Raw genomic sequence first — 113,469 nt, forward strand, 5'->3', positions numbered from 1 at the left:
GCGCGTGACGTTGAGCCCGACGCAGCGCAACTTCGGGGTGCTGGGCGACCTCTTGATGGTGCTGTTGTTCGTGTTTGTCGGCGCGGCGCTGGCGTGGCCGCAGGTGCTGTCGGGTCTCCGGATCGCGCTGGCCCTCTTGGGCGTTCGCCTCGTCGTCAAGATCGCCGGCGCGCTTGCGTTTTCGCGCATCAGCGGTACATCCTGGCGCAAGGGGCTGCTGACCGGCGTGGCGCTGGCGCCGATGTCGGTATTTGCCGTGTCGCTGCTGGTGCAGACGCGGTATATGGGGATCGACTTGGTTGACCAGCTGGCGCCGTTGGCGGCGGCTACGTTGCTATCGGCCGTGATAGGCCCGTTGCTTACGCAGCTCGCATTGAGGCTGGCGCACGAATCGTCGGACTCCGCCGCAGGCGGACGGTGAAGGATGAACGAAAGGAGCGCACGATGGATTTCCTGACGATTGCCATGGACATGGCGTGGCCGGTTGCGGTCGCCATTGCCTGGATCGCGGGCGAGTTCGGACATCGCGTGAGCCGTCTGCCGCGCATCAGCATCTACGGGGTCACCGGCTTTCTCCTTGGCCAGACCGGGTTGTTCGGACAGGCGACGAATGGCGCGGTAATGCTGCTGGCAAACGTCGCGTTCGGCCTCATCCTGTTCGAGTTCGGCTACCGCATCAACCTGAAATGGCTGCGCGTGAATCCCTGGATGGCGGTAACCGGCGTGGTCGAGGCCGTGGGCTCCTTCGCTGCCGTATTCGCGCTTGCGTATTGGACGGGCATGTCGACGGTCGCTTCGCTGCTGCTGGCGTCGCTGGCGATGTCAACTTCGCCCGCGGCGATCCTGCGCATCATCAACGAATCGCGCAGCTCGGGACAAGTGACCGAACGCGTGCTGCACCTGTCGGCGCTGAATTGCGCGCTGGCGGTTTTCGCATTTAAGGTCATTGTCGGCCTGTGGACCTTTCAGAGCTCGGGCAGCCTGCTGCAGGCCGCCTGGAACGGCTTCATCGTGCTGCTCGCGTCGGTCGCGCTGGGCACGCTGTTCGGCGGTGCGCTGCCGGGGCTGCTGCGCCGCGTCAGCAGTCCTTGCAACGATGCCACCGTCGCATTCGCAATTGCCGTCATCCTGCTGGTGGCGCTGACGCACACCCTCAAGCTTTCGCCAGTGCTGGCCGCGCTCACGTTTGGCATCACGGCGCGCCATCGGCGCACGGCGCCTAGCCAGACGCAGCGCAATTTCGGCGCACTGGGCGACCTGCTTACCGTGCTGCTGTTCGTGTTCATCGCCGCCACACTGGACTGGCGGCAGGTAGTGGCTGGCTTCAGCCTGGGCCTGGCGCTGGTGGCGGTGCGCCAGCTCGTCAAGGTGGCTGCGGTACTGATGTTCGCGCGTGTATCCGGCATTTCCTGGCGCAAGGGAGCGCTGACCGGCTTGGCGCTGATGCCGATGTCGGTGTTCGTGATCCTGCTGCTGGAACAGGCGCGCTACATCGGCATCGAGCTGCCGGACCGCCTTGCGCCGCTGGCATCCGCCACGCTGCTGCTGGAGCTGGCCGGGCCGATTCTGACGCAACGTGCGCTGCAGGCCGCCGGCGAAGCGCGCGAAATCACGGAGCAATGACATGCCGCTGGAACCTTTCAAGACATCCGAACCGCTGACGCTGGGCGTCGAGCTTGAACTGCAACTGGTCAGCCTGTCCGATTTCGACCTGGTCGAGGCTAGCCCGGACATGCTGGAGCTGCTGAACCGGTCCCGCTTTCCGGGCACGGTGACGCCCGAGATCACGCAAAGCATGATCGAGATTTCGACCGACGTGCAGAAGCGCTATCCGGAACTGCTCGAACAATTGCGGCACATCCGCGACGCACTGGTGGCCGCCGGCGATCGCCTTAACGTTGGCGTGTGCGGCGGCGGCACCCATCCCTTTCAGGAATGGTCGAGCCGCAAGATTTTTTCCAAGCCGCGCTTCAAGGAAGTGTCGGCGCTGTACGGCTACCTCGCCAAGCAGTTCACGATCTTTGGGCAGCATGTGCATGTCGGCTGCGCTTCCGGCGACGATGCGTTGTTCCTGCTGCATTCGCTCAACCGCTACGTGCCGCACTTTATCGCGCTGTCGTCCTCGTCGCCGTTCGTGCAGGGCCGCGATACGCTGTTCAACTCGGCGCGGCTCAATTCGGTGTTCGCCTTCCCGCTGAGCGGACGCGCGCCATTCATGCTGAGCTGGGAGGAGTTCGCCACCAGCTATTTTTCCCGCATGGAGCATACCGGGGTCGTCAAGAGCATGAAGGACTTTTACTGGGACATCCGGCCCAAGCCGGAGTTCGGCACGATCGAACTGCGGGTATGCGACACGCCGCTGACCGTCGGCCGCGCCGCGGCGCTGGCCGCCTACCTGCAGGCGCTGTGCCGCCACCTGCTGGAACGGGGCGAAGAGGCGCCGGCGGAAGACGATTACCTCGTGTACAACTACAATCGTTTCCAGGCATGCCGCTTCGGGCTGGACGGCGTCATCGTGCATCCGAAAAACCATGAAAGCCTTTCGCTGCGCGAAGACATCCTGAACACGCTGCGCCGTGTCGAGCCGCACGCCGAAGCGCTCGGCGGCTTGCCGGCGCTGGAGCATCTTTACCAAGTCACGCATACCGGCAGCGACGCCTTCTTCCTGCGCCAGGAATATGCCGGCACCGGCAGCGCGGAAGGCATGGTCGACATGGCAATCCGGCAGTTCCGCGAAGGCTGAGCTAACGGCTCTCGCGGGGTTCACCCAGCGTATCGAAGCGCTTGCTGTAGAACACATCCAGCCCGCCGATGGTGCCGCCGCGCAGGACGACCGACCAATGGCGCGACAAATCGTAGGTCAGCTTCAGCACACCCTCGGCGCCCGCCAGGCTTTGTTCATAGCCGATGTACAGGCGGTTCGAGATTTCCTTGCCGAGGCTGACGACCTGCTGGGCACCGAGGCCGAATTCGCTGCTGCCGATGGCCAGCTGGTCAAGCCCGAATCCCTTTGCGATACGCGAGCCGCCGAACTTGTTGACTAGGCCGAGCGCCGCCGACCTGGCCGCCGCTTGCGCCTGCCCGGGGCCGGCGTCTCCGCTGGTGCCGCCGCCGCGCCCGAACACTAGCCAGTTCAGCTTTTCCTGCTCCGGCACGTCCGGCTCGGAGACGAGTTGCACGCGCGGCTGGCGCACCGAGCCCGTCGCGTGCACGCCGGCCGCCACGTCCTGTTGGCGCCGCATGGCGAGGATGTCGATGCTGGGATTGGTGAAGGAACCCTGGAAGTTGATGACGCCGCGTTCGATTTCCAGCTCCGCTCCGAAGGCTTCGTATGTGCCGCCGGTAATGCGGACCGTGCCATAGGCCCGTGGCGGCTCTCCCGGCGCGCTTGTCACCGTCAGGTTGCCGGCCAGCGTCAGATCGGCGCCCGATCCCTTAAAACGGAAATCGTCGCCCAGGTCCAGCTGCACGCGCACCCGTGGCGTGAGCGGGCCGGCCGGCTTGTCCGCCTGCAGCGCCACCCGTTGCGGCGCGCGTGCCGCCGCATCCTGGCGCGAGCCGCGCACGATTGTCACATCGTCGCCCAACGCCGGCGCGCTTTGCTCCGGCAGGCTGAAGCGCGCCTGGTCGGCCTTGAATTGTCCCGTGATTTGCATCTGCCCGCCGGCCTGGCCAGCCTCGGCCCGGCCGGACACGGTCATCTGGCGCGACGGATTGGCCAGCAGCTGCAGCTTGTCCGCAATGACGGTTGCCGTCAGGTCGTGGCTGTGCTCCAGCGGGATGCGCCCCGTCGCGCGCAGGGTGCCTTCGCCGCCGTGGAATTCCAGCTGGCGGATGTCGGCGATGTTGTCTTCGATATGGATGTACGCGCTGCCGTCATCGAGACGAATGCCCTGGTCGTAGACCGACAGCGAGAGATTGGTCCCGGTGGCGTCGCCCGAAGCGACCGGCGCGGCCAGCGTGCCGGACAGCTTCATTTCGGCGGCGATGCTGCCGTCGAGCGCGATGCGGGGCCCGGCCAGCGCAGCCAGGCTCAGGAGGCGCGGAATCGACGCCGTGATGCGCCCGGCAAGCGCCGAGTCCGGCACGGGCGCGAGCCGCCCGTCGACCGGGACGAGCGCCACCTGTGCCGTGCCGCTGGCGCTCCCAACGCGGCGCGCCGCAGCCTGTGCGGAAAACGTCAGCAGGCTGCCTTTCAGGTCGCCACGCAGGCGCAAAGCCGTCATGCCCATCGCAGTGTCGCGCAGCTCGCCCGGGATGCGTATGTCGCCGCTGCGCCGCTCGACTTGCGCAAAGCCGCTGGCGCTGTCGGCCAGTGAAAAATCCCAGCTGCCGTCGAGTACCAGGTCGGTCTTGAACGGCGGCGCGGCGCCGCTCAGCTCGCGCCGCAGCTCCAGCAGGTGGCTGACGTCGAGCGCGCTGAATGCACCCGCAGATCGGATGGCTTGCTGATCCACCTGCACCGACTGCAGGTCGATGCGCGCCCGCTCCAGTGTCAGGCGTGTGGCGCCCAGCGTCAGCTGGCCGGATGCCACGCGCAACGCCAGCGGGCGTTCCAGTGCCAGGCGCGGGAAACCGCGATTTTCGAGTGCATCCAGGGTGCCTTGCCAGGCATAGCTCTCGTTTTGCTGCTGCAGCCGGCCGTGCGCCGCCACCGTCAGCGCCAGGGGCCTGCCGCGCAGGTGCCCGTTGCCCTTGAGGGACAGAGCGTGGCTGTCGGCGCTGCCGTCCAGCGATACCTGCAGTGCCGACAGGCTGATATCCGGGGCTTGGGCACCGCGCGCTTCGAGTTCCAGCGTGACGCGCGCATCCGGCGTTCGCCCCGACATGCCGCTGGCGTGCAGCTGTCCAGTCGCCTCGGCCAGCCGATACTGCTGGAATGCCAAGCGGCTTGCCTGGTAGTCGGCATCGATTTCCGGGCGTTCGACGGTGCCGCCAATCCGGCCTGCGGCGCGCAGCTGCCCGGACAGCCCGAAGCCGAGGCGCGCCAGCGCCGGCGCATCGAGGTCGAACGTTAGGCGCTCGCCGGGCGTGCCGAAACTGCCCGACAGGCGCAACTGGTTGCCCGCCACCGACAGCCGAGTATCCTGCGCCGCAACTCGCTTGCCGTGTACGTTCAAGCGCCCGCCGCCGGTCATCGGCAGGCCGGAATAGGTGCTGTCGTGGATGGCAAAGGCAAGGCGCGCCTGCAGCTCCGGCTTGAGCATGCCCTGCGCGTCGAATTGCATGTTGATGCGGGCAGCCGGAACCTTGGGCGATGCGAGAAAGCGCTTCGGGTCGAAGTCGGACAGCGTGCCGCGCGCGCTGAATGCGCCTTGCGCGCCGCGCTCGAGCTTGCCGGAGAGCCGTAGTTGCGCCTTGCCCGCCCGCAGCACCGCACTGTTGAGCGTGATCTGTTGCGGCCCGATTTGCGCGGCGCCGGCAATGGCCAGCGGGGAACCGGCCAAGTCGAGCGCAACGTGCTGGGTGTCGCCGGCGAAATCGACCGTGAGCGGGCCGCTCAGCCGCGTGTGCTGCAGCTTACCGTGAAGGGCATGCAGGTCGAGCGCGTCTGTCTGCAGCGTGAAGCGACCGGTGCCAGCGCGCAGTTCGCCGCCGCCTTCCAGGGTGCCGCCGCCGGCCAGTTCCGCCTGTAATTGCCGCAATTGCTGCAACTTGGTACCGAGGCGCACTTGCGCGCTTGCCGAAACGATCGGCAGCAAGTCCCGGTCGAGCGGTCCCGATTGCGCATTGCGCAGCGATACCGGACCCGCAAGCACCAGCGGCGCGTTCGGGGCGGCGTGGGCGCTGCCGGCCTCTGGCACGAGGTTGGCGTCGATATCCAGGTCGGCATGCGGCGCGCCGGCCCTGAACATGCGCGGATCGAGATGGCGCAGTGCGACCTGTGCCCGCAGCAACGGGTTGTCGGAGAAAAGGTCCGCTTCGATTCGCGCCTTGCCGCCGATGTGGGCAGGCTCATTGCGGGCTGCGCCTTGGCCGGTCGCATCCAGCTGCGCATGCAGCGCCTGCAGCGAGCCGGAGAGCTTCGCTGCAAGGCTGTAACTCTCGTCGCGCCATGTCCCATCCAGGGACGCACTGCCGTCTACCGCGAATGGCCGGATGCCATTCAGCTTCAGCCGGGCCCGGGCAGTGCCGTAGGGCGTGGCGGCGCGTTCCAGCGTCAGTGCGTGCTGCACCCCGTCAGTGTGGGCGCGCAATGCGATATCGGTGAGCGCGGTGGCGCCGCTGTCGCGCCGGATCACCAGTTTTTGCAGCGTCGCGTCGCGCAGCTCGATCGCCAGCGGCAAGGTCAGCCGGTTCGGCACGGTCGGCGGCTGCTTCGGCGCGGGATATTGCGTCACGTCGAGTTCGCCGATCTGCAGGCGGTCGATCGTCCATGTCAGCGGCGAACGCGACCAGCGCCAGCTTGCCGCCAGCCGGTCGATCTTCAGCTGCCGCTTGTCGTCGCGGTAGACCACGTCGCGCAGCCGCACTCCATCGGCCAGGGTGCCGCCGACGACTTCGCCCGACAGCTGTCCCGGAACCGCGCGCGCCGCGGCCTTCCACAGGGCGCGGGCGCCCGGTTCGGTCTTGACGGCGGCCAGCAGCAGCATGGCGGCCAGCGCGAGCAGCGCCAGCAGGAACAGGGCGCTGCGAACCAACCAGCGCCGCGCCCCGCCCGAAGTCTTGGGGACGCTGCGGTCGGGGGGGGAGGGCGTTTGGCTCATCAGAACACGATGCCGAGCGACAGATGCGGGCGTATGTTGCCGCCCTGGAAACCGTACGCCAGGTCGGCGTTGATCGGGCCGATCGGGCTGCGATAGCGCGCGCCGACGCCGACCGCATGAAAGAAGCTCTTGCCGCTCCAGCTGTCGGACGCCGCGCCGACATCATAGAACACGGCCGCGCCCCATTTTTCCGAAAACCAGCGCTGGTATTCGGCGCCGCCGGTGACCAGGTAGCGCGTCGGATAGACGATGCCGTTGCGCTCGTTGCCAATGCTCTGGTAACGGTAGCCGCGCACCGATTCCGTGCCGCCGGCGCGAAACAGCAGCGATGCAGGAATCGAGGCAGTGCCGCCCTTGGTGACGACCGCGCCCAGTTCGCCGCGCAGGATCACAATGTCGCGGCGGCCGACCGGGTTGTACTGGCGCAGCTGGCTGTAGGCGCGGAAAAAGGTCTGGTCGGTCAGCAGTCCCTGGAAGGCGGCGCCAAGTTCCAGCGAGGCGATGTAGCCGCGCCGGGGAAAGCGCGGATTGTCGACCTGCCTGCGCGTCAATGCGGCGCCAGCCACCAGCGCGCGCTGGGTGCCGGGTTGGACCACGGTATCGGGCGGCAGGGTGGCGCCGTTCAGTTGCTGCAACTGGTCGCTGTAATACTCCAGGGTGTAGGCGAAATCGCGCTTTTCGGTATTGCGCGCGCGGCGCAGGCCGACGCGGCGGCTGCGCAGGTCGATGCCTTCCAGCGTCGTGCGGTCGATCGAGGCGTGCGCGCTGTCGATCCAGCCCCCGGCACCGGGCGGCATGGCCAGCTCGACGGCGCCCAGCTGGCGGCGCTGTTCCAGCCGGAGCTGGGTATCGAGCACCCAGGCGCGGTTAAACAGGTTGAAGTGGGAGTAGCGGCCTTCCACATGGGCACCGGTGTCGGTCGAATAGCCCACGCCCGCGCGCAGGCGCTGCGTCGGGAATTCCGTCACCTGCACATGGACGGGGGCTTGCTGCGCATGCGCCGGGTCCTTGTCGATGTCGATGACGACATTGCTGAAGTACGGCGTGCGCTGGATCTCGCGCTGCAGTTCGAGCAACCGGTCGGCGCTGTATTCCTCGCCCGGGTGCAATGGATTGACGTTGTAGATGATGCTTTCCGGATAACGCGCCGTGCCGCTAACCTGCAATGGCCCGAGGGTGAACAAGGGGCCGCTGTCGTAGCTGACGGCGAGGTCGGCTTGCTCGATGTCGGGATAGATGCGGGCGTCGGATTCGGCGATGCGCGCGGCCGGATAGCGGCGCCGCTGCAGGATTTGCAGCCCGGCTTGCTTGGCGGCGTCCCAGTCTTGCTGGCGGAAGGGCTCGCCCGGCTTGAGCTGCCAGTTGCGTCGCACCCGCGCCGCCTGCGACGGGCTGTGTTCGGGCGCCGCGCCGCTCACCCGCACATCGACGTTGGCGACCGTGGTGCGTGCGCCGGACTCGACCGTTAGCTGAACCACGGGCTGCGCGCCGCTGCGGTCGACCTTCACCGTGGTGCGCGGGAGGAAATAGCCTTCGGTCGAGGTCAGCTTCGCGACTTGCGCTTCGACCGTTTCCAGCATGAAGTTCAGCTGGTCGTCGTTCAGGTCGTCGCGGTCCTGATAACGCACCAGGTCAAGATGGCGCTCCAGAAGTTCCTTCAGCGAAGAGGGCGCATCCAGTTGCACCTGATAAGCTGCACAGGCGGCATTGCTGGCGCACAACAACAGGAATGCCAACAGCGGCCACGTCAGGGTGGAGCGAAAGAGCCGCTTCGGCAGGCGCCACGAAGTCTTCCCCACTCGGAAACAGGCGCCCGGCCTTGCAAGCGATGGGGCCGCTTCACGTGTTGACGAATATCCTATTGCGGTTTGTAAAGGCGATGGATCGCGCTGGGGCTGGCCGGCGTTCCCGTTTCGCATCGCCTCAGCCGGGCTTCTTGTCGGAACCGATCAGCAGCCGGGTATCGCTCAGGTAGGTGTATTCCGGCACTTCCAGGTTGCGCGGTGCGGGCACGTTCTTGAAAACCCGGCCGGCAAGATCGAACTTGGAGCCGTGGCAGGGGCAGTAGAAGCCGCCCGGCCAATCCGCTCCCAGGTCGGCCGCCCCCGCCTCAGGTCGGAAGACCGGTACGCAGCCGAGGTGGGTGCAAATGCCGATGGCCACGAAAAAGGGCGGACGGATCGCGCGCGCCGGATTGGCGGCATATGGCGGTTGCTGCGGCGCGGTCGAGGCCGGATCGGCCAGCAGGGCGTCGTGCTTGGCCAGGCCCGCGAGCATGGCATCGCTCCGGTGCAGGATCCACACCGGCTTGCCCCGCCATTCCACGGTGCTGATCTTGCCCGGTTCGATGGTGGCGACGTCGACCTCGACTGGCGCCCCGGCCGCCTTTGCCGCTTCGCTCGGCGCCATGCTTGATAGAAAAGGCACTGCAGCGGCAACCACGCCGGCCCCGCCGACAACGGTGGTGGTGGTGAGCAGGAATTTTCGTCGATTCAGGTTTTCGGCAGCATCGTCCATGGCAATCTCCAGAATGACAATGCGCATGTAGCAGAGTTCATGCCTGCAAGCCGTGATGTGCGTGACGCCTCGGCACGACATGCCCATGAGCATTCCCGGAGGCGCACTTCATGCAGGAGCGCGGCGGTATCGTGGTCAGCATCGTGTTCCATTTGCGGGAGATCGGATTGCCATGAAAGCGCTCGGAACCCTGTTCATTGCGGTGCTGCTGGCCGTCGTCGCAGCGCTGGTATTCATTTATTCCGGCGGATACAACGTGGCCGCCAACGTGCCCCATGCGGCCGCCACGCAAACGCTGTTGGGTATCGTGATGAAGAACTCTGTGCGCGCCCATGCCAGGGACATCGCGGTGCCCGAGCTGTCCCCGCAAATGGCCCGCGCCGGCGCCGGGCATTTCAGGGAACACTGTGCGCAATGCCATGGCGCGCCCGGCGTCAAGCGCAGCGATATCGGCCAAGGCATGACGCCGGAGCCGCCGGACTTGGCTAAAAAAGCGCAGGACTGGTCGTCCGGCGAACTCTTCTGGATCGTCCGGAATGGCATCAAGATGACCGGGATGCCGGCGTGGAGTCCATCGCATAGCGACGAAGAAATATGGCAGACGGTCGCATTCGTCGTGCGGCTGCCGCGCATGTCGGCGAGCGAGTACCAAGACATGGCCGCGCTCGGCCTCGCCCATGAAGACGAGCACGAGCGGCATGATCACGATCATTGACATACGCGGATCCACGGTGCCTGCGCTTTCTTGGCGTTTTTACATACTCAACTGAGCGCTTTTTTATCGATTGTGCCGCAGTGCGAATTTGAGATCGATTGATCCATGTCATTCGAACAATCCGCCACCCGTCTATAGGATGTGAACATATCCATTGCACCTGACGGCATGCGCATCTCGCGGATGTCGTCTAGCCAACCTAAGGAGATGATCATGACTAAACGCACCTGGCTCGTTGCTGCAGCATTTCTGGTTTCCGCGGCGTCCGCTTCCGCTCAGCAGTACGGAATGGGCCCCGGGATGATGGGCGGCGGCTATGGCATGGGTCCGGGCATGATGGGCGGGTACGGCATGGGGCCCGGCATGATGAACGGCTACGGCATGGGCCCGGGAATGATGGGAGGCTATGGCATGCCGCACGGGATGATGGGCGGATATGGCATGGGCGGCATGGAATATGCGCTGCCGAACCTGACGAACGACCAGCGCGCCAAGATCGCCGCCGCCCAAAAGGAATTCCGGCAGAAGCAGTGGCAGAACATGGAAAAAATGCAGGAACTTCATTTCCAACTGGACGAAATCTACCGTCAGGGCAAGTTTGACGAACAGGCTGCGCGCAAGAACTACGATGCAGTGGCGGCTGTCCACAAGCAAATGTTCGAAAACTCGCTGGAGGAAAGAAAACGCATCGATTCCATCCTGACACCCCAGCAGCGCGAGCAATTGCAGAAGCCGTGGGCCGGACGCTGACAGTATGTCGGCGTCACTGTGGTGACGCCGACAGCTTGTTCGAAAACGGCTAAGGACGGAAAGCTTTGCTACCTTGAGGTAACGGGAGAACTTTACAAAGATTTTGTAAATTAAATTTGGACCAATGTAACCAGCAGCAACGCTGGCTACATTACTACTGCCTTTCCCGCTTCCACGCTTCACACTGAAAACCGCGTTGGCCACGGCGTTTATGAATGTCGTATCGGCCCCTGCGGTCAATTCCCGTCACCGGGCATTTCTCTTGCACGCATCTGCCGGACCGCTTCCGGCGGAAGCGGCATGGCGTCCGTCCCGGCAACACCATCCTGAAAATCAACGGCGTGCCGCCGCGTAGCGTGCTGCAACGGGGCCGTCCATGCCGCGCCATTGACGCTGCCGGGAGGGGGTAAGCAGGAGAGCAACCATGATGCACAACGTGAAAGCCCTGCACGGAATGAAGGTGGTCGCGGTCGACGGCGACATCGGCACCGTGGAGGATGTCTATTTCGATGACGAAAGATGGGCGATCCGGTACTTCGCGGTGAATGCCGGCGGCTTGGCCGGCGAGCGCAAGGTGCTGCTGTCGCCGGCGTCGCTGCGCCACCTGTATTGGCAGGAACGGGCGCTGGACGTCGAACTGACGCGCAAACAGGTGGAAGACAGTCCGGACATCGACACGGCCAGGCCGGTGTCGCGCCAGCACGAAATCGAGTTTTACGACTACTACGGCTTTCCGTATTACTGGGCCGGCCCCTACCTGTGGGGCTACGCCAGCATGCCGGGGGCGGAGGGGCAGCCGTTCGAACAGCCGGATCCGGAAGTTCAGCAGGAACGCCTTGAGCAGGCGCGCCAGAAGGACGATCCGCATCTGCGCAGCAGTCACGAAGTGATCGGCTATCGCATCCAGGCCACCGATCACAAGCTCGGCCATGTCGAAGACATGCTGTTCGACGATGAGGATTGGTCGATCCGCATGGTGGTGGTGGATCCGCGCAACTGGTGGCCAGGCCCGTCCGTGCTGGTGTCGCCGCAGCGCATCGATCACATCGACTGGGTGGATCGGAGCGTGGCGGTGAACCTCACGCGCGACGAAATCGCGCACAGCCCAAAGTACGACGAGGCGGAGTGGCTGGAGGGAAACCGGATGCGCCCCCCGGGCGCGGATGCCGGCCCCGGCACGACGGACGGTCGCGGCGGCCATCGGTGAGCGCGCGGATGCGCTTGGCACCGGAAAGGCCCGCGCCGGAAACCCGAGAAAGCCGGATTCCGTCGGCGGGAGCAGCCCGGCCTGCATGGCCAATGCACGCTGACGAGTTTTTTGGAAGGAAGCCATGGCGCAAGCCTTCAGCCGAAGCAGCATTCTTGCGATCAAGCTCCTTTTTATCGGGGCGCTTCTGCTCGTCGTCGCGGCCATCGCCACCGCGCGCTGGTACAGCGGGCCCGATGTCACGGTGGGCCAGCCAGTGACGCAGCCGATTCCATTCAGCCACAAGCACCATGCCGGCGACGACGGCATCGACTGCCGCTACTGCCACACCTCGGTCGAGAAGTCGGCGTTCGCCGGCCTGCCCACGACGCAGATCTGCCTGACCTGCCATTCGCAGCTGTATCGCGATTCGCCGCTGCTGGCGCCGCTGCATGCCAGCGCGCGCGACAACACGCCGATCCGGTGGAAGCGCGTGCACGACCTGCCGGATTTCGTCTACTTCGACCACAGCATCCATGTGAGCAAGGGCGTCGCATGCATCGAATGCCATGGGCGAGTCGACCAGATGCCGCTGACCTGGCGCGAAGCCTCGCTCGACATGCAATGGTGCCTGCAATGCCACCGCAACGCGCCGCAGCATATCCGGCCGCTGTCGGAAGTGTTTTCGATGGCCGACCGGCAGCCGCTGTCGCGGCAGGAGATCGCGCAACTCAGCAGGCTTTACCGCCTGCAAGACACGCGCCGCCTGACCGACTGTTCCACCTGCCATCGATAGACGGCTCCGACCGCCCACGACAATGACGCACCGCCCGCCCATTCCCATCGTTCCCGCCGACGAGCCGCAGAGTGCCGAGCGGCGCGTCTTCCTGAAGCTGATGGCCGCATCCATGGCGCTGGCCGGCGCGGGCTGCAGCGGGCCGCCGCAGGAGGCGATCCTGCCCTATGTCGACATGCCGGAGAACCTGGTGCCCGGCAAGCCGTTGTATTACGCCACGGCCTTCATGCATCGCGGCTATGCGCAGGGAGTGCTGGTGGAAAGCAACATGGGACGGCCGACCAAGGTGGAGGGCAACCCGAACCATCCGGCCAGCCTCGGCGCCACCGGCGTGTTTGCCCAGGCGTCGGTGCTGCAGCTGTGGGACCCGGATCGGTCGCAGGCGGTGCGCCGGGCTGGCGCGCTGTCGACCTGGGATGCATTCCGGGCCGCCTTGTCGCAGCAGCGCGCCGCATGGGAAGCCGGTGGCGGCGCCGGCCTGCGCATCCTGGCCGGGACGGTGACTTCGCCGACGCTCGCCGGCCAGATGGCGGCGCTGCTGCAGCGCTATCCGAATGCGCGCTGGCACAACTACGATCCGCTGCATGACGACGCCGCCGCGGAAGCGGCGAAACTGGCCTTCGGGCGTGCCGCCGACATGCTGTACCGCTTCGACCGCGCCGCCGTCGTGCTGGGCGTCGACGCCGACGTGTTTGGCGACTGGCCCGGCCATCTGCGTTATGCGCGCGATTTCACGCAGGGACGGCGCTCCGGCGCGCCGCAGTTCGACAAGCGCCTGTACGCGCTGGAAGCCAGCCCCGGATTGCTCGGCGCAATGGCCGACAATCGCCTGGCCCTGCCGCCGCATGACATCGAACGCAGCTTGTGGCGCATCGCCGCGCGCCTGGGCTTGCCGGGGCTGCCGGTGGACGTGCCGCGCGCCGCGAGCGATCGCGCCGAAAAATGGGAAACGGTGCTGGCCAGCCGGCTGGCGGCGCAGCGCGGCCGCTCCCTGATCGTGGCCGGCGGCGCCATGTCGCCTCGCACCCGTGCGCTGGTGCATCTGATGAACGCCCATCTCGGCAACCTCGGCAAGACGGTGATTCCGATCGCGCCGGTGGAAGCGGGGCCGCTCGACCATGCGCAGTCGATAGCCGCGCTGACCGACGACATGCGCGCCGGCGCCGTCAGCGCGCTGGTCATCCTCGGCGGCAATCCGGTGTACGACGCGCCGGCCGACATCGGTTTTGAACAGGCCTTGCGCAAGGTGCCGTTCAGCGTGCATCACGGCCTGTACCGCGACGAAACCGCGCATGCATCGTCCTGGCACCTGCCCGCCGCGCACGGCTACGAAGCGTGGAGCGACGGGCGCGCATTCGATGGCAGCGCCTCGATCGTGCAGCCGGTGATCGCACCCCTGTACGGCGGGCGCTCGGCGCATGAAGTGCTGGCCATGCTGGCCGGCGACGCCGAGCGCTCCGGACATGCGCTGGTGCGCGACTACTGGCGGGCCAAGTCCGGGACAGGGGATTTCGAGCGGTTCTGGCAGGATGCGCTGCGCCAGGGCGTGATCGGCGTCAGCGCGGGCAGCCCCTTGACGCTGCGGCCGGTGCGTTCCGTGCCGCCGCCGGAGTTCGACGGGCCGGCGCTGCGGGCATTGTTCGTAGCCGACGCGTCGACCGGTGCCGGCGAATATGCCAACAACGCCTGGCTGCAGGAGTTGCCAAGGCCATTCAGCACGCTTACCTGGGACAACGCCGCCATGATCAGTGAACGCACCGCGCAGGCATTGGGGGTGCAAAGCGGCGACGTGTTGCGATTGTCGCTTGCCGATCATCCGCTGGTGACGGTCGACGCTCCCGCCTGGGTGTGGCGCGGGCATGCCGACGGCGTCGTCACGCTGCCCCTCGGCTATGGGCGGCGCGCCGCCGGCCACGTGGGCAACCGCGTCGGCTTCGACGCTTATCGGCTGCGGATGTTGCGCGGGCCGCATGCGCTGAAGGTGGAACGGACCGGGCGGCGCATCGCCTTCGCCACCACCCAGAATCACCAGCAGATGGAAGGGCGCGATATCGTGCGCATGGCGACGCTGGACGAATTCCGCCGCAACCCGCATTTCGCCACCGACGAAAGGCGCGAACGCACCCCGCAGGAATCGCTCTATCCGCCATGGGAGTACAAGGATTACAAGTGGGGCATGGCGATCGACCTGAACGCCTGCATCGGCTGCCGTGCGTGCACCATCGCCTGCCAGGCGGAGAACAACATCCCGGTGGTCGGCCGGGAGCAGGTCATGCGCGGGCGAGAGATGCACTGGATCCGGGTCGACCGCTACGACACCGGCACCAGCGCCCACCCGCGCAGCGTCTTCCAGCCGGTGCCATGCATGCATTGCGAGACGGCGCCGTGCGAGCTGGTGTGCCCGGTGGAAGCTGCGGTGCATGACAGCGAAGGGCTCAACGTGCAGGTGTACAACCGCTGCGTCGGAACGCGCTTTTGCTCCAACAACTGCCCGTACAAGGTGCGCCGCTTCAACTTTCTACAGTACACCGGCACCGCGCTCGACCGCGCGCCGCCGGCCTACAACCCGGAAGTGACTGTGCGGCGCAGCGGCGTGATGGAGAAATGCACCTACTGCGTGCAACGCATCACGCGCGCGCGCATCGAAGCAGAAAAGCTCGGTCGCCGGCTGCAGGACGGGGAAGTCGTCACGGCCTGCCAGGCGGCATGCCCGACCGAGGCGATCGTGTTTGGCGACCTGAACGATCCCGGTAGCAAGGTCAACCGGGCCAAGGCATCGGCGCTGGATTACAGCCTGCTGGCGGAATTGAACACACGCCCGCGCACCACGTATGCGGCGCTGGTGCTGAATCCGGACGATGAGCTGACATGACGTTTCCTTTCTCACGCAGACGAAGAGAACACCGGCCACGGACATGAACGAAGCAACCGAACAGCCTCCCGTCTCCAAGGACATCGGCGTACTGCGTGCCGGATGGAGATATGCGAGCGTGTCCGACAAGATCGCGAATCTGGTGCTGCAGCGCCCGGTGCGCTGGCCGTGGCTTGCCGCATTCCTGTTCACGTTCGCCGGCACGCTGGTGTTTTTCGGCGCCACCGCCTACCTGTTCTCGAAAGGCGTCGGCATCTGGGGCGTCGATATCCCGGTGGCGTGGGGTTTTGCCATTGGCAATTTCGTCTGGTGGATCGGCATCGGCCATGCCGGCACCTTCATTTCGGCGTTCCTGCTGCTGTTGCGGCAGAAATGGCGCACCTCGATCAACCGCTTCGCCGAGGCGATGACGCTGTTTGCGGCCGGCATCGCGGGCATTTTCCCGATCCTGCACCTGGGGCGCCCGTGGTTCTTCTACTGGCTGATTCCGTACCCGGACGTGATGAACGTGTGGCCGCAATGGCGCAGCCCGCTGGTGTGGGACATCTTTGCGATCAGCACCTACCTGATCGTGTCGCTGCTGTTCTGGTACGTCGGCCTGATTCCGGATCTCGGCACGTTGCGCGACCGCGCATGCGCCCGGGACCGGCGCTTCGCGACAATCGCCTACGGCTTGCTGGCGCTCGGCTGGCGCGGCGAGGCGCGGCACTGGGCACGGTATGAGAGTGCCTACCTGCTGCTGGCGGGGCTGGCCACGCCGCTGGTAATCTCGGTGCACTCGGTGGTGTCGCTCGATTTCGCCATCGGCAACACGCCCGGCTACCATTCGACGATCTTTCCGCCTTACTTCGTGGCCGGCGCGCTGTTCTCGGGCTTCGCGATGGTGCTGACGCTGGCGATCCCGCTGCGCCATTTCTTCGGGCTTCAGGATTTCATCACGCAGCGGCACCTGGCGAACGCAGCCAAGATCATGCTGGTGACCAGCCTGATCGTCGCCTACGGCTACACCGCCGAAATCTTCACATCCTTCTACAGCGCCGACGAGTTCGAGCAATACATGACGGTCAACCGCTGGGTCGGCCCCTATGCGCCGGTGTACTGGGCCATGATGTTCTGTAACGTGGCCGTGCCCCAGCTGCTATGGCTGAGGCGTGTGCGGCACAGCGTGCTCGTGCTGTTCGCCATCAGCATCGTGGTCAATGCCGGCATGTGGATGGAGCGCTTCCTGATCGTCGTGTCCAGCCTGCACCGCGACTTCATGCCGTCGGCGTGGGGCATGTTCTATCCGACCGTATGGGACTGGACCCATCTGCTGGGATCGATCGCTTTCTTCGTATTCCTGTTCCTGCTGTTCATCCGTTTCCTGCCCGCGATCTCGATTGCCGAGATGCGCGAACTGGTGCATGAAAGCGCGGAGAAGCCCTCATGAGCTACGGACTGATCGCCGAATTCTCCACCGGCGACGCCTTGCTGGAGGCGGCGCGGCGCGCACGCGCGGAAGGCTACCGCGAGCTGGAGGCGTATGCGCCGTATGCGGTCGAAGGAATCGCCGAGGCGGTCGGCTTCAGGCGCAATCGGGTGCCCTTGATGACGCTGCTCGGCGGCGTCGCCGGCGGCGCGGGCGGCTATTTCCTGCAATGGTATTCGGCCGTGATCGACTTTCCGATCAATGTCGGCGGCCGCCCGCTGCACAGCTGGCCGTCGTTCATCGTGCCGACCTTCGAACTGACCATCCTGGGCGCGGCGCTGGCGGCGGTGTTCGGCATGCTGGCGGCAAACGGCCTGCCGCGACTGCGCCATCCGGTGTTCAATGCACCTGATTTCGGACAGGCCACGCGCAACCGCTTCTTCCTGTGCCTGCCGGCGCACGACCCGCACTTTGACGCCGGGCGCAGCAAGGCATTCCTGCAGGGGCTCGAGCCGCTGTCGGTGTCGGAGGTGCCGCTATGAGATACGGCCTGGTCCTGGCGCGCGCCTGCTGGCTGGCGGCCGGCCTCGGCGCTTGCCTGGGCGGATGCGAGAAGGGCAAGCAGGATATGTACGACCAGCCGCGCTACAAGCCGTTCGCGCGCAGCGAGTTGTTCGCCGACGGCAGTTCGTCGCGCCCGCTGCCCCAGGGCAGCGCACCCTATTCGAACGGGCCGTTTGCCGGCACGTCGAGCGGGCGCATCGGCACTGGCGACGTCGCAGACAACGCGGCCGCAGCGAGCGCCACGACCAATCCGTATCCGGTCACCATGCAGCTGCTGCGGCGCGGCCAGGAGCGTTACGAAATCTATTGCATGCCATGCCACAGTCCCGCCGGCGACGGTGACGGGCTGGTGGCGCGGCGCGGCTTCCCGCATCCGCCGTCCTACCACACCGAGCGCCTGCGGCAGGTGCCGGACCGGCATATCTTCGACGTGATCAGCAATGGCTACGGCATCATGTATTCGTATGCGGACCGCGTTGCGCCGCCCGACCGATGGGCGATCGTCGCCTATATCCGCGCGCTGCAGCTGAGCCAGAATGCCAACGCCAAAAGCCTCCCGCCGGAGCTGCGGAAGCGGCTGGCGGAACACGCCGGCAGCACTTCGGGAGGAGCGCAATGAACCGGCGCGCCGTCAGGCTGGGCCTGCTCGCGCTGCTGGCGCTGGCCTGCGTCGTGGCGTGGCGGGTGGCCGGCACGGCTTTCCTCGCGGCCTATCTCGCCGCCTGGTGGTTCTGCTGCGGGCTGGTGATGGGCGGGCTGGCCAACGTCTGGGTGCACAACCTGTCGGGCGGCCAGTGGGGCGAGGCGATCCGGGCATCGTCGCTCGACCTGGCGCGCACGATGTGGCTGCTGGCACTGCTGTTCCTGCCGCTGTTGCTCGGCATGCGCGACCTGTTCCCGTGGGCGCCGCAGGCCGCGCTCGGCGCAGGGCGCTGGGCCGGCGAGCTCAAGACCGGCAGCGCCGGCTTCAAGAGCCTGTGGCTGACGCCGTGGTTTTTTGCTCTGCGCAGCCTGTGCTACCTCGGCATCTGGACGCTGCTGGCGGTCCTGAGCCGGCGACCGGCGCTGCAGCGCGCGGCGCGCTTTTCGGCCGTCGCGCTGATCGTGTACGCCCTCACGGTCGGGCTGGCCGCCGTCGACTGGATCATGTCGCTCATGCCGCTCTGGTATTCCAGTTCGTTCGGCCTGCTGGCCGGCACCGGGCAGATGTTGGCCGGGATGGCGCTGGCAGTGCTGCTGGCGGCACGGCGCGGCGACCAGCCGCCCATGGTCTTCCGCGATCTCGGCAACCTGTTGCTGATGTACGTGATGACCTGGGCCTACCTTGCCTTCACCCAGTTCCTGATCATTTGGTCGGAAAACCTGCCGCATGAAATCGCGTGGTATCTGGCGCGACGCGACGGCGGCTGGCAGGCGGTCGCTTGGCTGCTGGCGCTGTTCCATTTCTTTGCGCCGCTGCTGATCCTGTTGTCGCGCAACGCCAAGGAAGCGCCGCGCATGCTCGGCTGGCTGGCCGCCGGCCTGCTCGCGTTCCACCTGCTCGACGTCTGGTGGATGACGCTGCCGTCGCTGCCGGTCGCATGGGCGCAATGGCTGTGGACGGTGCCGCTGGCCTGCGCCGCGCTGGGCGCCGCAGCCTGGGCGGCGTTCGGCGGGACGCCGTTGGTGCGACGGGAGGAGGTCAGCCATGGCTGAGCCGACACAACACCAGCCGGCCGGCATCAGCGTTCGCGGCGTGGTCTGGGGCGGCGTGGCGATCGTCACGGCGATCCTGCTGGGGGCAGCCGCTTCGTACCTCCTGTGGCGGCAGTGGAGTGCGCCGGACAGCGGACCGAATGCCGGGCGGCTGCCGCAGGTCGCGGCGCCGGTTCTGCAAGCTGCGCCACAGGACGACAGGGTGCGGTATTTCGCTGAAAAGCGCCGGCTGCTCGATTCCTGGGAGTGGATAGACCGCGAAAACGGCGTCGCGCGCATCCCGGTGCAGGAAGCGATGCAGATCATGGCGGCGCGCGGCGGCAACACGGCGCCGGCCGGAAAGGAGCGGCGATGACGCGCCTGCTGCTGGTTCTCTGCCTGTTGTCGGCCGCCCCGCAGTGCGCCTGGTCGCAGCCGCTCGCCTATCCCGCGCCGCCGCAGGCGCAGTTTCGCCAGCAGCTCGACGCACGCCTGCCGTTGGCGGCCGCGTTCACCGACGACAGCGGACGGCGCGCGCGTCTCGGCGATTTCTTCGGCACGCAGCCGGTGGTGCTGATGCTCGGCTACTACCATTGCCCGAACCTGTGCAGCACGCTGATGGATGGCGTGCTCGAAACCCTGGCCGGCGTCGGGCTGCCGCCGCGCGCCTACCGGGTGCTGGGCGTGAGCATCGATCCGACGGAAAGCGCAGCCAGCGCCGCACGCAAGAAGGCGTCCTATGGAGCGCTGGTGGCACATGCCGGCGGCGAGCTGCACCTGCTGACCGGTGCCGCACCGCAGATACAAGCCCTGGCGCGCAGCGCCGGCTTCGAGTACAGCTACGATGCGGCATCGCGCCAGTATGCGCACCCGGCCGGTTTTCTGGTCGCCACACCCGATGGGCGCATATCGCATTACTTCATGGGCGTGCGTTTCGACCCGCGCGATGTGCGCCTGGCGCTGGTGGATGCGGCGGCGGGGCGCATCGGTTCGCCGGTCGACCGCCTCCTGCTGATGTGCTCGCACTACGATCCGGCAACCGGACGCTACAGCGCGGCGGCCATGACGCTGGTGCGCGCCGCGTGCCTGGCGCTGCTGGCTGCGCTCGTCCTGTGGATGTGGCGCGTACGCAAGAGTGGCAGGCGGAGGGCCGAGGCATGAACGGTGCCTTCCATCTGCTACCGCCGAGCGCGTCGGACGCCGCCGGGCGCTACGACACCCTGATGCTGGTGGAATTCCTCGTGACCGGCTTTGTCGCGCTCGGGGTCGCCTTCATGATCGTCTACTTTTCAGTGCGCTATCGCCGCGATTCGGATGCGGATCGCAGCGCCGCCCCGGCTGGTGGACGCAAGCTTGAAATCGCATGGATCGCGATCCCGCTGCTGCTGTTTCTCTGTGCCTTCGCGTGGGCGGCCTACGACTATGCGCGGCTGTACCGCGATCCGCCGGGGGCAATGCCGGTATTCGTGGTCGCCAAGCAGTGGATGTGGAAGCTCGAACATGCCAACGGCCGGCGCGAGATAGACGAGCTGCACCTGCCGCTGGGCCAGCCGGTGAAGCTGGTGATGACATCGCAGGACGTGATCCACAGCTTCTATGTGCCGGCTTTCCGCATCAAGCAGGACGTGGTGCCGGGGCGCTACACAACGATTTCCTTCACGCCGACCGAGGCCGGCGAGTTCCACCTGTTCTGCGCTGAATACTGCGGCACCGAGCATGCCGCCATGCGCGGGCGGGTCGTGGTGATGCGCCCGGACCAGTTCGCCGCCTGGCTGCAGCAGGGCGATGCGCGGGAGGGCATGGCCGCGCGCGGCTTCGCGCTGTACCGCCGCTACGGCTGCAGCGGCTGCCACGAGGCGCAGTCGTCGGTCCATGCGCCCGACCTGCACGGCCTGCTCGGCCGCACCGTGCACCTGCAGGACGGCCGTTCGCTGGTCGCGGACGAAGCCTATGTGCGCGACTCGGTGCTGCTGCCGAAGAAAGAGGTCGTCGCCGGCTACGCACCGATCATGCCGTCGTTCGCGGGCCAGATCGCCGAGGAAGACCTGCTGGCGATTATCGAATACCTACGTTCCACGGGAGGCGGCGATGCACGCGCGGGTCACTGAAAAGGCAGGCGAAGACTATCTGAGCGGCGGCTACTCGCTGACGTCGTGGCTGACCACGCACGACCACAAGCGCATCGCCTGGCTCTACCTGGTGTCGATCACGGCATTCTTCTTCATCGGCGGCGCCGCCGCCACCCTGATCCGCATGGAGCTGGCCACGCCGCAGGGCGACCTGGTGTCGTCCGATACCTACAACCGCCTGTTTACGGCACACGGCGTGATCATGGTCTGGATGTTCCTGATTCCGTCGATTCCTTCCACGCTCGGCAACTTCCTGATGCCGATGATGATCGGCGCGCGCGACCTGGCCTTCCCGCGCCTGAACCTGGCGAGCTGGTATTTCTACCTGTTCGGCGGCATTTTCACGCTGGCCGCGCTCGTTGCCGGCGGCGTCGATACCGGCTGGACCTTCTACACGCCGTTCTCGACCATGTTCTCCAACAGTAACGTGATCCTCGCAATCACCGGCGTGTTCATCGTCGGCTTTTCCTCGATCCTGACCGGGCTGAACTTCATCGTCACCGTGCACAAGATGCGCGCCCCCGGCATGACCTGGTTCCGCCTGCCGCTGTTCGTGTGGGCCAATTACGCCACTTCCGTGATCCTGGTGCTGGCCACGCCGGTGCTGGCGATGACGCTGGCACTGCTGGCGGCCGAGCGCCTGCTGCATGTCGGCATCTTCGATCCGGCGCTGGGCGGCGACCCGCTCCTGTTCCAGCACCTGTTCTGGTTCTATTCGCACCCGGCGGTGTACATCATGGTGCTGCCGGCCATGGGCGTGGCCAGCGAGATCATCCCGTGCTTTGCGCGCAACCACGTGTTCGGCTACCGCTTCATGGCCTACGCGATCCTCGGCATCGCGACGATCGGCTTTCTGGTCTGGGGCCACCACATGTTCGTATCCGGCCAGTCGGTCTATGCCAGCATGGTGTTTTCCATCCTGTCCTTCCTGGTCGCGATCCCGTCGGCCATCAAGGTGTTCAACTGGACCGCGACGCTGTACAAGGGGCGGATCACGTTTTCGGCGCCGATGCTGTACGCGCTCGGCTTCGTCGGCCTGTTCACCATCGGCGGGCTGACCGGGCTGGTGCTGGCGTCGCTGGCGCTCGACGTACACCTGACCGACACCTATTTCGTGATTGCCCATTTCCACTACATCATGGTCGGCGGCTCGGTGATGGCGTACTTTGGCGCGCTGCATTTCTGGTGGCCGAAGATGACCGGGCGCATGTATCCGGAAATGTGGGGCAGGGCGGCGGCGCTGCTGATCTTTTTCGGCTTTAACCTGACTTTCTTCCCGCAATACCTGCTCGGCTACGGCGGCATGCCGCGTCGCTACCACAGCTACCCGCCGGAATTCCAGTTGCTCAACATCCTGTCGTCGGCCGGTGCAACCATCCTGGCCGCCGGCTACCTGCTGCCGCTGGGCTACCTGCTGTGGTCGCTGTTCTACGGCAAGCGCGCCGGGCCGAATCCGTGGCATGCCACCGGGCTGGAGTGGCAGACCGCGTCGCCCCCGCCCAAGCACAATTTCGAGCGCACCCCGACGGTAGTGCGGGAAGCCTACATGTACGACCCTGTCACCGGAACGGAGTCGCCGCAATGAACAAGAGCACGCATGCCGAGCAGTTCGACGATGCCGCCCAGCAGGAACAGGCGGTCACCTTCGGCATGTGGATCTTCCTGGCGACCGAACTGATGTTCTTCGGCCCGCTGCTGTTCGGCTATTCCTATGCGCGCTCCCACTTCCCGGAAGGCGTCGCCGCCGCCAGCCGGCATACGGAAGTCGTGCTGGGCACGATCAATACCGCCGTCCTCCTCACCAGCAGCCTGCTGATGGCAACCGCCGTAGAGGCGCGCAAGACCGATGCGACACAACTGGCGCGCCACCTGCTGCTGCTGGTGGCCGCGCTCGGCATCGTGTTCCTTGTGATCAAGGGAAGCGAGTACCGGCATGAATGGCAGGAGCGCCTGGTCCCGGGCGCGGGTTTTGCATTTCCAGACCCGCGACATGCATCGGCGGCGGAGATTTTCTACTTTCTCTATTTCGGACTGACGGGATTGCATGCGCTGCACCTGACGATCGGGATCGTCATGGTGCTGGCGTTTGCCATTGGCCTGTCGCGCGGCAAGAACCGCTTCGCCAGCGCCGAACGCGTCGAAGTGGCCGGGCTGTACTGGCATTTCGTCGACGTGGTCTGGATCTTCCTGTATCCGATCCTGTACCTGGTGGGGAGGAGCGGATGATGGATTCCGGAGCGCGCAACACGTATCGGCGCAGCCTCCTGGTATGGGCCGCGCTGATCGTCCTGCTGCTGCTGAGCTTTGGCAGCGCCTATCTGAAGCTGGGGCCGTGGAACAGCGTGCTCAATCTCGCCATCGCGGTCGCCAAGGCGGCGCTGGTCGCCGTCTTCTTCATGCATCTGCGCGGCGCGCCGGCCCTGCTGCGCATCGCGGCCGCCACGGCGCTGCTCACCCTCGCGCTGCTGTTCGGACTGTCGCAGGCCGATTACGCGACACGGACGGTGCACCCGGCACCCTGGCAGACCCCGCCATCTCACCGTACAGGAGGATAGAACATGCATGGTCAAGTGGTGGTCATCACCGGCTCGTCGGCAGGCATCGGCCGCGCCACGGCGGTGGAGTTCGCCCGCCACGGCTGGCGCGTGGCCTTGCTGGCGCGCGGCGCCGACGGGCTGGAAGGCGCGCGCGAGGAGGTGGAGCTGGCCGGCGGCGAGGCCATGATCGTGCCGACCGACGTGGCCGACCAGGCCCAGGTGGAGGCGGCGGCCGACGAGGTGGAGCGCGCATGGGGCGCGATCGATGTCTGGATCAACAATGCGATGTCGACGATCTTTTGTCCGGTGACGAAAATCACGCCGGAGGACTTCCGGCGAGCCACCGAAGTCACCTACCTCGGCGCGGTGTGGGGCACGATGGCGGCCTTGAAGCGCATGAAGCCGCGCGACCGCGGCGCGATCGTGCAGGTCGGATCGGCGCTCGCGTACCGTTCGATTCCGCTGCAGGCGCCATACTGCGGCGCCAAGAGCGCGGTGCGCGGCTTCACCGATTCATTGCGCTCCGAGCTGATCCACGACAAGAGCAAGGTCCACATGACGATGGTGCACCTGTCTGCCTTCAATACCCCGCAATTCGACTGGGGCCGCACCTGCATGTCCGACCAGCCCAAGCCGCTCGGCAAGATCTTCCAGCCGGAGGTGGCGGCGCGCGGCATCTACTGGGCCGCCGTGCACCGGCGGCGCGAGCTGTGGGTCGGCTGGCCGGCCGCGCAGGCGATCCTCGGCACGCGCGTCATCCCCGGCATTCTCGACCATCTGCTTGCGCACAAGGCCTACGAGGGACAGGAAGGCACGAAGCCCGTCGCACCGGACCGGCGCGACAACCTGTACCAGCCGGTGCCCGGCGACCATGGCGCGCACGGCCGCTTCGACAGCAAGGCGCTCACCGCGAGCGCGCAGCTATGGCTGACTACGCACCGCTGGAGCGTGGCGGTGGCTGCGCTGTTGTTCATCGTGCTGCTGGGCCTGCTGCTGGCCGTTATCTAACACCGTCTATGGCCGCAGCTCGACCTTCAGCCAGCCTTGCTGGCGCGTGTCGAACGCCTTGTAAGCCTCGATCACCGAATCGAGCGGTTGATGCTGGGTGACGATGGAGCGCGGGTCGAAGGCGCCCGACCGGATCAGCTCCACCAGGCGCGGGATGTATTTGCGATGGTTGCAATTTCCCATCCTGATCGTCAGATTCTTGTTCATGGCCACGCCGATCGGGAATGACGTGTCGCTCGGCGGATAGACGCCGATGATCGCCAGAGTGCCCGCCTTGGCCAGCGACTGGACCGCCCATTGCTGGGCTTGCGTCGGCGCTTCCCCAGGATGCCAGTTGTCGCCGGACGGCTGCTGCTTGGGCGCGACCTGTTGCTGCACCTGCTTGAAATCCTGCTGCTGGCTTTGCGCCTGGGCCGCCGCCGGACCGCTGTGCGGATGTTCCGCATCGACGCCGACCGCATCGATGGCGCTGTCCACGCCGATGCCGCCGGTTAAGTCCTTGATGGTCTGTACCGGGTCGTCTTCATCGAAATTGATTACTTCAGCGCCTTGCTGCTTCGCCATGGCGAGCCGGTCCGGCAGATTGTCGATCGCGATCACGCGCCCGGCGTCCATTAGCTTGGCCGAGGCAATGGCGAACTGGCCGACCGGTCCGCAGCCGAATACGGCGACGGTATGGCCCGGCTTGATGTCGGCCAGGTCGGCGCCAAAGTAGCCGGTCGGGAAGATATCGGATAGCAGGATGGCTTGATCGTCCGACACTTCTTCCGGCAGCTTCACCAGGTTGACGTGGGCGAAGGGGATGCGCGCCTTTTCGGCCTGCAAGCCATTGAACGGGCCGCTTTGCGGCGGCCCGCCATAGAAAGCGGTGCCGGCCGCCGCCCCGTTGGGGTTGGCATTGTCGCACTGCGCATAGTAGCCCGCGCGACAATAGGAGCAGTAACCGCAGGCGATGGTGGACGGGATGACGACGCGGTCGCCGACGGCGATGTTGCGCACGTCGTGGCCGACTTCTTCCACGATGCCCACGCCTTCATGCCCGAGTATGGTTCCTTCCTTCATGCCGGCAAACGTACCGCGGATGAAATGCAGGTCGGTGCCGCAGATGGCGCTGGCGGTCAGGCGCACGATCGCGTCTGTCGGTTGCTCGATCCTGGGATCGGGGACGTCTTCCAGGCGGATGTCGCCGACGTCGTGAAATACTACTGCTTTCATGAAATCCTCCTTGCTGGTCGCGCTGAACGGAGGCGCAGACATGCAAGTACGGTGCCGAGTCTGGCGGGGAACCGCCGACGTGTCTGGAGATCACATCTGCGAGGCCGTTGCAGCGGCCGACGCCGGCACGGAATGGAGGCAAGTCATGAGCGAACAACGGCTGAAGGGCGAACTGGCACTGGGACAGGCGCGCCACACCCACGGAACGGCCATCGTGGTAGACGCCGCATCGATGCTGTTCCAGGGGCAAGGCGCCTAGCATCCTTACCGGAAACGAGGAACAACCCGCATGGCCGAATCCCGCGTCGTGGTCTATGGGGCGATTGCCGGCAACGTGGCGATCGCCACCACCAAGTTCATTGTCGCCGGCATCACCGGCAGTTCGGCGATGCTGTCGGAGGCGATTCATTCGACGGTGGATACCGGCAACGGAGTGCTGCTGCTGGTCGGCCTAAAGCGCAGCCAGCGCGCGCCCGACCCCGAGCATCCTTTCGGCTACGGCAAGGAATTGTACTTCTGGGGCCTGATTGTCGCGGTCCTGATATTCGGCGCCGGCGGCGGCATATCCGCCTATGAAGGCGTGCTGCACATGTTGAATCCGGAACCGCTGCAGGATCCGAAGTGGAACTACGTCGTCCTCGCCAGCGCTGCCGTATTTGAAGGCATCAGCTTTTCGATCGCCGTGCACAAGGTGTGGAAGGAGAAGGGGAGTCGGCCGTTCCTGAAAGCGCTGCATGTCAGCAAGGACCCGAGCACCTTCACCGTGGTTGCGGAAGACAGCGCCGCGCTCATCGGCCTGCTGCTGGCGGCGCTCGGCATCTGGAGCAGCCACCACTTCGACATGCCGGTGCTGGACGGCGCGGCATCGGTCGCGATCGGTATCCTGCTGGCGGGCGTGGCGGTGTTGCTGATCCATGAAAGCCGCAGCCTGCTGGTCGGCGAAGGCGTGGACCGTGACATGGCGAGCGAGATCCGCCGGTTGGCGCAGGCGGATGATGCCGTTGCCTCGGTCGCGCAACCGTTGACCATGTACTTTGGCCCCGACGAAGTATTGCTGAACCTCGACGTCAAATTCCATAGCGGCATTTCCGGCGGCGAAATCGCGGCGTCGGTCAATCGCATCGAGCGCGGTATCCGGGGCCGTTTTCATGCCGTCAAACGCATCTATATCGAGGCCAAGCCGATCGCCGCAGCGGCGCAAGGCACCTGACGGCCTTGGGGAGCATTCAGCGTCATGTCCGAAAATCATCAGCACGATCACGACCATAATCACGACCATGATCACGATCACATCCATGACCATGGACACAGCCATGCACACGGACACAGCCATGTGCACGCCCCCAAGGATTTCGGCAAGGCCTTCGCCGTCGGCATTTTCCTCAATACCGGATTCGTCATCGTCGAAGCCGTCTACGGCATCCTGTCCAATTCGCTGGCCTTGCTGACCGATGCCGGGCACAACCTTGGCGACGTGATGGGCCTGCTGCTGGCGTGGGGCGCCAGCGTGCTGTCGGCGCGCCAGCCGTCGGCGCGCTTCACCTACGGCTTGCGCAGCACCTCGATACTCGCGGCGCTGGTCAATGCCGCCGTGCTGCTGATCGTTACCGGCGGCATCGGCTGGGAAGCCCTGACGCGCTTCAGCAGGCCGTCGCCGGTGCAGGGAAGCACTGTCATCGCCGTGGCGGCTGTCGGCGTGGCGATCAATACCGCGACGGCGCTGATGTTCATGTCCGGCCGCAAGGGCGACCTCAATGTGCGCGCCGCTTTCCTGCACATGGCGGCCGACGCGGCCATTTCGCTCGGTGTGGTCCTGTCGGGGATCGCCATCGTGTATACCGGGTGGCAATGGCTTGATCCCGCCGTCAGCCTGATGATCGCACTGCTGGTGATCGTCAGTACCTGGGGCCTGCTGCACGATTCGGCCAGCCTGGCGCTGCATGCGGTTCCGGCCGGTATCGACACCGAAGCGGTGCAGGCTTATCTTGCGTCGATTAGCGGGGTAGCCGAAGTGCACGACCTGCACATCTGGGGCATGAGCACGACCGAGACCGCGCTCACCGCCCATCTGGTCTTCCCCGGCGGCTATCCGGGCGACGCGATGCACAGCGATATCGCGCGCGAGCTGAAAAGGCGGTTCCGCATCGCGCATCCGACGATCCAGATCGAGACGGGCGACTTGGCGCATCCATGCGCGCTGGCGCCGCCGCACGTGGTTTAGCGCGATGATCTATTCCATGCGCCGCAGCATCCACAGCGCCGACTTTTGCATCCCGATCAGAAGCGCCGTGATGCCGACCGCGAGGGCAAACAGCATCAAATTACTCTCGTCGCTGGCGCGCAATCCGAAGCTCAGGGCGGTCGATACCGCCGGCGGATGCATCGCGTCAAACGCAATCATGCCGACGATGGCGATCACCATTGCAATGCCGCCCGACAGGTAGCCGGGGCCCAGCAGCATGAACGCAAGCAGCCCGAGCGCGGCTGCCCCGACTTGGGACAGCACCAGCGTGCGTACCTTGTTGACCGCATTTTCCGGGTCGAGGTAGATGAGGAAGGCGCTCGATGCCAGCGAGGCGAACAGCAGACGCTGCCGGCTCAGCGCCTCGACCAGCACCAGCACCAGCAGCACGATGGCGGTCGGCATGAGCGCCAGCGCCAGCTCGCCCTTCAGGCCGATGCGGCGCCGGCGCGGCAGCTTGTTCATTGCGGCTTCTCCCCGCCGGCGGCCTGCGGATGTTGGCGCAGCACCCGTTCGTCGGCGGCTTGCTCATCCTTCATTTCCCGGCTCAGAAAATAGTTGAGGGCGGTCCGGATGACGGCAATCGCGGCCAGCTTGCCGATGCGTTCCCAGGTCGGCGCCACCGACGTCGACAGGATGTCGGCCGCCAGCTGCAGTTCCAGCGCCAGCGTCAGGTAGCGCGCGAACGACAGACGGATCGGCGTAAACGGCCCGCCGCGGGTGATGATCAGGTAGCGCAGGATGCCCGCGATCGCGACCGCCACGCCGGCGGCGATCACCAGCGCGCCCAGGGTTTCCACCAGCAGCCGCAACCACTCGACACCCGCCCGAACCTGTTCTTCGACCTGATGGAACAATCGCGGTCTCCTCGTCTCGTCAATTCGATCATCCGCCGCGCCGGCGCTGCGCTACCCGAGCTTGCTCAGCACGAAAGCCGCAAGAAAGCCGAGCACCGTGATCAGGCCACTGAAATTATGGGCGGATTCGAACGCTTCCGGGATCATGGTATCGGCCAGCATGGTGAGGATGGCGCCTGCCGCCGACGCATTGGTCGCGGCGATCACTTCATCCGAAAAGCGGCTGAACACCGCGTAGCCGGCCCATGCCGCGATGCCGCATATCACGGCGATGCCCAGCCACAGCCCGAAGATATAGCGGGCCGAGCGTCCTGCCTTCTTCATACCGGCCGCGCTCGACAGTCCCTCGGGTATATTCGACAGAAACACCGCCACCACCGCCACTATGCTGACTGTGCCACCGGCGATCATGGAAACGCCGATGACAATCGATTCCGGGATGCCGTCCAGCAGTGACCCGACGGCGATCGCCATGCCGCTGCCGCTTTTCTGCGATTCGGATTGCTGCTGGGTGCCGGAGCGTTTGCGATGCTTCGCGCCATGCCGGGCAAGCACCACGTTGGCAAGCGTGTAGACTGCCGCACCGGCAACGAAACCGATGGCGGTCGCGTCGAACCCGCCGCGCTGGAAGGCTTCCTCCATCAGGTCCAGCGACAGCGCGGAAATCAGCACACCGCTGCCGAAAGCCATGACCGCCGCCACGGCCCGTTGTGGCAAATGGGTGAAGTAGGCGATTCCCGCGCCGATCACCAGCGCGGAACCGGCCACCAGGCCCCACAGCAGGGACTGCAGGGAGAGCGACATGGCTCAGTGGTGTTTCTTCTGTTCCTTCGACAGCGCCTGGCTGACATCGACCGGCGCTTCGTACTGTTCATCGGGCAGTTGCTCCAGCGAACTGCACACGTTCTCGTCGGCGCCCATCTTCTTGGCGTTTTCGAAGAGGGTGTTCTTGGATGCGGGATAGTCGACGCCCTTGAGGAATTTCTGTAGCTGGATGGGATTTATCTGAGACATGGTTTGCTCCGAAAGAAATACAGCCGCACCACGCGGCCGCCAGCCCTGGCAGCAAGGCCCATACCAGTGACGCCATTCCGGGCCGTCCGGCTCTGATACGCCGGCATAGCTCGAACGTGCTGCAGGCGTGGCTTGTCTTGCTTCAAAAAATCAATTCCGACCAATACAAATTACACGGCATTTGTAAATCCTGACGCACCGCGAAGCGTTTTCATGCCGCTGATACTGATTCTGGTATTGGAGCAACGCGCGGCGCGATGCTGGTATGAATCATGCAAGAAATGAACTACGAGAGTCCGCATCCGGCCTTTCTCAAGTCAATCATTTCAACAAGAAAGGAACAATCATGAAAGGTTCTAGATATCTGCTTCCGTTCGGTTTCGCCGTACTGCTTGCCGCCTGCGCACCGACCCAGACTTCGCGTTCAAGCGGCCAGGCGCTGGATGACGCATCGATCACCGCACGCGTAAAAACCGAGATCGCGCAAAGCGAAAGCGTCGGCCAGGCGATGAAAGTCAACGTCGACACGTATCGCGGCGTCGTATCCCTGAGCGGATTCGTCGACAACCAGAAGCAGGCCAGCGACGCAGTGAAGGCGGCCAAGCAGGTGGCCGGCGTGGAAAAAGTGATCAATAACCTGGAAGTCAAACCGAGGGAATCGTCCGGCCGATGATCCCAAGCGCCGCGCGTCTTGCGCGCGGTGCAGCATTTTCAAACGAGAAAACGGTCCCATCCATCGTAGTGATGCCGAACCTGCCCGCGTGGGACCGCCAGCAAGAGCAGCAGGACCCCGACCACCGTGTCGGCGCCTGCGGCAACCCAGTGGCCGCCGCCGATGAACCAGGGAGCGGCGATCAGCCAGATACCGAACAGGAAGTTGATCATCCGGAGCGGTCGTGCCACCTCCGCGAACGATGCGATCGAAAAGGTAAATACCAGCGCGCCTGTCAGGTGGTCGCTGTTGGCAAGCGTCCCGCTGCTGTCGAGCGTGATGCGGGTAAACATTAACCACACGCCGAGCGCAGCTGACACGACCAGCGCCTTGGGCAGTGCCCGCGCCTGCTGCAGCAGGCGCGCAGCCTGCCATCCCCCGATTTCCAGTGGCGGTGACGGATCACGGCTGGCGCCGGTAACCGTGCCGCCGCGCCAGAACACATGCCACAGAGACTGGCTCTCGCTGCGTGCTCGGGACAGAAACTGCAGCATCGCCACGATTTCATCGAATGAGTACGGCAGCATGATCACCATTGCGGCGGCCGTGATCAGGCATAGCGTGCACCAGGTACCGATCACGATCGGCTGGATGATGATGAAGAAGATGCTCACGGCGCCCAGCGGGATCACCAGCACGCCGAACATGCCCACCATCCAGGGCATGGTGCGCCAGCGGGCGCGCCCGCCCATCATGCCCGACAGCGCCTCCAGAAGGTAGCTGATTGCACCCAGTCCGGCGTCGGCCACGGGCCAGGCCTTCGAGACGTTGGAGGTAATGATGCGCGCGGTGCCGCCGCCGAAGAACGGATCCCACACCTCGGAGATGTGGCCGAGCTGATAGGCCGTCAGTTGGCGCGCAAGCAGGAAGGAAAACAGCGCCAGCCCAATGATGGGCAGGCGCTGCGACCATGAAGACGGTGAATAGTCCCAGCCTGGCGGGATGTCTTCCTGCGACTGCATCGCTTCCATGCTCATGCCTGGCATCATCGGGACCAGGATGGAAAACGCAATCGCCAGTGCCCCGATCAGCCAGTCATTATTGGCCGAAGCCGCATCCGGCGCCCAGAACAGCAACGGCGCAAACAGCAGCCAGATACCGGTGAAGCAGGTGCCCCATTGAGCCCAGCGCATGCGCCAGGACAGCGATAGACTGCCAAAGACGATCATCAGGAAGCCAGCGGCCATATCGCTGTACACGATCATCTGCGCGCGCTCGATCGGCGGCGGCAGATGGCGCTCCGCTGTCACACGTGCCACCTGAGGGCCGAAGCTGCCCGGGTCCAGGTAGCCGAGCATGGCGGGAGACGCAACCAGCCATGCGCCGAGTGCGATCACGGCGAAATGCACCCACAGCTTCTGCAAGTGATGCATGTACATCATCTGCATGTGCGGGCTGGCCATTTTCTTCATCGTGCCGTCGCCCGGCATATCGCGTCCGGATGCGTCATCCATGCGCACCTGCCTTCTCGCTGCGGCCGAACGAAAGCATCAGCGCGCGCAGCTGATCTTCAGCGAATCGATCGACTGCGTGAACTTCAGTCCCTTGCGCAGCTGCGGCTCGCGGGTGCCGGGCCGCAGGGTCGCGGTCTGATGCCGGTATGACTCGTTTTCGTATACCGCGACAGTGGCCTTCGGTCCGACGATCACGCTCTCCGTCTTGTGTTTCCAATCCACGCCTCCGGCCGGCGCGTGCAGCGACGGCAGTTCCACTGGCCCGGCGATGGTCAGGTCGTCGACTCCCTGGTAATTGGGTTCCGGAAACAGGCGCACCCAGCAGCCTTTGGCCAGCGTCGGGTCGGTGCGTACTTCCGTGGGCGCGATGATGAATAGCGGTGGGATGACCGGCGTAGCGAGATTCTCGTTCTTGACACCCCCGGTATTCTGCGCCGACACGGGCGGTATGCAACAAACAGTCGCTGCGACGAACAGCAGCGCCAGCGGTCCAGGTTTCAGCATGATGCCTCCGATCGGTTTGGGGTCAATGTTTTGCGCAGCTGCCGGTCTCAGTCTGTGCCATAGGCAATGGTCGACAGCAGCGCCAGCTCGGCCTGGCGCGAGTCGAGGCGGGTATGTTGCACCACCACTGGCACGTCGGACTCGATGACGCTGGCGTAATCGGTGCCGGGCGGGATGGGCTCCGGGTCGCGCAGGTCGTTGAAACGCAGGTGCAGCGTGCGGCGTGCCGGTACCGCCACGCGGTACGGGCCGGCCGGGGATCGGTCCTTGAAAAAGATGGTGATGGCGATCTGCGCCGGATCGTCGCCCGCGTTCAGGATGCAGGCCGCCTCGTGGCTGACCAATTCGCGGCTGGTGCCGGTGCTTTGCGGCGGGATGTAACCTTCGGCAATCGCCCAGCGCCGTTTTCCGATAGCGTCCAATTGCGCCTCCGTGGTTAATGTTTTCCATCCTGCTGATGCAGCGCCATGCGCAATACCTGCGCCAGGTGCAGCGGTTCGGCGTCGGTCGTCTGCAGCAGCTGCTCGCGGCAGCTGAAGCCGTCGGCGATGACCAGCGTCCCGTCCGGCGCGTTGCGCACCGCCGGCAGCAGCACGCGTTCGGCGCACTGCATCGAGACGGCATACTTTTCCTTTTCGAAGCCGAACGATCCGGCCATGCCGCAACATCCCGAGTCGAGAAGGTCGAAGTCGAGCCCCAGCTTGTTCATCACCGACACCTCGGCATCCATCTTCAGCACGGACTTGTGATGGCAGTGGCCATGCACGACGGCGTGCCGTTCCAGCTTCGGAAACGGAAAGCCGTCGGCTTCCCGTTCCAGGAATTCACTCAGCAGGAACACCTTTTCCCGCAGCCGCTTGGCCTGCTCGTTGCGGGCCAGCAGGTCCGGCATCTCTTCGCGGAATACCGATACGCAGGCCGGCTCCAGTCCGACGATAGGGGTGCCAGCCCGGATGTCGTCGGCGAGCACATCCAGCACGCGCTCCAGGTAGCTTTTGGCGCGGTCGAGCATGCCGAATTCGTACAGGGGACGCCCGCAGCACAGGTGCACTTTCGGAATCGCGACGTCGAAGCCGGCGTGCTCCAGCACTTCGAGTGCGGCCCGCGCCGTATCGGGATGGAAGTAGTTGTTGAAAGTGTCCGGCCACAGGATGATCCGGCGCCGCCCCTGTTGCTTGCGCGGGTGCTTGCCGTACCAGGAGGCGAACGATTCGCCTGCCAGCGAGGTGATGCGGCGCTGCGGCGCGATACCGACGATTTTTTTCGCCAGCGCGGCGAACGGCTCGCGCTGCGTGAGGAAGTTGGCAAGGCCCGGCGCATGCGACGCCATCCTCGCCCAGCGGTCGATCAGCCCGAAGGCATAGGCACTCGCCGGCCGCAGGCGGCCTTCATAGTAATGCGACATGAATTCCGCCTTGTAGGTCGCCATGTCGACATTGACCGGGCATTCGCCCTTGCAGCCCTTGCAGGACAGGCACAGGTCGAGCGCCTCGTGCACGGACTCATTCTTCCAGCCGCCGGTGATGACCTCGCCGCGCACCATCTCGAACAACAAGTGCGCCCGCCCGCGAGTGGAGTGCATTTCTTCCCGCGTGGCCATGTAGCTCGGGCACATCGTGCCTTCCTTTTTGCGGCACTCGCCGACGCCGACGCAACGCAGTAGCGTACGCGAGAAATCGCCGTTGTCGCGCGGATAATGGAAATGCACTGGCAGCACCGGCGGATTGTAATCGGTGCCCAGCCGCAGGTTTTCATCGGCTCGATAGGCGCCGACGACTTTGCCCGGATTCATTTTCCAGTGCGGATCCCAGATCCCCTTGAACTCGCGGAATGCCTGCATCAGTTCGTCGCCGAACATGATCGGCAGCAGCTCCGCCTTGGACTGGCCATCCCCATGCTCGCCCGAGATCGAGCCGCCCAGGCTCACCACCAAGCGCGCCGCTTCATGCAGGAATGCGCGGAAAGTGCGGATGCCGTCCGCCGTCTCCAGGTCGAAGTCGATACGCGTATGCACGCATCCCTGCCCGAAGTGGCCGTACAGGTCGCAGGCATAGCCGTATTTCTCGAACAGCGCGCGCAGCTTGCGCAAGTACTGGCCGAGGTTCTCGGGCGGCACTGCGGAGTCCTCCCATCCTTCCCACGTGATCGGCTTGTCGGGCACGTGCGCGGTGGCGCCCAGCCCCGATTCGCGCACCTTCCAAAGCATCTTTTCCACGGGCGGATCGTCGAACAGCTTCATCGACGGCGGATGTTCGGCCTGCTTCAAGGCCTCCATCAGGCGCCGCGCCTGCGCATCCGAGTCGCCCTTGCTGTCGCCGCCGAATTCGACCAGCAGCCAGCCGCCGCCCTCAGGCAGCAGCTTCACGTTGTCCGGATGCAGATGGACGGCGGTCATGTCGGCGATCAGGCGGTCGTCCATGCCTTCCAGCGCGATTGGCTTGTGGCGCAGGACTTCCGGCACATGGTCGCCGGCCTCGTACACGTCCTTGTAGCCGAGCACCAGCAGCGAGCGGGCCGCCGGATTGTCGAGCAGGCGCACCTTGGCTTCGAGGATCACCACGCAGGTGGCTTCGGAGCCGACCAGCGCCTGCGCCACATGGAATCCATGCTCTGGCAGCAACGCTTCCAGGTTATAGCCGGACACGCGCCGCGGAATCTGCGGAAAGCGGCCCCGGATCTGGTTGGCGTAACGGTCGCGCAGCTTTTGCAGATGTGCGTAGATGTCGCCGCGCCGGCCCGGCTGGGCGAGGATCTCTTGCAGCTGTTCGTCGGAGGTGGCGCCGACCGTCATGCGGGTGCCGTCGTAGGTGAGGACGTCGAGCTCGATGATGTTGTGCACGGTCTCGCCGCCCATGACGGAATGCGGGCCGCAGGAATTATTGCCGATCATGCCGCCCAGCGTATTGTGGTTGTGCGTGGCCGGGTCGGGCGCGAAGGTCAACCCCTGCTTTTCCGCCGCATGGCGCAGGTCGTCGAGCACGCAGCCGGGCTGCACGCGCGCGGTTTTGGTCCGACTGTCGACCTCCAGCACCCGGTTCAGGTACTTGGAAAAGTCCATCACCACCGCGACGTTGCAGCACTGCCCGCACAGGCTGGTGCCGCCGCCGCGCGAAAGCACCGGCGCGCCGTAGCGGTAGCACAGGCGCACCGTCTCGATCACATCCTCGATCGTGCGCGGGATCACCACGCCGATCGGCACTTGCCGGTAGTTCGATGCATCGGCCGCGTACAGCGCGCGGCTGCCGCTGTCGAATCGCACTTCGCCGGCGATGCTGCGCCTGAGCTCGGCTTCCAGCTGTTTCATGTCGCCGAATCCCGCCGAAAGCGGCGGCGCACTTGATTTCGTGTCGACTAGACCTCGTAACATCTCGCCTCCTGGCGCTTGAATTCGATGCCCAGACCGGGCCGTGCCATGTCCGGCGCCAGCATGCCGTTGTCCGGCACGGCCGCGCCTTCGAACAGCATCTGCTCGATGCGCGCATGGTCGTGGAAGTATTCGAGATGGATGGCGGGACGCGCCGCGCACACCAGCGGCAGATGCAACGCCGGCGCGCAGTGGCTCGACAGCGGAACGCCCGAGGCTTCGCACAGGGCAGCGGCGCCGAGAAAACCGGTGATGCCGCCGCAGCGCGTCGCGTCCGCCTGCAGCACGTCGACCGCCTGCGCCTCCAGCATGCGGCGAAAATAGGGCAGGTCGTAGCCGTATTCGCCCGCCGACACCGCCATCCCCGGTGGGCCGTCGTCGCGCAGCAGGCGAAGCCCGGCCAAATCGTCCGACGACACCGGTTCCTCGAACCAGGTCACGTCGTGCTGCGCGAAATCGTGGGCGAACGCGAGCGCCTGCTTGCGCGTATAGGAGCCGTTGGCGTCGACGAATAGTTCGGCGCCGGGGCCGATCGCTTCGCGCGCGGCACGCACCCGCGCCAGATCATGTGCCGGATCGCGCCCGATCTTCATCTTTACGTAGCGCATGCCGCTGTTGGCCCAGTCGCCCAGCTGCCGCTGCAGGCGTTCTTCCGCATAGCTGGTGAAACCGCCGCTGCCGTAGACCGGGATAGCCGGCCGGGCCGGCCCCAGCAGCGCCGCCAGCGACATGTTGAGCAGCTTGCCCTTCAAGTCCCAGAGCGCGACGTCGACCGCCGAGATCGCCATGGAACAGATGCCGGGGCGGCCAAGATTGCGGATCGCTATCGCCATGTCCTGCCAGCGCGCATTGATCGACAGTGCGTCGCGCCCGTGCAGCAAGGGCGCGAGCTTGTCGCGGATCAGGGCGGCGGTGGCGGTATCGGCATAGGTGTAGCCGATGCCGGATGCGCCGCCGGCGTTGATGCGCACCAGCACCAGCGTGGTCGAATCCCATTCCAGCGTGCCATCAGACTCCGGAGCGTCGGTGGGGATGATGTACGCCGATACGCCGACATGCACGATCGGCTCGGGCGGGTGCAGCGCGGACATGACTTACTGTCCTTGCTTGCTGGGCGGGAACAGACCGTCCCAGACTTCCTTGAACGAGGCGGTGACGGTAGCGAGCGCATCCGGGTCGCCCTCCCACAAAGCCTTCATGTAATGCCTGGCTTGCTTGAGCTCGATATGCGGCGGCAGCGGCGGCACGTCCGGATCGGTCACCATTTCGATTACCGTCGGCACTGGCGCCGCCAGCGCGCGATCCCAGGCAGTGCCGATGTCCTGCGGCCGATCGACCCGGATGCCGCCCAGGCCGAGCAGGTCGGCGTAGGCCGCGTACGGGAATTTTGGCAACACCTGCGAGGCGGAGAACTTGGGGTCTCCCGCCATCACGCGCTGTTCCCAAGTCACCTGGTTCAGGTCGCCGTTGTTGAGCACCATGACGGTCAGGCGTGGATCGCCCCAGTCGCGCCAGACCTTGGAGATCGTGATCAGGCCGTTGATGCCGTTCATCTGCATCGCGCCGTCGCCGACCATCGCGATCACATGCCGCCCCGGGTGCGCATACTTGGCGCCGATCGCGTACGGCACCCCCGGCCCCATGGTGGCCAGCCCGCCCGACAGCGAGGCCATCATGCCGCGCCGGATCTTCAGGTCGCGCGCATACCAGTTGGCCGCCGAGCCGGAGTCGCAGGTCAGGATGCAATTGTCCGGCAGGCGCGGTGACAGTTCCCAGAATACGCGCTGCGGATTGATCGGATGCGCCTCGTTCATCGCGCGCGCTTCCAGCACGCGCCACCAGCGGTCGACGTTCTGTTCGATCTGGTCGCGCCAGCTGCGGTCGGCCTTGCGCTGCAGGTTAGGAATCAGGGCGCGCAGGGTTTCGCGGCTGTCGCCGACCAGTCCGACTTCCATCGGATAGCGCAGGTTCAGCATCCTTCCGTCGATGTCGATCTGTACGCCGCGCGCCTGGCCTTCCTTGGGCAGGAATTCGGAGTAGGGGAAGCTCGAGCCCACCATCAGCAGCGTGTCGCACGCCATCATCAGGTCCCAACTCGGCTTGGTGCCAAGCAAGCCGATCGAGCCGGTGACGAAGGGCAGGTCGTCCGGCACCGCCGCCTTGCCCAGGAGCGCCTTGGCGACGCCCGCGCCCAGCCGGTCCGCGACTTCGATGATTTCATCGGTCGCATCGAGCGCGCCGGCGCCGACCAGCATCGCAACTTTCTTGCCCGCATTGAGCACGTCGGCTGCCGCCAGCAGAGCGGCCTGTCCTGGCACGCTGCGCTGGCCTGTCAATCCGATGCCGGAGTGGATGCTGCCATGTACGCGCGGCGGCTTTTCCACCGCTTCCATTTCCTGCAAGTCATTGGGGAAGATGATGCAGGTGACCGTGCGCTGGTCGCGCGCGATGCGCACCGCCCGGTCCACTAGATGACGCACCTGTTCCGGCATGATTGCCATATGCACGAATTCATGCGCGACATCCTTGAACAGGGAAATCAGGTCGACTTCCTGCTGGTAATCGCCGCCCAGTGCCATCCGTTTTTGCTGGCCGACGATGGCCACCACCGGCTGGTGATCCATCTTGGCATCGTACAAGCCGTTGAGCAGGTGAATCGCGCCGGGGCCGGAAGTCGCGAGGCAAACGCCGACGTCTCCTGTGAATTTGGCATGCGCGGTTGCCATGAAAGCAGCCATTTCTTCGTGGCGCGTCTGCACGAAGTCGATGGCATCGGTGCGGCCCAAGGCGCCGAGAATGCCGTTAATGCCGTCGCCGGGATAGCCGAAAATCCTCTTGACTCCCCATTCGGAAAGGCGTTTCAGGAGAAAGTCGCCAACTGTCGCTTCCATGATGCACCCCGCAAAGAATCGCTTCGATAGGAAATGTCCGCAAACAGCGTGCCAAATGTATTTGGGCAAATATAAGGGGCATGAGCAGGTGACTGCCCGGCGCATGATCCCGGTGCCTTTGGTGGCCGGCGGTGAAAGCTGAAAAATATACGTGGGCAGTGGTAAAAACTGCAGGGCTGCGCTATTTGCAACGTGTGCGCATACGCGATTTGAACGCCCGGACCGGCCACGCGCGAATAACACGTGTTTGCCTCACCAAGCCCAGGCAACGCAATAGACGCGCCATGACTGGCTAGACCGCCGGCTTGTTTCGCTTCGCGGCCAACCAGATGTGGCGCGACAACTTGGTCGGAACAAAAAACTTCGGAAAGGAACGTGTGCCGGAAGCGCCGATGGCATTCCTGCTATCGATGCTTCCGGCTAGGCCACTGCTGACTTCGCTACCTATTGCGTCGTGGATGAATCGGTTTCTTGTATATCGGCGTCGCATAGTTCCCGGTAGCAGTCCAGGCAAGCGGCGACGTTATCGCCGTCCAGGCAGGCTTCGACTTCGTCGTCGCTTAGCAAACCTTTCTTCACAAGCAGCCTGATCCTGGCTGTTTTCCCGGCCAGATTCAGCACTTGCGGCAGTGCTTCGGCGCCGGCCGGCGCGGCTTCGGCATCGATCGCGTCAATCACTGCCTCCGGAAAGCCCCAGTGGCGTCCCACGACGCATGCCAGCCGGCGCGAGTAATGGGCAAACGAGGCATGAAACGCCAGCGAACGGAGTTCGCCCTGAGGGGCCGGGTCCAGCTGGTCCAGCACGCGCAGCGCAACAATGACGCCGACGTTCTGCAACAACCCGGCGAGAAAGGCTTCGAACGGGTCGACCCGCAGGCGCGCAGCGAAATGGCGGCACGCTATGCCCTGCAAAGACGACAGCTCCCAGAGGCGGGGCGCGCACAACGATGTGAAATAGCCGAGCCCCGTGCTGAACAAGGGCTTGAAGGCCACGCTCGCCACGAGCATGCGCAATCCGTTCTGGCCGATCACGGTCAGGGCATCTTCGATATTGTTGACCGATTGGGAGCGCCGGAAATAGGAACTGTTGACCTGACGCAGCACTGCCGCTACCAGCACCGCGTCCTGCGTAATCTGTTCCGCCAGCTGGCTGTTGGATACGTTGCGCTCGCGCAGGCTGCGCAGAAGCATCGGCAAGACTGCGGGCAGGCGCGGCACGAGATCGGCGGTGGCGGGGTTATCGCTGTCCGCCACGCGCTTGAGTGCGCGCAGACGGCGGCTTTCTTCCTCGCTCAGATCGCGTACCTCGCCTTCGCACGTGCTCAGCAGCCAAGGAAAGAACAAGGTATCGACATTGATGGCGCGCTCGGGGGCATGCGCCGGCGGTGGGTCCAGTGCGAGAACGGTCATGGGCGCATCCGGAAGTTCCGGTGCCGGCGCATGTTCCGGAGTGCGCCCAAACAAGCGATGCAACAACTTCTTCATGATGTTATTCGAAACGGCAGCGTGCCTGAACTTGCGGCAGAGAACTGGAGTATATCGGCTTTCCGCACCGGCCTGCGCCACCGCCCCGGTTGCCGAAATCCTGGATTGCCGCGACAATGGTCAATGAAACATTCCTCTACGACAATATTTTATGAGGCGCCCATGAAAGCCTTTCAAGACTATTACCCCGACAACGTCGCCCATTGCTATGGCTGCGGTTCCCGTAATGACCACGGGCATCGCATCAAAACGTATTGGGAAGGCGAGGAATCGGTTACGCGCTTCACCCCGGAGTCATACCACACCGCGATTCCCGGCTATGTGTATGGCGGCTTGCTGGCATCGCTGATCGATTGCCACAGCACCGGCACGGCGGCAGCAGCCATGTATCGCGCCGAGGGCAGGGAAATGGACACGCAACCGCCTTTCCGTTTCGTGACCGGCTCGCTGCACGTGAATTACCTGAAACCGACGCCGCTCGGCGGCGCGCTGGAAATCCGGGGAAGGGTGAAGGAAATCAAGGGACGCAAGGTGGTGGTGGAATCCACCGTGTTTGCCAATGGCGTTGCAACGGCCACCGGAGAAGTCGTGGCGGTGCAGATGCCGGAGAGTTTCGGCGCCTGAAGCGCGCCATCAAACAGCTATCGCGTGGCGGAAATAGGCTGATCAAGCCCAGACGTCGATGCTGCCGCCATGCGCCTTCAGCGCCGCCGTGCGGATTTGATTGACACGCTCTGCCTGCGTCGTGTCGTCGCGCATGCTTCGCTCGACGGACTGCTGGCGGGATTGCCGTATCGAATCGCCAGTTTCCAAGTTCACCTGGATCTGTTCCTGCCGCCGCGTACTCAATTGCTGCAGGTTGCTCGCCACGTGCGATACATAAGACGCTGTACTGATGCTCATTCGTTCTCCCAATCGCGAATTGGCGCATATTATGGCTTGAAATATTGACTAATATCAAATTTTGCAGCGAGTAAGCTCCGCCCCAACAGGGCGAAGGGCATGGCAATTTTCGTTACGCGTCACGTAAATTCATTCATCACGCCGTGTCACCTTGTCAAAAGACGGGCATGGCGCCGGACCCAGATCAGTCTCGCGTTGGCACCGCATCCGCCGCCAAACGTCAAACCGTATCGCCATTACACTGGCGGTGTCATACCTCCTGAACAACTTGAAAAACGCATGCCCCATTCCATTCCTCTCATCACCACCATTTCCACGGCGCTTGGGCTGGCGCTGGCGCTCGGCTTTCTTGCCGTGCGACTCAGGCTTCCCGCGCTGGTCGGCTATCTGCTGGCGGGCGTCATCATCGGCCCCTTCACGCCGGGGTTTGTCGCCGACTCCCATATCGCCGGCGAACTCGCCGAAATCGGCGTCATGCTGCTGATGTTTGGCGTCGGCCTCCATTTTTCCCTGCGCGATTTGCTGGAGGTGCGCAAGATCGCCTTGCCGGGAGCGGTTCTCCAGATCGCCGTCGCCACGGCGCTTGGCGCGGCCGTCGCCACGGCATGGGGGTGGAGCGTGGGCGGCGCGCTGGTGTTCGGCCTGGCGCTATCCGTGGCCAGCACGGTCGTACTGCTGCGCGCCCTGGAAGCGCGCGGCCTCCTCGAATCCGTCAATGGGCGCATCGCCGTCGGCTGGCTGATCGTGGAAGACCTCGCGATGGTGCTGGTGCTGGTGCTGCTGCCCGGGCTTGCGGGCTGGCTCGGCGGCAATTCAGGCGGAGCCGGCAATATTTGGGCCTCGCTGGGCATTACCCTGCTGAAGGTATCGGCTTTCATCGCCTTCATGCTGCTCGTCGGCCGGCGCGTATTTCCGCTGCTGCTATGGCACGTTGCGCGGACCAACTCGCGCGAATTGTTTACCCTGTGCGTGGTGGCCGCGGCCGTTGGCATCGCCTATGCTGCGGCCAAGTTGTTTGGCGTATCCTTCGCGCTCGGCGCCTTTTTTGCCGGCATGGTGTTGCGCGAATCCGAATTCAGCCACCGCGCGGCCGAAGAATCGCTGCCGCTGCGCGAAGCGTTCGCGGTGCTGTTCTTTGTCTCGGTCGGCATGCTGTTCGATCCCACGGTACTGGTCAGGCAACCGCTGCAGGTACTTGCCGTCATCGGCATCATCATGTTCGGCAAGTCGATTGCCGCCGCCGCGCTTGTCCTGGCCTTTCGTTATCCATTGAACACGGCGTTCGTCGTGTCGGCCAGCCTGGCGCAAATCGGCGAGTTTTCCTTCATCCTGGCGGGTCTGGGCGTGAGCCTGGGACTGTTGCCGGCGGAAGGGCAAAGCCTGATCCTGGCTGGCGCGCTGATTTCCATTGCCGTCAATCCATTGATATTTACATTGGTGCGGCCGCTGCAAGCCTGGGTGCAGTCACGCCCGTCCGTGGCGCAGTTGCTGCAGCGATCTGGCGACCCCTTGGCGGAATTGCCGATGTCGACCGAAGAGAAATTCCTGTCGGGGCAGGTCGTGCTGGTGGGATATGGACGGGTCGGGCGGCGCCTCGCGGCTTGCCTGTCCGAGCATGGCATTCCCTTCGTCGTGGCGGAACAGAACCGTGAAGTGGTGGAGCGCCTCAGAAAGAAGGGCATTGCCGCCGTCTCCGGCAACGCCGCCGATCCGGCAGTGCTGATTCAGGCGCATATCGCGCGCGCTGCCATGCTGGTGATCGCCATTCCCGATACCTTCAATGTCAGGCAGATGATCAGCACCGCCCGCAGCCTGAATCCGCAGATCGAGGCGGTGGTTCGCACCCATAATGAGGAAGAAGCCGGATTGCTGGAGAAGGAATCGGCCGGCGCCATTTTCCTTGGCGTCGATGAACTTGCCAAAGGCATGGGCGGGCATGTGCTGGCGCGCTTCGGCAAGAAAGCGCCAGCAGCCGGGACCGGCTGACGCGCGGCGCCGCCCAGCAGCGGGCGCAGTCAATGCGCCCGGTCTATCCGGCCTATTTCGACGCGCTCTTCAGCATGGAGGGATATCCGGCATCCGCTGTAGCCTTCTTCAGTTCGTCCACGCCGGTCTTGCTGTCATCGAACACCACGACTGCCTCGCGCCGCTCATAGCTCACCGTCGCCCGGGTCACGCCCGGAACTTTGAGCAGCGCTGCCTTGATGGTGATCGGGCATGTCGCGCAATCCATGGTCGGCACGTTCAGCGACACGGTCTGGGATTTGGCCAGTGCGAACTGCGGAAGAGACAGCAGCGCGGCAAGCAGCGGAGTAAGCAGAAGTTTCGACATGGGATGTTCAATAGAAAAAGGGAGCAAGCAAGGGAAATAGCAGCAGCAGGGCGACAAATGCAACGCATCCCAGAAATACCATCCTCGCGACGGGACGCGTCTTCTCGCATGCTGCACCGTCCGCGACGGCGCAAGAAGTTGCGGGCCGGAACAGGATTACTCCGGCCCACCCAAGGGCAACCAGCGTCAGGACGGTAAACACCGGCGTCACGGGACGCAAGGACGTCAGGGTGGTCATCCAAGCACCGGTGATGCCGATGAGAACGAGCACAAGCGGGAGCACGCAGCAACTCGAGGCGATGATTGCCGATGCAACACCGACAGCCATCAGCCCGGCGCTCAGGTTTTTTCGTGAAGACGTGCCACGCGATTTCATGAATAACGGATTATCAAGCATTAATTCGAACGGGACAGATCAGCAGGAAGCATGCCGTCCCGCCGCCAGCCTTCAGGCAGTCATGGAACGGGCGCTGATCGCGTATTTGAACGCGTCCGGGTCCAGCGGATCGAGCGCTTCGCCGCCGATTTCGGCTTGCGGATACATGAGGAACCCGAGTTTCCCCGTGGTCGATCCGCGTAACTTGACGTCGTGGGCGAAATTGTAAGCCATCCAGTTTCCTTCCCAGCCGCCGAACAGCGCCTTGCGGACAGGCGCTACCACGGGGTGGTCCGGGTCCTTGATCCAGGTGCCGGTTTCGAGGCGCATCACCTTGCCGACGTCCGCCGGATCCATGGCAACCCAACCATGCTTGCGCAAGTAGACTTCAGCGCGGCAATGTTGCGCGCTCTTGAGCGATGCCGGATTGCCGCCTAGTTCCCTGTAGCCGAAGGCGCTCGGCGCCAGACGGATTCCATAGGCATCCCGCGCCGGAACGCCTGCGGCCCGGCAAAGTCCCACGAACAAGCCGTTGATATCGCCGCACTTGCCGCCGAAATTGCCTGTTTCCAGCATGGCCTTGATGTCGCCGACGCCGCAGCCGCGCACCTTGGGCTCGCGGTAAGTCGAAATGATGATCCAGTCGTAAATGCGCTGGACCTTGTCGATATCGGTGTGGGCACCGGCGACGATTTGCCGCGCGGTGTGACGAACGATGCCGTCGAGCGGCATCAGGTCAGTGGGCTGCAGCCAGTGGCGCAAATCGTCCGGCGCTGCATGAAGTGCAGCCGGCTTTTCCCAGTCGGTGGCGCGGTCGCGGGTCTGCACGCGCGACCTCACTTCCAGCACCGCCGGCGCTGCGCCGTCAAATTCGGCGGCCAGGTATTTCGCGCCGTAACGGCTGTCGGTGGCAATGCCCATGGTCTTGCCGTTACCGGTCCATTCATCCGACAACGAACGCTGCCACTCGGTTTCGACAGAAGGCAAAGGCACCCAGACCTTTGCGGGAACGCCTGTCTTTTGCAGGTTGACGCGGGTAACGATTTCGAAGCTGCGCCAGTCGCCGGGTTGTGGCGCAAAGCGTTTTTCTTGCTGTTGCTGCGCAAACGCTGCCTGCGGAAGCACCGAAGTAAGCATGGCGCCCGAGGCGGCTTTCAGCAATGTTCGGCGTGTCATCATGGTCATTTTGTTATCTTTCATTGTTGGTCCAGTGTGAGATCTGTGCGTCGTGTTCCATCAAGCGGCGAGGCCGACGTTGCCAACGGTCCCATTGGCAACGGGTGCGTTATTTCGGTCCGGCCTTGTTTGATTCCCGCTCATCCAGCATTTTTTCAATCAATTCGCGCAGGCTGCCATCGGTGCGCTCCAGTTCGCCGACGATACGCCAGCGTGCCTGCCCATCCGGCGCAATCAGTATGGTCGTCGGCAAAATTCCAGTAGTCCACTTCCTGAAAGTCTCTCCAGACTTGTCTTGCAAAATCGGATACTGGAATACGTGCTCCTGGGAGAAGCGCTGAATTGCCGCGCCGGATTCCTTGAAATTGACACCAAGGATAACGACTTTTCCCGTGGTCGATGTGGCGGCAGCCAGGTCGTTGAGAAAAGGGATTTCATCGACGCAGGGCGAACACCAGGTGGTCCAGAAATTCAGAACGACCACCTTGCCGCGCAAGCGATCAAGATCCCATTCTGTACTGGCAAGATCGGTCAGCTTCAGCGATGGCGATGGCAGGTTCTTGGGCCAGGCGCGCAGCGCGTTTTCCTTGGCCGCCAGCGGCGGACATGTCCAGGCGACCGCCATGAGCACCACCGCAAGGATGAAGCGGCGAAAACAATCTGACCCTGCTGACATGGCACTCTGCGTACTGCGACGAACTGGAAAAGGTCGCATCATATCAGATCATGATTGGGTTCATCGGGGCGCTCGGCGCTCCCGGGTGCCGCCAGCCATGGTTAGAGCAAATTGATGCCGAAGCGGCGCAGCACGAGTGCAAAGCCTGCGACACAGACGACCGTCAAGGCGATGCCGGCGCCAAGCGAGCCCCAGAAGCCGATCCGCGGCAGCAGGTAGGGAAACACCAGGAACATCGGCAGTGTCGGCACCACGTACCAGAACGTGTACCACGCGTGGTTGGCGACCTTGTCCATCGGCTGCCGCTCGACGTGCAGCCAGATCAGCGTGAGTACGGTGACCATCGGCAGCGCGGCGATCAAGCCGCCCAGCTTGTCGCTGCGCTTGGCCAGTTCCGATACCAGCACGACGACAGCGGCTGTAATGCCATATTTGGCAATCATCCAGGCCATGGCTACCTCACGAAGCAGGTTGCGGCACGGGCGACGACAGACCGGCTAGCAGCGGATGTGAGCTGGCCGTCGGCAACGTGACGAATTGCATGGGGTGTCCTTCAAAGAGCAGGGCCATCCGGCCCGGTTATTTCAAATGGTGCGCAAGACTTCGATGAGCCGGCCTTGCATCGTCTGCGCGCGACGTTGCTGACCGGGGCGGAGCTGACCACGTAACTGTGGATGTCGCACACCACGAGGTCGTTCATCGCTCCACGCGTGGAAGATCAGCTTCTGAATGTGAAGACATAGGGCACGATGGTATGTTACCAGCTTCTTCCGGAGCAATCGCAGCGGCTGGCAATGGCCCGCACGCTGTTGCGCGGATTGCTTGAGATGGCTGCAATGCCGAACAACCCTGCCTTGAACGCCAGAACATGCACTATCTGGCCGGCATGATAAAAAGCGCGCAGAGCATGGATCGTAAAGTATCATTCTTGCTATGGGAAAGCTGCTTGCCATTGACGGTTTAAATATTGTCCGACGGGTCTATGAAGCCAGTCCGGACGAGGATTCGCCGGACAAGGCTGAAGTCGCCTTGCGCCACTCCTTGTCATCGTTTCGGCGAGTTCTATCGACGCATCAACCGTCTCACGTTCTCGCCGCCTTCGATTACGGCGGAGCGACATGGCGTAACGAAATCTATCCCCTGTACCGGGCGAACCGAACGCCGATGCCCCAGCCATTGAAGGAGCGGCTTCCCGAGTTTTACGCCATGCTATCCAAACTCGGGCTGACGGTGGTTTGCCTGGAAGGGGTGGAGGCGGACGATGTGATCGCGACCGCTGTGTTGCGGTGGCTGGGCGAAGGGCGCGGCGACGCAATCGTATCGTCGACCGACGTGGATCTGCACGTGCTGATTTCGTCCGGAGCGCTGCTCTGGGATCAGTTCAAGAGCGAGTGGCACGATCGCGCCTGGGTTGAGAAGAAATTCGGCGTCCCGCCCGAAATGTTGACCGACCTTCTCGCGCTATGCGGCGACTCGGCCAACGGCATTCCCGGCGTGGAAGGCATCGGCCCCAAGAGCGCGGCCAAGCTTCTGACCACCTACAAGACACTCGAAGGGATCATGGCTGGCGCAGGCATCCTCCTGACCACAACGGGGCAGAAATTGCGGGCCGGCCGCGACATGGCGTTTCTTTCGCGCGAACTGGTGAAACTGAAAACAGACGTCCGGCTCGGAATAACGTGGAAGATGCTGCAGTATGACGGCCGCTAGGGGCGAATGCTCAGTACGCTAGATGGCAGCCTTGGCAATCATGCCGATAGCGACCATCCCCGACACAAGGGCAAATCCCTTCTGCAGATGAACGCCTCCGAGCAGACGTGCCACTTGCCGGCCCCCGAGCATGCCGGCCACGCTGCCAAGGGAAAAGGGCAGGGCGACACTCCAATTCAAGTGCCCCGCAAGCGCGCTGGATGCGACGCCGGTGACGGAAACAAGCGCGATGACGGCGAGCGAGGTCGGGACGATCGAGTCCATCTCCAGGTCCGTATAGCGTTGCAACACCGGCACCATCACGAAGCCGCCTCCGACCCCGAGCAATCCCGACAACAAGCCTGCGACGCCGCCCGAGAGAGCGAGCGCGCGCGCGCAACGCGAAGTCCAGATGAAACGGCCGCTGGCCGCATCGCGTATGCACGGCGGCGCTGCTGAGTTTCGGCGATGAGAGATCGTTCCGCTCTTGCCGGCGTGGCGGAAGGTGCGCAGCGCGACGTACAGCATGACGAGCGCGAACAGGATGCTGAGCCAGCGGTTGTCGGCATGGCGCGCCAGCCATAATCCGACCGGCGAGATCACCATGCCGGCTCCTGCCACCAGCAGCGCAGCCCGGTAGCGAACTGTCCCAACCTTCAGGCCGAGTGTCGCGCCGAGCGCCGCAGCCATTCCGACGGCCAACAGGCCGATCGGACCGGCTTCCGCAACGCCCAGGTGGGCGCCGAAAATCAGCAACGGAACCGCCAGAATGCCGCCGCCGGCACCGGTCAGCGCCAAGATGACGCCGACAATCAGTCCTAATCCGAAGCTGGTGATCATTTCCTGGCAAAGCCCTATGATAAGTCCGGTGTCAGCGGATGCCGCCCGTGACTGCTGTACGCGAGGTGCGGTGTGCCTTGCGTCGCTCAATCACTTCGAAGATTGCCATGCCCGCGAGCATGGCTGTCACAAAGAGCAGCCCCTTGGTCGTTCCGGCCCCCAGCAGAACCAGTCCCGGTCCCGGGCAAATGCCGGCCAGGCCCCAGCCAATACCGAATAAGGCGCTTCCTCCGATCAGGCGACGGTCGAGATGACGCGATGAGGGCATTTGCATCGGCAGGCCCAGCAAGGACAACGATCTGCGCTTGACAAATGTAAAGGCGATCAGCCCGATAGCGATGCCGCCGCCCATGACAAAGGCCAGCGAGGGATCCCATGTCCCGGCCAAGTCAAGAAAACCGAGCACTTTGGCTGGATTGGCCATGCCGGCGATGATCAGGCCGATACCGAAAATCAGGCCCGAGGCAAAAGCGAACAAGATATTCATGGCGAATTACGCTCCCAACAAATGACGTACAACAAACACGGTCAAAAAGCCGGTGCCCATGAAGACAGCTGTGGCTGCCAGCGATCGGGGCGACAGGCGCGACAGGCCGCAGATACCGTGGCCGCTGGTGCAACCGGCGCCGTAGCGCGTGCCGATACCGACCAGCAGACCGGCGGCGACTAGCGTCAGCCCGCCGGCATCCACCCGAATTTCCGGCAAGGTGGCGAACATGCCATACAGGGCCGGCGCGCCGACCAGTCCGGCGACGAAAGCCAGGCGCCAGCCGACATCGCCGCGCGCGGGACGCAGCAAGCCGCCGACAATCCCGCTGATGCCGGCGATGCGGCCGTTGAAGAGGGCGAACATGGCCGCCGCGAGGCCGACCAGCAATCCGCCGACCAGCGAGGCGAGCGGGGTAAAGTGGGACCAGTCTATTGACATCGCATCTCTCCTTAATCTTTCGGGCAATACAACGAGTACAACGTCTTGAGCAGCGCAAGCACGTTCATATCGGCGACGGAGTAGTAAATCCGCTTGCCGTCGCGCCGGGTGTTAACAAGACCTTCTGTGCGCAACACGCCCAGCTGCTGTGAAAGTGTCGGTTGGCGGATGTCAAGCAACTCTTCGAGCTCGCCCACCGATTTTTCCCCTTGGCTCAGCTGGCAAAGCAACAGCAAGCGGTCTTCATTGGCGAGCGCCCGCAATACGGACGTCGCCTCCTGCGCCGCCTTGCGCATCAGTTCCACGTCGAAGCTTGTGCTGGTTTCCATCGTTCACTCCAAAATCTACTTGACCACATTATATACGATGATATTATGTGACTCAATATATTGTTTATTACGCCTGGGAGGCCATCATGAACGCCCACATTGAAGCTTTTTACGACGCCGTCACGGGAACGATCAGCTACGTGGTGTATGACAAGGCCGGCGGACACGCCGCAATCATCGACCCTGTCCTCGACTACGACCCGAAATCGGGCCGCACGAAGACCGCTTCTGCCGACCGTCTGGCCGAATTTGTGCGTACCCAATCGCTGACCCTGGACTGGATTCTTGAAACCCATGCCCATGCCGATCATCTTTCTTCCGCGCAGTATTTGAAAGAGAAATTGGGCGGGAAGGTGGCAATCGGTGAACGGATTCGGCAGGTTCAGGGCGTGTTTCGGCGGTTGTTCAACTTTGAAAGCGGTTTCCAGGCCGATGGTAAACAGTTCGACCATCTCTTCGAGGATGACGAAGTCTTTCAGATCGGGACGCTGAGCGCGCGCGCCGTCTTTGTCCCCGGACATACGCCGGCCGACATGGCTTATCAGGTGGAGGACGCGGTATTTGTCGGCGACACGTTGTTCATGCCCGATGTCGGCACGGCGCGCTGCGACTTCCCCGGCGGCGATGCGCATGCGCTGTACCGTTCGATCAGGAAGCTTCTGTCCCTGCCGCAAGAAACGCGCCTGTACATGTGCCATGACTACCCGCCCGCCGGCAGGCCCGCGGCGTGGCAGACGACCGTGGCAGAGCAGTGCGAGCGCAATATCCATGTCCGCGATGGTATCGGTGAGGAAGAATTTGTCGCAATGCGCCAAAAGCGCGACGCGGGATTGGAGATGCCGTTACTGATCCTGCCTTCGGTCCAGGTTAATGTGCGCGCCGGCGCGATGCCGCCGCCCGAAAGCAACGGGATCAGCTACCTCAAAATTCCCGTCAATAGCCTTTGAGCCGGAGACTCCTATGACTGCGACTGTCACCCCAATCGATGACAAGTTTTGCGTCGCGCCCCAGTTGCGCCCCGAAGAACTTGCCGACATTGCCCGGATGGGCTTCCGCTCCGTGATAAACAACCGGCCGGACGGCGAGGGCGGGGCGGAACAACCGCAAAACGCGCTGCTGGAGTCTGCTGCTTCCGCAGCGGGCATTGCATATGCCTACCTGCCGGTGAACCCGCGTGCAATCGATCAGGAAGCCGTCGACCGCATGCGCAAGCTCGTTGAAACGCTGCCCACGCCGATCCTGGCATTCTGCCGTTCCGGTGCGCGTTCGACCGCTCTATACCGGCTGGCCATGGAGCAGGCCAAGGGCGGTCAGGCTGACGTCTGAATACCGGCAGCACTTACCTACCTCAACTTCCATTTAACAGGGAGAACATCATGAAACAAAACATCGGGAACATCGACCGCGGGTTGCGCATTCTGGCCGGCCTTGCGCTGATTGGCGCCACGCTGGGTGGGGCGATTGGCCCTTGGGGCTGGCTTGGCCTCGTGCCGCTCGCGACGGGCATATTCCGCTTCTGTCCGGCGTACCTGCCGCTCGGCTTATCCACCTGCCGTCTTTCGAACAAACGGCGTCAATAATTCAACTGGGAGAAATGAAAATGAGCACAACAACAAGCTATCGCGAACTTACCCAAGGGGTTTCCAAGAACCTCGCTACGCTGCGCGCCGATGTGCCGGATGTTATGAAGGCATTCAACGACCTGGCACGCGCCGCCACGAAAGACGGCGCCCTGGACAAAAAGACCAAGGAACTGATTGCGCTCGCTCTCGGGGTGGCCGTGCGATGCGACGCCTGCATCGGCTTTCATACGCAGGCACTGGTAAAACTCGGCGCCACCAAGGCCGAAGTGGAAGAAACGCTCGGAATGGCGGTGTATATGGGCGGCGGCCCTTCACTCATGTATTCGGCTAACGCGATTGCCGCGTTCGACGAATTCTCCAACGCGGCTTGAATCAGGCCGTTCGGGATTGGCGCTGGCAAACCCGGCATAACATCGTCGGGAGTGCCGGCAAATCACGATTCAGCAGGTGGAGAAAGACGCATGGAACATCGACCAATGATACTGCGCGTACTGATTCATGCGCCGACGGCGGCGTCGCTGGTTCGCGCCAGGAATAATGCGGCCAACCTGCTGCGCGAAGCGCCCGATGCGCAAGTCCGCATCATTGTGAACGCAGAGGCAGTCAGTGCCGCGCTCGATTCACCGCGGTCCGATACCGACTCCATGACGCTGGTGTGCGCAAACACGCTGAGCAAATTGGGGCGCATGGCACCGCCACCACTGCAAACGGTCACAGCAGCAATTTTGACCATCGCTGAAATGCAGCGCGATGGCTGGAGCTATATCCGTGCATGAGCAGCGCCGGCCATATTGGGCAGGCATATAACCAGAGATCCAAAAATTGGAGGATGACACCAATGAATCAATCCTTGATCGATACACCGTGTTTTTTGAATCGACTATTTGTTCGCGTCGGAAGTTTGGTTCCGTCGTTGAGGATGCAGTGATGACTGACCGTTATTCCCTATTTCGTTCGCGGCTGCTTGGCATCGTCAGCGTCGCGACCCTGATCGTATTTCCTGCCATATCGTCAGCGCAGACCCATGCGCTTGGCGCATCGATTGTGGCCAAGGGCAGCGCTGGCGGTGCGCTGGCATGTGCCAATTGTCACGGCGCCAACGGTGAAGGCAATGCCGCCGGCGGATTTCCCCGTCTCGCCGGCCTCGGCGCAGCCTATCTCGATTCCCAGCTCAACCACTTCGCGGAGGGGACACGGAAGAATGTCGTGATGGAACTCGTGGCCAAGCAATTGACCGCCCCAGAACGCAAGGCGGTCAGTGCGTATCTCGCCGGGCTGCCTGCCGCTCCTGGCATTGCCCACTCCAATGAGGACAACCTGAAAGCGGACGACACCGGTGCATGGCTTGCCCGCCGCGGGCGCTGGGATGACAACCTGCCTGCGTGCGTGCAGTGCCACGGCCCCGGCGGCGGGGGCGTCGGAGACTTGTTTCCGGCAATTGCAGGGCAATCGCGCGACTACATCGCGGCCCAACTCCATGCGTTCAAAAACAATGCCCGCCCTGGCGGACCGATGAATCTGATGGGAGTGGTTGCGAAGAAGCTGTCAGACGCCGATATCGTGGCTGTATCCAATCACTTCGGGGCTGCTTCTGCGGCCGCTTCGCCATCCTCGCCCGCAAGGAGGAAAAAATGACGACAATGTTTTTCTCGCCACTGAAAGCTGGCCTTCTGGCCATGGCCGTATTTCCTGTCTATAGCCTTGCGGCGCAGGGAGAGGCCGCGAGCCCGTCAGCGTCTGCCTCTCCGTCCAGACCGGCGGCAGCTGTGAATACTAGCGGCGCTGTCGCCTTCAAGCCGCCGTCGGCTGACAGCATTCCCGACGATGAGTTCGGCAAGATCGTGCGGCAAGGCGAACAGATTTTCATTAATACGCAGAAAAACGCCGGCCAGTTTGTCGGCAACAGCCTGAACTGCGTCAACTGCCATCTCGATGCGGGACGCAAGAGCAATTCCAGCCCGCTGTGGGCCGCATACATTTCCTATCCCGCTTACCGCAGCAAAAACAAGCATGTGAATACGTTCGCAGAGCGACTGCAAGGATGCTTTCGTTTCAGCATGAACGGTAAGGCGCCCGCGTTCGGGGACCCGACGCTTGTCGCTTTGGAAAGCTACGCGTACTGGCTGGCGACCGGGGCTCCGGTGGGCGGAACGCTAGAGGGGCGCGGCTATCCCGAAGTGAAGAAGCCCGCGCAGCCGGCCGACTATGCGCGCGGCGAAAAGGTCTATCAGCAGAAATGCGCGCTTTGCCATGGCGCCGACGGGCAAGGGCAGGCGAGTGCCGGCAAGACGGTATTCCCGCCGTTGTGGGGGGAGAAATCCTTCAACTGGGGCGCCGGCATGCATGACATCAAGAATGCCTCTGGTTTTATCAAGGCGAATATGCCTTTGGGGTTGGGCGGGACGCTGACGGAGCAGGAGGCATGGGACGTCGCCCTGTTCATGGATAGTCATGAAAGGCCGCAAGACCCGCGCTTTAACGGTTCGGTCGAGGAAACGCGGAAGAAATACCACGATTCGCCGACCTCCCTGTATGGCAAAAGCGTGAACGGCCATGTATTGGGGGCGAAGTAGGCAGAGCGCAAATAAGTTCGCCGATGATTCGGCCACAATACGGAGGGCCCGCGTGCGGAGGGCAAAGCGTGGCGATTTCGTTTCTTCATTGGCGACCGTCATGGATCGGCGTTCTGCTTGTTTCGATGTAAAACGCTGCAAATTTCCAGGAGGCTGTATGACGCGATTATCTTTATCCACGGCTCTTTTAGGCTGGATGCTGGTATTGGGTGGCGCTGCGCCCTCGGCCATGGCACAGGCAAACACACCTGGTGCGTCGGCCACGACTGCCAAGCACCGGGTCGTGTTTCAAGTCAGCGATGGCGATGCGGGGAAATGGGAGCTGACGCTAAATAACGTCAAGAACCTGCAGAAAGAAGCCGGCAACGACAAGGCGACGATTGAAATCGTCACCTACGGCCCGGGGATCGGCATGTTAAAGCGCGACTCGAAAGCGACCCAGAAAATCCAGGAAGTGGTGTCATCGGGCGTCAAAGTGGTGGCATGCGAAAACACCATGAACGCGATGCGTTTGACCAAGGAGGATATGCTGCCCAATATTGGCTATGTCCCGTCCGGAGTGTTTGAAGTAATGAATAAACAGGAAGAGGGTTACGCCTATATCCGGCCGTAGGCCCGCGCCATGCGGGATTGACGTGTCGACTAGGCAGCGCGTGTCCGGCCTCGTAGCGTTTTAATAAGCGCCGGTTCAAGGTGCGATTCGGTTATCCTTGTGCGTTTTCTTGCTTTAACAATGGACGTCTCGCCGGCGCCCGTTTGCGGCGCCGATAGTGCGGCAATGCCGGATCAGTATTTCACGCAAACGCCTGCCTTCTCCACCTATCCCGTCACCATGAACACAGAAGATTCCTCGGTACTGGACGTGCCGCCTCACGCCAGCACGCCGGTGCTCTACAAGAACCGCGATACGTTGTCGCTGCATTTTGATGTCAGTACATTGCAAAGCGAAATGCGCATCGATAGCCCGGACGACCTGGTTCTTGAATATACCCAGGCAATGATGGGGGTTCTCCTGTTCAAGCCGGAGCCGAAAAATATCGGCATGATTGGACTGGGAGGCGGCTCGCTGGCCAAGTTTTGCTATCGCTTTTTGCAAAAAACGTCTATCGAAGTCGCGGAGATTGATGCTGCAGTGATTGGATTGCGCCGGACTTTTCACATTCCCGACGATGATGAGCGGCTCAGCGTGCGCTGCATGGACGGGGCCGATTTCGTATGCGAAGCTGAGGATCGGTTCGACGTGCTGCTGGTCGATGGCTTTGATAAAAGCGGCCAACCGCCACAATTGTGCAGCCAGCAGTTTTATGACGCTTGCCACAATTCATTGGCGCAAAACGGGATCATGGTGGTCAATCTGCTCGCCGCTGCCCCAGATACCGACATTTACGTTGAACGCATGCGCCTGGCGTTTGATGACCGCCTAGTCGTCATCGACACATTGGACTCGCTAAACAAAATCATCTTTGCTTGCAAGGGGAATGCATTGCAGGTGGATGATGCGACGTTACGCCGGCGAATGCGCCAGTTGAAATTGATCCATCCCCTGGTCGTCAGTCTGACGGCGCAAAATATTATGATCACCCGTCGATAGCCGTGTCTCTGGTAGTTGCGCGACCTATCCAGCAGATGGGTCTGATGGCAGCGACAGCCTAACGGCCAAAGCCTTTGTCAGCCCAGGCGTTGGCACTTGCCCGTGTCAGGCTGAAATTAGGAGCAACCCGCTTGCTGGCGATCTCGTTGTCATATTCATCGATCGCCTTGAGCACGCCGTGCGGGTCATCGTCATCCGGTACGATGGTGAGCATTACCGTGACGATCGCGTCATTGTGCGTGATGCTCACGCTCTTGTTGAGGGCTGCGTGCCGTTGTTGTTCATGCCGCCGCAACACTTCAGAAGCGGTCTTGACCAGCGTGGAGAATGCGTTGGCGTCGAGCGGCTTGGGGTTCTTCTTGTCGCGGCCCATGGTCCACGGTCCGACAAGCGCCGGTTCCGACTTGCCATCCTTGAACATGGCGACCGCCCAGCCTTCATCGTCTTCATTCTTGATCACGCGTGCAGTCCATCCGTCGTCTTTCCAAAGGCGGGCTTCATGAATGAGGGAATCGGAATCGTCGGCTGACATGGCAATGCAAGAGGCGGTGGAGCGCGTGATTATACCGTGCGCTCGCGCCGGAATTATGAATCGGCTTTGTCAGTGCGCCAGCGGCTGAAAGGCGATACATCGGCGCCAGGCGGTACGTACCACGACCGGCGCTCTGCATTCCAGCGCGCACCGAGTTTTTTGGCTGCATCCTTCTCGGCAAACGGGACAGCGAGAAGGGTAGAACCCGGCGGCATTCCGGAAAGCGACCGTCCGCCCTTTTTGGGGACACTCCGGGCAGGGATGGATGCCGGCGCCCCATCATGCGAGATATCGACCAGCAGGCCAGCCGCTTCCGAAGCGGGCACGGCGCGCTCCTGACGGCTGCCGTCAGCGCAGGTTTCAACGATCCGCACACCTTGCTCGGTTTTCTCGACAATAAAATAGGGCGCATCGAATGGTGGTGCGTCAGTCATGGCAACTCGGGCAGTAAGAAGATCGGCATTATCGCAGGCAGCGATCTTATGTGCATTCTTTGCGACAGTTTTATACGCGAAAGTGATGGTCAGCGACCCATAAAAAATCAGCGTTTTCAACGGCATAAGAGAAAAGAAATTACGTGCAAAAACTTTCTTCTCAGAAACAAAGTTTTAACATATACTCTTGATGTAGCTTTGTTCCGCAAGCACTAACTGCTTGTGAATATGTGTTGTTTTTTCTGCCATAGCCGCCGCCAACGCAATGAACGCGACAATGCGCGCCCAGGCGGAACGCGCGACGGCGCGGCGTTATGCGACCTGGCTATCAATCCGTATTCGCAGGGACGACGAGGCATTCGTAACGGTCGTCATCAACGAAGATCATAAGCATCTTCACCCATCAGCTGGGCAGCCCATTTTTAGCAGACACAAGGAATTCCGGTGAAACAAACAGATCCGAAATCGAGCCAGGCTCTGCGCCTTGCGCGAGTATTTCTGTTCGTCGGGCTGCTGGCGTCCGCCGTTGTCTACTGGGAGGGCGTGCGTCTCGTCAACCAGGAGCTCCAATCCCAGCTCGATATCCGCGCGAGAGAAGCCAAGCACAATCTGGAACGGCAGCTGGATGCTTACGCAGAAGCGCTGCGCAGCCTGCAGGCGGAATATCGCACCACGTCTCATCCGGCGCGGATGACATTCAGGCAAAGTGTCAAATGGCTGAAGTTGAACGAGCGGCTGCCGGCAGTACAAGCGGTCGGTTTCAGCGAACGGGTTCCCCCCACCGATAAGGGAGCATTCGAACGCGGGCTTCGCAAGGAATATGCGGCAGAGTTTGCGCAGCCGCCGGCGATTCATCCGATGCTCCTGTCACCGGCAGCCGAGGCGTTCGTAGTCAAAGCAATCGAACCGCTTGCAAAAAATCGATTCGGCCTCGGCTTCGACCATGCAACCGAGCCGCGAAGGGTCGAGGCGATCGACCGCGCCCGAGATACCGGCGAGTGGGCCGCCACCCGTCGTGTTCGCCTGTTTGTCGAACCGGGCAACGTGGACGGTGTCGTGTTCTATACGCCGCTCTACCACGGCAACATACCCGATACCATGACCGGACGCCGCGAGGCATTTTCCGGCTTTTTTTTCCTTGCGATCCGGGTCGACGAAATGCTTCGCAACGTCTTCGGGTCCAAGCTGCTCGACGATCTGGATATTGAAATCCGTGACAAAGCGGACATGACCGCCGCGAGCTCCGGGAATGACGGGCAGACACTGATTTTCAGCAGCAATCAACCCGCGTCTTCCGCGATAGGCAGCAAAGACGAGGCCGAGGCACCACTGCGTCGCACCTTCGATCTGACGTTCGGAGGCAATACGTGGGAGCTCAGCCTGACCATGCGGCCGAATTTCCAGACGCGCTCGCAATACTGGTTGCCGCCGATAGCTGCCTTGTCGGGGGTCTTGCTCAGCTTTCTCGCCTTTCTGTTCATGCGTTCGCTCAACGTCGCCCGCCAGGCTTCCGACGCCAGCATGCGGGAAGCGTACCTGACGCTACAGTCGAAAGAAGAGCAACTCAATGACATCGTGGAATCCATTGACGAAGTGCTGTGGACGTTCGAAACGTCTTCCGGCGAGGTCCGCTATGTGAGTTCCGCAGTTGAACGGCTTTACGGACGTCCGGCGCGTTCCTTCATCGAAAACCCGCGCCTATGGCTGCGCTGCATTCATCCCGCCGACCGCAAGCAGGTGATCCGGGTCGTCCGGACCTTGGCCGACAAGCGGCGAGACGCGATACTCTTCCGGATCGTCCGTTCCGACGGCGCTGAGCGCTGGATGCATTATGAGGCGCATTATGTGGCAAGCACCTTGTCCAAGCCGGGACGTGTGGATTGCCTCGGCAGGGACATTACCGAGCAACGTCAAATGGAGGAGTCGCTTCGCCGCAGCAACCGCGCGCTGCGCACTATCCACGCCTGTGGCAACGAACTGGCCAACGCTGCGCATGAACATGCGCTGTTGCAGGGAATTTGCGAAGTCGTCGTACGCGAGGGATATCGAATGGCCTGGTCCGGCCTGCTGGCGCGCGACGGCAGCGTCGAACCTGCGGGAATCGCCGGGGAACATGATGGTTACCTGACGTGTATCGAGGGATCGCTCCAAGCCGGCATACAGGAAGGCGGCTCCGTGGGTACGACCCTGCGCACCGGCCGCCCCACGGTCACGAACAGCTTTCAGTCCGATCCGCGAATGGGGCCGTGGCGAGAACAGGCATTACGCCGTGGCTTTAATTCGAAAATCACCCTCCCGCTCGTGCATGACGGCCAAAATTTCGGCGTGTTGAACGTGTACGCAGCCGAGCCGGATGCGTTTGACGCCGAAGAGGTGGACCTGCTGACCGGACTGGCCAATTCAGTCGCGGTCGCGATCCAGCTCCTGCGCCATCGCAGTGCAAAGCTGGCTGCAGAGGCTGCCTTTCACCTGCGTCAGCGTGCCATTGAAGCCAGCGCAAACGCCATCGTCATCACCAGCGCGACCGCACCCAACTATCCAGTGGAGTATGTAAACCCCGCTTTCGAGCGCATGACGGGCTATTCGGCACAGGAAATCGCTGGAAAGAGCCTGAGCGTGCTGCATCAGAACGACAAGGAACAGCCCGGCCTGGAGGAACTGCGCAGGCTTCTTCGCGCACAGCAGGAAGGGCACGTGACCCTCAGGAATTATCGCCGTGACGGATCGATGTTCTGGACGGATGTTCACGTTGCCCCTGTGCGGGACGAGAGTGGGGCAGTCACGCACTTTGTCGGCGCCAAGTATGACGTCACGACTACCAAGCGTTATGAAAAGCAGCTCGAGGTGCAGGCCAATCGCGATGCACTGACCATGCTCGCCAATCGCAACTTGCTGCAGGATCGGCTAAATCAAGCCATTTCATATGCATCGCACGATGGCGCACCGGTCTGGGTGGTATTCGTCGATCTCGACCGCTTCAAGTTCGTCAACGACACGCTCGGCCACCAGGCTGGAGATGTCTTGCTTAAACAGGTATCGACGCGCCTGCTGAGTGTCGTTCGCCATACCGACACCGTCGCCCGCCTTGGCGGCGACGAGTTCGTTCTGGTACTGACCGAACATGTCGACAAATCGCTTGAGCCTGCAATTGTCCAACGCATCATGGACGTCATCGCGCCGCCCTTTATTATTGACGGACACGAATTTTTCCTGACATGCAGCATGGGAATTGCCGTCTATCCGACCGATGGCACAGACGCGGAAACGCTGATCAAGCACGCCGATATCGCCATGTACAGCGCCAAGGAAACGGGGCGCGACAACTTCCAGTTTTACACTTCATCATTGAATGAAAAGGCACTGGCGCGATTGCACCTGGAAGGCGACTTGCGCAATGCGCTGGAGCGCGGAGAATTCCTTCTGCACTATCAACCGCAGCTCGATCTGTATACCGGCAATGTCGTCGGCATGGAGGCGCTGATCCGCTGGCAACACCCGGAACTCGGCATGGTTTCGCCGGCGCGCTTTATCGGGCTGGCCGAGGAGATCGGATTAATCGGGCCGATAGGGGAATGGGTTATTCGTACCGCCTGCCTGCAAAATCGCGCATGGCAGCTTGCCGGACTGCCTCCGCTGCGGGTTGCAGTCAATTTATCTGCCCGCCAGTTCGCAGATCGTGGCCTGGCGCAATCGATCGCATCGATTCTGAATGAAACCGGCATGCCGGCCCAACTCCTGGATATTGAACTGACGGAGAGCATGGTGATGACCGACGTCGACTTCGCCATCGGCGCCTTACGCGAACTGAAGAAGCTTGGCGTGCATCTCTCTGTGGATGATTTCGGCACTGGCTATTCCAGCCTGTCTTACCTTAAGCGCTTCCCTATCGATGTGCTGAAAATCGATCAGTCATTCGTGCGTGACATCACACTCAATGGTGACGGCGCGGAACTCGTGCGGTCGATCATTTCGCTCGCGCATGGATTGCGCCTGCAGGTGATTGCCGAAGGCGTCGAGACCGAGGAACAATTGACGTACCTGTGGCAGCATGGCTGTGATCAGATGCAGGGGTATTATTTCAGCAAGCCTCTGGTTGCAGACGCATTCGAACAACTCCTCAGGGAAGGGCGGAAATTATCTGTACAGGCGGCTGAGATCGCCTTGTCAAGTTAAAGATCCTTTCGAAAAAGCAACCAGCTTTCGATATCACTGGTGCAGCCTTGATGGAGCGGCGGCGAATTCACTATGTGACAGAGTGCACGACCTTGCACGGAACAAGCTCAATTTGAACTTCTGCGCTGAACAGGAGACATTCTGCAGGCGCTAGCGAAGGCTCTCTAAGATCGTGAGTCGACTTGCATCAATAAGGTGTGCCTGCGCTGTATCACATTTATGTTTGTACATCGCGGGACAAACAGACGTTAAAGACGCATAGGCTTGAAATATATCGAGGCATCCCAGGGCGCGCCAAGAAATTCCGGCATCAGCGCATACACAGGAGGCAATAATGTCGAAATGGAAGAAAAGTATTTTTTCCACAGGCGCATCATGTCTCATTGCTATCAGCTCAGCCGTGGAAGCGGCGACTGAATCTCAACTGGCCCGAGGTGAACTGCTTTACTCGACGCACTGCCTTGCCTGTCATACCGAGCAGATGCATTGGCGCGATCGCGGCCTTGTTACGGATATGGACAGTCTGTTGGCCCAGGTCCGCCGGTGGCAAAACGTTAGCCGCGCGCGATGGAGCGAGGCTGACATAGAGGCGGTGACACAATACCTGAATAGCCTATATTACAAATTCCCTTCCGCCCGTCAGGATCATTGATTCTGAGGAGCGCGTGGTGCGCCGGAAATTTTACGTGTAATTAGAATGTCTTCCCGGCTGTGGTTGCCAGTGAATCGTCGCGCGGCGCAGCTGAATGGAGCCTTTTGTTCTTGGTCAGCAGGTCACGAAAGATCGCTTCGTCACAAGGCTCCGCATACAGATAGCCCTGAAATGCATCGCATCCGAGCGCGGCCAGGAAATCGCGCTGCTCCTTCTTCTCCACGCCTTCCGCAATCAAGCCAAGTCCGAGCGCTTTCGCCATTGCAACGATGCTGGTGGCAATGGCCGCATCATTAGGATCGGTTAACACGTCGCGTACGAATGAGCGGTCAATTTTCAGTTGGTCCAGTGGCAGTTGCTTAAGGTAGGACAGCGATGAGTAACCGGTACCGAAATCGTCTAACGAGAAGGCCACGCCGCATTCCTTTAGCCGTCGCATCTTCGCGATCGTATCGTCGATATCCTCGATCAGGGTACTTTCAGTAAGCTCTATCTTTAGCATCGAGGGATTGACGCCTGTCTCGTCGAGCAGTGCGAGTGTGCGCTCGACGAAGTCCGGTTCCCGTATCTGCCGTGTACTTACGTTCACCGCCAAAGGCACGCGCGGAAGCGCAGATGCGGACCACTCTGCCAGCTTGCGGCAGGCTGTCATCATGATCCATTCCCCCAGCGGCAGGATCAGTCCTGCATCTTCGGCGATCCCGATAAAGTCTGTCGGGCCTATGAGGCCGCGCGTCGGGTGCTGCCAGCGCACCAATGTTTCGGCGCCGATCATCTTGCCATCCAAGTCAAACTGCCCCTGAAAATGAAGCCGAAAACGGCCGTGCTCGAGCCCTTCGCGCAGCTCCGCCTCGACCAGAGTGCGGCGACTGACTTCGTGCTCCAATCCGTCGTGATAGAAGCGAACCGTATTGCGGCCGGACCGCTTTGCGTCATACATGGCCAGGTCGCCACGCTTCATCAAATCGTCGACCGAGGCATTGGACGCCAGACATACCTCGACGCCGATACTGCATGTGCATCGGTGAATGGCACCGTCGACGGCATACGGGAGTGCAATTTCTGCGAGTATTTTGTGGGCAAGCGCCCGTGCGTGTTCGTTCGCCATGACACCATTGGCACCGGCGTCTTCTATCAGCACCACAAATTCGTCCCCGCCCAGCCTTGCGACCGTGTCGGTTTCATTGCAACACCCAAGAATTCGTTGCGCAACCTGTTGCAGCAGCTCGTCCCCAGCCTCGTGCCCGCGCGTGTCATTGAGATCCTTGAAGTTATCAAGGTCGATGAACAGTAGTGCTCCGGCGTGGGCGGCACCGCGATGCGTCGACAGGCACTGTCGCATACGATCCATCAGCAGTCTTCTGTTTGGCAGGCCGGTGAGGGAATCGTAGTATGCCAAGCGCGTGATTTGTTCCTGTACCTGGTGTCGCTGCGTGATGTCGGTCTGCGTGCCGACATAGTGCGTGGTCCGGCCGTCCTGATCCTGAACCGCAGTCAGGGTAAGCCAAGCGGGGAAGGGCGGGGCAGTACTGCGGCTCGCCCAGACTTCGCCTTGCCATCTCCCAAATCGTCGTACATCGCCCCAGATCGCTGGCCAGTAATCCTCACTACTTCCTTCGGACATTACCTTCGGCATGGGTTTGCCGCGCAAATCGCTGACTGAGATTCCAGTCATCCGGGTAAATGCGGCGTTCACATCCAACATGTTCGTATCAGGCCCGGTGACGAACATGCCTTCCTGCGAGTGGAAGACCGCCGCGGCTACGCGCAATGAATCTTCTGTATGTTTCCGGTCGGTGATGTCCGTAGAGATGCCGCAGAGGGCATATGGACGGCCGTCGGCACCATTCAACGGAATTTTTGTGGATAGAAATGTACGGTGAGGCTCGCCCTCCGGGTCGCCCTTGATTTCCTCAGCAACAACGCGTTCCCCGCGCTCGATCACTATCCGATCCCGTGCGTTCAATGCCGAAGCCGTTTCGGCGCCAAACAGATCGACATCAGTCTTGCCAAGGATCGATGAAGCCGGTTTGCCCAGCAGCTCGCACATTGCGTGATTGACATAGGTGTAGCGGTAGTCGGTATCCTTAATGTAGATCAGGCTGCTTACGGAGTCGAGAATGGTCGACAGCATCTGCTCGCTTTGCTTCAAGTCACGTGTCTGAATGTTGACCTTGCGGCGCAGGACAACTGCGGTCGCTAGCGAAGACAGTAACAAACCGACTACTGCAGCCAAGCACAACCAGACGGCGCGCGGCACTTGTGCCAACCCGGTTTCCGGGCGCCACTTCCGCAAAATTTCGTAATACACCGAGTCAGGATCGGACTGCCATGTTGCGAGATGTCGGTCAATCGAGGCAAGAACCTCTGAATGGCGCCCCTTATGAGCTGCATAGAACAATCGCGCAGGCTGGAACACGATCGGGGTCGGCACCAATCCATATTGGGGAGCCTTCAGATCCCCAAAGTAGTTATTGGAAATTGCGACATCGGCATTTCCGTTGACGACCTGCTGAAATTCGCCTTCGATCGAATCCAGGAAGACAAGCGTCGCGCGCACGCCATGACTGGCCAGTAAATCTCTCAGCACCTCAATTTGTGATGAGCCGCGCAGGATGGCAATGCGCTTTCCCGCCAGATCCTGCACTGACGTGACCACCAATCCCTGGCGACCATACACCTCTGACCAACTATGCAGAGCCGCAACTTGGTGAAAGGCGTACTGTTGCGCACGTTCGTTGGTATATGCTAGATCCGGCAATAGGTCGATGCGACCGGCGCGCAGGGAGCTCAGGCAGTCTGCCCACTGGCATGGGACATATTGAATGTTCCAGCCTTCATCTAAGGCAATTCTGTTCAGCACATCAACCAATATGCCGGTAGGCTCACCATTGCGGCTCGTGAATATTTTGGGCGGATTTTGATAGAGCCCCACTTTTAGATCGCGCTTGTCTGCGGCTAGGACAGCAGAATTGCCGACCAGTACGAGGAACGCAAGTACAAAAAGAAGGATTCTGGGCCGCAACGAAATCACCGATATGTGGGGTCGAATAGGTTGTGGCGGAGGTTATTTGTCTAACTTGGTTTTATTTGACTTAGCTGCGTGGGCCGGGTTCTATTCAACAACGTAAGAGATTCATTGAGCCAAGTCATTCGTAGGTCAGTCGATGCCGGCCTGCGCCGCAGTGGTACGTACCGCCTCTGCGGAGTTGCGAAGGCGTCCGACTTCGTCCTCCGATAGCTGTATCGGCAATATTCTCCGAGCCCCCGCGCAATCGACGATGGTTGGCAAGCTCAGACAGATGCGCTGTATGCCGTAGTGTTGCTCGACGAGGGTGGAAACGGTGAGGACCGACGCTTCGTCGCGCACCACCGATTCAATGATGCGCGTTAGCGAAGCGGCGATCGCAAAATTGGTTCCGCCCTTGCGGCGGATGATTTCATAGGCGGCGTCCCGCACGCGCTGCGCGATGGCAGTCATGTCCTCGTTAGTGCAGGATATGCCGGTCAAGCGGCAGAACTCCCGGAGCGGGACATTCGCCGCGCTGGCGATCGACCACGCAACAAATTCGCTGTCGCCGTGTTCGCCCAGGACATAAGCATGCACATTACGCGCATCGACATGACAATGCGCGGCGAGTTCGGCCCGCAGGCGTGCGGTGTCGAGCACCGTCCCGGAGCCGAACACTCGCGCCGACGGCAGGCCGGACAGACGCAACGCGGCGTAAGTGAGCGCGTCTACCGGGTTGGCGGCAATGATGATCATGCCTTTTGGATTTGCCTGCACCACTGCGGGAACGATATCGCGCAATATGCCGACATTGCGTTGCAGCAGTGCTGGCCTGCTTTCTCCCGCTTGCTGTGCCGCCCCGGCGGCAATCACCGTGATCGCTGCGCCGGCAGTATCGGCGAGCTCGCCCGCCACTACCGTAACCGGGGCATGGAAGCTGACCGAATGTGCAATGTCCATCGTTTCACCTTCGGCCCGGCCGCGGTCGGCATCGATCAGGACGATGGTGCGGACTAGGCCGGCGGTGGCAAGCGTGTATGCCAGCGTGCTGCCTACGCGGCCGGCGCCGACGATGGCTATCTTCGTCCCATCAATCATCAATTTCCTTTCCCACCTTCAGGCGTGCGCTAGAACCTTCGGCGCCGCGTACCAGCAGCAACGGGCATTCCGCTTCCTCCAGCAGGCGCTTCAGCACAGGCGCGCGCCCGGAGCCGAGGGCGCCATGCCAGCCGAGGGCCAGCACGCTGCTGCCCAGCTGTGCGGCTTGCTCGAGCAGGACTTCCGCGACGTCGCCGCGGCGCAGCCGAACTTGATTGATGCACTTGCATTCCTCGCGGGTGGAACCGGCCAGCCCGCGCTCGACCATCTGCTCGAGCCGGCCCGCAAATTCGTGATGGACGGTGTCGGCATAGCTGCCCAGCGGCGCTGCCCCGGCTGATTCCGGCCCGTCTTCGGAATGCACGACCGTCACGCGCAGCCCCAACTTGGCCGCAAGCTGAACCACCGCCGCAAGCGCCTGATCCGAAACGGCTTCGCCGCTCGCGGCGGCCAGCATCGAGGTCCACGGCAGCGCTTCACGGTAGCGCAGCGGCAGCAGCAGGACAGGTACCGGGCTGCGTTCGATGACAGCCTGTGCAATGCTTCCCAGCCTCTGCGACAGGTCGTGGCCCGCCGAAGCAGATTCGCCGCGGGCGCTCATGATGACGAGGTCCACCTCCAGGGCCGCCACCGCCGCAAGAACTGCGCTGTCCGCGGCACCGGCGAGCTGATGAACGACGATCTGCGAGCGGCGCGCAGCGGGAACGTGCAGGCGGTCCAGCGCCTGCTTCCCGGGCAAAGGCTGCGCAGTCGCATGCAGCACATGCAGCGTAGCGCCGAGTAATTCAGCCAACCACACCGCGCAGCCGACGCCTTTTGAGGACTCGGGCGACCCGTCGAGCGGCAACAGGATCGATGCGACGCGTCTCATGAAGCTGCCTCCTTGCCGTTGGCCCGGTTCACTTTTACGGTATGCATGCTGCCCCGGTACATGAGATTCAATTGCACGCTTTCCCAGTCGGCCGGCAGACGCTCGGCGGCGCGCGCGTCGACCTCGGGGCCAGCTGGCGTGAATCGGAGCCCGAGGAAGCCGAATACCAGCGCTTGCCACGTGCCTCCCATGGCGGCGGGATGAACGCCGAGCATGCTGTTGTCCATCGCATTCGAGAGATCCAGCCAGAGGCTTTGCTCCCAATAGCGCTGTGCGTGCTCGCGCAATCCGATACGGGCGGCGATTGCCGCGTGGACCGAGGGCGAGAGGCTGCTGCCGTGATCGGTAAGCGGCTCGTAATATCGATAGTTCGCCGCCACGATCTCATCGGAGAATGACTCCGGAAACAACAGCGGGAGCATGAGCACGTCGGCTTGCTTGAGGAGCTTGATGCGATTGATCCGTTCCCAGTCAAACAGCCGGCTGGCTGGCGTCCTGAGGCGTTCCTCCGGGGTCAGCACATAATCGTCGAGCCCGAAAAAGCCCTCGAATTGCTCGATGATGCCGCGCTCGTCGGGCGCTGGCAGGTACAGCGACTGCGCCAGCGCCTCCCATTCATCCGCTTCAGGCATGTTGGCTCCCGCTTGTCGGGCCATCCAGGCGGCGCGCTCCAGGTTAAAGCGCGCCATCCAGTTGGTGTACGCATTATCGTTGACGGAATGGTGGTATTCGTCGGGCCCGACGACACCCCGGATGTGATGGTGGCGTTCGCCTGGCGTTACGCGGCTGGCCCAAAAGCGCGCTGTTTCGTACAACAACTCCGCGCCGGGCCCGGCGATGAAGTCTTCATCCTGCGTCGCTTCCCAGTAGCGCCAAACTGCATAAGCAATGTCTGCGGTCACATGCACCTGCTGGGTTCCAGTGAAGATCGGAATTTCCCTTCCGGTGCTCTTGATCAGAATCCTGCTTGGTGTGACGTCGCTCCCGGTGACGGTCGACTCCCATGCAAAACAGGCACCGCGATAACCCAGTTCGCGGGCGCGTCGTCGCGCACCGTCGAGCGTATGGTGGCGGTAAAGCAGGAGATTGCGCGCCAGCGGCGGTTCGACGTGCAGGTAAAAGGGCAGCATGAAAATTTCCGTATCCCAGAACACATGCCCCTCGTACGCACGCCCGCTCAGCGTACGTGCGCCGACCGACGTGCGCGGGTCTTCATTCGCCGGAAGCCTGAGGTGATAGGCGTTGAAACGCAGCGCCTGTTCTACCGCCGCGCGTCCCGGCACGCGGATGTCGGCTTGGCGCCAGAAGGCTGCCCAGAGGTCGGCATGCGCCGACAACAGCAGCTCAAATTGATCCAGCTTCAGCGCCTTCGCATGGGCGAGGGCGGCCGCCACCGGATCATTCTGGTCCCGGCTGGTGAAAACGGAAACAGCGCGGCGCAGCAGGTTCGGCCCGCGCATGATCCGGGAGACGATGCAGATCCGAACGCCGGACAGGCGCGTCGCATAAAGAACGCACTCCATGTCGTCGCTATTCGTGTAGTCAAGCTGTTCGAGGTGTGGACGGTGTTCCGCCAGATCCGGATCCTTGAGAAAGGTACGGCATTCGACCGTGGCCCAGTGATTCTCCGGGTCGATAACCGCCTCTTGCAACAATAGATGCGGGTCGGCAAGGGAGGCGCAGCGGCGCGTGCGGACGGTGGTGCGCCGCTCGCCGGGCGTCTCATACATAGCCTCGCAGTGGAGAATGCCGCGCCGCAGCTCAAGCACGCGGCGCAGTCCCCGGCCGTATTCGCCGGTAAAGTCGAGCAGCTCATTGTCGATGGAAATCGTCAGCCCAAACGGAAACGGCAGCGGCACAAGCTCCGCATAGGGATCGGCGCCGCGCTCCGGCGTAAGAAACTCAATCTCGGAGTAAGGCAGATCGGCACGCTTGCCGTCATAAACGCCAGCAATGAACAGGTCGCATTGCGAGATGGGAAGAGGGCTATCGAGAGCGCCGCGCACCCCCATGTAGCCGTTGCCAATCGCAAACAGGCTTTCCATCTGCCGCTCGCGCGAGCGGTCAAATCCTTCCTGTTCAATGCGCCAGGCAATCTCTTCCAGACGTGTCCGGAACGCCGCGTCCAATCGTTCGGAGTCGATTTCGGCAAGATCGCGCACGACGAGGTCGGCACCGGCCCGCTGCAGTGCCGAAGCATTGCCGCCACGGTCAATCCCGACAACGAGGCCAAAGCGTCCCTTGCGCGCCGCCTCCACGCCGGATGTCGCATCTTCCACCACTAACGCGCGACCCGGCGCTGAGCCTAATGCCGCCGCTGCGTGCAGGAACATGTCCGGCTCCGGCTTTCCCTTCAGCCCGAGCTGCTCGAGATCGAGGCCGTCCAGGTGCGCATCGAAGAGGGTAGTGATGCCGGCCGACTGCAGGACTTCCCGCCCGTGCTTACTGGAGGTCACTACCGCGATCTTGACGCCTTTTTCGCGCAAAGCCGCAACGAGGGCAAGCGTCGATGGGAATGTCTGCACGCCTTGTGCGTGAAGGAGGCGTTCGAAGACAGTGTCCTTGCGGGCCGCGAGTGTTTCTTCCTCCGCTTCGGAAGACGCGATTCCACGAGCACGCAGGAAACTGTGAACACCTTCGCGGCGTGGCTTGCCGTCGACATAGGCACGGTATTCGGAGTGTTCGTCAAATGGCCGGAATGCGGCCCCGTTCATCGCACGTTGCTGAAGAAAATCGTCGAACGTTTCCTTCCATGCGCTTGCATGCAACTGCGCGGTGCGCGTAATAACGCCGTCCATATCAAAAATCGCAGCCTGCAGGCCGAATGGAGCGGTTGTCATCTGCAACGACGCTGCGCGGCATTGATTGGCGCCCACAGTCCACCGGTACAGTTTTCCCTGCGCATAGTGTGTATCTCTTTAAGTTTCCTTAAATTGAAAAGCAACAGCGTTCAACACTATGACAGTCGGCTAAAACCGATGTTCATTTGACAGTCCGGATCGATAGATTCGCGATCAGAAGATGCAGCTATTTCCTGTTTTCCGACTGGAGCGACACCCTGTCGCCCGGTTGCGGAAAATGATAATAGAGGGTGTTGAGATAGGACGCCACCGCGGCAACATCCTGTTCGTTCCACCCGAGATGCGTATTGCTTTGCCAGCGCTGCACCTGGTGGGTCAGGCTCCCCCAGTCGGTTGCAAGTCGCTGGTCGCGCCAATGCACATGCGTGGTATGGCAGGCAATACAGTGCGTGTTGTAGAGCAATTCACCCCGTGACGGTGCCGGTGCTTCCGCCCCGTAGCCGGCAGCGCTAACCACGCCGGCAAGTCCACCGAAGGCCACTGTCATGCACCATCGCGACAATCTATTCATCGTTACTCCCGCACATATCGTGGCTCTGATTAAGCCGTTTTACCTCACCGCATGGTACGACCTTCCTGTTGCTGACGAAAGGGAAAAGATCAAGCCGATGGCGCCGTTTGCTCAGGGGAAGGTCAACAATCATCAACATCAAGATGGCGTTTTTGCGCAAATGTGCTCATTCATCATGGAGATGTAAATACAGCAACGCATTAATCCACGGACGCCTCCAGAAATTTCTATTTGTCAAAACAAGTATTTCCCATATAGCTTATAATTCGCGGTCGTTATCACAGGAAACTCGCTACTCAAATGATGCAGATCAACAATATCCGCATCGTTCCGAGCCTGCGTGCCATCCGACATTTCCCTTAACCATCTTCAGGCCCATGGATACTGTCACCATATTGCTGTCATCCTTTGTCCTCTCCATCACAGGACTATTCGTTTTCATCTGGTCGCTGCGCAAGAAGCTGTTCGACGACAGCCCGGCGGCGGCGCAAGTGATTTTCTCTCCGGGCGAGATCGGCCGCATCGAGGAACCCGCCGCCGACGCCGCTCAGCGCGCCGGATTGCAGGATGCGGCGTCCGCTCATGGCCGGCCCACGCTGGACGCGGCGCAGGAAGCTGCCTTGGCAAAGGAGCTGGACGAACGCATCGATGCCGACAAGTCGACCGCCTTCGTCGCCTTTGTGTTCCTCGCCTGCGCGGTGGTCTGGCTGCTGGTTGCCTCCACCGCCGGCCTCGTCAGCTCGATCAAGCTGCATGAACCGGACTGGCTGGTGAGCCAGGCCTGGTTGACTTTCGGCCGCCTGCGCACCATCCACCTGAACGCCGTGGCCTACGGCTGGGCGCCGATGGCAGCGCTCGGCATCGCGATCTGGATGCTGCCGCGCCTGCTGAAGACGCCGTTGATGGGCGGCCGCTTCGCGGTGCTGGGAGCGATGATCTGGAATGCCGGGCTGATCGCCGGCCTTGGCTGCATCGCGGCCGGCCTGAACGATGGCATGGAGTGGCTGGAAATTCCATGGCAGGTCGATATCCTGCTGGTGATCGGCGGCCTGCTGGTGGCGTTGCCGCTGGTCTTCACGCTGCAGAACCGCCGCGCCGAACATCTGTACGTGTCGATCTGGTACATGGGCGCCGCGCTGTTCTGGTTTCCCACGCTGTTCTTGATCGGGAATATCCCGGGCCTGCATTTCGGCGTCGAACAGGCGACCATGAACTGGTGGTTCGGCCATAACGTGCTGGGCCTATTCTACACGCCGATGGCGTTGGCTTCGGTGTACTACTTCCTGCCGAAGATCATCGGCCGCCCGATCCAGTCGTACAACCTGTCGCTGCTCGGCTTCTGGACGCTGGCCTTCTTTTACGGCCAGGTCGGCGGCCACCACTTGATCGGCGGCCCGGTGCCGGGCTGGCTGATCACGCTGTCGATCGTGCAGAGCGTGATGATGATCATCCCCGTGATCTCGTTCTCGCTCAACCAGCATCTGACCCTGCGCGGCAGCTTCAGGGCGCTGATCTATTCGCCGACGCTGCGCTTCATCGTGCTGGGCGCGATGATGTACACGATCAGTTCGCTGCAGGGCTCGCTGGAAGCGCTGCGCAGCGTCAATACCGTCACGCACTTCACGCATTACACCGTGGCGCACGCCCACCTCGGCCTGTACGGCTTCTTCTCGATGGTGATGTTCGGCGCCGTGTATTTCGTCATGCCGCGCGTGATGGCCTGGGAATGGCCTTATCCGAAGCTGATCGCCGCGCATTTCTGGCTGGTGGTGGCGGGCTTCTCGATCTATGTGGTCAGCCTGACTATCGGCGGCTGGTTGCAAGGCACAGCGATGCTGGATGCCGCCAAGCCGTTCATGGATTCGGTGAACGTGACGATCCCCTACCTGAAAGGCCGCTCGATTGGCGGCGCCTTGATGACGCTCGGCCATCTGGTGTTTGCGTTCCACTTCATCGCGATGGCTTTGCGCTTCGGTCCGCGCCGCATTGGCGCCGCGCTGCTGTACACGACATCTCCTTCCGCTGTTTCCCTGCCGCGAGAATATTCATGGAAAACGAACTGAAACTCTTGACCGGCGCCATGGTGACGCTGGCGCTGGCGACCTCGACCCTGGTCATCATGCCGTATCTGCAACTGTCCGGCGTCAAGCCGGCGGCCGGCCTCAAACCCTATTCCTCGGCGCAGCTGCGCGGGCGCGAGCAATACATCAAGAACGGCTGCGTGTACTGCCACTCGCAGCAGCCGCGCGACAAATCGCAGGCGCCGGACGCCCAGCGCGGCTGGGGCCGCGCCTCGGTGGCGGCCGACTATTATTACGACAGCCCGCACCTGTTGGGCACCATGCGCACCGGCCCCGACCTGTTCAACATCGGCGCGCGCCAGCCGAGCGCGGACTGGCAGCTCGGCCACCTGTACCAGCCGCGCGCCTACACCGCCGGCAGCATCATGCCGTCCTATCCTTACCTGTTCGAGGTTAAGGACCAGGCCGACAGCGGCGACAAGGTGGTGAATCTGCCGCCAGGTTATGCGCCGCCGGGCAAGGTGGTGGTGGCTAAGCCGGAGGCGCTCGACCTGGTGCAGTACCTGTTGGGGCTGGACCATACCTATCCGGCGATCGACGCCGAGAATGCCAAGAAATAACGCTGCCGCCAGCGTCCGACAACGTTTATGCCGGAGCGCCGCCAGCGCTCCGCACCTCCATGGAGTTCGATCATGATTCAGGATATCAAGCACGCCCAGGCGCAGAAACGGGAGCATCCCGACCCGCATGAAAACATCACGCCCGTGCCGCGCAAGGTCATCGTCATCGTCAGCATGGCGCTGCTATGGGCGGTTGGCTACATTTTCATGGCCAACCCGAACAGCAATCCGGCGCTCGGCGACAGCCGCACGCCAGCTGACTTGAGTGTGCGCGCAGGTGGCGGCGCGGCCGATGGCGCACAACTATTCGGCGCGCAATGCGCGGCGTGCCACCAAGCCAGCGGCGGCGGCGTGCCTGGCGTCTTCCCGCCGCTGGCCGGCTCGGAATGGGTCAATGCGAAGGAAACGCTGCCGATCAACATCCTGTTGCACGGCATCTCCGGCAAGCTGACGGTGAAAGGCGCGGCCTACAGCGGCGCCATGCCCGCCTTCGGCGAAAAGATGAGCGACGCGGAAATCGCCGCCGTGCTGTCCCATGTGCGCACCCATTTCGGCAACAGCGCGGGCAAGATCGATGCGTCCGCCGTCAAGAGCGTGCGCGAAGCGAGCAAGGACCGCAAGACGCCGTGGAACGGAGACGATGAGCTCGACAAGCTCAAGTAACGCCGCAACAGCGGGAGCACCGGCAAAAACGCTGGCCGCGCTCCTGCTGATCGTCGTGCTCGCGATGGCCGCCGCCTGGCGCATCACGGACGGCTTCCGGGTCGTCACGACCGAGGATGCGCGGCGGCTGTCGATCAGGGAGCATCCGCGGCAGCTGCCGGACGCGACAATCACGTATGAAAGCGGGCCGCCATTGCCGCTCGCGCAGGCGCTGCGCGAAGATGGACGCGCAACCATCGCGGTGTTTTTCTATGCCCGATGCAACTCGGTCTGCTCCGTGATGGGCACCGAGTTCCAGCAGCTGCAGGACACCATCCGGACGCGCGGACTGGAATCGAAAATCCGCCTGCTGAGCATCAGCTTCGATGCGACCGACGGTCAGCCCGAACTTGCCGCATATGCAAAGCGCATGCATGCGCAATCCGGCTGGCGCTTCGCCCGCGTGACGGACGCACTGCAGCGCAATTCCCTGCTCGATGCGTTCGGCATCACCGTCATCCCCGCGCCAATGGGTGAATTCCAGCACAATGCCGCCTTCCATATCCTGAGTCCCGATGGCCGCCTGGTGCGCATCGTCGACTACGACCAGCCGGAAGCGGCGCTGGCGCACGCGCTGGCCGCCGCACAGAAGGGAGGGGCTTCGTGAAGATGGCGCGAGCGCCCCGTTCCGCTGCCACCTGGGCGATTCTTGGCGCCGCGCTGCTGATGGCTGCCGTCGCATTGCGGCAAGATCTGGAACAGACCATGACGCGCCACATGCTCGTGCAGATCCCGATGCTGCTCGTCGCCGGCATCGCCTGCAGCCGCAGCATGTCGGCGCTGCAAACTGATTCTGAGCGGTTGAGCCGGCTGGAAGCATGGAATGCGCACGGTCTGACCGGCCTGCTGGTTTTCCTGCTGACGACCGCCTACTGGATGATTCCCCGGGCGCTCGACAGCGCGGTTGCCTGCGCCGCCGCTGAGCTAGCGAAGATGCTTTCACTCTTTGTCGCCGGTTTCCTGCTGCCGGCGTCGCTGGCGCGCGCAAACACGATCCTCCAGCTTTTCTTTCTCGGTAATTTCGCCTCGATGATGGCGATCGTCGGGATGCTGTATCAGGACGCGCCGCAGCGGCTTTGCAATTTTTATCTGGTCGACGATCAGGTGTGGGCCGGCATGGGGCTGGTCACGCTGGCGGTCGTCCTCCCGCTGCTATGGTGCCTGTGCCTGAAATCGGTACGTGACTATTTCACAGGCAAGAAAGCAGGCTAGTTCTTCCGCAAATGGAAGATGGACTCTCCGTGTTCCGAGTCGCGGCACTCCCCGATCATTTCTCCACAACAGCGCTTCCATCAAGCACCACAATATCCTGCTGAATGCAGTATGCGCCCGCGAAACATCGAGATGCGCATTTAAACGGCGGCTCGGAGGCGCTCCTGATTTGTATTATGCTGTTCGTAGCTAGTCCATTGTTTCGCGCGACGCGAAGAGGTGTGCCATGCCAGACAGCCAATTCGATCAACTTGGGGAAGACAGGCGTGCTGCGATCAAGAAGGTTGAGGCAGCCGGTTGGGGCGTCTTCTTTATCTGGATAGGGATAGCTTTCCTTGCGAATCTCAGCTTAGGGGTGGGGTTGTTTGGTATCGGCATCATCATGCTCGGGATTCAGATGGGAAGAAGGCACTTTCACCTGCCCATCGAAGGATTCGGGCTCGTGATGGGTATGCTGTTCGTTCTGGCCGGGCTTTGGAATTTACTGAGGATTATCCTTGGCCAAGAACCGATTCCACACGGCCTCATGCCTGTCCTTAGCATCGCGGTGGGCATCGTACTCGTCGTTTCCGCAGTGCTTCGTAAGCGGCACTAGCATCTCTCCGCCGTGCATCAATTTTCCGTCGGCCCCGGGGCATGTTTCTTCAATTTGTCGACGGCAAAGGAGCGCTCGGTACGCAGATCCCGCCAATAGGAGGACGTATGAACAGAGTCATCGCGCTTGGAGCCGCCGTCATCGGAGGAATCATCGCATTCCGGTCTCTTTCCACCGCGCCGCGCCGCCGCTTTGGTGCTGCGCTCAGCGCGCGGATGCTTCGACACATGGAGCGCATGATGAAGAGCCTTCCCGATAACTCGCCGCCGAAACTGGTCATGTCCGTTTTGCCGCGCTTGCACGAGCAGAACGAGCAGATCATTGCCATGCTGCGGGAGCAAAATGCGCTCCTTCGCGAGAATCTAGAAAGGCCGCATTGATTTACTCTGGACAGAGCGACGATTTAACCAAGGAGAAATGGTCGCACGTCGACGCCTGAGTGCGACGTGCTGGGGGAGGGTGGAAATCAGGCGGTATGCGGTGCGCTGAACGTGGTCGAACGCATGACCAGCGGACGGCCTGGCACGCCTGCGGCAACCAGGCGTCGTGCAACGCCATTGATGGTCGCTTCATAGGCATGAAACAGGTCGATCATATCGGCATCATGATCGTCTATGCTCTTCATGGCGGAAAGCATTTGAATGGCGTCGTGGGTAACAAGGCACTGATGCTTGACTGATTCTACTGTGACGGTGAAGGCGACGCCGTCGTTGGTTAGGGCTGGTTGCAGTGTGCGGCTCATGATGAGCTCCTTTATCCTGGAGGGACTGGAAGTCCCGGGGTGCTAATCGACCGCAGGGCACGACCGGAGTGCTTGAATGCATCGCCGGGAACGCCATGGATCGATAAAAAAACTTGGAATTGAATTCCGAGTAGTGTGTGCTCTGAGAAAGAACACTCGTAGAGGAGGGGAATACTCCGCAGGAGGCCTTCATAGAAGACGCGTGACGTCATCAATATTCTTTTGTCGTCACGTGAATAAGACAACGCATTGGGGGATTAGTTTGATTAATTGCAAATATATTTTTGCAATGGCGAATGGCTGATTTCCAATGCAGGTTCAACCATGGCCTGGCTGGACACTGCCGGACGTGGCAAGGCGCAACAGGATCTTATCGATGAGCGCGGCAGACGGCTTGCTGATATCGAGCCAGATTCCTGCCTCGTCCGGCGCTAGCGGTTCAAGGTCGGCGAGCTGGCTATCCAGCAGGGATAATGGCATGAAGTGGCCAGTCCTTCCTTGTATGCGTGCTGCAATGAGGTCACGGTCGCCGTGCAGGTGAATGAAAAACAGCGCGGGGTCCCCGCCACGCAGCAAGTCACGATAGCGGCGTTTTAACGCAGAACAGGAAAGAATCAGTCCCTCGTCGCACGCGGCAGCTTCCCCGATTCTTGCACTCAGCAACTGCAGCCAGCCTTGGCGATCGATATCGTTTAACGGGTTTCCGGCAGCCATCTTCGCGATATTCGCCGGTGGGTGGTAGTCGTCTCCTTCCGCATAGGCATAGCCAAGGCGGGCAGCAAGCCGCCTGCCGATTTCGCTTTTTCCGCAACCGGATACGCCCATCACCACGAGGCGTGCCGGCTGGCGCGGCGCTACCTGGATACCCATGCAAGCTCCGGGAGTTCAGTCCCTATTGGATCAGCATCGCGTACCATTCACGGCGTTTCAGTGCAGGAATGTTCGAACTCCCTATTCGATCGGACTACTCAAAAATTTCAACGCCCCACACTATGCTATTCAGTACATGGGTGGCGGTCGATAAGTCGATCAATCATCTGTTGCAGGCGCTCGTATGCCGCCTCATCGCCGAAGGTTTTCCTCCATTGGGAAAGATCGACAAAACCATCCGCCCCCAGCGTTTTCGACGCCAGTTCAATGCTTTGGAGAAGCACCGGGGAAAGTATTCCGTCGGTAGTTTTGACACAAAGAAATGGGGCCGATTTGTTCTGTTCGTTCGCTTTAACGAGATGAAGGAGGTCGAACATTTTGCTCTCGGCGAAATATATGCCGCAAAGGATTGCATCAACCCTTTCGGCAAGTATCTCCTGGGCCATAGCCAACGAAGTGCAGATATGCGCCTCATAATGCCCTTGTAGCGCGCGCATTGCGACAGGTGCCGATTCAGGAGTCGCTGCGAGCATGACGCGCTTCTTCAGTATTGATTTCACAATCGCTCTCAGGGCAATGTTCGCTATCGAACAGGAAAGAAATATCGACGAGTGTAAGGACACAAAACGATTGCGTCTAGTCAATATTTTTCCAATCGCGATTAAGTTTCGGAACTGGCTTGTTTCCTATGACAGACCAGCGTTTTACGACATTTTAAGCAAGGCCAATACTCAAGCAGCTTGCCAATCATCGCCCGAGCCGCTCCATTACAGACGCGATTATCGCTCTCGGCTACATGCTTTACCTGAATCTTCGGTTCGGCAAAGACGCCTGAGCTTGGTATTCCCTCAACATGAGTCGACTGTAAAGCCACGCTTTCGTACCTTTTCGAACCTACCGGGCAGCCGCTCTCGCAAAATGTCCGGACACAGTCATTGTTATACTTAATGTTTTTCTTGGGTTTCTCCTATGGCTCACATTCCGGCGCCCTTGCTTGGCCTGGGCAAATTGAGTAGCGAGGCTGGCGACGTGACCGTCGCTACGCGCGAAAACGTCAGTACTGCGGTTCATACGCATCCAACGACAAATTACGTGACAGTGACAGAAGGAGTTTTGTACCTGACGTTACACGGAGTGGAGCAGGTGGTTCGACCCGGTGAGTGGTGCGTTATTCCCGCCCATGCGGAACACGCCGAACGCTTTGTCGAAAAGACATCGGTAGTCGTTTTCTGGATCAAGGACCAGGCCGATCAGTCTGACGGACGTAGCTGAAATTGACTTTCAAGTAGCGCTGACAGCACCGGATGTCGGTTTTATCGCGGCAAGCGGTCGATCATCATTAAGCGTTATCAGAAGCAGTGTGACAAGGATCGGACGGTCGCTCCTTTGGCGTTGAACATTTAAAGGGTTGCTTCGTCTTCCCTTGGTATGCCAGTGAGTAGTTACCGCCCGCGCGGCTTGAATGCACGTATCTGTTCCAACTCAGGAGGATCATGATGGTCAGCAAGAACACAATTTGTCTCTGGTACGACGGCACCGCGCTGGATGCCGCGACGTTCTATGCAGAGACATTCCCGAACAGCGCGGTGAAGGCAGTCCATCATGCTCCTGGCGATTATCCTTCAGGCAAGCAGGGCGATGTCTTGACGGTCGAGTTTACCGTAATGGGCATTCCTTGTCTCGGCCTGAATGCGGGCCCAGCGTTCAAGCACAACGAGGCATTTTCATTCCAGGTTGCGACGGACGACCAGGCAGAAACGGATCGCTTGTGGAACGCAATTGTTGGAAACGACGGCCAGGAAAGCGCATGCGGCTGGTGCAAGGACAAGTGGGGATTGTCGTGGCAGATCACGCCACGCGCCCTGACGGAGGCCATCACCGATCCTGATCGCGCAGCGGCCAAGCGCGCCTTCGATGCCATGATGGGGATGGGAAAGATCGACATAGCTGCGGTCGAAGCGGCTCGCCGCGGCTGAACGGCTATTGGCAGAAATGGTAGCCAGCCGGACCAGGCAAGATTGCCTCTTGCGATCTGGGCCCGGCCGGCAGATGAAGCGCCTTCAAAGTCGAGAAGCCCGGAGGCTGTCCTACGCACGTGTCAATGCGGTTTCGCATATTTTGCGACGCCTGTCACATCAACCAGGACGCATCGCTCATTACCGACGACCCAGGCGTCATGATCGGGCGGCATGTAGAAAAAGTCGTTGGGACCGTATTCAACTTGTGATCCATCATCCATCTGCACCGTCATCCTGCCCTGAAGAATCAACCCGGTATGGGCGGCCTTACAGGAATCGGTCCCCGCAATCGGTTTTACATGCTGACTCCATTTCCAGCCTGGCTCAAATTCTCCCCTGCCAAAAAGGTGGTCCCCCAATTCATAAACCTGCATTTTTCCCTTGCCGTCCACGAACGGCCGGGTTTCATCGGGCTGGTCGGCAGGCTTGCGGACCAAGCTGCGTCTTTCAAGTATGGTGCTCATGATATTCCCTCCTTGCAGGAAACATTGCTCGCCATTGATGGCGAGATGCAGCCGCACAGAAAGCGAAGCCGAAAACAGGAACGGCGCAGTGGACTGTGCGCCTGCCCAACCAGCATAGGCTAGGTCGGTGTGAGATCAAGCGAAGTCGTCATCTGATTGATCCCGCGTCACGCTCATGTGCTATTCCTGGTCACCGAGGAGAGTCGTTGCAGCTAGTTGCCGTTATTCAAAAACGGTTGTTAGTAGTCATGGGCGAGTAATCTTGACGAAGCGAACCCTCTTACCTTGATATTGTCTTATTCCTCATAGCGATATTTTGCCCCGGCAAATATGAGGTGGTTTCATGGATCAGCAGACATCGGGGCGGCATCCTGAAGAGCGCCAGTCGGACGATAAGGCGGGAAATGCCGACAGCGTCAACTCTCTTGCAACGTCTGTGCTGGAAAACAGCCATGACTTGGTTGCGGCAGTGGATTCGGAGTTGCGCTTTGTCGCGCTCAACGCACCTTTTCGGCGCGAATTTGAACTGATTTTCGGCATTCCTGTGCAATCCGGCCGGCGCTTGGGCGATGTTCTGGCGCATCTGACCAATGACCGCGAAAAGGCGGCAACCTTATGCCGGCGCGCTTTGGCCGGCGAATCGTTTCGGGTGATTGAAGATTTTGGCGACGACAAGCTGCTGAGAAAAAGTTACGAACTGGCCTTCACACCTATCTTCGATACCTATCATCAGCCGATCTACGCCGCTCTTGTTATCCGCGACCTGACGATGATGCGGGTGACGGAACGACGTTTCGGTGCATTGCTGGAGGCAGCCCCCGATGCCACGATCATCATGCGGCCAGATGGCACGATTGATCTGGCCAACGCCCATGCCGAGCGCATGTTTGGGTATGCCCGGCACTCGATGTTGGGTCTTCCTGTGGAACGGCTGATTCCAGCACGGTTTCGTGAGAGACATATTGCACAGCGCCATCAATTCGCACTTCATCCGGCAAGCAGGCCGATGGGCAGTGGCCGCACCGATTTACTCGGCGTGCGCGCAGACGGCTTAGAGTTTCCAGTTGAAATCAGTTTAAATCCACTGGATGTGGGTGGCGAAACCATGGTGGTTGCGGCCATCCGCGATATGACGGTTCGCCAACGCGCTGAAGACCAGTTGCGCGCGTTATCGGCGGAACTGGAACGGCGCGTGGCGGAGCGCACCGCCGAGCTTGAGCACGTGCACAAGATTTTCAAAACGACTTTCGAGCAGGCGTCAGTCGGCATTGCGCATGTCGCGCTTGATGGGAGATGGATTCAGGTTAATCAAAAACTATGCGACATCGTTGGCTATTCAATCGATGAAATGGCGTTGCTGACATTTCAGGACATTACTTATCCGGCTGACCTCGATGCGGATCTGAAGTTGATGTCGCAACTCTTGGCTGGAGAAATTCCTACGTATGCCATGGATAAGCGCTATGAGCACAAGAACAGCCAAATCATCTGGATTAACCTCAGCGTTTCTCTCGTAAGAGACAACCAGGGCGCCCCCGAGTATTTCATCTCGATTGTGAAAGACATCAGCGACCGCAAACGCGCCGAGGCAGAGCTGCAAAAAAGTAAGGACGATCTTGAATTGGCTGTTTCAGCCACCGGTGTTGGCATGTTTGACTTTTACCCACAAACCGGCGACGTCAACTGGAGCGCCGAGATGAAGCGGCAGTATGGCCTGCCCCCGGACGCGCATGTGGATTACGATACTTTCCTGTCCACAGTACATCCCGACGATCGCTCGCACGTAGAGGTGGGGTTGGCACAGGCAATGCAGGACCCGTCACATAGCCGATTTCAACTGGAGCACCGCATTCTTCGCTTTGATGACAAACTGGAGCGCTGGATTCAAGCGCGCGGGCAGTTCTTTTTCGACGGCGGCCAACCATGGAGGTGCATCGGAACCGCACTCGATATCACGGAAAAAAAACAGGCCGAAGAGGCGCTACGGGAAAGTGAACGTCAACTCAGATTGATCTTCGATGCGACACCCATTGGAATGGTCAGGCGAACGGTCCGCGGTGAGCTGCGAGAGGCCAATGCCGCATTCCTGCGCTTGATCGGATACAGCCGCGACGATCTTCTTTCCGGGAGACTCCGTGCGGATCAGTTGACACCGTCCGAATTTTTGGCGGCGGACCGAAAAGCGATAGCGCAAGCATTACGACACGGAATATCTGCCGTGTTTGAAAAGGAATACCAGCGCACCAGCGGCGAGCGCGTTCCCGTCTTGGTGGCATTTGCTACCGCCGGCGGCGACAGGGACCTGGTGGGGTTTGTTCTCGACATCAGTGAACGCAAGCACGCGGAAGAACGCATCCGGCAAGCGGCGTTGCATGACCCCTTGACTGGATTGCCGAACCGCGTTTTGCTGTTCGACTACGCAAAGCGCATGTTTGCCCGCGCCAAACGCGCCGGGCAGCACAGCGCTGTCCTGTTTGTCGATCTCGATCGCTTCAAGCCCATCAATGACAATTACGGCCACGAGGTGGGCGATGACGTCCTGCGCGAGGTGGCGCGGCGCATTACCCATTGCACGCGTGCCGACGACATCGCATTCCGGCTAGGCGGTGATGAATTCCTGGTACTGCTGCCGGAAATCGATAACGATGCGAATGCCGGCGAGGTGGCGCGCCACATGGCCAACTGCGTTAACCGTCCTTACCATGTCGATGGCCTTGAACTCTCCGTTTCCCCATCTGTAGGCATCAGCATCTATCCGCGCGACGGCGAAGAAATCGACACTCTCGTGAACAACGCCGATGCTGCGATGTACCAGGCAAAGCAGGCGGGACGCAACAATATCCAGTTCTATTCCCAGGAGTTGGCGGCACAAGCGCAGTGGCAATCCCGCGTTGAAGAGCAAGTCAAAGTGGCGCTGGCCCATGACAGCTTCGAATTGTTCTATCAGCCAGTGATCGACATGCATACGTCTCGTCTGATCGGTGTGGAGGCACTAGTACGCTGGCCCCATGCCGAGATCGGACCGGACCGGTTTGTGCCGATTGCAGAATCGACGGGCCAAATCACCCGGCTTGGGGAATGGGTGGTTGGCGAGGCCTGCCGACAACACAAAAAGTGGCTGGAACATGGGCTGCCGCCTATCTCGATTGCAGTTAACGTGTCGGCCGTACAGCTACGCAATCACGAATTTGCGCAGCAATTTGCCGGCCTGTTGGACAAGTACGCGTTGAAAGCGGAGGCGCTGCAGGTAGAAGTCACCGAAACTGCGCTCATGGAAAATATTGAGCGCACTATCGATGTCTTGGCGCAACTGCAACGGTTGAGCATCAAGGTTGCCCTGGATGATTTCGGCACTGGATATTCCAGCCTGAATTATCTGTCGCGGCTACCGATTAACAAAATCAAGGTGGACAAGTCATTCGTGCAACGGCTTTCCCATGATATGGCCAGTCAGGCAATTACCCAGGCCATCATTGCCTTGGGACGGTCCTTGAAACTGGAAGTGGTAGCCGAGGGCATTGAATCGGAAGCGACCTTGCATTACCTGCGCGAGCACGGATGCACCCACGCTCAGGGATACCATGTGTGCAAACCGGTGAATGCCGATGCATTCGAGGCGTGGTATCAAGGGCACAGGGCAGCGTACATGCATTAGCCTTCACCAAACTTGGAAACAGGCCGGAAAGTGGGTGCGGCATGGACCCACCCACGACATTGTCCACAGCAAAATATCGATCAGCAATTGTGTCGCTGGCTGTTGCTCAGCCTTGGTAGTCCTTGATCAGCCACTGTTCTTCAACGCCATCGACCCGGCCGCGCAATGTCACAAGAGATTTTTTCAGGACTGCTCCCGATCCTTGATTCGAAAGTCTATTCCGACTCGAACTGCATCGCGCGATTGCACTCGAAGTTGAGCGAATAGTTCTTTTTGCAAGAAAGGAGATGACATGAATCGCGATCAAATCAAAGGCGGCTTCAAGGAGGCTGCTGGCAAGATTCAACGGAAATTCGGCAAAATGGTTGGAAGCAATCGCCAGGAATCCAGTGGGATACAGACCGAGGCCGAAGGCAAAATCCAGAAGGCGGCTGGCGATGTCACCGATACAGTGGGCAAGGCGGTAGATAGCGTGAAGAGCATCTTCAAAAAATAGCAGTCACTGAACTAACGGCACAAATACCGGAAGCGGCGAGTTTGCTCGCCGCTTTCATTTGATAGGGGGAGTGCCCAACGCATTGCCGGAAACATACCCACAGGCTGCCCTCAAACTTGAACGTCATACCTTGCTGCTGCAAATGATTGAAGCACGTATGCAACGATCTTCAAGAATGGCCATGCGTAATCAGTCGCATGCTGAAGAGACTGCAAACAGCATCAGCCATGGATTAGGATTTGTCGCAGCACTTGCCGGTACGCCGTTTCTGATCATGCAGGCGGTGAAGCACAACGATGCAGCCGGCGTCGTTGCCATGGCATTATTCTCGGCAAGTATGATCACGCTTTATCTGGCGTCTACGCTCTACCACGCGCTACCCGCCGGGAAGGCAAAGCGGGTGTTTCGAGTGATCGAGCATTCCGCAATTTATCTCTTGATTGCCGGGACTTACACGCCTTTTACGCTTGGCATCCTCCGAGGGGCATGGGGATGGGCGCTGTTCGGCACAGTCTGGATGATTGCAGTCGTCGGGATCGCCCTCAAGGCATTTGGAAAAGCCGCTCATCCAGTGTTATCGACAGGGCTGTATCTGGTGATGGGATGGCTCGTTGTCGTCGCCGCCGTTCCGATGGCAAAAAGCATTGCGCCCACCGGGGCACTTCTCGTCATTGCTGGCGGCTTGTGTTACACGGTTGGCGTAGTGTTTTTTGCGCTCGATTCACGATTGAAATTCGGCCATTTCATCTGGCATCTCTTCGTCCTTGCCGGAACCGCGTGCCATTATTTTGCCGTTCTCTGGTACGCCGTTTAACGGGCAATCCAGAGCAATGAACGTACTTCTTGTCGCGCGCGGTACAGCGCCATCGTGCTGACGTCACGGTGGCTTTTCCCGGGTTGAAGGAGAATTATTTGGCGCGCCTGGATTTGGCTTTGACGGAGGAAGGCGTGTCCGGCAGGGCGGGAAGCCAGTTTGCAAGTTGGGGCATGGGTTGCATCTTGAAGGGGCTCAAGTCCGACGCCAGAATCCCGAATGCCTTCCGGTTCGCATCGGCGATTCGCTCAAGCGCTTGCTGTTGACTGGACATGGCGTTTTCGGTAAGAGCCTTGCCGCAGGATTGCGCGGCATTCGTCCATGCCTTGATTGTCTGCTCCTGAATTATCCTTGCCGAGCTGACGCTCAGGTATTCCATATTTTGACGAATGGCTTCGCCATAGACATTGGCGATTTTTGTCGACAGGGCAAGGAACGGATTTTGGGAGAAAGGATTAGTGGCGGGGGAAGCGTTAGGCACAAGGGTTTCCAGTACGGTAGTGAATGAATGCAGAAGTGCATTGAATTTATATTTTGGTACTACTGTACGACTAGGGAATCTGGAATTGGTTCATAACTATCTGACAATTGCCGATCTTGATTCATGGGGCGTCTTTTTATGCTGGCGTGAAAGGGGGACCCAGGCGAAGGGTTGGAACATTGCCGCCGGTAAGCTTTGAGATTGCCTCCAAATTCATCCGTGGTTTTTGTGCGCCGCATCAAAAATAGGCGCATACTTTTGACAATGCTCATCCGAGCCATCTCATATGGAGAAATTTATCGAGACCATCAAACTTCAGCCGCCCCCGGCGGTTCTTTTCGCGCTTGAACCGCTTCGTGCGATATCCGATTACGTTGCCGGTGTAGTCGGCCCCATCGGGTCTTTGCCACGCGGCGATGGTCATCCCGTGATCGTGTTTCCCGGCCTTGCCGCGAGCGGCGCAGCGACCGCGGACATGCGCGGCCGTCTGCAGCAGTTGGGCTACGAGATTTATGACTGGGAACAGGGTTTCAATAACTGGCCAGACGCCGAGTTTGACCTGCGGCTTGAACGCCTTGGCACGCATCTTCAACGGATACAGGCACGGCATGGCTGCGCTGTGTCCCTGATCGGGTGGAGCCTCGGCGGCATTTATGCCCGCGAGCTTGCAAAGAAATTTCCGGATCTGGTGCGGCAGGTTATTACGCTGGCGACGCCATTCACTGACAAGCCTGACTCGACGCATGCAGGATGGCTTCTTACTTTGATGAACGGAGGCGCCAGCCCAGTGGGTGATGCGTTACTGGAGCGCCTGAGAGCAGATCCGCCGGTACCCTCGACATCGATTTACTCGCAAACCGACGGCGTTGTAGCGTGGCAAGGATGCCTGGGAACAGAATCGCCACGTCACCGCAACATCGAGGTCAACGGCGTCAGCCACATGGGCATGGTCCATCATCCGGAAGTGCTGCGTGTCGTGGCCGACCTTCTTGTGCGCCCGTGTTGACCGACTGTTTTGCGCGCGACATTCATTATGCCGGCCTGGAAATCGCCTTCAAACCGGGTCGACGATTGGCGTAGTTGAATCGGCGAATTACCCATCTAACGCGCTCCATTCTTGTCGGTGATGAACGTGTGGAGGACTGCGCGACGCATTTCTTCCGACGGGGGCGGGCCGCCTGATCCACGCTCAAGCCTTTGAGACAGAAAAAACGGCTTCATCCCCCTGGCATCGAATGCACCGACTGTTGCGCTGCAGCCGAGGCGGTCGGCGCAGCTTTCAGGCAACTCAGCTCTCGAACTTGGGTCAAATCAAGTCAGCTCCTGGAGACGACTGGCGAGAAAAATGGACAAACAATATGTGAGGAGCAATAACCCGAGCTTAGACCATGCTTTTTCCAGAGCGCAGGCGGGAGTGAGAGAGGGATTGCTAACCGCGATATTGGACAGCATGCCGGAACTGATTGCTGCGGTCGATACCGATTGCTGCTTCACGGCGTTTAATGCGGCTTACGCCAGAGAGTTCCGGACGATTTTTGGCGTTGAGTTAAAAGTGGGCTGCGACTTGGCCGCCATGCTGGCCCCACTGCCGGAAGACCAACGGGCAGCCCTAGCTCTGTTTAGAAGAGCCCTACTGGGTGAGACCACCAGCGTGACCGAGACCTTCGGCGATCCGGCGAAGTCCCGTCGGCACTACGAGTTGCGTTTCGCCCCCGTCCGGGATGCCGACGGCCGGGTGATCGGCGCCGCCCAGATCGGCAGGGATATTACAGAGCGCAGAAACGCCGAAGAGCGGCAGCAGTCCAGCGAGGAAAAATATCGAAGCCTGTTCACCAACATGACCGAAGCCTTCGCCCTGGGCGAACCGATCCTCGGCGACCAGGGCAGGCCCGTCGATTATCGCTATCTGGAAGTCAATGAGGCCTTTTACACCCATACGGGCATGTCCAGGGATATCGTCGGGCAGCCCATGCGCGAAAACTTGCCGGATCTGGAACAAGTCTGGATCGATCGTTATTGTTCCGTCGCGCTCACGGGGACGGCGGACCGTATCGAGAGTTACAACGCCGACACGCAGCGTCACTATGACGTCTATATCTTCTGCCCCAACCCAGGCCGGTTTGCCATTCTGTTCCGCGACGTCACCGAGCAAAAGCGCATCCTCGAAGCCCTGCAGGACAGCGAAAAGCGCTACACCGCCCTGTTCAACAACCGGACGAATGCAGTCGCCCACTTGCGGGTCGTTGCAGATGAGAGGGGGGAGCCGGTCGATTACTACTTCGATGCCATCAATGACGCTTGGGAACGTTTGATGGGTCTTCGACGCGACGAAGTCGTCGGTCGCTTGGCGAGCGCGGTTTTTCCCGGGCTGAGAGAGCAGGAATGGGATCCAGTAGAGCATCTGGGCCGGATCGCCCTCGAAGGTGGGGAAGGCACCTTCGATATCCACTTCGGGCCGACCGGACAATGGGTATCGATCTACGCCTACAGTCCCAAGCACGGTGAATGCACGGTGATCTTTACCGACATCACCGACCGCAGAGTAACGGAAGCAGCGCTGCAGCAGAGCGAAAAGCGGCTTGGCCTGGCACTGAAAGCGGCCGGCACGGCCGTCTGGGAAATGGACATCGGCACACAGGAGATTATTCCCGCAGGCGACCTGCTCTTTACCATGCTGGGTTACACGCCCGGCGACATCAAGACATTGCCTGAGTGGCTTTCGCTCATGCATGAGGAAGACTTGCCGGGCGTGCCGGAAATGATTGGTGACGTGATCGAAGGTCAACGGGACAGTTACTGGCGAGAAATGCGTCTGCGCGCCAAGGACGGTCGCTGGCACTGGATGCTGTCGCAGGCAACTGCCGTCGAGCGCGATGCGCAGGGCAAGGCGGTCCGTCTGGTGGGCACGCTGACGGACATCGATGAGCGCAAACTGGCGCAAGAGCGTGTCCGCGAAGCAGCGCTGCACGACCCGCTGACCGGCCTGCCGAACCGGGCGCTCCTTTTCGAGTACGGCAGCCACCTCATCGCCGCAGCACGCCGGAATCACAATCGCGGGGCGCTGCTGTTCATCGATCTCGACCGCTTCAAGCCGATTAATGACCTCTATGGACACGAAATAGGAGACCGCGTCTTGAAGGAGGTCGGTAAGCGACTCCTTGGCTGCACGCGGCAGGAGGACGTGGTGGGACGACTGGGAGGCGACGAATTCGTCATCGTCTTGCCGCACGTCGACTCTGGCCGTTACCCAGCGGCCGTCGTCGCCCAGCACGTCGTCGACAGCCTCAGCCGGCCCTTTCCGATCGATAGCCTCGAGTTGTCGATTTCGCCTTCGATCGGGATCAGCTACTACCCTGAGCACGCCACCGATATCAGCGCGCTGATTCATACCGCGGATCTTGCGATGTACCGGGCGAAGCAGTCCGGGCGCGCGAACTACCAGTTCTACACCCCGGAGCTGGACCGGCAAGCCGACGCGGCCTATGCATTGGAGGCGCGACTCAAGGAAGCGCTGCGGCACGGGGATCTGGAACTTCACTACCAGCCGGTCGTGGACATCAAGAGCGGCAGGTTGATCGGCGCCGAAGCGCTGGCGCGCCTCGCTGGCTACGACGGCCAGGCAATCAGCCCTGCGAGATTCATCCCGGTCGCCGAATCCGCCGGCTTGATTGGAGAACTCGGGGAGTGGGTGGCGGCAGAGGCATGCCGCCAGCACGCGGCGTGGCTGGAAGAGGGATTGCGGGTCGCGATTGCCATCAACGTATCACCGCTGCAGTTCCGGCAGCGGGATTTCGCCCAACGGCTGGGAAAGATCGTGGCCGACAATGGCATCGACCCATACGGCATTCAGGTTGAAGTGACCGAGAGCGCGGTCATGGAGAACGTGGATGAGGCGATCGAGATACTGAACCAGCTCAAGTCCTTTGGCGTAAAGGTCGCGCTGGACGATTTCGGCACTGGTTATTCCAGCCTGAGCAGCCTCTCCAGCCTGCCTTTGGACAAACTCAAGGTCGACCAGTCGTTTGTGCGCCGCGTCGAGCGCGATCCTGCGAGCCGCGCCATCACGAGAGCCATGATCGCGCTCGGCCGCGCATTGAATCTCGAAATCGTTGGGGAAGGCATTGAATCCGAAGACGTCCTGGGATATCTGCGACGCGAGGGCTGCGACCACGCCCAGGGATTCTGGGTCAGTCATCCATTGCCTGCGCTGGAGTTCGCGCAGTGGTATCGGAAAGAGCATGTACTCTGGTAGTAGCTAGCCCTTACGCGCACTGCTGCCCCACAGTTCTCCGCTGCAGCGTCCAGCGTTGGTCAAGCAGTCTACTTGCGCGGTCATCTTCCGTCAGCTGCCGTGGCCCGGACCGATACGATCACGAGAATTTGGGTATCCGGGGCGCTCTCGCACATATTGTTCAAATTCAGGCAGAGGCAATGGGCGGCCAAACAGGTATCCCTGATAGAAGTAACAGCCGGTCGCGGAAAGTGCGTCACGCTGTTCGTGGGTTTCCACTCCCTCTGCAATGACGGAAAGATTCATGCTGTCGGCAAGGGCGACGATCGTTCTGGCAATGGCAGCATCGTTGCCATCAATCAGGATATCCCTGACAAAGCTTCGGTCGATCTTGAGCTGATCCAGCGGCAAACGCTTCAGGTAAGCAAGCGACGAATAACCGGTACCGAAGTCGTCCAGTGAAAAACTGACGCCCTTGGCTTTCAGCGCGCACATCTTGGTAATGACGCCTTCGACATCGTCGACCAAGAGGCTCTCCGTGAGCTCAAGCTTGAGCCGTTGCGGATTGGCGCCGCTTTTTTCAATCACCGACAGCACCTGCTCCACGAAGTCGGGGCGGCGGAATTGTCGCGCACTGACGTTGACGGCGAGCGTGAGATGCGCCGTCGACGCATGGGCGGCCCAGATGGACAGCTGCTCGCACGCCGTCTGCAACACCCAGGTACCAATGTGCTGAATCAGCCCGGTTTCTTCTGCTAACGGGATGAATTCTCCCGGCGCGATCAATCCTCGCGCCGGATGCAGCCAACGCACCAAGGCCTCGGCGCCCGTCACTTCGCCGCTCCTACCGACCTGGACCTGGTAGTAAAGGGCAAATTGGCTTTCTTGCACGGCGAGGCGCAAGTCGCTTTCAAGGGCGGCGCGTTGGGCGATGGCGGCTTGCATCTCCGGATTAAAAAAACGCAGCGTATTGCGCCCAGCCGCCTTTGCCTGATACATCGCCAGATCGGCCTGTTTCAACAAATCCTCGATGCTGCCCTGGTGATCCGAAAATAAAGTAACGCCAATACTCGCCGTGCTCGGATATGCGCCGTCTTGAAGCTGGAAGGCTTGGCTGAACGCTCCCAGGATGTGTTCGCCCACGATTTCGGCCTGCGTGGCCGCTTCCCCTGAGCAGTCGCTCAAGTTCTCCAGCATCACCACGAATTCGTCGCCGCCCAGCCGGGCAACGGTGTCTCCTTGGCGTGCGCCGTGGATCAAACGTTGTGCGACTTGTTGCAGCAGCTGATCGCCGACGTCATGCCCCAGCGTATCATTGAGCATCTTGAAGTTATCCAGATCAATGAAGAGCAGGGCGCCGTTCCGATGCGTGCGTGTGCAAGTGGCCAATGCCTGCTTTAGCCTGTCGAGCAGCAAGCGGCGATTGGGAAGATGTGTGAGCGGGTCATAGAAGGCGAGATTGCGAATGGCGTCTTCTGCCTCCTTGCGCGACGTCATGTCCGTCATCGTGCCAACGAAGTGCGTCAATACATGCGAGGCGTTGTATACAGCGGTAATCGTCAGCCACAAGGGGTATTTCTCGCCATTTTTTCGGCGGTGCCAGATATCGCCTTGCCAGGTGCCGGTTTGGAGAATGCTGTCCTTTACCGCGGTATAGAATGCCGAGTTATCAATAGTCGAGCGCAGCGGCTGCGGTGTTTGGCCAATGGCCTCGGCACTCGAATAACCCGTAATTTCCGAGAACGCCCGGTTGACTCGCAAGATCACTCCCTGTGCGTCGGTAATGAACATCCCCTCCTGTGCTTCGAAGGCGATTGCAGCAATACGCAAGTCGATTTCGGCATGTTTGCGATCGGTGATGTCGGCAATGACCCCGACCAGCCCGGTTATGACGCCACTGATATCGTAGAAGCGTTTCCCGGTTAAGGTTCCCCAGAATGTCGTCTGGTCTGGGCGATAGTAAAGACGTTCCAGTTCGACCGAAGCAGTGTTGCTGCATAATAGGTCAAGCATTCTTTGCCGCGCCATGTCCCGCTCTGCCGGATGCACCAGGGCGACGTATTCATTGCCCACCAACGCGTCGAGCGGCGTCGCAAACATTTCCGCCATACGCCGGTTGGCATGGGTGATGCGCCCGTCCATGTCGACCAGGAAGATCGCCACACTCGATGTATCCAGAATCTGCGTGAGCATTGCTTCCCGCGCAGCAAGCTCCGCATTGGTCCGCGCCAGCGCTGTCGTACGCGCGCCCACCGTGTCTTCCAAATCTCTGTTGATGGCAGCCAATTGTTGTGCAGACTGCGTTTGTCGCAAGCGGTTCAAACCGCTATCGGCCAGCATGCCGGCTAGCGTCGCATAGAGTTGGATCACGGATTCGACGCGCTCCCTGGGCAGGACCGGCACCTTGGAAATAGCGTCTAGATAACGCGCCTCATCAAACCCGAATTGCCGTGCCTGCTTGCGAAAGAAATCGAGATCGGGCGCATCAGTCAGGAATTGGCCAGTAAACACATTTGCCACATGCTGCCCGTCCACGATGATCGGTGCTGCCGTGTCGAGGAGGCCATTCAGGCAGCGATAAATAGCGAATGGCAGCCCTCGCGTCATGCTCTCGGCGAGTGACGTGTCACTTTCATTGCAACGTTGACAAGTGCGGGCATCCACGCGATGAAAATTGACGCAAGCCTCCTGCCATCCAGCATGCGCGATTACAACACCGTCGACGTCAATCACTGCGTTCGCAATGCCAATAACCTGATGAAAGCTCTCCATAAGACTCTGCAGCTTCTCGACATCGACGAGGTGGGCGTATTTGAAACTATCGGGAAGGCTCATGGATGGGGCGGGCGTCAGTGTTGGCAAAAGCGGCATCACATAATCTGATGCCCACGGTAATTTTACCTGCCATGGATTGCATTCGGCTAGGAAACGAAGCGCTCAACGCACTGAGGACGAACGCACGCCAGGTAGCGGGCATTGAGGCATGTTCTGATACAACAAATCCGAAGCGAATCCCGGGTGGCGATCACACTTTTTCGATATCGCTGGAGTGCTTCTTCGACAAGATCGACCAGGAACGCACGGTGGTTTGCCATTCCTGGTCGATTTGCGTCATCGCCATGCAAGGGGCGTCCAACGATGGATCAAGGATGTCCTTTTGTATATCTCAGACGCTCTTCCACCAACTTTTGCCAGTCGGACCCGCCATATCCTCCCACCAGATCATGTCCGATCGCCGTCCACGCCGAAGATGCTGGGTCTAATCCAATCGCCACGATGAAAGGTGCGTCGGCGACGATGAATTGCCGGCCATAGGGTAGCAAGTATCGGCCGCTATGTTTTTGAAGAGTTTCGCAAGCGTCTTCGTAACGAGCGAACCAATGGTTCAGCAGCGCCGAGCATGTTTTGTCGTACCAGAACGTTCCCATGTCGTCGGTCGGTCGAGCCTCGCCTCCCAGCACCTTGCGTGCGTGATCCCATGTATTGAAGCCAGCCTCCACCGACACGACATTGAGGCAAAGCGACAAGGTCCATGCATCGGGGATTGCCCAGCGCCGCTGCTTCGCAATGGCTACCGCCCGACCATGTGCCGCCTGGCCAGGGTCAGTCAATGCCTTGCGCAACAAGCGAGCGCGAATCTTCAGCTCTTCGATTGGCGATGTCATGGCATTTTCCCGAAATTCATAGGTGGATGGCCTTCCATGGCGACTGCGTGATGCCGTGCATCCATCGCCTCAACCGTATCTGGATGGGTAAGCCAGTAGAAGGGCGGCGAATCACGCAAGCCGTCAAGAACGCGCCGTGCAAAACTCGGCGCGGATTCGGCGTGACGCATTGCTTCCAGAAGATAAACCGTGAGCGGATCCGCTGGCGCCCGTACGCCATCCGGCAAAGCATTGTTAAGGATATTGGTTTGCACCAGGCCCGGGCATAACGCATGCAGCGTGACGCCTGAATCTCGTGTTTCGTAATACAGGCTTTCCAGCATGCTTAACAGGGCAGCCTTGGATGCGCGATACAAGGCCGCGCCAGGATAGGTCAGCAAGGCGGCTGCCGACACCGTGACGACAGCCTTGCCGCTGGCCGACACTAAATGCGGCCACCAGCTGCGCAGGCAATGGAGAGCGCCCATCGTGTTGACGTTCCATACGCGCTGCCAATCCTGCCCGCTGGCGCCGAAAACCGATCCGGAGGCGCCGATGCCTGCGTTTGAAAACAAGTAATTCAGCGGCCGATGAGAAAACGTGTCGGCCAATCGCTGCATGGCGTCGGCGTCACTGACGTCGAGTTCAATCGCGGTGATATTCGGACGCGTTTGAAACGGCATGGGGTTCTGGTCGATAGCAATGACTTCGACAGAGCGCGCGACGAGTTCGAGGGTAAGTGCCAAACCAATGCCGGAAGCGGCACCGGTAACGACTGCAAGGGGAGTGGTCATGTGAACCTTCCTATTCGCGTTTTGGCTTCCCGCTAAGCCTTACGAATGGGTCGATCACATCCAGTATGCAGATGAGAGACGAAGGGTGAGAGCCTCTTTTGCGGGAGGGCGTCCCTTAACGCCCGGTGTTGGAGGCGAATTTTATACCACATGCACGGACATCGCAAAAATTCGGCGCGACAGAGGATGCTTTCAGCAACCTGTGGCTTATGGGACGCCTTGATATCGGCATTGGCTCGGAATGCTGCGGATACCGACCGGGCGCTTCGCGGCAAAAGCAGCGCCAACTTAAAACCCGGCCTTTGTACTCATCAAAGCTATCGTCTTTTTCGTCCCCGACCTGAAGGGCAGCTTCGGGATTCAATTCAAGTAAACACGAGCCACGTAAGCCTGATCTACCGTCCAGCAAGTTCAGTTCACGGCAGCCGAAAGCGACGTTTCGGCTGTGATGGGCGAATAGTCCCCGTAGCCGTCGGGCCAGGAAGTCAGGATCTCGAAGCCGCTTTCCGTCACTGCCACCATGTGCTCCCATTGCGCGGACAGGGAGCGGTCCTTCGTCACGACCGTCCAGCCGTCGGCCAACTGCACCGTCCCCGGCTTGCCCGCGTTGAGCATTGGCTCAATGGTGAAGATCATGCCGGGCTCAAGCACCAGGCCAGTGCCCAGTCGGCCATAGTGCAGCACCTGCGGTTCGTCATGATAGACGGTCCCAATGCCGTGGCCGCAGTATTCGCGTACGACGCTGAATCCCTCGCGATGCGCGACGGTCTGGATGGCGTGACCGACATCGCCCAGCGTCGCCCCCGGGCGAACCGCGAGGATACCGGCACGCATTGCTTCATAGGTCGAGCGCACCAGGCGCTTGGCGAGGATTCCCGGTTCGCCGACTAAATACATGCGGCTGGTATCGCCATACCAGCCATCCTTAATAACTGCGACGTCAATGTTAATGATGTCGCTATTCTTCAGGCGCCTGTCAGAGGGAATTCCATGACAAACGACATGGTTGATCGAAGTGAGGACGGTCTTGGGATAGCCGTTGTAGCCCACGTTGGCAGGGATGGCCCTCAGTTCATCGACGATGTAGTCGTGGCAAATCCTGTCGAGTTCACCCGTAGTAATGCCGGGCCTGAGGTGCTCCGCGATCATCCTGAGCACGTCCGCCGCCAGTGCGCCCGCGCGCCGCGCCATTCCGATCTCCGCTTCCGAACGGATGGGAACCTTATTCCTGATCTTCACGCTGCCTCCGGCTCGGCCGAGTCCCGGATGGCTGCCGAAGTGAGCTCCCCAGACTGATGCACCCTAATGAGCAACTGGCAGATCTCGCCATAACTTAACTTGGGATTGAGTTCGGCCAGCATGCCGACTCGAAGCCAGTGTTCGGCTTGCGCATTGATGGAGCGACTGAGTGCAGCGCTGGTGGAGCGCAGGTTTTCGTGCATCTGCTCGGAGATTTTCAGAATTCCCATTTTTATATCAAATATATGATTTGTAGTTGGTTCATATACTACCATGCTGTCGATTCGGCGGGCGAATCTCAGTTTTCAAGAAAACCGAAGCGATTGTGACTTGGTATATCCTTTCCAGGGACGAAGACTCGCCCACGCCACATTTGAACTTTGCCACATGGACTGAGCTCAAAAGAAAGAGCACATGGCCGGATTAGGAAAGTGCCGCAGTGTCGCGATGGGACATAAGCAGTGATTTCACAGAACTATGTTCGTACTGCGCAATCTTGCGCGGTAGACGCGCGCACTGCCGTGCGCGAACTTCATGCTGGTATTCAACAACCCGATGCCGAGCTAGTGATCTTCTTTTGTTCGAGCCTGTATGACCTCGATGCCATTGCCGAAGAAGTGAACCACCTGTTCGCCGGCGTGACCGTGGTTGGCTGCACGACAGCCGGTGAAATCGGGCCGGCCGGCTATCAAAATCACAGCATCACTGGAGCCAGTTTTTCGTCCTGTGTATGTAAGGCGGTGATCGGGCACATCAGCCAACTCCAGCAGTTCGAGATTGTCAGTGGACGTCGCTTCGCACAGTCACTGCTGCAGCAACTGGAAAGCCATGCGCCGGCGGCCGACACTAGCAACAGCTTTGCGTTTCTGTTGATCGACGGCATGTCTCGGCGCGAAGAGGCGGTGGCCCGCTCGTTGCAGGACGGATTGGGACAGATACCGCTGTTCGGTGGTTCCGCCGGAGACGACCTGGAATTGGCGCACGCCTGGGTCTTTCACCAAAACAAGTTTCACTCTGACAGTGCCGCGCTGATTTTGGTCAGCAGCACGCTTCCCTTCAAGATTTTCAAGACCCAGCACTTCGTCAGCGAAGCTGAGCGGCTGGTGGTCACCGAAGCCGACGCCGCCCGCCGCATCGTCAAGGAAATTAACGGTTTGCCGGCAGCCGAGGAGTACGCGCGCGTAGTCGGCACCCAAGTGACTGAGTTAAATCCGAAGCGCTTCGCCGCGTCGCCGGTGGTAGTGGCGATTGACGGCACCGACTATGTGCGTTCGATTCAGAGTGCCAACCCGGACGGCAGCCTGACTTTTTACTGCGCAATCGACGAAGGCCTGGTGCTGCGCGTGGTACGGGGCGTGGATTTGCTGGGCAACCTGGAGCACGCGTTCGATAGTTTGCGTGCGTCCGTCGGCCCGCTGCAAATGGTGATTGCGTGCGACTGCGTGCTGCGCAACCTGGAAATTACGCAAAGCGGCCTGAAAGAGGCGGTAGGAGCCGTACTGCACCGAAATAACGCGATCGGATTCAGTACTTACGGAGAACAGTACCGTGGCGTGCACGTCAACCAGACGCTGACCGGCATCGCTTTCGGCTGCCCGCGCGATGGCTGAACTGCTGGCATCCGCCGCTGCCGCCGAGGAACAGCGGCTGCGCAATGAAATCGTGCGCCTCAACAAAGTGGTGCAGGCGCTGATGAATCGCGCCGAGCGCAGTATGAATGCGCAGGGATCCGATTTCGGCTTGTTCCAAACCGCCATCGTTCTCGAAGACCAGGTGCGCGACCGGACCCGCGAACTGGAGGCGGCGCTGCGCGAAAATGAAAAGATCAACCGCGATCTGCAACGCACCAAAGAGCAGATGGAGCGCGAAATCGAAGAGCGCAAGCGGGCGCATGCCGCACTCGAGCGCGAGCGCGAAGAGCAGAAAGTCCTGATCGTCCGGCTGGAACAGGCGATGAACCAGCTGGTACAAGCCGAGAAACTGGCCGCACTTGGGAGCCTGGTGGCCGGCGTGGCGCACGAACTCAATACGCCGCTGGGCAACTCGCTGACCGTGGCCTCGGCACTGAACGAGGTGATCTGCACTTTCACGGATCGGTTCAATGCTGGCAGCCTGAGCAAGCAGGCTCTGCTCGATTTCATTGCCCAATGCCGCGAAGCCGCGCAACTGATCGAACGAAACTCGCAGCGCGCCGCGGCCCTGATCGGCAATTTCAAGCAAGTGGCAGTCGACCAGACCAGCATGCGCCGCCGCAAATTCGATCTGCGCCAGGCACTGGACGAAGTGCTGTCGACGCTGCAGCCCAACCTCAGGCATACCCGGCATCGCCTGGAAGTCGCGGTCGAGCCGGGCATCGAACTCGAGGGTTATCCCGGCCCGATTGAGCAAATCATCGCCAATCTGCTGACCAATTCGCTGCTGCATGGGCTTGAAGGCATCGACGAGGGCACCATCCGCGTCAGCGCCGAACAGCGCGGCCAGGATCAGATCGCACTGTGCTTTAGCGACAACGGTATCGGCATGAACGAAGCGACTGCGCGCCGTGCATTCGACCCATTTTTCACCACCAAGCTGGGAAAAGGCGGCAGCGGCCTCGGGTTGTACATTGTCTACAACCTGGCGACGGTCGTGTTGGGCGGCACCATCACCCTTGCCAGCAGTCCGGGGCAGGGCGCACGCTTCGAACTGCTGCTGCCGCGGGTAGCGCCGCAGGCGCCGGCCGCCGAGAAGGAAAACCATGCAGCCTGAAGATGAACCGCTCAACTTTCTCGATGCGGAACCCGAGCCCACTGACGCGGCCGGCGCACCGTGGAAATTGCTGATTGTCGATGATGACGCCGAGGTGCACGAGGCGACTCGCTTTGCGTTTCATAATCTACGCATTGCCGGCCGGCCTTTGCAGCTGATCAATGCCCGCTCCGCCGCCGAGGCAGCTGCCATTTTGGAAGCGGAGCCGGAAGTCGCCGTCATCCTGCTCGACGTGGTGATGGAAAGCCCGAACGCCGGCCTGGATCTGGTGCAGCGCATCCGCCATGAATTCGGCCTGACCGACGTGCGCATCATTCTGCGTACCGGCCAGCCCGGCCATGCGCCGGAACTGAAGGTGATCCGCGACTACGACATCAACGACTACAAGACCAAGGCCGAGCTCACTCATACCCGGCTGGTGACGGCATTGATTGCCGCGATCCGCTCCTATGATCAATTGCGCACCATCAGCGACAACCGGCGCGGACTGGAATTGATCGTCACCGCCACGCCGAGCCTGATGCAAGCGCAGGAAATCGGCAGCTTCGCCAACAATGCGCTGCAGCTCTTGATGTCGCTGTTACACCTGCGCGGCGAGGAGGGTGTTTGCGTGCAGGGCAGCATCGCCGGCAACGACAGCAAGCTGGAATTGCCTCATGTCGTTGCCGCCACCGATAAAATCGCCGCCGCCGTGGGCCGCCCGCTGGAACAGCTGGACGATCCGGAACTGGTTTCCACCATTCGGGAATGCCTGGCGCATCAGGCACACTGTTTCACGGCAAGGCATATTGCTTTATACCTGCGCGGCGGCCGCCGTCAGGCAGTCATGCTCGTCCGGAACAATAGACCGCTGACGGCGGTCGAGCGCCAATTGCTGGATATTTTTGCCGTCAACCTCTTGACCTGTTTCGGCAATGTCACGCTGGTCGAACGCCTGAACTACATTGCCTACCACGATCCGCTGACGCGCCTTCCTAACCGCACCTGTTTCATCGAGGAGTTGAACAAGGCCGCTGCCAACGCACCGAAGGGCCACGTGGTTTGCATGATCGACATCGATCGCTTCACCGATATCAACAATGCGCTTGGCCACGCCGTCGCCGACCAGTTGCTGATCGCCATGGGCAAGCGCATTGGTCTGGCCTGTCCTGACTGTCATCTGGCGCGCATAGGCGCGGATACATTCGGCCTGATCGGCCCGGAAGAGCAGCTGTCACCCGATCACCTGCAGGCACTGCTGCAGGAACCGTTCGCCGCCGGCGACCAGCTATTGCCGATCAGTGCAACCATCGGCCTGTGCCGCATTAACGGAGGCGAAAGCGGCCATACGCTATTCAATCGCGCCGACATCGCATTCACCCGGGCCCGCATCAATCCGCACGGCGGACCGCTCTATTTTTCACCCGACATGGAGCAGCACACACACTGGCGTCTCGAGGTGCTACGCCAGCTGCGCCGGGATTTTCACGATGGCCGCCTGGCTGTCTGGTTTCAGCCGCAAGTGTCGCTGGCCGATGACGGCGTGATCGGCCTCGAAGCGCTGGCACGCTGGCCGGATACCAGCGGCTTCACCCAGCCGCCGGGAGTATTCATTCCGCTGGCCGAGGAATCCGGCTTAATCGTCGATATCGGCGCCTGGGTACTCGACCAGAGCTGTGCCGCGTTTTCCCGGCTCGCGGCCTCAGGACATGCGCCGCGCCGCTTCGCAGTCAATGTCAGCATGCCGCAGATGCGGCGGCCCGATTTTCCCGAACGCGTGGTGCGCACGCTCGCCGCACGCGGCGTTCCACCATCCGCGCTCGAACTGGAAATCACCGAAAGCCAGCTGCTGGATGAGCCGCAGGTGGTATTGCGCAATCTGCACGCGCTGAAACAGGAGGGTATCCAGATCACGATCGACGATTTCGGCACCGGCTACTCATCGCTCGGCTATCTGCGGCAGTTGCCGATCGACTGCATCAAGATCGATCGCTCGTTCGTCGTGGAGATCGACCGCGGCCGAGGTGACCTGTTCGCAGAAACCATCATCACGCTGGCCCACAAGCTCGGCGCCGAAACGGTAGCCGAGGGCGTGGAGACTGCGGCGCAGGTGCGCTGCCTGCGCAATCTCGGCTGCGACACGGTGCAGGGCTTTCTGTATGGCAGACCGATGCCCGTCGATGAATTGGCGGGCTGGATTGAACAGCGGACGCGGCACTAATTAAGCATAGAACGATTTTGATAGGCAGGAATAGAGATTGACATTTTTGCGTCGTCAAACCCTAGAGATAATCTACTCCTGTCTGAACGCAGTAATTCGACCAAGGTTTGAGACACATCGTTGATCTAAAGCGAAATAAGCAGCCTGCAGTAATCAGATTGACATCTCCCTCCAGACTCAGAAGTCTCCAGTAATTAGATTGACATTCCGTTTGCGTCCAACCAGATGAGACGAGATTATTTTTTGTGTGAAGTCCGTTCTGGAAGACAAAGCTGCCCGTCACTTAGAAATCTTGACTGGCAGCATGCGGCCAGCCTTATCGCGCAGACCGAAGCCCGCACCGGAGCGGAGCTGCCCCATCTCATCAAGGACGAATTCGACGCCTTCCTCGAGTGCGGCATCCGGGCGCACGGCTTCCGACGGCTGCGCTGCGGCGAGTGCGGCCACGACAGCTGCTGGCTTTCAGCTGCAAGCGCCGAGGGATCTGCCTGCCATGCGGTGCATGTCGCATGACGCGGCATCCGCTGGACTGCGCTGGGCTCAAGGCCGACGAAGGCCACGGTGGCGCCGTCACGCTGATCCATCGCTTCGGCTCTGCGGCCAATAATGAAGCAGCCATAGTGCGCCCGCTCAAGACCGTTATCGAGGATCCCCGCCTGATTGCGCCTACGGCAAGTTCAACGTGAACAACAAGCAGCACGACGTGAATTGATTTCTGCTGAGCAGCCTGCAACGGTGTTCGCACCCTGGCAGGCCTGCTTTTTCTATGCCGTGGGTGGAAGTATTTATGCCAGAACGTCCAGCATCTCCTGTGCCCATGCGATGGAAACCTCTTCGTACAGGATGCCTTTCTTGAGGATCATGTGCTGGATGCGTGCTTCGCGCGTGAGGGCACCGCCATGCAGGAAATCCCGTTCTTCGATGGTCCGGTAGTGCGCCAGCTTCTCCTGGTGCCGTTCAATCTGGCGCCGGATTTCGGGGCGCAGATCGACTTCACGCAGTGCGGCATCGGCGCGCAGCTTGACCATGAATTCGTCCCGTAAATCCATCGGCGGCGAGGGTTCATGGGCCCACCGAATCAGTTCTGCGCGGCCGGCGGGAAGCACGCGGTATTCCCGCTTGCGGGTCTTTCCGGCATCTGGCGCTGAACTCGATTCGATCCAGCCTGCGGCCTCCATGCGCGCCAGCTCGCGGTAAATCTGCTGGTGGGTGGCGTGCCAGAAATAGCCGATGGACTTGTCGAAGCGACGTGCCAGGTCGTAGCCCGAAGTGGCTTTTTCGAGCAGAGAGGTGAGAACGGCATGGGAAAGCGACATAGGTGGCAAGTCTAGGCGCAGACGAGCATTTATGCAACTGGTTGCATAAATTCCAATCACGCTCTAGACTATGCAACCAATTGCATAGTTTGTCCGCTTTCCCCCTAGGCACATTCAGACAAGGATCCCGCCATGAACGCTTACCCCCACATGCTGGCCCCGCTCGATCTGGGCTTTACCACCCTCAAGAACCGCGTGCTCATGGGCTCCATGCATGTGGGGCTGGAGGAGGCCAAGGACGGCTTCCAGCGCATGGCCGCCTTCTACGCTGAGCGCGCTCTTGGCGGGGTCGGCCTGATCGTAACGGGCGGCATTGCCCCCAACGACCGCGCGCGCCCCATGCCCGGTGGGGCCGCCATGACCACGCAGGCTGAGGCCGACAAGCACAAGGTCGTCACCCAGGCCGTGCACGAGGCGGGCGGCAAAATCTGCATGCAGATCCTGCACTTCGGCCGCTATGCCTACCATCCCGAGCTGGTGGCGCCCAGCGCCATCAAGGCGCCCATCAGCCCGTTCCGCCCGCATGCCATGACCACCGAAGAAGTGGCGCAGACTGTGGAGGACTATGCCAACGCCGCAGCCCTGGCGCAGAGCGCCGGGTACGACGGCGTGGAGATCATGGGCTCCGAGGGCTATCTCATCAACGAATTCATTGCCGCGCACACCAATCACCGTGACGATGAATGGGGTGGTTCCTACGCCAACCGCATCCGCTTTCCGCTGGAGATCGTGCGCCGCACGCGTGAACGCGTGGGGGCGAACTTCATCATCATCTTCCGTCTGTCCATGCTCGATCTCGTGGAAGGTGGCTCTACCACCGAGGAAGTGATCGAGCTGGCACAGGCGCTGGAGAAGGCCGGCGTCACCATCCTCAACACTGGCATCGGCTGGCATGAGGCGCGCATTCCCACCATCGCCACCAAGGTGCCGCGTGCGGCCTTTGCCTGGGTGACCAAGCAGCTCAAGGGCAAGGTGGGCATTCCGCTGGTGGCCACCAACCGCATCAACACTCCGGAGGTGGCCGAGCAGGTGCTGGCCGAGGGCTGTGCCGACATGGTGAGCATGGCGCGCCCCTTCCTGGCCGACCCCGACTTTGTGAACAAGGCCGCCGCCGGCCTGGCCGACCAGATCAACACCTGCATCGGCTGCAACCAGGCCTGCCTGGACCATACCTTCGGCGGCAAGATCACCTCCTGCCTGGTCAACCCGCGCGCCTGCCACGAAACCATCCTCATTGAGCAACCTGCCGCCAACAAGGAGCGCATCGCGGTGGTCGGCGCCGGGCCGGCAGGGCTGGCCTTTGCCACCACGGCGGCCCGGCGCGGCTTCGACGTCACGCTGATCGACGCCGCCCAGGAAATCGGCGGTCAGTTCAACGTCGCCAAGCAGGTGCCGGGTAAGGAAGAGTTCTACGAGACGCTGCGCTACTTCGGCAAGCAGATCGAACTCACTGGCGTGAAGCTGCAACTGGGGCGCAAGGTCAGCGCGCAGGACTTGGTGAAAGAGGGCTACCAGCACGTCGTGCTGGCCACTGGCATCGTGCCGCGCACGCCCGAGATAGAGGGTGTTCACCATCCCAAGGTGCTGGGCTACCTCGACGTGCTGCGTGACAAGAAGCCCGTGGGCCAAACCGTGGCGGTGATCGGTGCCGGAGGCATCGGCTTCGATGTGTCGGAATATCTGCTGCACGAGAGTACCAGTCCCAGCCTGGATGCCGCCAAGTTCTTCGCCGAATGGGGTGTGGACACCACGGGCAGCGCGCGCGGCGGCCTCAAGCCAGCACACATCGGCGCCATCCCGCGCAAGGTGTACCTGTTGCAGCGCAAGACCAGCAAGGTCGGCGACGGCCTGGGCAAGACCACGGGCTGGATCCACCGCACCTCGCTGAAGAACCGCAACGTGGAGATGATCCCCGGCGTGCAGTACCGCAAGGTGAACGACGCCGGCCTGCACATCACCGTCGATGGCAAGGACATGGTGCTCCCCGTGGACAACGTCATCCTCTGCGCCGGCCAGGATCCGCAGCGCGAACTGCAGGCCGAACTGCTGGCCGCGGGCTGCAGCGTGCACCTGATCGGCGGCGCCGACAAGGCTGTCGAACTGGATGCCAAGCGCGCCATCAAGCAGGGCACGGAACTGGCACTGAACCTAGACACCACGGCGCGCAAGGAAGAGGTGGCCGCAGCGGCCCCGCGCCTCGCTCCGGCCGTGGCCGAGAGCCTGGAGAAATGGCACGCCATGGTGGCCGAGGCCAACTTGGCCGAGCTGCCCTCCATCCTGCACCCCAAGGCCGTGTTCCGCTCGCCCATGGCGCACACGCCGTACCCCAGCGCGCAGGCCGTGCAGCTTATCCTGGGCACGGTGGTCAAGGTGTTCGAGGACTTCACCTACCACCGCCAGTTCGCCGACGCCGATGGCCACAGCGTGGTGCTGGAGTTCTCGGCCAAGGTCAACGGCAAGGAGCTCAAGGGCATCGACATGGTGCGCTTCGACGACGAGGGCAAGATCGTCGATTTCGAGGTGATGGTGCGCCCCATGAGCGGCCTGCAGGCCCTGGGCGACGAGATGGGCAAGCGCCTGGCACCGTACCTCGCCGCCATGAAGGGTGTGAAGGCCTGATTTCATTTGTAGCCGCTGGCGCCTGGCACTCGGGCGTCGGAGCCCCAACACATTCAAAGGAGTCGCCCATGCAGTATGAAACCCTGTCCGTCTCGCTAGAGAACCACATCGCCACCGTGCGCCTGAACCGCCCGGAAAAGGCCAACGCCATGAGCGCCACCATGTGGCAGGAAATCCGCCAGGCCTTCCAGTGGGTGGATGTTACGCCCGAAGCCCGCGTAGCCGTGCTGCAAGGCGAGGGCAAGTACTTCACCGCCGGCATCGACCTGCAGATGATGATGGGCCTGGGTCCGCAGATCCGGAACGAGTGCGACGGCCGCACGCGCGAGGCGCTGCGCCGCGTCATCCTCGACCTGCAGGACACGCTGACCAGCCTGGAGCGCTGCCGCAAGCCCGTGCTTGCGGCCATCCATGGCGGCTGCATTGGCGGCGGCATCGACCTCGTCACCTGCGCCGACATGCGCTACTGCAGCGCCGATGCCTACTTCACCATCAAGGAGATCGACATTGGCATGACCGCCGACGTCGGCACGCTGCAGCGCCTGCCCAAGCTGGTGGGCGAGGGCATCGTGCGCGAGCTGGCCTACACCGGCCGCAAGTTCGATGCGCAGGAGGCCAAGGACATTGGCCTGGTGAACCGAGTGTTCGATTCGCGCGAGGCGCTGTATGCGGGCGTGCAAGAAATCGCCGCCACCATCGCCGCCAAGTCACCGTTGTCGATCCGTGGTACCAAGGAAATGATTACCTACGCCCGCGACCACTCGGTGGCCGACAGCCTCAACTACATCGCCACGTGGAATGCCGCCATGCTCATGAGCCAGGACCTCACCGAGGCCATGATGGCCAACATGGCTAAGAAGGTGCCGAGCTTCAAGGATTGAGCGCGTTCGCAGGAGGGGGCAGCCCTCCTGCGGGACCAGGCTCAGTGGCTCGTCCCTTCCGGGCGCGTGATCTTGTTGTGCAGGTTGTACTTGCCCTGCTCTGCATGGGCATCCGATTGGCCTCCTTGAAGGTGGCGGTATCGAAGACGATTAGCGCGCCGCCATCGGCCCCGTGCTCCTACAGGTTGGCTGCCGGCGAGCTGATCGAGGAGTTGGCGCAGACCTGCGTGGCCGAGCCGGACGCCGATGGGGACGAGGCGCGCACGCAGCGGTCGCGCTGGTGCTACGCCTGCGCCTGCACCTAATCCGCTTCCATGGCGTGCTGGCGCCAACGCAAAACTGCGGGCGCTGATGGTGCGGCAAGGGTCGGACGAGGACGCTGACGCATTGCAGCGGGTTCAGCGATTCTTTGTCATTGAACGTCTGCTATCGGCCGACGTAGATCCAAGTGCGAATGGCAGGCGTGGGTCGGCTACCGTCCGTTGCCATTCGGCTGTTTTCCGGCCAATAGCCGCTTCTCGAGGCTGGTTTGCGGCTATTTTTCCTCGGCCGCTTTCGCAGCCTGTTGCGAGGCCACCAGCACCGGGGATTCCCGATACTGTTCTGGAAACAGCTTCTTCAGGGCGGCGATTTTCGGCAAGTCGAATTGCGCGATATAGCCCGATTCCGGATGCAGAGTCGCGTAGTCCTGATGGTAGTTCTCGGCAGCATAAAAGGCAGTCAAAGGACTAAGCCGGATCACAATCTTGTTCTGATACACGTGCGCTGCGGCCAGTTGCCTGATGTATTGTTCCGCAACCCGCCTTTGATCGGCATCCTTATAGAAAATGGCTGAGCGATACTGCGTTCCGACATCAGGATATTGCTTGTTGAGTTGTGTCGGATCATGCGCAACGGAAAAGTAAATCTGCAACAGATTGCCATATGAAATCTGTTTGGGGTCATAAGTAATCAGTACAGATTCCGCATGCCCGGTATATCCGGAACTGACGTGGGAATAGTCGGCCGTTTCTTTCTCGCCGCCTGCGTATCCCGACACGGCATTCACGACGCCCTTTGTATGTTGAAATACCGCCTGAATGCCCCAGAAACAGCCACCGGCGAATACGGCCGTATCCGGCGCATTTCGGGTCTGTGCTACAAGATCGCTTGCCGGCGGCGGGATTTTAACCGCCGTTTCGGCGATGGCTCCGCCCATCGGATACAAACAGGCAACGACCACTGCCATTGTTGCCATCAGGTCCGCCCCCTTGTTGATCAATGACCGAACTGGCTTTGAAAAATCGTTGCTCTTCGATGTCATGTTCCGTCTCCGGAAAGGTGGGACAACAATGTGCAGCAATTGGCGGCGGATGTTTGCTTAGATAGCTAGCTTCTCGGTGCAAAATTCAGCGCAATACCGTTCATGCAGTAGCGCAAGCCGGTAGGCGGCGGCCCATCCTCGAACACATGACCGAGATGACTACCGCACCGACGGCATAGCACTTCGACACGCGTCATGCCAAACGTGGAATCGGAGTGCGTTTGAACGGCATTCTCCAGCGGTTTCCAGAAGCTTGGCCAGCCGGTGCCGCTGTTGAATTTGGTTTGAGACGAAAAAAGCGGTAATGCGCAGCCGGCGCAAGCAAATTCGCCAGCGCGTTTTTCGTGGTCAAGCGGACTGGAAAATGGAGCTTCCGTGCCGGCTTCACGCAGCACGTTGTACTGGGCCGGACTCAGCAGCTTACGCCACTCGGCATCGGTATGCGTCACTTCGTAGTGTTCCGCGGAATGCGCAGTCGATGCGGGAAGCCATTTTCGAATGACAGCCATTCCTGAGCCGACAGCAACAAGAACCAATAAATTCCTACGCGGATTGTTCATCATGGTTATCCTTCGATCAAGCTAGGCCTTGCGCTACTAACTAGTCGAAGAAAATAAAAATTCCTTACATATTTTGCACGCTGTACGGCTTTATATCTTGGCGATCTTCCTGGGCTGCAGCAGTCGGTGGGTGCCGGCTTGCCAATGAACACGATCATCGAACAGAGCGACCATCGTATCGAATGCTGACAACAAATGCCGATATAAGTAGTTGCGTATTTTGGTCGATCGAGGTCGGCTGGACCGGTATGTCGTGATCACTCGTATCGGCCCAGCTCAATCAATGATTCTTGCACCACAGTCGGGACACGAACTCGACACGCCATCCTTGCGCAAAGAGCAGTCCTTCACCTGAAATTAACGACAGGCGACGATTGGCCAAAACCGGACGCGCGCTATTTCTGGGTACACGGTGTTTTTTAGCATGGTTTCCGCGGCGGTATTAAGGTCAGTCTCAATCTTGCAAACTGACTGGAGGCCAGCGGCAGGCTGGAATGCCGCAATTTATATAGCGATGAGTAGAGCTCAACAACGGCAGTGGCTCACATCGTCCTGCTGCAGATTCCCTTTATAGCGTGCTACTTCGTCCTCCCCGCGAAGCCGTCCACGCCACCACCCAGCGGTAGTGGCGCACCTGACATGGTGTCGTGGATGATGACGCCTTCGATGGGATCCACCGGCCTGCTCCGAGGCGCGTCGTCAAGCATATGGCGCGTGTCGTCATACCCGGCCTGTCGTCGGGCCTGGATTCCCGCACGGGTGAAGTCGATGTCCTTCATCTGGTCTTCTCCACTGATGCCGGACGCCACGAGGCGAACGACATGCATAGTCGTCTGACAACCCCACGAAGCAAGCTCCTTGATCTCCTGAGAATTGCGCAGTTTCTCCGGCATCGCCTTCGCCAGCCCAAGAATCACATGCCGCAGGTGATGGATCTGCTTTTGGCGAGCGATGTGATTGTTGGCACGACTGGAGTATTTGATGTCCTTTTCTCTACCCACGACCTGCCAGAGCGTGTCGGGCGCCGGTCCGTCCGGCCTCCAGACATCCACGGCAAAAATCAGGGAATTGCGGCGCGGATGGTCGTCCAGCACCGCTTCGATCGGTGTGTTCGAGTAGATTCCTCCGTCCCAATAAAGCTCACCATCGATGCGAACTGCCGGAAACGCGGGCGGCAAGGCGCCCGAAGCCATGATGTGGTCCATCGTGATTGGTTCGTTGCGACTGTCAAAGTAGCGCATTTCGCCGCTGCATACCTTGACCGCGCCGAGCGAAAGCCGGGTGTGCCGCTCGTTGAGATAGTCGAGGTCGAGCAGGCCGGCAAGCGTGCCGCGCAGAGGTGTCGTGAGGTAATACGCCGCATTTTCGACGCCGACCTGTGCGTGCTGTCCGAGCACGGCCATGGGATTGGGGACACAGAACGCCGGAATGCCTCCTGCCAAAGTCAGCCAATTGATCGACGCATTGCCTAGCAACGAGAACCAGAACGCGGCCAGCGGACCGCCCGGATTCTGTTCGACCCGCTTCCAGAAAGCGTGCAAGCGTTCAAGCCGTTGGTGCGGTGGATTTCCCGCAATAAGTGCGCCGTTGATCGCGCCGATCGAGGTGCCGATGACCCAGTGGGGTTCGATGCCCGCTTCATGTAGCGCCTGGTACACGCCGATTTGATAGGCGCCAAGCGCGCCGCCGCCCTGAAGTACCAGCACGACTTGTCCCGGCAGCGATGGCTGTGCGGCGCTGTGATGCGCACGCTGCGTCTGCTTTCCGGCAATGTGCTTTTTCCGTTGAAGCGCCTTCACCTCGATCTCCTCCAGGGCAAGTACGTCAGGAAGGCCCGTGCGAAGTATTCAGCGCTACGACGACAGAGCGACTTCCCGAGTTCAACGAGTTTCCAGCGGTATGGCAAGAGCGAGTTTGATTGAAAACAGAAGTCCTTGGTCTGCTTTGGCGTTCGCGTCTCCGCGCCCTATAGTGAACTATTCAGTGTACGCATTGGCGTCATGCTACGCCTTTTGATGACGTCGTTTTGTGTTCATGCCGATCGTTTGCGGTGTGCCTTGTCGATTGGGATTCACAATGCAACGAGTGCTTTCTGCATCTCCTTCGTCACCAAGCAGAGTGGCGCTTTATTACCGTCATCGTTTGCCTGTGCGGATCATGCACTGGACCAACGTGCTCTGTCTGACCGTGCTGTTCATGAGCGGCCTGTCCATTTTCAATGCGCATCCCGCTCTTTACTGGGGCGATTCATCCTATAGCGGCCGGCCAGCGCTCCTGGAAATTACGTCAATCGGCCTGCCACCGGAGGCAAGGGGTATTTTGCGCGTCGGAGGTCATCAGTTTGATACCACTGGCGTGCTGGGCGTCTTCAGAGATACGGGCGGTGCGTTGCGCCGAAACGCCTTTCCATCCTGGATTACCATTCCCAGCTATTACTCGCTGGCATTTGCACGGCAGTGGCATTTCTTCTTTGCTTGGCTATTCGTTATCAACGGACTGGCCTACATCCTGTATTCATTGTTGAGCGGACACCTCGCGCGTGACCTTGTTCCGGACGGCAAGGACATGAAGGGGATCGGCCAGTCGGTGAAGGACCATATTCTGTTCCGACACCCGCACGGCGAGGCGGCCAAGCGCTACAACGTGCTGCAGAAACTGGCTTACATCGTGGTCATCTTTGTGCTTCTCCCGCTGATCGTGCTGATGGGAATGGCGATGTCGCCGATGCTCGACAGCGCTATTACAGGCTGGGTCAACTGGTTTGGAGGACGACAGTCGGCGCGCACCATTCACTTCATCGTCGCGTGGATGCTGGTTGCATTCGTCCTGATCCATGTGTTCGAAGTGATCGTCAGCGGCCTGTGGAACCATCTTCGGTCCATGATCACCGGTTACTACGGTGTCCCACCAGAACCTGTCCCGGGAACGCACCATGAGAATACATAGGCAGGGCAGGCGCACGTTCCTTCGCAATTCGCTGGAAGCATTGGCATTACTGGGCATTGCAGGATGCGACCGGGTAGGACAGGCCGAGTGGTTCCGGAAGCTGCTGACGGAGGGCGAGCATTTGAATCGTACGGTGCACAAGACGCTGCTGTCGCGCCGAACGATGGCGCAGGAATTCACTGAGGCCGATCTGTCGCCGCACTTTCGCAGCAATGGCACCAGCAACCCGGAAAATCCGGCGTACCAGGCACTGGCTGCAAACGGGTTCAGGGACTGGATACTGAAGGTCGAGGGCATGGTGGACAAGCCGCTGCAACTGTCGATGACACAGCTTCGGGCCATGCCCAGGCGTACGCAGATCACGCGGCATGATTGCGTGGAAGGCTGGAGCGCCATCGCGAAATGGTCCGGTGTTCCTCTGAGCCACGTGCTCAACGACGCGCACCCGCGTTCGGACGCACGCTTCGTGGTGTTCCATTGCGGTGATCCGATGGAAGGACCTGGCTCCGAGTTTTACTATGAAAGCATCGACATGGACGACGCCTTTCATCCACAGACGATACTTGCCTATGACCTGAATGATAGAGAACTGCCGATCGCGAATGGTGCACCGCTGCGCCTACGCGTGGAACGTCAGCTCGGCTACAAGCATGCGAAGTATCTCAGCCGCATCGAGGTGGTTAGCAGCCTTGACACGATTCGCGGGGGCAAGGGAGGCTATTGGGAAGACGGCCACGGCTATCAATGGTATGCCGGCATCTGACAAGCTTGGGTCGACGTCAGTTGGCACTCTATCGAAGGCTTGTGTCCATTCCTAAAGGCAGGATCGACAATATCCGCCGAATATCTATCCTTGCCCAAGTGCGATCTCGTAGCACTCCTGCTTTCGTTTTCGTTCACCTTGATTGTGACGTCGTTTTATTTGGCCATTTGTGTCATGTGTCGGAAGGGCTGCTGCCCGTCCTACTAGCGACCAATGCGGCCCATCCATACCGCGAAGACAACAAGCAGAGGTTTGTCTGAAGGGGGGAGGCGTGAGTTTCATCGCCATGCCGCCAGGAGATGTATCAACTACTGGGCAACGACCTATGCCTAGTGACGCCAATTTCGTCGCTGAGCGGCCGCTTTGGAAAAACGCAACTGGCCGGTTTGGGTCGCCAAGCGCATGTCGCCGTCAGCACGCGAGCGTCAGACATGCAGCCGGCTCCGGTCGTTCCAAAGCCCATAGGCAATAGGTCCTGCCGGCCAAGCTATTCTTTCACGTCGCCAATAATGCGCAGATCAAGCCTACGATCGTGCAAATTCGACGAATCCGTTCAGGAACTGCTGCAGCTGCCCCCTGATTTTTTCGTCAACCAGGTTGCCCCCGGCATCGAATACCGACCCGGCACGCGACACCATCAGCCGCCCGCCGAACCAGGGACGTGTCCCTAGGGTGCGCAGCACGGGGAGCCATGCGTCCTGGGCCAGGATGGTGCCGAAGCCGCCGGGCGACGCGCCGATAACGGCCACCGGGCGATCGCGAAAGACGCGCGGGATATCCGCCGGCGGACGCGACAGCCAGTCGATAGCATTCTTGAACACGCCGGGAATGCCGTTGTTATATTCTGGAGTGGCCAACAACAGGCCGTCCGCGTTTGCAATGCGATCCTTCAATGCTTCTACCGGTTGCGGGATTCCTTCCGCCGTCTCGAGGTCGCCGTCGTACAGCGGAATGCCCTTGATGGTGGCAATCTCGAGTTGCGAATCTGGCGGCATGAGTTGCGCAGCCGCGCGTAACAATGCGCCGTTAAAGGAGGCCGCACGTAAACTGCCGGAAATGCCGATGATTGTGGTCATGCCTGTTCCTTCTTTTCTCTGGATAAGTAGCCCTGAAAATGGTTACGGTGAAACTTCTTGCGTAACGATGCTGATCTCGCCGGAAAGTGTCTTGTGGACCGGGCATTTGTTCGCCACTGCTGTCAGCATATCGCGCTGTTCAGCGCTCAGATTGCCAATATAGGCGATACGGCGTGTCAGCACATAAGCCTGGTCGACCTTGCCATGCTCGATGCGGACATCGATATCGTCCAGCCGCCATCCCTTGCGCTTCGCATACATCGTCACGGTAAGCGCCGTGCATGCAGCGAGCGCGGCGGCAAGCAGGTCGTGAGGCTCCGGCCCTGTGTCTTCGCCGCCCAGTGCTGCAGGCACGTCGGTCAACAAGCGATGTGGTCCGATCTCGATGACATGCTGGAGCTTGCCCTGACCCCGATGCACCCTGATTTCCATTTTCTTCTCCTCCTGTTGATTAGCCTGCCCACGCCAAAGTATCATCCGCCTTCAGGAACCGACCATGACTTTGGGAGCGGATGTCACCCCGCGAGCGCCTCTACAGCGCGTCGAGTATCCGCCGTACACCCGTGTGCGCAATGACCAGCGCCGGGTCATTCTGTAACGCTGCAAGGTAGCGTGCCGAGAAGCCGGACGTCACGCTTTCTCCCGGCGCCAGCATCTTTTCAACCGCTTCGTAGACAGCACGCACATCTTCGGATGTCAGTGGATCATGGTCCAGCATCTCGTGGATTTCGACCATCATTTCGCTGAGGTCATGCAGCCAGTCGAAATCCCGATGGCGGGTCAGCAGCTGGAGTAGCTGACCGGGGGCGACCGCGCCCCATTGCCTTTCATACTCGCGTCGCACCACCTGCACCACGGCCTGGTGCAGGGCGCGCAGCGCATGGGTCAGGTCGCCCAGCGCTTTTCGGTTGTCCATGACAGTCTCCGGAATGGTTGGTCAATGCATCAATATGGCAAATCGAACAGCAAGACTTCGGCGTCCTCTGCCTGCGACAACGTCACCAGGCTTTCGTCGCTCACCTTCAGCGCATCGCCGGATGCCAGCACAACGTCGTTGGTCGTTAAGCGTCCGCGGATGACGTGCACATAAGCGGTGCGACCGGAAGCCAGTTCGTATTTCACGTTGTCGTCGCCGTCGAGAATCGCGGCATAGACGTTCGCATCCTGATGCACCGATACCGACCCGCCCCTTCCATCCGGAGAAACAATCAGGCGCAGCTGGCCGAATTTCGATTCCCGCTCGAAGTGCTTTTCCTCATAGCTCGGCGCAATATTCTGCACGTTCGGCTCGATCCAGATCTGCAGGAAGTGCACACGCTCGCTTTGCGACGGGTTGTATTCGCTATGCAGCACCCCGGTGCCGGCGCTCATGCGCTGCACATCGCCGTAACGCAATACGGATCCGTTGCCCATGCTGTCCTTGTGCTCGAGCGCACCGCTCAATACATAGGAAATGATTTCCATGTTCCGATGTCCATGGGTGTCGAAACCGGCAGCTGGCTCAACGCGGTCCTCATTGATGACGCGCAGCGGGCCGAAACCGATCTGCTGCGGATCGTAGTAGTGCCCGAAGGAAAAACTATGGTTCGATTGCAGCCAGCCGAAATTGGCGGCGCCGCGCTCATTGCCTTTGCGAACTTGCAGCATGGTTGATCCTTTCAAAATTGGTTTATATTCGAAAATATTGAACGACATTTCTCAAGGTTAATGCCGGATATCGGTTCAACATTACCTATGAATATCTTGGTGAGTTGTATTATGGTGGCTAAAATCAGGAAACAAAAACGGAAAATTTACCGACATATCATCAAAATATTCGAATGTTAAAACTCAGCCTCGACGCCTTGCAAATCATCGACGCCATTGACCGTCGCGGCTCGTTTGCCGGCGCTGCGAAGGAGATGTTCCGGGTGCCGTCGACGATTTCGTACACTGTCGGCAAACTGGAAGAGGACCTTGGCGTGCAGTTGTTCGAGCGCGCCGGCCCCAAGATCGAGTTGACCGCCGCCGGCCGGGAATTGCTGCGCGAAGGGCGCTATTTACTCAAGGCTGCCGGCGATCTGGAATGCCGGGTGCGCCGGGTATCGTCTGGGTGGGAAACCGAATTCGTTATCGGGATGGATTCGTTGTTTTCGCCGATTGCCTTGAGTGAGGACATTACCGAGTTCTATGCATGCGCCGACCAGACGCGATTGTGCATTGTTCAGGAATCGCTGTCTGGCACCTGGGAGGCACTGCTTGACGGGCGCGTCGATCTGCTGATTGCCGCTGCAGGCGAAGGCCCATCCGGGGGAGGCTATGCGGCGTTGCCCTTGGCGCAAATTCCGTTCGTCTTTACGGTATCGCCAGCGCATCCCTTGGCCCGTTTGTCGCGGCCCCTTACCAAGGATGATTTGCAGGAGTACCGTGCCATTTCGGTAGCGGATTCTGCGCGCCGGCTTCCGGTGCGCACTGTCGGACTCCTCTTCGGACAGGATGTGTTGACGGTACCCGACATGAGAACGAAGTACGAATTCCAGGCCGCCGCTGTCGGCTTCGGCTTCCTGCCGGAGCCGTGGGCTCGGCATGGGATTGAATCCGGCCTGCTGATCGAGAAGGATGTGGAAGAGGCCAGGTCAGCGGAAACGTTTTATCTCGCATGGCGTAGCGCCGAAGAGGGGCAAGCGTTGAAGTGGTGGATAGACCGTATGCAAAAAAATCCTTCACTGCTACGGCTATTG

General features: G+C 61.0%; 112 protein-coding genes and 1 pseudogene (2 of these 113 cut by a window edge). 62 read left to right on the plus strand and 51 right to left on the minus strand.

All coding sequences use genetic code 11. The annotated features are described in order from the left end of the window. The 3 genes in view from TSA66_RS02310 to TSA66_RS02320 are tightly spaced (at most 23 nt apart) and all read left to right on the plus strand, a layout consistent with a single transcriptional unit that may run on beyond the window. On the plus strand, positions 1-421 hold the 3' end of the coding sequence (locus tag TSA66_RS02310) for a cation:proton antiporter (RefSeq protein WP_040038839.1). Its footprint begins 773 nt before the window's first position; 421 of the gene's 1,194 nt are visible here — the last part of the coding sequence; the start codon falls outside the window, past its left edge; its stop codon occupies positions 419-421. A 23-nt stretch (positions 422-444) separates the two neighbouring features. Next, positions 445-1,623, plus strand: coding sequence for a cation:proton antiporter (locus TSA66_RS02315; protein ID WP_040042083.1), 1,179 nt, complete (start codon positions 445-447; stop codon positions 1,621-1,623). Between the two features lies 1 nt (position 1,624). Then, positions 1,625-2,743 (plus strand): YbdK family carboxylate-amine ligase, encoded by a 1,119-nt coding sequence (locus tag TSA66_RS02320; protein WP_040038840.1) that lies wholly within the window; start codon positions 1,625-1,627, stop codon positions 2,741-2,743. Between the two features lies 1 nt (position 2,744). On the opposite strand, the gene TSA66_RS02325 is transcribed toward TSA66_RS02320, so the two are convergent. From TSA66_RS02325 to petA, 3 genes are all read right to left on the minus strand, one after another. Beyond that, a complete protein-coding gene (locus TSA66_RS02325) occupies positions 2,745-6,707 on the minus strand; it encodes a translocation/assembly module TamB domain-containing protein (protein ID WP_052452031.1) in 3,963 nt (1,320 codons plus the stop codon). Further along, positions 6,707-8,458, minus strand: coding sequence for an autotransporter assembly complex protein TamA (locus tag TSA66_RS02330; RefSeq protein WP_040042084.1), 1,752 nt, complete (start codon positions 8,456-8,458; stop codon positions 6,707-6,709). The genes TSA66_RS02325 and TSA66_RS02330 overlap by 1 nt, the downstream gene beginning before the upstream one ends. Positions 8,459-8,630: 172 nt before the next feature. Next, positions 8,631-9,251: a ubiquinol-cytochrome c reductase iron-sulfur subunit gene (petA, locus tag TSA66_RS02335; protein WP_232429381.1), complete on the minus strand. Its 621-nt coding sequence runs from the start codon at positions 9,249-9,251 to the stop codon at positions 8,631-8,633. A gap of 145 nt (positions 9,252-9,396) precedes the next feature. On the opposite strand from petA, the gene TSA66_RS02340 reads away from it, so the two are divergent. The 16 genes from TSA66_RS02340 (at position 9,397) to TSA66_RS02415 (ending at position 24,863) form a co-directional block, all read left to right on the plus strand. Continuing rightward, positions 9,397-9,939: a c-type cytochrome gene (locus TSA66_RS02340; RefSeq protein ID WP_040038842.1), complete on the plus strand. Its 543-nt coding sequence runs from the start codon at positions 9,397-9,399 to the stop codon at positions 9,937-9,939. A 213-nt stretch (positions 9,940-10,152) separates the two neighbouring features. Further along, positions 10,153-10,689, plus strand: a complete 537-nt coding sequence (locus tag TSA66_RS02345) for a Spy/CpxP family protein refolding chaperone (protein WP_157691569.1) — start codon at positions 10,153-10,155, stop codon at positions 10,687-10,689. Positions 10,690-11,113: 424 nt separating this feature from the next. Further along, a complete protein-coding gene (locus TSA66_RS02350; RefSeq protein WP_052452033.1) occupies positions 11,114-11,896 on the plus strand; it encodes a PRC-barrel domain-containing protein in 783 nt (260 codons plus the stop codon). A gap of 124 nt (positions 11,897-12,020) precedes the next feature. Next, the gene (locus TSA66_RS02355) at positions 12,021-12,671 is read left to right on the plus strand and encodes a cytochrome c3 family protein (protein ID WP_040038843.1); all 651 of its coding nucleotides are present in this window, start codon (positions 12,021-12,023) and stop codon (positions 12,669-12,671) included. Positions 12,672-12,693: 22 nt separating this feature from the next. Further along, on the plus strand, positions 12,694-15,543 hold the full coding sequence (locus tag TSA66_RS02360; protein WP_052452034.1) for a 4Fe-4S dicluster domain-containing protein: 2,850 nt from the start codon (positions 12,694-12,696) through the stop codon (positions 15,541-15,543). A gap of 43 nt (positions 15,544-15,586) precedes the next feature. Continuing rightward, on the plus strand, positions 15,587-16,972 hold the full coding sequence (gene nrfD, locus TSA66_RS02365; RefSeq protein WP_040038844.1) for an NrfD/PsrC family molybdoenzyme membrane anchor subunit: 1,386 nt from the start codon (positions 15,587-15,589) through the stop codon (positions 16,970-16,972). Then, the gene (locus tag TSA66_RS02370) at positions 16,969-17,493 is read left to right on the plus strand and encodes a DUF3341 domain-containing protein (protein ID WP_198358686.1); all 525 of its coding nucleotides are present in this window, start codon (positions 16,969-16,971) and stop codon (positions 17,491-17,493) included. The genes nrfD and TSA66_RS02370 overlap by 4 nt, the downstream gene beginning before the upstream one ends. Then, on the plus strand, positions 17,490-18,134 hold the full coding sequence (locus tag TSA66_RS02375) for a c-type cytochrome (RefSeq protein ID WP_052452035.1): 645 nt from the start codon (positions 17,490-17,492) through the stop codon (positions 18,132-18,134). Before TSA66_RS02370 ends, TSA66_RS02375 begins: the two co-directional genes overlap by 4 nt. A 53-nt stretch (positions 18,135-18,187) precedes the next feature. Next, positions 18,188-19,210 (plus strand): hypothetical protein, encoded by a 1,023-nt coding sequence (locus tag TSA66_RS02380; RefSeq protein WP_198358688.1) that lies wholly within the window; start codon positions 18,188-18,190, stop codon positions 19,208-19,210. Then, positions 19,203-19,565, plus strand: a complete 363-nt coding sequence (locus TSA66_RS02385) for a hypothetical protein (protein WP_052452036.1) — start codon at positions 19,203-19,205, stop codon at positions 19,563-19,565. Before TSA66_RS02380 ends, TSA66_RS02385 begins: the two co-directional genes overlap by 8 nt. Then, positions 19,562-20,350: an SCO family protein gene (locus tag TSA66_RS02390; protein WP_052452037.1), complete on the plus strand. Its 789-nt coding sequence runs from the start codon at positions 19,562-19,564 to the stop codon at positions 20,348-20,350. The genes TSA66_RS02385 and TSA66_RS02390 overlap by 4 nt, the downstream gene beginning before the upstream one ends. Further along, positions 20,272-21,297 (plus strand): cytochrome c oxidase subunit II, encoded by a 1,026-nt coding sequence (gene coxB / locus TSA66_RS02395; protein ID WP_232429382.1) that lies wholly within the window; start codon positions 20,272-20,274, stop codon positions 21,295-21,297. Before TSA66_RS02390 ends, coxB begins: the two co-directional genes overlap by 79 nt. After that, positions 21,278-22,903: a cytochrome c oxidase subunit I gene (gene ctaD, locus TSA66_RS02400; protein WP_040038846.1), complete on the plus strand. Its 1,626-nt coding sequence runs from the start codon at positions 21,278-21,280 to the stop codon at positions 22,901-22,903. Before coxB ends, ctaD begins: the two co-directional genes overlap by 20 nt. Then, a complete protein-coding gene (locus tag TSA66_RS02405; protein ID WP_040038847.1) occupies positions 22,900-23,544 on the plus strand; it encodes a cytochrome c oxidase subunit 3 in 645 nt (214 codons plus the stop codon). The genes ctaD and TSA66_RS02405 overlap by 4 nt, the downstream gene beginning before the upstream one ends. Then, complete coding sequence (locus tag TSA66_RS02410; protein ID WP_232429383.1) at positions 23,541-23,873, plus strand: cytochrome C oxidase subunit IV family protein; 333 nt, start codon at positions 23,541-23,543, stop codon at positions 23,871-23,873. The genes TSA66_RS02405 and TSA66_RS02410 overlap by 4 nt, the downstream gene beginning before the upstream one ends. 3 nt (positions 23,874-23,876) lie before the next feature. Then, the gene (locus TSA66_RS02415) at positions 23,877-24,863 is read left to right on the plus strand and encodes an SDR family oxidoreductase (RefSeq protein WP_040038848.1); all 987 of its coding nucleotides are present in this window, start codon (positions 23,877-23,879) and stop codon (positions 24,861-24,863) included. A gap of 6 nt (positions 24,864-24,869) precedes the next feature. On the opposite strand, the gene TSA66_RS02420 is transcribed toward TSA66_RS02415, so the two are convergent. After that, positions 24,870-26,078 (minus strand): zinc-dependent alcohol dehydrogenase, encoded by a 1,209-nt coding sequence (locus tag TSA66_RS02420; protein ID WP_040038849.1) that lies wholly within the window; start codon positions 26,076-26,078, stop codon positions 24,870-24,872. Between the two features lie 289 nt (positions 26,079-26,367). Here TSA66_RS02420 and TSA66_RS02430 point away from each other — a divergent pair, with 289 nt between their 5' ends. Both TSA66_RS02430 and TSA66_RS02435 read left to right on the plus strand, forming a co-directional pair. After that, the gene (locus TSA66_RS02430) at positions 26,368-27,288 is read left to right on the plus strand and encodes a cation diffusion facilitator family transporter (protein WP_040038851.1); all 921 of its coding nucleotides are present in this window, start codon (positions 26,368-26,370) and stop codon (positions 27,286-27,288) included. A gap of 24 nt (positions 27,289-27,312) precedes the next feature. Next, entirely contained in the window at positions 27,313-28,299 is a 987-nt protein-coding gene (locus TSA66_RS02435) for a cation diffusion facilitator family transporter (RefSeq protein ID WP_052452038.1), read from the plus strand. A gap of 9 nt (positions 28,300-28,308) precedes the next feature. Here the strand turns inward: TSA66_RS02435 and TSA66_RS02440 are convergent, their stop codons facing one another. Genes TSA66_RS02440 through TSA66_RS02455 form a run of 4 tightly spaced genes read right to left on the minus strand, consistent with a single transcriptional unit; the run spans position 28,309 to position 30,191 of the window. Next, positions 28,309-28,785: an HPP family protein gene (locus tag TSA66_RS02440; protein WP_040038852.1), complete on the minus strand. Its 477-nt coding sequence runs from the start codon at positions 28,783-28,785 to the stop codon at positions 28,309-28,311. Beyond that, entirely contained in the window at positions 28,782-29,177 is a 396-nt protein-coding gene (locus TSA66_RS02445) for a DUF1622 domain-containing protein (protein WP_040038853.1), read from the minus strand. Before TSA66_RS02445 ends, TSA66_RS02440 begins: the two co-directional genes overlap by 4 nt. Positions 29,178-29,228: 51 nt before the next feature. Continuing rightward, positions 29,229-29,981 (minus strand): ZIP family metal transporter, encoded by a 753-nt coding sequence (locus TSA66_RS02450; protein ID WP_040038854.1) that lies wholly within the window; start codon positions 29,979-29,981, stop codon positions 29,229-29,231. A gap of 3 nt (positions 29,982-29,984) precedes the next feature. Then, on the minus strand, positions 29,985-30,191 hold the full coding sequence (locus TSA66_RS02455; protein ID WP_040038855.1) for a DUF2795 domain-containing protein: 207 nt from the start codon (positions 30,189-30,191) through the stop codon (positions 29,985-29,987). A 346-nt stretch (positions 30,192-30,537) separates the two neighbouring features. Between TSA66_RS02455 and TSA66_RS02460 the strand changes: the two genes are divergently transcribed. Next, positions 30,538-30,864 carry a BON domain-containing protein gene (locus TSA66_RS02460; protein WP_052452039.1) on the plus strand — a complete coding sequence of 109 codons (327 nt, stop codon included), beginning with the start codon at positions 30,538-30,540 and terminating at the stop codon, positions 30,862-30,864. Positions 30,865-30,902: 38 nt separating this feature from the next. Here TSA66_RS02460 and TSA66_RS02465 read toward each other — a convergent pair whose 3' ends face one another. The 7 genes from TSA66_RS02465 to TSA66_RS02495 form a co-directional block, all read right to left on the minus strand. Next, complete coding sequence (locus TSA66_RS02465; protein ID WP_198358690.1) at positions 30,903-32,357, minus strand: vitamin K epoxide reductase family protein; 1,455 nt, start codon at positions 32,355-32,357, stop codon at positions 30,903-30,905. Between the two features lie 36 nt (positions 32,358-32,393). Next, positions 32,394-32,861 carry a beta/gamma crystallin domain-containing protein gene (locus TSA66_RS02470; protein WP_040038856.1) on the minus strand — a complete coding sequence of 156 codons (468 nt, stop codon included), beginning with the start codon at positions 32,859-32,861 and terminating at the stop codon, positions 32,394-32,396. A 47-nt stretch (positions 32,862-32,908) separates the two neighbouring features. Further along, entirely contained in the window at positions 32,909-33,283 is a 375-nt protein-coding gene (locus TSA66_RS02475) for a sensory rhodopsin transducer (RefSeq protein WP_040038857.1), read from the minus strand. Positions 33,284-33,297: 14 nt separating this feature from the next. Continuing rightward, positions 33,298-36,228, minus strand: coding sequence for an FAD-binding and (Fe-S)-binding domain-containing protein (locus TSA66_RS02480; RefSeq protein ID WP_040038858.1), 2,931 nt, complete (start codon positions 36,226-36,228; stop codon positions 33,298-33,300). After that, a complete protein-coding gene (locus tag TSA66_RS02485) occupies positions 36,213-37,316 on the minus strand; it encodes an enolase C-terminal domain-like protein (protein WP_040038859.1) in 1,104 nt (367 codons plus the stop codon). Before TSA66_RS02485 ends, TSA66_RS02480 begins: the two co-directional genes overlap by 16 nt. 3 nt (positions 37,317-37,319) lie before the next feature. Then, entirely contained in the window at positions 37,320-39,116 is a 1,797-nt protein-coding gene (locus TSA66_RS02490; protein ID WP_040038860.1) for a thiamine pyrophosphate-requiring protein, read from the minus strand. 444 nt (positions 39,117-39,560) lie between these two features. Beyond that, complete coding sequence (locus tag TSA66_RS02495; protein ID WP_052452041.1) at positions 39,561-40,601, minus strand: HDOD domain-containing protein; 1,041 nt, start codon at positions 40,599-40,601, stop codon at positions 39,561-39,563. A 162-nt stretch (positions 40,602-40,763) separates the two neighbouring features. Here TSA66_RS02495 and TSA66_RS02500 point away from each other — a divergent pair, with 162 nt between their 5' ends. Then, entirely contained in the window at positions 40,764-41,225 is a 462-nt protein-coding gene (locus tag TSA66_RS02500) for a PaaI family thioesterase (protein ID WP_040038861.1), read from the plus strand. 42 nt (positions 41,226-41,267) lie between these two features. On the opposite strand, the gene TSA66_RS02505 is transcribed toward TSA66_RS02500, so the two are convergent. Then, a complete protein-coding gene (locus tag TSA66_RS02505) occupies positions 41,268-41,504 on the minus strand; it encodes a hypothetical protein (RefSeq protein ID WP_040038862.1) in 237 nt (78 codons plus the stop codon). A gap of 279 nt (positions 41,505-41,783) precedes the next feature. Between TSA66_RS02505 and ybaL the strand changes: the two genes are divergently transcribed. Beyond that, positions 41,784-43,490, plus strand: coding sequence for a YbaL family putative K(+) efflux transporter (gene ybaL / locus TSA66_RS02510; protein WP_040038863.1), 1,707 nt, complete (start codon positions 41,784-41,786; stop codon positions 43,488-43,490). A 52-nt stretch (positions 43,491-43,542) separates the two neighbouring features. Here ybaL and merP read toward each other — a convergent pair whose 3' ends face one another. The 5 genes from merP to TSA66_RS02535 form a co-directional block, all read right to left on the minus strand. Next, positions 43,543-43,836 (minus strand): mercury resistance system periplasmic binding protein MerP, encoded by a 294-nt coding sequence (gene merP, locus TSA66_RS02515; RefSeq protein ID WP_040038864.1) that lies wholly within the window; start codon positions 43,834-43,836, stop codon positions 43,543-43,545. Between the two features lie 7 nt (positions 43,837-43,843). Further along, positions 43,844-44,212 (minus strand): mercuric transporter MerT family protein, encoded by a 369-nt coding sequence (locus TSA66_RS02520; protein ID WP_198358692.1) that lies wholly within the window; start codon positions 44,210-44,212, stop codon positions 43,844-43,846. Between the two features lie 72 nt (positions 44,213-44,284). Then, on the minus strand, positions 44,285-45,412 hold the full coding sequence (locus tag TSA66_RS02525) for a transglutaminase-like domain-containing protein (protein WP_084199218.1): 1,128 nt from the start codon (positions 45,410-45,412) through the stop codon (positions 44,285-44,287). Between the two features lie 85 nt (positions 45,413-45,497). Continuing rightward, positions 45,498-46,064 carry a TlpA family protein disulfide reductase gene (locus TSA66_RS25295; RefSeq protein ID WP_157691570.1) on the minus strand — a complete coding sequence of 189 codons (567 nt, stop codon included), beginning with the start codon at positions 46,062-46,064 and terminating at the stop codon, positions 45,498-45,500. A 101-nt stretch (positions 46,065-46,165) separates the two neighbouring features. After that, entirely contained in the window at positions 46,166-46,516 is a 351-nt protein-coding gene (locus tag TSA66_RS02535; protein ID WP_040038866.1) for a DUF3147 family protein, read from the minus strand. Between the two features lie 481 nt (positions 46,517-46,997). Here TSA66_RS02535 and TSA66_RS02540 point away from each other — a divergent pair, with 481 nt between their 5' ends. Next, positions 46,998-47,774: a 5'-3' exonuclease gene (locus TSA66_RS02540; RefSeq protein WP_040038867.1), complete on the plus strand. Its 777-nt coding sequence runs from the start codon at positions 46,998-47,000 to the stop codon at positions 47,772-47,774. An 18-nt stretch (positions 47,775-47,792) separates the two neighbouring features. Here TSA66_RS02540 and TSA66_RS02545 read toward each other — a convergent pair whose 3' ends face one another. Genes TSA66_RS02545 through TSA66_RS02560 form a run of 4 tightly spaced genes read right to left on the minus strand, consistent with a single transcriptional unit; the run spans position 47,793 to position 49,850 of the window. Continuing rightward, complete coding sequence (locus tag TSA66_RS02545) at positions 47,793-48,593, minus strand: sulfite exporter TauE/SafE family protein (RefSeq protein ID WP_040038868.1); 801 nt, start codon at positions 48,591-48,593, stop codon at positions 47,793-47,795. 31 nt (positions 48,594-48,624) lie between these two features. After that, positions 48,625-49,080 carry a DUF6691 family protein gene (locus tag TSA66_RS02550; RefSeq protein ID WP_040038869.1) on the minus strand — a complete coding sequence of 152 codons (456 nt, stop codon included), beginning with the start codon at positions 49,078-49,080 and terminating at the stop codon, positions 48,625-48,627. Positions 49,081-49,086: 6 nt separating this feature from the next. Then, complete coding sequence (locus TSA66_RS02555) at positions 49,087-49,521, minus strand: YeeE/YedE family protein (RefSeq protein WP_040038870.1); 435 nt, start codon at positions 49,519-49,521, stop codon at positions 49,087-49,089. An 11-nt stretch (positions 49,522-49,532) separates the two neighbouring features. Then, positions 49,533-49,850, minus strand: a complete 318-nt coding sequence (locus TSA66_RS02560) for an ArsR/SmtB family transcription factor (RefSeq protein ID WP_040038871.1) — start codon at positions 49,848-49,850, stop codon at positions 49,533-49,535. Positions 49,851-49,936: 86 nt separating this feature from the next. On the opposite strand from TSA66_RS02560, the gene TSA66_RS02565 reads away from it, so the two are divergent. The 9 genes from TSA66_RS02565 to TSA66_RS02605 all read left to right on the plus strand — a co-directional run bounded on the left by TSA66_RS02565 (position 49,937) and on the right by TSA66_RS02605 (position 55,597). Beyond that, entirely contained in the window at positions 49,937-50,797 is an 861-nt protein-coding gene (locus tag TSA66_RS02565) for an MBL fold metallo-hydrolase (RefSeq protein ID WP_040038872.1), read from the plus strand. 13 nt (positions 50,798-50,810) lie between these two features. Beyond that, on the plus strand, positions 50,811-51,176 hold the full coding sequence (locus TSA66_RS02570) for a TIGR01244 family sulfur transferase (protein WP_040038873.1): 366 nt from the start codon (positions 50,811-50,813) through the stop codon (positions 51,174-51,176). Positions 51,177-51,226: 50 nt separating this feature from the next. Then, the gene (locus TSA66_RS02575; RefSeq protein WP_040038874.1) at positions 51,227-51,430 is read left to right on the plus strand and encodes a YgaP family membrane protein; all 204 of its coding nucleotides are present in this window, start codon (positions 51,227-51,229) and stop codon (positions 51,428-51,430) included. Between the two features lie 20 nt (positions 51,431-51,450). After that, entirely contained in the window at positions 51,451-51,804 is a 354-nt protein-coding gene (locus TSA66_RS02580) for a carboxymuconolactone decarboxylase family protein (RefSeq protein WP_040038875.1), read from the plus strand. A gap of 90 nt (positions 51,805-51,894) precedes the next feature. After that, positions 51,895-52,209, plus strand: a complete 315-nt coding sequence (locus TSA66_RS02585; protein ID WP_040038876.1) for a DsrE family protein — start codon at positions 51,895-51,897, stop codon at positions 52,207-52,209. A 46-nt stretch (positions 52,210-52,255) separates the two neighbouring features. After that, on the plus strand, positions 52,256-53,068 hold the full coding sequence (locus TSA66_RS02590; RefSeq protein ID WP_232429384.1) for a c-type cytochrome: 813 nt from the start codon (positions 52,256-52,258) through the stop codon (positions 53,066-53,068). Positions 53,069-53,073: 5 nt separating this feature from the next. Continuing rightward, positions 53,074-54,006 carry a c-type cytochrome gene (locus TSA66_RS02595; RefSeq protein ID WP_408639497.1) on the plus strand — a complete coding sequence of 311 codons (933 nt, stop codon included), beginning with the start codon at positions 53,074-53,076 and terminating at the stop codon, positions 54,004-54,006. 157 nt (positions 54,007-54,163) lie between these two features. Then, the gene (locus tag TSA66_RS02600; protein ID WP_040038877.1) at positions 54,164-54,619 is read left to right on the plus strand and encodes a DsrE family protein; all 456 of its coding nucleotides are present in this window, start codon (positions 54,164-54,166) and stop codon (positions 54,617-54,619) included. A 120-nt stretch (positions 54,620-54,739) separates the two neighbouring features. Beyond that, positions 54,740-55,597 (plus strand): fused MFS/spermidine synthase, encoded by an 858-nt coding sequence (locus tag TSA66_RS02605; RefSeq protein ID WP_084199224.1) that lies wholly within the window; start codon positions 54,740-54,742, stop codon positions 55,595-55,597. A 58-nt stretch (positions 55,598-55,655) separates the two neighbouring features. On the opposite strand, the gene TSA66_RS02610 is transcribed toward TSA66_RS02605, so the two are convergent. Further along, positions 55,656-56,129: a hypothetical protein gene (locus TSA66_RS02610; RefSeq protein ID WP_040038878.1), complete on the minus strand. Its 474-nt coding sequence runs from the start codon at positions 56,127-56,129 to the stop codon at positions 55,656-55,658. Between the two features lie 53 nt (positions 56,130-56,182). Continuing rightward, a complete protein-coding gene (locus tag TSA66_RS02615; RefSeq protein WP_157691571.1) occupies positions 56,183-56,683 on the minus strand; it encodes a DUF5710 domain-containing protein in 501 nt (166 codons plus the stop codon). Between the two features lie 324 nt (positions 56,684-57,007). Here TSA66_RS02615 and TSA66_RS25300 point away from each other — a divergent pair, with 324 nt between their 5' ends. Further along, on the plus strand, positions 57,008-60,736 hold the full coding sequence (locus TSA66_RS25300) for a bifunctional diguanylate cyclase/phosphodiesterase (RefSeq protein WP_052452045.1): 3,729 nt from the start codon (positions 57,008-57,010) through the stop codon (positions 60,734-60,736). A gap of 334 nt (positions 60,737-61,070) precedes the next feature. Continuing rightward, the gene (locus TSA66_RS02630; protein WP_052452046.1) at positions 61,071-61,388 is read left to right on the plus strand and encodes a c-type cytochrome; all 318 of its coding nucleotides are present in this window, start codon (positions 61,071-61,073) and stop codon (positions 61,386-61,388) included. Positions 61,389-61,428: 40 nt separating this feature from the next. Here the strand turns inward: TSA66_RS02630 and TSA66_RS02635 are convergent, their stop codons facing one another. The 5 genes from TSA66_RS02635 to TSA66_RS02655 form a co-directional block, all read right to left on the minus strand. Next, positions 61,429-64,413 carry an EAL domain-containing protein gene (locus TSA66_RS02635; protein WP_232429385.1) on the minus strand — a complete coding sequence of 995 codons (2,985 nt, stop codon included), beginning with the start codon at positions 64,411-64,413 and terminating at the stop codon, positions 61,429-61,431. A 135-nt stretch (positions 64,414-64,548) separates the two neighbouring features. After that, a complete protein-coding gene (locus tag TSA66_RS02640; protein ID WP_040038881.1) occupies positions 64,549-65,496 on the minus strand; it encodes an L-lactate dehydrogenase in 948 nt (315 codons plus the stop codon). Further along, positions 65,489-66,367: a universal stress protein gene (locus tag TSA66_RS02645; RefSeq protein WP_040038882.1), complete on the minus strand. Its 879-nt coding sequence runs from the start codon at positions 66,365-66,367 to the stop codon at positions 65,489-65,491. Before TSA66_RS02645 ends, TSA66_RS02640 begins: the two co-directional genes overlap by 8 nt. Further along, positions 66,364-69,207 (minus strand): beta-phosphoglucomutase family hydrolase, encoded by a 2,844-nt coding sequence (locus tag TSA66_RS02650; protein WP_157691572.1) that lies wholly within the window; start codon positions 69,205-69,207, stop codon positions 66,364-66,366. The genes TSA66_RS02645 and TSA66_RS02650 overlap by 4 nt, the downstream gene beginning before the upstream one ends. Before the next feature lie 187 nt (positions 69,208-69,394). Then, entirely contained in the window at positions 69,395-69,715 is a 321-nt protein-coding gene (locus TSA66_RS02655) for a cytochrome c family protein (protein WP_052452049.1), read from the minus strand. Between TSA66_RS02655 and TSA66_RS02660 the strand changes: the two genes are divergently transcribed. The 8 genes from TSA66_RS02660 to TSA66_RS26715 all read left to right on the plus strand — a co-directional run bounded on the left by TSA66_RS02660 (position 69,714) and on the right by TSA66_RS26715 (position 75,269). Continuing rightward, positions 69,714-69,926, plus strand: a complete 213-nt coding sequence (locus TSA66_RS02660; RefSeq protein WP_040038883.1) for a hypothetical protein — start codon at positions 69,714-69,716, stop codon at positions 69,924-69,926. The genes TSA66_RS02655 and TSA66_RS02660 overlap by 2 nt on opposite strands. Before the next feature lie 190 nt (positions 69,927-70,116). After that, entirely contained in the window at positions 70,117-71,802 is a 1,686-nt protein-coding gene (locus TSA66_RS02665) for a cbb3-type cytochrome c oxidase subunit I (RefSeq protein ID WP_052452050.1), read from the plus strand. Beyond that, positions 71,787-72,380 carry a cbb3-type cytochrome c oxidase subunit II gene (locus TSA66_RS02670; RefSeq protein WP_040038884.1) on the plus strand — a complete coding sequence of 198 codons (594 nt, stop codon included), beginning with the start codon at positions 71,787-71,789 and terminating at the stop codon, positions 72,378-72,380. Before TSA66_RS02665 ends, TSA66_RS02670 begins: the two co-directional genes overlap by 16 nt. A gap of 72 nt (positions 72,381-72,452) precedes the next feature. After that, positions 72,453-73,043: a c-type cytochrome gene (locus TSA66_RS02675; protein ID WP_040038885.1), complete on the plus strand. Its 591-nt coding sequence runs from the start codon at positions 72,453-72,455 to the stop codon at positions 73,041-73,043. Beyond that, positions 73,021-73,689: an SCO family protein gene (locus TSA66_RS02680; protein WP_198358694.1), complete on the plus strand. Its 669-nt coding sequence runs from the start codon at positions 73,021-73,023 to the stop codon at positions 73,687-73,689. Before TSA66_RS02675 ends, TSA66_RS02680 begins: the two co-directional genes overlap by 23 nt. Next, the gene (locus TSA66_RS02685; protein WP_157691573.1) at positions 73,686-74,294 is read left to right on the plus strand and encodes a hypothetical protein; all 609 of its coding nucleotides are present in this window, start codon (positions 73,686-73,688) and stop codon (positions 74,292-74,294) included. Before TSA66_RS02680 ends, TSA66_RS02685 begins: the two co-directional genes overlap by 4 nt. A 226-nt stretch (positions 74,295-74,520) precedes the next feature. Further along, positions 74,521-74,889 carry a hypothetical protein gene (locus tag TSA66_RS02690; RefSeq protein WP_040038886.1) on the plus strand — a complete coding sequence of 123 codons (369 nt, stop codon included), beginning with the start codon at positions 74,521-74,523 and terminating at the stop codon, positions 74,887-74,889. 107 nt (positions 74,890-74,996) lie between these two features. Continuing rightward, positions 74,997-75,269 carry a hypothetical protein gene (locus tag TSA66_RS26715; protein ID WP_157691574.1) on the plus strand — a complete coding sequence of 91 codons (273 nt, stop codon included), beginning with the start codon at positions 74,997-74,999 and terminating at the stop codon, positions 75,267-75,269. Positions 75,270-75,355: 86 nt separating this feature from the next. Here TSA66_RS26715 and TSA66_RS02700 read toward each other — a convergent pair whose 3' ends face one another. From TSA66_RS02700 to TSA66_RS02710, 3 genes are all read right to left on the minus strand, one after another. Then, positions 75,356-75,631 carry a DUF1488 family protein gene (locus TSA66_RS02700; RefSeq protein WP_040038888.1) on the minus strand — a complete coding sequence of 92 codons (276 nt, stop codon included), beginning with the start codon at positions 75,629-75,631 and terminating at the stop codon, positions 75,356-75,358. Between the two features lie 318 nt (positions 75,632-75,949). Then, a complete protein-coding gene (locus TSA66_RS02705; protein WP_232429386.1) occupies positions 75,950-76,501 on the minus strand; it encodes a gluconokinase in 552 nt (183 codons plus the stop codon). Positions 76,502-76,626: 125 nt separating this feature from the next. Beyond that, positions 76,627-77,034, minus strand: coding sequence for a hypothetical protein (locus tag TSA66_RS02710; protein WP_157691575.1), 408 nt, complete (start codon positions 77,032-77,034; stop codon positions 76,627-76,629). Between the two features lie 436 nt (positions 77,035-77,470). Here TSA66_RS02710 and TSA66_RS25975 point away from each other — a divergent pair, with 436 nt between their 5' ends. Both TSA66_RS25975 and TSA66_RS02715 read left to right on the plus strand, forming a co-directional pair. Further along, the gene (locus TSA66_RS25975; RefSeq protein WP_084199226.1) at positions 77,471-77,773 is read left to right on the plus strand and encodes a cupin domain-containing protein; all 303 of its coding nucleotides are present in this window, start codon (positions 77,471-77,473) and stop codon (positions 77,771-77,773) included. Between the two features lie 224 nt (positions 77,774-77,997). Then, a complete protein-coding gene (locus TSA66_RS02715; RefSeq protein WP_040042112.1) occupies positions 77,998-78,477 on the plus strand; it encodes a VOC family protein in 480 nt (159 codons plus the stop codon). A gap of 122 nt (positions 78,478-78,599) precedes the next feature. On the opposite strand, the gene TSA66_RS02720 is transcribed toward TSA66_RS02715, so the two are convergent. Further along, complete coding sequence (locus TSA66_RS02720) at positions 78,600-78,983, minus strand: cupin domain-containing protein (protein ID WP_040038890.1); 384 nt, start codon at positions 78,981-78,983, stop codon at positions 78,600-78,602. 343 nt (positions 78,984-79,326) lie between these two features. Between TSA66_RS02720 and TSA66_RS25305 the strand changes: the two genes are divergently transcribed. The 3 genes from TSA66_RS25305 (at position 79,327) to trhA (ending at position 83,948) form a co-directional block, all read left to right on the plus strand. After that, complete coding sequence (locus TSA66_RS25305) at positions 79,327-82,638, plus strand: PAS domain S-box protein (RefSeq protein ID WP_052452052.1); 3,312 nt, start codon at positions 79,327-79,329, stop codon at positions 82,636-82,638. 292 nt (positions 82,639-82,930) lie between these two features. Further along, positions 82,931-83,134, plus strand: coding sequence for a CsbD family protein (locus TSA66_RS02730; protein ID WP_040038891.1), 204 nt, complete (start codon positions 82,931-82,933; stop codon positions 83,132-83,134). 175 nt (positions 83,135-83,309) lie between these two features. Then, positions 83,310-83,948, plus strand: a complete 639-nt coding sequence (trhA, locus tag TSA66_RS02735; protein WP_094298984.1) for a PAQR family membrane homeostasis protein TrhA — start codon at positions 83,310-83,312, stop codon at positions 83,946-83,948. A gap of 94 nt (positions 83,949-84,042) precedes the next feature. Here the strand turns inward: trhA and TSA66_RS25310 are convergent, their stop codons facing one another. Continuing rightward, positions 84,043-84,429, minus strand: coding sequence for a hypothetical protein (locus TSA66_RS25310; RefSeq protein ID WP_157691576.1), 387 nt, complete (start codon positions 84,427-84,429; stop codon positions 84,043-84,045). A 286-nt stretch (positions 84,430-84,715) separates the two neighbouring features. Between TSA66_RS25310 and TSA66_RS02745 the strand changes: the two genes are divergently transcribed. Together TSA66_RS02745 and TSA66_RS02750 are read left to right on the plus strand one after the other, a co-directional pair. Continuing rightward, a complete protein-coding gene (locus TSA66_RS02745; RefSeq protein WP_232429387.1) occupies positions 84,716-85,435 on the plus strand; it encodes an esterase/lipase family protein in 720 nt (239 codons plus the stop codon). A gap of 339 nt (positions 85,436-85,774) precedes the next feature. Further along, positions 85,775-88,681, plus strand: coding sequence for a sensor domain-containing protein (locus tag TSA66_RS02750; protein WP_084199228.1), 2,907 nt, complete (start codon positions 85,775-85,777; stop codon positions 88,679-88,681). 90 nt (positions 88,682-88,771) lie between these two features. Here TSA66_RS02750 and TSA66_RS02755 read toward each other — a convergent pair whose 3' ends face one another. The 5 genes from TSA66_RS02755 to TSA66_RS02780 form a co-directional block, all read right to left on the minus strand. Beyond that, positions 88,772-91,495, minus strand: a complete 2,724-nt coding sequence (locus TSA66_RS02755; RefSeq protein ID WP_198358696.1) for an EAL domain-containing protein — start codon at positions 91,493-91,495, stop codon at positions 88,772-88,774. Between the two features lie 308 nt (positions 91,496-91,803). Further along, entirely contained in the window at positions 91,804-92,325 is a 522-nt protein-coding gene (locus TSA66_RS02765) for a hypothetical protein (RefSeq protein WP_052452056.1), read from the minus strand. Continuing rightward, positions 92,322-93,098 (minus strand): SDR family NAD(P)-dependent oxidoreductase, encoded by a 777-nt coding sequence (locus TSA66_RS02770; RefSeq protein ID WP_040038894.1) that lies wholly within the window; start codon positions 93,096-93,098, stop codon positions 92,322-92,324. Before TSA66_RS02770 ends, TSA66_RS02765 begins: the two co-directional genes overlap by 4 nt. 411 nt (positions 93,099-93,509) lie before the next feature. Then, positions 93,510-94,331: a type I methionyl aminopeptidase gene (map, locus tag TSA66_RS02775; RefSeq protein ID WP_040042119.1), complete on the minus strand. Its 822-nt coding sequence runs from the start codon at positions 94,329-94,331 to the stop codon at positions 93,510-93,512. A 2-nt stretch (positions 94,332-94,333) separates the two neighbouring features. Then, a complete protein-coding gene (locus TSA66_RS02780; protein ID WP_040042120.1) occupies positions 94,334-94,567 on the minus strand; it encodes a ParD-like family protein in 234 nt (77 codons plus the stop codon). Between the two features lie 234 nt (positions 94,568-94,801). On the opposite strand from TSA66_RS02780, the gene nosP reads away from it, so the two are divergent. Genes nosP through TSA66_RS02795 form a run of 3 tightly spaced genes read left to right on the plus strand, consistent with a single transcriptional unit; the run spans position 94,802 to position 99,285 of the window. After that, positions 94,802-95,947 (plus strand): nitric oxide-sensing protein NosP, encoded by a 1,146-nt coding sequence (gene nosP, locus TSA66_RS02785; protein ID WP_408639498.1) that lies wholly within the window; start codon positions 94,802-94,804, stop codon positions 95,945-95,947. Continuing rightward, entirely contained in the window at positions 95,940-97,085 is a 1,146-nt protein-coding gene (locus TSA66_RS02790; protein ID WP_040038896.1) for a sensor histidine kinase, read from the plus strand. Before nosP ends, TSA66_RS02790 begins: the two co-directional genes overlap by 8 nt. Then, positions 97,075-99,285, plus strand: coding sequence for a putative bifunctional diguanylate cyclase/phosphodiesterase (locus TSA66_RS02795; RefSeq protein ID WP_040038897.1), 2,211 nt, complete (start codon positions 97,075-97,077; stop codon positions 99,283-99,285). Before TSA66_RS02790 ends, TSA66_RS02795 begins: the two co-directional genes overlap by 11 nt. A 279-nt stretch (positions 99,286-99,564) precedes the next feature. Here the strand turns inward: TSA66_RS02795 and TSA66_RS27530 are convergent, their stop codons facing one another. Then, positions 99,565-99,732, minus strand: coding sequence for a hypothetical protein (locus TSA66_RS27530; RefSeq protein ID WP_232429599.1), 168 nt, complete (start codon positions 99,730-99,732; stop codon positions 99,565-99,567). 62 nt (positions 99,733-99,794) lie between these two features. On the opposite strand from TSA66_RS27530, the gene TSA66_RS28170 reads away from it, so the two are divergent. Then, positions 99,795-99,971 (plus strand): hypothetical protein, encoded by a 177-nt coding sequence (locus TSA66_RS28170; protein ID WP_157691578.1) that lies wholly within the window; start codon positions 99,795-99,797, stop codon positions 99,969-99,971. A 99-nt stretch (positions 99,972-100,070) separates the two neighbouring features. Here the strand turns inward: TSA66_RS28170 and TSA66_RS02800 are convergent, their stop codons facing one another. Then, positions 100,071-100,601 carry a PadR family transcriptional regulator gene (locus tag TSA66_RS02800; RefSeq protein WP_040038898.1) on the minus strand — a complete coding sequence of 177 codons (531 nt, stop codon included), beginning with the start codon at positions 100,599-100,601 and terminating at the stop codon, positions 100,071-100,073. A gap of 132 nt (positions 100,602-100,733) precedes the next feature. Here TSA66_RS02800 and TSA66_RS02805 point away from each other — a divergent pair. The 4 genes and pseudogenes from TSA66_RS02805 to TSA66_RS25315 form a co-directional block, all read left to right on the plus strand. Continuing rightward, a pseudogene (locus TSA66_RS02805) lies at positions 100,734-102,752 on the plus strand (oxidoreductase); the annotation flags it as partial. Between the two features lie 57 nt (positions 102,753-102,809). Next, complete coding sequence (locus TSA66_RS27540; protein ID WP_269748412.1) at positions 102,810-103,220, plus strand: nuclear transport factor 2 family protein; 411 nt, start codon at positions 102,810-102,812, stop codon at positions 103,218-103,220. A gap of 68 nt (positions 103,221-103,288) precedes the next feature. After that, positions 103,289-104,101 (plus strand): crotonase/enoyl-CoA hydratase family protein, encoded by an 813-nt coding sequence (locus tag TSA66_RS02810; protein WP_040038900.1) that lies wholly within the window; start codon positions 103,289-103,291, stop codon positions 104,099-104,101. Between the two features lie 116 nt (positions 104,102-104,217). Continuing rightward, on the plus strand, positions 104,218-104,406 hold the full coding sequence (locus TSA66_RS25315) for a hypothetical protein (RefSeq protein ID WP_157691579.1): 189 nt from the start codon (positions 104,218-104,220) through the stop codon (positions 104,404-104,406). Positions 104,407-104,636: 230 nt separating this feature from the next. Here TSA66_RS25315 and msrA read toward each other — a convergent pair whose 3' ends face one another. The 3 genes from msrA to TSA66_RS02830 all read right to left on the minus strand — a co-directional run bounded on the left by msrA (position 104,637) and on the right by TSA66_RS02830 (position 107,685). Continuing rightward, a complete protein-coding gene (gene msrA, locus TSA66_RS02820; RefSeq protein ID WP_052452058.1) occupies positions 104,637-105,404 on the minus strand; it encodes a peptide-methionine (S)-S-oxide reductase MsrA in 768 nt (255 codons plus the stop codon). Positions 105,405-105,469: 65 nt separating this feature from the next. Continuing rightward, on the minus strand, positions 105,470-105,913 hold the full coding sequence (gene msrB / locus TSA66_RS02825) for a peptide-methionine (R)-S-oxide reductase MsrB (protein WP_232429545.1): 444 nt from the start codon (positions 105,911-105,913) through the stop codon (positions 105,470-105,472). A gap of 629 nt (positions 105,914-106,542) precedes the next feature. Continuing rightward, positions 106,543-107,685, minus strand: coding sequence for a patatin-like phospholipase family protein (locus TSA66_RS02830; protein ID WP_084199915.1), 1,143 nt, complete (start codon positions 107,683-107,685; stop codon positions 106,543-106,545). A gap of 355 nt (positions 107,686-108,040) precedes the next feature. Here TSA66_RS02830 and TSA66_RS02835 point away from each other — a divergent pair, with 355 nt between their 5' ends. Together TSA66_RS02835 and TSA66_RS02840 are read left to right on the plus strand one after the other, a co-directional pair. Beyond that, positions 108,041-108,910: a cytochrome b/b6 domain-containing protein gene (locus tag TSA66_RS02835; RefSeq protein WP_052452059.1), complete on the plus strand. Its 870-nt coding sequence runs from the start codon at positions 108,041-108,043 to the stop codon at positions 108,908-108,910. Further along, on the plus strand, positions 108,897-109,673 hold the full coding sequence (locus tag TSA66_RS02840) for a molybdopterin-binding protein (RefSeq protein WP_040038903.1): 777 nt from the start codon (positions 108,897-108,899) through the stop codon (positions 109,671-109,673). Before TSA66_RS02835 ends, TSA66_RS02840 begins: the two co-directional genes overlap by 14 nt. A 524-nt stretch (positions 109,674-110,197) precedes the next feature. Here TSA66_RS02840 and TSA66_RS02845 read toward each other — a convergent pair. The 4 genes from TSA66_RS02845 to TSA66_RS02860 all read right to left on the minus strand — a co-directional run bounded on the left by TSA66_RS02845 (position 110,198) and on the right by TSA66_RS02860 (position 112,396). After that, positions 110,198-110,749 carry an NADPH-dependent FMN reductase gene (locus TSA66_RS02845; RefSeq protein ID WP_040038904.1) on the minus strand — a complete coding sequence of 184 codons (552 nt, stop codon included), beginning with the start codon at positions 110,747-110,749 and terminating at the stop codon, positions 110,198-110,200. Between the two features lie 42 nt (positions 110,750-110,791). Then, positions 110,792-111,181, minus strand: coding sequence for an OsmC family protein (locus TSA66_RS02850; protein ID WP_040038905.1), 390 nt, complete (start codon positions 111,179-111,181; stop codon positions 110,792-110,794). Between the two features lie 100 nt (positions 111,182-111,281). Continuing rightward, positions 111,282-111,665, minus strand: a complete 384-nt coding sequence (locus tag TSA66_RS02855; protein ID WP_052452060.1) for a hypothetical protein — start codon at positions 111,663-111,665, stop codon at positions 111,282-111,284. A 29-nt stretch (positions 111,666-111,694) separates the two neighbouring features. Next, a complete protein-coding gene (locus TSA66_RS02860; RefSeq protein ID WP_040042125.1) occupies positions 111,695-112,396 on the minus strand; it encodes a pirin family protein in 702 nt (233 codons plus the stop codon). A 173-nt stretch (positions 112,397-112,569) separates the two neighbouring features. On the opposite strand from TSA66_RS02860, the gene TSA66_RS02865 reads away from it, so the two are divergent. Beyond that, positions 112,570-113,469 carry the 5' portion of a LysR substrate-binding domain-containing protein gene (locus tag TSA66_RS02865; RefSeq protein WP_040038906.1) on the plus strand. The gene runs 12 nt beyond the window's last position, so 900 of the gene's 912 nt are visible here — the first part of the coding sequence; its start codon is at positions 112,570-112,572; the stop codon falls past the right edge of the window.

It is taken from the genome of Noviherbaspirillum autotrophicum (assembly GCF_000818395.1).
In the GTDB taxonomy this organism is placed as follows: domain Bacteria; phylum Pseudomonadota; class Gammaproteobacteria; order Burkholderiales; family Burkholderiaceae_D; genus Noviherbaspirillum; species Noviherbaspirillum autotrophicum.

Coding starts and splice junctions, on each gene's coding strand:
- TSA66_RS02545 (WP_040038868.1), bottom strand. CDS start 48,593: ATGATCACCAGCTTCGGATTAGGACTGATTGTCGGCGTCATCTTGGCG.
- TSA66_RS02450 (WP_040038854.1), bottom strand. CDS start 29,981: ATGTCGCTCTCCCTGCAGTCCCTGCTGTGGGGCCTGGTGGCCGGTTCC.
- TSA66_RS02390 (WP_052452037.1), top strand. CDS start 19,562: ATGACGCGCCTGCTGCTGGTTCTCTGCCTGTTGTCGGCCGCCCCGCAG.
- TSA66_RS02795 (WP_040038897.1), top strand. CDS start 97,075: ATGCAGCCTGAAGATGAACCGCTCAACTTTCTCGATGCGGAACCCGAG.
- TSA66_RS02340 (WP_040038842.1), top strand. CDS start 9,397: ATGAAAGCGCTCGGAACCCTGTTCATTGCGGTGCTGCTGGCCGTCGTC.
- TSA66_RS02710 (WP_157691575.1), bottom strand. CDS start 77,034: ATGCTCGCAGCGACTCCTGAATCGGCACCTGTCGCAATGCGCGCGCTA.
- TSA66_RS02315 (WP_040042083.1), top strand. CDS start 445: ATGGATTTCCTGACGATTGCCATGGACATGGCGTGGCCGGTTGCGGTC.
- TSA66_RS02420 (WP_040038849.1), bottom strand. CDS start 26,078: ATGAAAGCAGTAGTATTTCACGACGTCGGCGACATCCGCCTGGAAGAC.
- TSA66_RS02855 (WP_052452060.1), bottom strand. CDS start 111,665: ATGGACAACCGAAAAGCGCTGGGCGACCTGACCCATGCGCTGCGCGCC.
- TSA66_RS02410 (WP_232429383.1), top strand. CDS start 23,541: ATGATGGATTCCGGAGCGCGCAACACGTATCGGCGCAGCCTCCTGGTA.
- TSA66_RS25305 (WP_052452052.1), top strand. CDS start 79,327: ATGGATCAGCAGACATCGGGGCGGCATCCTGAAGAGCGCCAGTCGGAC.
- TSA66_RS02505 (WP_040038862.1), bottom strand. CDS start 41,504: ATGAGCATCAGTACAGCGTCTTATGTATCGCACGTGGCGAGCAACCTG.
- TSA66_RS02665 (WP_052452050.1), top strand. CDS start 70,117: ATGGATACTGTCACCATATTGCTGTCATCCTTTGTCCTCTCCATCACA.
- TSA66_RS02440 (WP_040038852.1), bottom strand. CDS start 28,785: ATGAACAAGCTGCCGCGCCGGCGCCGCATCGGCCTGAAGGGCGAGCTG.
- TSA66_RS02600 (WP_040038877.1), top strand. CDS start 54,164: ATGACGCGATTATCTTTATCCACGGCTCTTTTAGGCTGGATGCTGGTA.
- TSA66_RS02650 (WP_157691572.1), bottom strand. CDS start 69,207: ATGACAACCGCTCCATTCGGCCTGCAGGCTGCGATTTTTGATATGGAC.
- TSA66_RS02575 (WP_040038874.1), top strand. CDS start 51,227: ATGAAACAAAACATCGGGAACATCGACCGCGGGTTGCGCATTCTGGCC.
- msrB (WP_232429545.1), bottom strand. CDS start 105,913: ATGGCTGTCATTCGAAAATGGCTTCCCGCATCGACTGCGCATTCCGCG.
- TSA66_RS02570 (WP_040038873.1), top strand. CDS start 50,811: ATGACTGCGACTGTCACCCCAATCGATGACAAGTTTTGCGTCGCGCCC.
- TSA66_RS02585 (WP_040038876.1), top strand. CDS start 51,895: ATGGAACATCGACCAATGATACTGCGCGTACTGATTCATGCGCCGACG.
- TSA66_RS02750 (WP_084199228.1), top strand. CDS start 85,775: ATGGACAAACAATATGTGAGGAGCAATAACCCGAGCTTAGACCATGCT.
- TSA66_RS28170 (WP_157691578.1), top strand. CDS start 99,795: ATGACGCGGCATCCGCTGGACTGCGCTGGGCTCAAGGCCGACGAAGGC.
- TSA66_RS02460 (WP_052452039.1), top strand. CDS start 30,538: ATGAAAGGTTCTAGATATCTGCTTCCGTTCGGTTTCGCCGTACTGCTT.
- TSA66_RS02730 (WP_040038891.1), top strand. CDS start 82,931: ATGAATCGCGATCAAATCAAAGGCGGCTTCAAGGAGGCTGCTGGCAAG.
- TSA66_RS02490 (WP_040038860.1), bottom strand. CDS start 39,116: ATGGAAGCGACAGTTGGCGACTTTCTCCTGAAACGCCTTTCCGAATGG.
- TSA66_RS02640 (WP_040038881.1), bottom strand. CDS start 65,496: ATGATTGATGGGACGAAGATAGCCATCGTCGGCGCCGGCCGCGTAGGC.
- TSA66_RS02680 (WP_198358694.1), top strand. CDS start 73,021: ATGAGCTCGACAAGCTCAAGTAACGCCGCAACAGCGGGAGCACCGGCA.
- TSA66_RS02720 (WP_040038890.1), bottom strand. CDS start 78,983: ATGAGCACCATACTTGAAAGACGCAGCTTGGTCCGCAAGCCTGCCGAC.
- TSA66_RS02350 (WP_052452033.1), top strand. CDS start 11,114: ATGATGCACAACGTGAAAGCCCTGCACGGAATGAAGGTGGTCGCGGTC.
- TSA66_RS02790 (WP_040038896.1), top strand. CDS start 95,940: ATGGCTGAACTGCTGGCATCCGCCGCTGCCGCCGAGGAACAGCGGCTG.
- ybaL (WP_040038863.1), top strand. CDS start 41,784: ATGCCCCATTCCATTCCTCTCATCACCACCATTTCCACGGCGCTTGGG.
- TSA66_RS02800 (WP_040038898.1), bottom strand. CDS start 100,601: ATGTCGCTTTCCCATGCCGTTCTCACCTCTCTGCTCGAAAAAGCCACT.
- TSA66_RS02765 (WP_052452056.1), bottom strand. CDS start 92,325: ATGACATCGCCAATCGAAGAGCTGAAGATTCGCGCTCGCTTGTTGCGC.
- TSA66_RS02565 (WP_040038872.1), top strand. CDS start 49,937: ATGAACGCCCACATTGAAGCTTTTTACGACGCCGTCACGGGAACGATC.
- TSA66_RS02465 (WP_198358690.1), bottom strand. CDS start 32,357: ATGGATGACGCATCCGGACGCGATATGCCGGGCGACGGCACGATGAAG.
- TSA66_RS02605 (WP_084199224.1), top strand. CDS start 54,740: ATGGACGTCTCGCCGGCGCCCGTTTGCGGCGCCGATAGTGCGGCAATG.
- TSA66_RS02845 (WP_040038904.1), bottom strand. CDS start 110,749: ATGACCACAATCATCGGCATTTCCGGCAGTTTACGTGCGGCCTCCTTT.
- TSA66_RS02675 (WP_040038885.1), top strand. CDS start 72,453: ATGATTCAGGATATCAAGCACGCCCAGGCGCAGAAACGGGAGCATCCC.
- TSA66_RS02320 (WP_040038840.1), top strand. CDS start 1,625: ATGCCGCTGGAACCTTTCAAGACATCCGAACCGCTGACGCTGGGCGTC.
- TSA66_RS02550 (WP_040038869.1), bottom strand. CDS start 49,080: ATGAATATCTTGTTCGCTTTTGCCTCGGGCCTGATTTTCGGTATCGGC.
- TSA66_RS02555 (WP_040038870.1), bottom strand. CDS start 49,521: ATGTCAATAGACTGGTCCCACTTTACCCCGCTCGCCTCGCTGGTCGGC.
- TSA66_RS02540 (WP_040038867.1), top strand. CDS start 46,998: ATGGGAAAGCTGCTTGCCATTGACGGTTTAAATATTGTCCGACGGGTC.
- TSA66_RS02500 (WP_040038861.1), top strand. CDS start 40,764: ATGAAAGCCTTTCAAGACTATTACCCCGACAACGTCGCCCATTGCTAT.
- trhA (WP_094298984.1), top strand. CDS start 83,310: ATGGCCATGCGTAATCAGTCGCATGCTGAAGAGACTGCAAACAGCATC.
- TSA66_RS02660 (WP_040038883.1), top strand. CDS start 69,714: ATGCACCATCGCGACAATCTATTCATCGTTACTCCCGCACATATCGTG.
- TSA66_RS02835 (WP_052452059.1), top strand. CDS start 108,041: ATGCAACGAGTGCTTTCTGCATCTCCTTCGTCACCAAGCAGAGTGGCG.
- TSA66_RS02700 (WP_040038888.1), bottom strand. CDS start 75,631: ATGAGCCGCACACTGCAACCAGCCCTAACCAACGACGGCGTCGCCTTC.
- TSA66_RS02325 (WP_052452031.1), bottom strand. CDS start 6,707: ATGAGCCAAACGCCCTCCCCCCCCGACCGCAGCGTCCCCAAGACTTCG.
- TSA66_RS02415 (WP_040038848.1), top strand. CDS start 23,877: ATGCATGGTCAAGTGGTGGTCATCACCGGCTCGTCGGCAGGCATCGGC.
- TSA66_RS02610 (WP_040038878.1), bottom strand. CDS start 56,129: ATGTCAGCCGACGATTCCGATTCCCTCATTCATGAAGCCCGCCTTTGG.
- TSA66_RS02770 (WP_040038894.1), bottom strand. CDS start 93,098: ATGACCACTCCCCTTGCAGTCGTTACCGGTGCCGCTTCCGGCATTGGT.
- TSA66_RS02495 (WP_052452041.1), bottom strand. CDS start 40,601: ATGAAGAAGTTGTTGCATCGCTTGTTTGGGCGCACTCCGGAACATGCG.
- TSA66_RS02430 (WP_040038851.1), top strand. CDS start 26,368: ATGGCCGAATCCCGCGTCGTGGTCTATGGGGCGATTGCCGGCAACGTG.
- TSA66_RS02630 (WP_052452046.1), top strand. CDS start 61,071: ATGTCGAAATGGAAGAAAAGTATTTTTTCCACAGGCGCATCATGTCTC.
- TSA66_RS02580 (WP_040038875.1), top strand. CDS start 51,451: ATGAGCACAACAACAAGCTATCGCGAACTTACCCAAGGGGTTTCCAAG.
- TSA66_RS02370 (WP_198358686.1), top strand. CDS start 16,969: ATGAGCTACGGACTGATCGCCGAATTCTCCACCGGCGACGCCTTGCTG.
- TSA66_RS02360 (WP_052452034.1), top strand. CDS start 12,694: ATGACGCACCGCCCGCCCATTCCCATCGTTCCCGCCGACGAGCCGCAG.
- TSA66_RS02850 (WP_040038905.1), bottom strand. CDS start 111,181: ATGGAAATCAGGGTGCATCGGGGTCAGGGCAAGCTCCAGCATGTCATC.
- TSA66_RS02860 (WP_040042125.1), bottom strand. CDS start 112,396: ATGCTGCAAGTTCGCAAAGGCAATGAGCGCGGCGCCGCCAATTTCGGC.
- msrA (WP_052452058.1), bottom strand. CDS start 105,404: ATGACATCGAAGAGCAACGATTTTTCAAAGCCAGTTCGGTCATTGATC.
- TSA66_RS02535 (WP_040038866.1), bottom strand. CDS start 46,516: ATGGCCTGGATGATTGCCAAATATGGCATTACAGCCGCTGTCGTCGTG.
- TSA66_RS02385 (WP_052452036.1), top strand. CDS start 19,203: ATGGCTGAGCCGACACAACACCAGCCGGCCGGCATCAGCGTTCGCGGC.
- ctaD (WP_040038846.1), top strand. CDS start 21,278: ATGCACGCGCGGGTCACTGAAAAGGCAGGCGAAGACTATCTGAGCGGC.
- TSA66_RS25295 (WP_157691570.1), bottom strand. CDS start 46,064: ATGTCAGCAGGGTCAGATTGTTTTCGCCGCTTCATCCTTGCGGTGGTG.
- TSA66_RS02520 (WP_198358692.1), bottom strand. CDS start 44,212: ATGAAATCGCGTGGCACGTCTTCACGAAAAAACCTGAGCGCCGGGCTG.
- TSA66_RS02655 (WP_052452049.1), bottom strand. CDS start 69,715: ATGACAGTGGCCTTCGGTGGACTTGCCGGCGTGGTTAGCGCTGCCGGC.
- petA (WP_232429381.1), bottom strand. CDS start 9,251: ATGCGCATTGTCATTCTGGAGATTGCCATGGACGATGCTGCCGAAAAC.
- TSA66_RS02780 (WP_040042120.1), bottom strand. CDS start 94,567: ATGGGAATTCTGAAAATCTCCGAGCAGATGCACGAAAACCTGCGCTCC.
- TSA66_RS25975 (WP_084199226.1), top strand. CDS start 77,471: ATGGCTCACATTCCGGCGCCCTTGCTTGGCCTGGGCAAATTGAGTAGC.
- TSA66_RS02670 (WP_040038884.1), top strand. CDS start 71,787: ATGGAAAACGAACTGAAACTCTTGACCGGCGCCATGGTGACGCTGGCG.
- TSA66_RS02375 (WP_052452035.1), top strand. CDS start 17,490: ATGAGATACGGCCTGGTCCTGGCGCGCGCCTGCTGGCTGGCGGCCGGC.
- TSA66_RS02690 (WP_040038886.1), top strand. CDS start 74,521: ATGCCAGACAGCCAATTCGATCAACTTGGGGAAGACAGGCGTGCTGCG.
- TSA66_RS02560 (WP_040038871.1), bottom strand. CDS start 49,850: ATGGAAACCAGCACAAGCTTCGACGTGGAACTGATGCGCAAGGCGGCG.
- nrfD (WP_040038844.1), top strand. CDS start 15,587: ATGAACGAAGCAACCGAACAGCCTCCCGTCTCCAAGGACATCGGCGTA.
- TSA66_RS26715 (WP_157691574.1), top strand. CDS start 74,997: ATGAACAGAGTCATCGCGCTTGGAGCCGCCGTCATCGGAGGAATCATC.
- TSA66_RS02345 (WP_157691569.1), top strand. CDS start 10,153: ATGACTAAACGCACCTGGCTCGTTGCTGCAGCATTTCTGGTTTCCGCG.
- TSA66_RS02645 (WP_040038882.1), bottom strand. CDS start 66,367: ATGAGACGCGTCGCATCGATCCTGTTGCCGCTCGACGGGTCGCCCGAG.
- TSA66_RS02480 (WP_040038858.1), bottom strand. CDS start 36,228: ATGTTACGAGGTCTAGTCGACACGAAATCAAGTGCGCCGCCGCTTTCG.
- TSA66_RS02405 (WP_040038847.1), top strand. CDS start 22,900: ATGAACAAGAGCACGCATGCCGAGCAGTTCGACGATGCCGCCCAGCAG.
- TSA66_RS02705 (WP_232429386.1), bottom strand. CDS start 76,501: ATGGGTATCCAGGTAGCGCCGCGCCAGCCGGCACGCCTCGTGGTGATG.
- TSA66_RS02595 (WP_408639497.1), top strand. CDS start 53,074: ATGTTTTTCTCGCCACTGAAAGCTGGCCTTCTGGCCATGGCCGTATTT.
- TSA66_RS02470 (WP_040038856.1), bottom strand. CDS start 32,861: ATGCTGAAACCTGGACCGCTGGCGCTGCTGTTCGTCGCAGCGACTGTT.
- TSA66_RS02840 (WP_040038903.1), top strand. CDS start 108,897: ATGAGAATACATAGGCAGGGCAGGCGCACGTTCCTTCGCAATTCGCTG.
- TSA66_RS02715 (WP_040042112.1), top strand. CDS start 77,998: ATGGTCAGCAAGAACACAATTTGTCTCTGGTACGACGGCACCGCGCTG.
- TSA66_RS02455 (WP_040038855.1), bottom strand. CDS start 30,191: ATGTCTCAGATAAATCCCATCCAGCTACAGAAATTCCTCAAGGGCGTC.
- TSA66_RS02355 (WP_040038843.1), top strand. CDS start 12,021: ATGGCGCAAGCCTTCAGCCGAAGCAGCATTCTTGCGATCAAGCTCCTT.
- TSA66_RS02810 (WP_040038900.1), top strand. CDS start 103,289: ATGCAGTATGAAACCCTGTCCGTCTCGCTAGAGAACCACATCGCCACC.
- TSA66_RS02745 (WP_232429387.1), top strand. CDS start 84,716: ATGGAGAAATTTATCGAGACCATCAAACTTCAGCCGCCCCCGGCGGTT.
- TSA66_RS02755 (WP_198358696.1), bottom strand. CDS start 91,495: ATGAGCCTTCCCGATAGTTTCAAATACGCCCACCTCGTCGATGTCGAG.
- TSA66_RS02485 (WP_040038859.1), bottom strand. CDS start 37,316: ATGTCCGCGCTGCACCCGCCCGAGCCGATCGTGCATGTCGGCGTATCG.
- TSA66_RS02525 (WP_084199218.1), bottom strand. CDS start 45,412: ATGAAAGATAACAAAATGACCATGATGACACGCCGAACATTGCTGAAA.
- merP (WP_040038864.1), bottom strand. CDS start 43,836: ATGTCGAAACTTCTGCTTACTCCGCTGCTTGCCGCGCTGCTGTCTCTT.
- TSA66_RS02435 (WP_052452038.1), top strand. CDS start 27,313: ATGTCCGAAAATCATCAGCACGATCACGACCATAATCACGACCATGAT.